The sequence below is a fragment of the Ruegeria sp. P8 genome (genome assembly GCF_056534665.1).
On record NZ_JBQERC010000002.1, the window covers coordinates 282,190 to 397,038 of the forward strand.

General features: G+C 57.2%; 102 protein-coding genes, 5 tRNA genes and 1 pseudogene (2 of these 108 cut by a window edge). 54 read left to right on the forward strand and 54 right to left on the reverse strand.

Translation table 11 applies throughout. The annotated features are described in order from the left end of the window. Positions 1-135 carry the 3' portion of an AI-2E family transporter gene (locus ACR0BZ_RS04795; protein WP_480919587.1) on the forward strand. Its footprint begins 954 nt before the window's first position, so only the last 135 of its 1,089 coding nucleotides appear in the window; its start codon lies off the left edge, out of view; the stop codon is at positions 133-135. Positions 136-236: 101 nt separating this feature from the next. On the opposite strand, the gene ACR0BZ_RS04800 is transcribed toward ACR0BZ_RS04795, so the two are convergent. Next, positions 237-905, reverse strand: coding sequence for a Crp/Fnr family transcriptional regulator (locus ACR0BZ_RS04800; protein WP_209503853.1), 669 nt, complete (start codon positions 903-905; stop codon positions 237-239). 205 nt (positions 906-1,110) lie between these two features. Here ACR0BZ_RS04800 and ACR0BZ_RS04805 point away from each other — a divergent pair, with 205 nt between their 5' ends. From ACR0BZ_RS04805 to cls, 3 genes are all read left to right on the forward strand, one after another. Then, a complete protein-coding gene (locus ACR0BZ_RS04805; RefSeq protein WP_480919588.1) occupies positions 1,111-2,730 on the forward strand; it encodes an arylsulfatase in 1,620 nt (539 codons plus the stop codon). A 94-nt stretch (positions 2,731-2,824) separates the two neighbouring features. After that, on the forward strand, positions 2,825-3,796 hold the full coding sequence (locus ACR0BZ_RS04810; RefSeq protein WP_480919589.1) for an HAD family hydrolase: 972 nt from the start codon (positions 2,825-2,827) through the stop codon (positions 3,794-3,796). A gap of 24 nt (positions 3,797-3,820) precedes the next feature. Then, a complete protein-coding gene (gene cls / locus ACR0BZ_RS04815; protein WP_267366420.1) occupies positions 3,821-5,233 on the forward strand; it encodes a cardiolipin synthase in 1,413 nt (470 codons plus the stop codon). Here cls and ACR0BZ_RS04820 read toward each other — a convergent pair. Beyond that, entirely contained in the window at positions 5,230-5,664 is a 435-nt protein-coding gene (locus ACR0BZ_RS04820) for an ion channel (protein ID WP_480919590.1), read from the reverse strand. The two genes, cls and ACR0BZ_RS04820, sit on opposite strands and share 4 nt — an antisense overlap. Positions 5,665-5,835: 171 nt before the next feature. Between ACR0BZ_RS04820 and ACR0BZ_RS04825 the strand changes: the two genes are divergently transcribed. From ACR0BZ_RS04825 to ACR0BZ_RS04835, 3 genes are read left to right on the forward strand one after another with little or no spacing between them, the layout of a single operon-like run. Next, positions 5,836-6,483 (forward strand): ABC transporter ATP-binding protein, encoded by a 648-nt coding sequence (locus ACR0BZ_RS04825; protein WP_480919591.1) that lies wholly within the window; start codon positions 5,836-5,838, stop codon positions 6,481-6,483. Then, positions 6,480-8,894, forward strand: coding sequence for an FtsX-like permease family protein (locus ACR0BZ_RS04830; protein ID WP_480919592.1), 2,415 nt, complete (start codon positions 6,480-6,482; stop codon positions 8,892-8,894). The genes ACR0BZ_RS04825 and ACR0BZ_RS04830 overlap by 4 nt, the downstream gene beginning before the upstream one ends. Further along, positions 8,884-9,924: a lipocalin-like domain-containing protein gene (locus ACR0BZ_RS04835; protein WP_480919593.1), complete on the forward strand. Its 1,041-nt coding sequence runs from the start codon at positions 8,884-8,886 to the stop codon at positions 9,922-9,924. Before ACR0BZ_RS04830 ends, ACR0BZ_RS04835 begins: the two co-directional genes overlap by 11 nt. 58 nt (positions 9,925-9,982) lie before the next feature. Here ACR0BZ_RS04835 and ACR0BZ_RS04840 read toward each other — a convergent pair whose 3' ends face one another. The 4 genes from ACR0BZ_RS04840 to ACR0BZ_RS04855 all read right to left on the reverse strand — a co-directional run bounded on the left by ACR0BZ_RS04840 (position 9,983) and on the right by ACR0BZ_RS04855 (position 14,639). Then, the gene (locus ACR0BZ_RS04840; protein WP_267364463.1) at positions 9,983-10,414 is read right to left on the reverse strand and encodes a universal stress protein; all 432 of its coding nucleotides are present in this window, start codon (positions 10,412-10,414) and stop codon (positions 9,983-9,985) included. Beyond that, positions 10,411-13,020, reverse strand: coding sequence for a TRAP transporter permease (locus ACR0BZ_RS04845; protein WP_480919594.1), 2,610 nt, complete (start codon positions 13,018-13,020; stop codon positions 10,411-10,413). The genes ACR0BZ_RS04840 and ACR0BZ_RS04845 overlap by 4 nt, the downstream gene beginning before the upstream one ends. 101 nt (positions 13,021-13,121) lie before the next feature. After that, complete coding sequence (locus ACR0BZ_RS04850; RefSeq protein WP_267364467.1) at positions 13,122-14,090, reverse strand: TAXI family TRAP transporter solute-binding subunit; 969 nt, start codon at positions 14,088-14,090, stop codon at positions 13,122-13,124. A 463-nt stretch (positions 14,091-14,553) separates the two neighbouring features. Beyond that, positions 14,554-14,639, reverse strand: a tRNA-Leu gene (locus tag ACR0BZ_RS04855). 145 nt (positions 14,640-14,784) lie between these two features. Between ACR0BZ_RS04855 and ACR0BZ_RS04860 the strand changes: the two genes are divergently transcribed. Further along, positions 14,785-15,363, forward strand: a complete 579-nt coding sequence (locus ACR0BZ_RS04860) for a YqaA family protein (RefSeq protein ID WP_480485552.1) — start codon at positions 14,785-14,787, stop codon at positions 15,361-15,363. Then, positions 15,360-15,830, forward strand: coding sequence for a disulfide bond formation protein B (locus ACR0BZ_RS04865; RefSeq protein WP_480919595.1), 471 nt, complete (start codon positions 15,360-15,362; stop codon positions 15,828-15,830). Before ACR0BZ_RS04860 ends, ACR0BZ_RS04865 begins: the two co-directional genes overlap by 4 nt. Here the strand turns inward: ACR0BZ_RS04865 and ACR0BZ_RS04870 are convergent. Beyond that, the gene (locus ACR0BZ_RS04870; RefSeq protein ID WP_209503840.1) at positions 15,827-16,414 is read right to left on the reverse strand and encodes an HNH endonuclease; all 588 of its coding nucleotides are present in this window, start codon (positions 16,412-16,414) and stop codon (positions 15,827-15,829) included. The two genes, ACR0BZ_RS04865 and ACR0BZ_RS04870, sit on opposite strands and share 4 nt — an antisense overlap. A 212-nt stretch (positions 16,415-16,626) precedes the next feature. Between ACR0BZ_RS04870 and ACR0BZ_RS04875 the strand changes: the two genes are divergently transcribed. Together ACR0BZ_RS04875 and ACR0BZ_RS04880 are read left to right on the forward strand one after the other, a co-directional pair. Continuing rightward, positions 16,627-17,232 (forward strand): rRNA large subunit pseudouridine synthase E, encoded by a 606-nt coding sequence (locus ACR0BZ_RS04875; RefSeq protein ID WP_480919596.1) that lies wholly within the window; start codon positions 16,627-16,629, stop codon positions 17,230-17,232. 32 nt (positions 17,233-17,264) lie between these two features. Further along, positions 17,265-17,690 carry a VOC family protein gene (locus ACR0BZ_RS04880; RefSeq protein WP_480621825.1) on the forward strand — a complete coding sequence of 142 codons (426 nt, stop codon included), beginning with the start codon at positions 17,265-17,267 and terminating at the stop codon, positions 17,688-17,690. Positions 17,691-17,733: 43 nt separating this feature from the next. On the opposite strand, the gene ACR0BZ_RS04885 is transcribed toward ACR0BZ_RS04880, so the two are convergent. Both ACR0BZ_RS04885 and ACR0BZ_RS04890 read right to left on the reverse strand, forming a co-directional pair. Further along, positions 17,734-18,399: an alpha/beta hydrolase gene (locus ACR0BZ_RS04885; protein WP_267364470.1), complete on the reverse strand. Its 666-nt coding sequence runs from the start codon at positions 18,397-18,399 to the stop codon at positions 17,734-17,736. Continuing rightward, on the reverse strand, positions 18,396-19,028 hold the full coding sequence (locus tag ACR0BZ_RS04890) for a DNA-3-methyladenine glycosylase family protein (RefSeq protein WP_480919748.1): 633 nt from the start codon (positions 19,026-19,028) through the stop codon (positions 18,396-18,398). The genes ACR0BZ_RS04885 and ACR0BZ_RS04890 overlap by 4 nt, the downstream gene beginning before the upstream one ends. A gap of 97 nt (positions 19,029-19,125) precedes the next feature. On the opposite strand from ACR0BZ_RS04890, the gene ACR0BZ_RS04895 reads away from it, so the two are divergent. Next, entirely contained in the window at positions 19,126-20,352 is a 1,227-nt protein-coding gene (locus ACR0BZ_RS04895) for an MFS transporter (protein ID WP_480480803.1), read from the forward strand. On the opposite strand, the gene ACR0BZ_RS04900 is transcribed toward ACR0BZ_RS04895, so the two are convergent. Genes ACR0BZ_RS04900 through cysS form a run of 3 tightly spaced genes read right to left on the reverse strand, consistent with a single transcriptional unit; the run spans position 20,353 to position 24,163 of the window. Then, positions 20,353-21,129, reverse strand: a complete 777-nt coding sequence (locus tag ACR0BZ_RS04900; protein WP_480919749.1) for a squalene/phytoene synthase family protein — start codon at positions 21,127-21,129, stop codon at positions 20,353-20,355. Positions 21,130-21,131: 2 nt separating this feature from the next. Then, positions 21,132-22,766: a citramalate synthase gene (gene cimA / locus ACR0BZ_RS04905; RefSeq protein WP_480919597.1), complete on the reverse strand. Its 1,635-nt coding sequence runs from the start codon at positions 22,764-22,766 to the stop codon at positions 21,132-21,134. After that, entirely contained in the window at positions 22,766-24,163 is a 1,398-nt protein-coding gene (gene cysS, locus ACR0BZ_RS04910; RefSeq protein ID WP_480830803.1) for a cysteine--tRNA ligase, read from the reverse strand. Before cysS ends, cimA begins: the two co-directional genes overlap by 1 nt. 222 nt (positions 24,164-24,385) lie before the next feature. Between cysS and ACR0BZ_RS04915 the strand changes: the two are divergent. Then, positions 24,386-24,729, forward strand: a pseudogene (locus ACR0BZ_RS04915) (MmcQ/YjbR family DNA-binding protein). Positions 24,730-24,785: 56 nt separating this feature from the next. After that, positions 24,786-25,970, forward strand: a complete 1,185-nt coding sequence (locus tag ACR0BZ_RS04920; protein WP_480919598.1) for a pyridoxal phosphate-dependent aminotransferase — start codon at positions 24,786-24,788, stop codon at positions 25,968-25,970. Positions 25,971-25,976: 6 nt separating this feature from the next. Here ACR0BZ_RS04920 and ACR0BZ_RS04925 read toward each other — a convergent pair whose 3' ends face one another. Then, positions 25,977-26,495 carry an outer membrane protein gene (locus ACR0BZ_RS04925; RefSeq protein ID WP_480485535.1) on the reverse strand — a complete coding sequence of 173 codons (519 nt, stop codon included), beginning with the start codon at positions 26,493-26,495 and terminating at the stop codon, positions 25,977-25,979. 414 nt (positions 26,496-26,909) lie between these two features. Here ACR0BZ_RS04925 and ACR0BZ_RS04930 point away from each other — a divergent pair, with 414 nt between their 5' ends. Beyond that, positions 26,910-28,454 carry a trimethylamine methyltransferase family protein gene (locus ACR0BZ_RS04930; protein ID WP_480919599.1) on the forward strand — a complete coding sequence of 515 codons (1,545 nt, stop codon included), beginning with the start codon at positions 26,910-26,912 and terminating at the stop codon, positions 28,452-28,454. A gap of 52 nt (positions 28,455-28,506) precedes the next feature. On the opposite strand, the gene ACR0BZ_RS04935 is transcribed toward ACR0BZ_RS04930, so the two are convergent. After that, entirely contained in the window at positions 28,507-28,752 is a 246-nt protein-coding gene (locus tag ACR0BZ_RS04935) for an EF-hand domain-containing protein (protein WP_209596397.1), read from the reverse strand. A 541-nt stretch (positions 28,753-29,293) separates the two neighbouring features. After that, a complete protein-coding gene (locus ACR0BZ_RS04940) occupies positions 29,294-32,914 on the reverse strand; it encodes a vitamin B12-dependent ribonucleotide reductase (RefSeq protein WP_480919600.1) in 3,621 nt (1,206 codons plus the stop codon). Positions 32,915-33,455: 541 nt separating this feature from the next. On the opposite strand from ACR0BZ_RS04940, the gene ACR0BZ_RS04945 reads away from it, so the two are divergent. Next, positions 33,456-33,890 (forward strand): hypothetical protein, encoded by a 435-nt coding sequence (locus tag ACR0BZ_RS04945; protein ID WP_480919601.1) that lies wholly within the window; start codon positions 33,456-33,458, stop codon positions 33,888-33,890. Between the two features lie 14 nt (positions 33,891-33,904). Here ACR0BZ_RS04945 and ACR0BZ_RS04950 read toward each other — a convergent pair. From ACR0BZ_RS04950 to pdxH, 4 genes are all read right to left on the reverse strand, one after another. Further along, positions 33,905-33,981, reverse strand: a tRNA-Pro gene (locus tag ACR0BZ_RS04950). Positions 33,982-34,024: 43 nt separating this feature from the next. Continuing rightward, entirely contained in the window at positions 34,025-34,492 is a 468-nt protein-coding gene (locus ACR0BZ_RS04955; RefSeq protein ID WP_480493098.1) for a DUF192 domain-containing protein, read from the reverse strand. Positions 34,493-34,499: 7 nt separating this feature from the next. Further along, positions 34,500-35,006, reverse strand: coding sequence for a cold-shock protein (locus ACR0BZ_RS04960; RefSeq protein WP_245220458.1), 507 nt, complete (start codon positions 35,004-35,006; stop codon positions 34,500-34,502). A gap of 142 nt (positions 35,007-35,148) precedes the next feature. Continuing rightward, entirely contained in the window at positions 35,149-35,754 is a 606-nt protein-coding gene (gene pdxH / locus ACR0BZ_RS04965; protein WP_480480787.1) for a pyridoxamine 5'-phosphate oxidase, read from the reverse strand. Positions 35,755-35,889: 135 nt separating this feature from the next. On the opposite strand from pdxH, the gene fabI reads away from it, so the two are divergent. The 5 genes from fabI to trpE all read left to right on the forward strand — a co-directional run bounded on the left by fabI (position 35,890) and on the right by trpE (position 41,852). After that, on the forward strand, positions 35,890-36,696 hold the full coding sequence (gene fabI / locus ACR0BZ_RS04970; RefSeq protein WP_267365343.1) for an enoyl-ACP reductase FabI: 807 nt from the start codon (positions 35,890-35,892) through the stop codon (positions 36,694-36,696). Positions 36,697-36,700: 4 nt separating this feature from the next. Further along, positions 36,701-37,210 (forward strand): xanthine phosphoribosyltransferase, encoded by a 510-nt coding sequence (gpt, locus tag ACR0BZ_RS04975; RefSeq protein WP_267365342.1) that lies wholly within the window; start codon positions 36,701-36,703, stop codon positions 37,208-37,210. Positions 37,211-37,231: 21 nt separating this feature from the next. Next, on the forward strand, positions 37,232-38,407 hold the full coding sequence (locus ACR0BZ_RS04980; protein WP_480919602.1) for an aminotransferase: 1,176 nt from the start codon (positions 37,232-37,234) through the stop codon (positions 38,405-38,407). An 80-nt stretch (positions 38,408-38,487) separates the two neighbouring features. Continuing rightward, on the forward strand, positions 38,488-40,329 hold the full coding sequence (locus ACR0BZ_RS04985) for a SurA N-terminal domain-containing protein (RefSeq protein WP_480919603.1): 1,842 nt from the start codon (positions 38,488-38,490) through the stop codon (positions 40,327-40,329). Positions 40,330-40,340: 11 nt separating this feature from the next. Continuing rightward, positions 40,341-41,852 (forward strand): anthranilate synthase component I, encoded by a 1,512-nt coding sequence (trpE, locus tag ACR0BZ_RS04990; protein ID WP_480472957.1) that lies wholly within the window; start codon positions 40,341-40,343, stop codon positions 41,850-41,852. Between the two features lie 47 nt (positions 41,853-41,899). Here the strand turns inward: trpE and ACR0BZ_RS04995 are convergent, their stop codons facing one another. Beyond that, the gene (locus ACR0BZ_RS04995; protein WP_480584487.1) at positions 41,900-43,327 is read right to left on the reverse strand and encodes a divergent polysaccharide deacetylase family protein; all 1,428 of its coding nucleotides are present in this window, start codon (positions 43,325-43,327) and stop codon (positions 41,900-41,902) included. Between the two features lie 199 nt (positions 43,328-43,526). Here ACR0BZ_RS04995 and ACR0BZ_RS05000 point away from each other — a divergent pair, with 199 nt between their 5' ends. From ACR0BZ_RS05000 to lexA, 6 genes are all read left to right on the forward strand, one after another. Beyond that, entirely contained in the window at positions 43,527-44,108 is a 582-nt protein-coding gene (locus ACR0BZ_RS05000; protein WP_480472961.1) for an anthranilate synthase component II, read from the forward strand. Next, positions 44,105-45,124: an anthranilate phosphoribosyltransferase gene (gene trpD, locus ACR0BZ_RS05005; RefSeq protein ID WP_480919604.1), complete on the forward strand. Its 1,020-nt coding sequence runs from the start codon at positions 44,105-44,107 to the stop codon at positions 45,122-45,124. The genes ACR0BZ_RS05000 and trpD overlap by 4 nt, the downstream gene beginning before the upstream one ends. After that, entirely contained in the window at positions 45,121-45,933 is an 813-nt protein-coding gene (gene trpC, locus ACR0BZ_RS05010) for an indole-3-glycerol phosphate synthase TrpC (protein WP_480919605.1), read from the forward strand. The genes trpD and trpC overlap by 4 nt, the downstream gene beginning before the upstream one ends. Next, entirely contained in the window at positions 45,933-46,406 is a 474-nt protein-coding gene (gene moaC, locus ACR0BZ_RS05015; RefSeq protein ID WP_480919606.1) for a cyclic pyranopterin monophosphate synthase MoaC, read from the forward strand. The genes trpC and moaC overlap by 1 nt, the downstream gene beginning before the upstream one ends. Beyond that, positions 46,403-47,575: a molybdopterin molybdotransferase MoeA gene (locus tag ACR0BZ_RS05020; RefSeq protein ID WP_480919607.1), complete on the forward strand. Its 1,173-nt coding sequence runs from the start codon at positions 46,403-46,405 to the stop codon at positions 47,573-47,575. Before moaC ends, ACR0BZ_RS05020 begins: the two co-directional genes overlap by 4 nt. Positions 47,576-47,653: 78 nt before the next feature. Then, positions 47,654-48,352 carry a transcriptional repressor LexA gene (gene lexA / locus ACR0BZ_RS05025; protein ID WP_480919608.1) on the forward strand — a complete coding sequence of 233 codons (699 nt, stop codon included), beginning with the start codon at positions 47,654-47,656 and terminating at the stop codon, positions 48,350-48,352. Here the strand turns inward: lexA and ACR0BZ_RS05030 are convergent. Then, the gene (locus ACR0BZ_RS05030) at positions 48,349-50,394 is read right to left on the reverse strand and encodes a ComEC/Rec2 family competence protein (RefSeq protein ID WP_480919609.1); all 2,046 of its coding nucleotides are present in this window, start codon (positions 50,392-50,394) and stop codon (positions 48,349-48,351) included. The genes lexA and ACR0BZ_RS05030 overlap by 4 nt on opposite strands. 78 nt (positions 50,395-50,472) lie before the next feature. On the opposite strand from ACR0BZ_RS05030, the gene gltX reads away from it, so the two are divergent. Both gltX and gltA read left to right on the forward strand, forming a co-directional pair. Beyond that, on the forward strand, positions 50,473-51,873 hold the full coding sequence (gltX, locus tag ACR0BZ_RS05035; RefSeq protein WP_480919750.1) for a glutamate--tRNA ligase: 1,401 nt from the start codon (positions 50,473-50,475) through the stop codon (positions 51,871-51,873). Between the two features lie 121 nt (positions 51,874-51,994). After that, on the forward strand, positions 51,995-53,290 hold the full coding sequence (gene gltA / locus ACR0BZ_RS05040) for a citrate synthase (protein ID WP_480485519.1): 1,296 nt from the start codon (positions 51,995-51,997) through the stop codon (positions 53,288-53,290). 93 nt (positions 53,291-53,383) lie between these two features. On the opposite strand, the gene ACR0BZ_RS05045 is transcribed toward gltA, so the two are convergent. Then, on the reverse strand, positions 53,384-54,451 hold the full coding sequence (locus tag ACR0BZ_RS05045) for a PA0069 family radical SAM protein (protein ID WP_480919610.1): 1,068 nt from the start codon (positions 54,449-54,451) through the stop codon (positions 53,384-53,386). Continuing rightward, positions 54,448-54,723 (reverse strand): hypothetical protein, encoded by a 276-nt coding sequence (locus tag ACR0BZ_RS05050; RefSeq protein WP_480919611.1) that lies wholly within the window; start codon positions 54,721-54,723, stop codon positions 54,448-54,450. Before ACR0BZ_RS05050 ends, ACR0BZ_RS05045 begins: the two co-directional genes overlap by 4 nt. Here ACR0BZ_RS05050 and ACR0BZ_RS05055 point away from each other — a divergent pair. The 3 genes from ACR0BZ_RS05055 to ACR0BZ_RS05065 all read left to right on the forward strand — a co-directional run bounded on the left by ACR0BZ_RS05055 (position 54,722) and on the right by ACR0BZ_RS05065 (position 57,341). Beyond that, positions 54,722-55,420, forward strand: a complete 699-nt coding sequence (locus tag ACR0BZ_RS05055) for a corrinoid protein (protein ID WP_209503809.1) — start codon at positions 54,722-54,724, stop codon at positions 55,418-55,420. The genes ACR0BZ_RS05050 and ACR0BZ_RS05055 overlap by 2 nt on opposite strands. 146 nt (positions 55,421-55,566) lie before the next feature. Then, the gene (locus tag ACR0BZ_RS05060; RefSeq protein ID WP_480919612.1) at positions 55,567-56,604 is read left to right on the forward strand and encodes a Hint domain-containing protein; all 1,038 of its coding nucleotides are present in this window, start codon (positions 55,567-55,569) and stop codon (positions 56,602-56,604) included. Between the two features lie 77 nt (positions 56,605-56,681). Further along, a complete protein-coding gene (locus ACR0BZ_RS05065) occupies positions 56,682-57,341 on the forward strand; it encodes a DUF1638 domain-containing protein (RefSeq protein WP_480919613.1) in 660 nt (219 codons plus the stop codon). A 2-nt stretch (positions 57,342-57,343) separates the two neighbouring features. On the opposite strand, the gene ACR0BZ_RS05070 is transcribed toward ACR0BZ_RS05065, so the two are convergent. Then, positions 57,344-57,754 (reverse strand): SufE family protein, encoded by a 411-nt coding sequence (locus ACR0BZ_RS05070; protein ID WP_267367543.1) that lies wholly within the window; start codon positions 57,752-57,754, stop codon positions 57,344-57,346. A 138-nt stretch (positions 57,755-57,892) separates the two neighbouring features. Between ACR0BZ_RS05070 and ACR0BZ_RS05075 the strand changes: the two genes are divergently transcribed. After that, positions 57,893-58,423: a hypothetical protein gene (locus ACR0BZ_RS05075; RefSeq protein WP_480919614.1), complete on the forward strand. Its 531-nt coding sequence runs from the start codon at positions 57,893-57,895 to the stop codon at positions 58,421-58,423. 6 nt (positions 58,424-58,429) lie between these two features. On the opposite strand, the gene rnd is transcribed toward ACR0BZ_RS05075, so the two are convergent. The 3 genes from rnd to purM all read right to left on the reverse strand — a co-directional run bounded on the left by rnd (position 58,430) and on the right by purM (position 61,341). After that, positions 58,430-59,587, reverse strand: a complete 1,158-nt coding sequence (rnd, locus tag ACR0BZ_RS05080; protein WP_209503804.1) for a ribonuclease D — start codon at positions 59,585-59,587, stop codon at positions 58,430-58,432. 114 nt (positions 59,588-59,701) lie between these two features. Then, positions 59,702-60,298: a phosphoribosylglycinamide formyltransferase gene (gene purN, locus ACR0BZ_RS05085; RefSeq protein WP_480919615.1), complete on the reverse strand. Its 597-nt coding sequence runs from the start codon at positions 60,296-60,298 to the stop codon at positions 59,702-59,704. Next, a complete protein-coding gene (purM, locus tag ACR0BZ_RS05090) occupies positions 60,295-61,341 on the reverse strand; it encodes a phosphoribosylformylglycinamidine cyclo-ligase (RefSeq protein ID WP_480919616.1) in 1,047 nt (348 codons plus the stop codon). Before purM ends, purN begins: the two co-directional genes overlap by 4 nt. Before the next feature lie 107 nt (positions 61,342-61,448). On the opposite strand from purM, the gene ACR0BZ_RS05095 reads away from it, so the two are divergent. Further along, positions 61,449-61,525, forward strand: a tRNA-Ile gene (locus ACR0BZ_RS05095). 763 nt (positions 61,526-62,288) lie between these two features. Here the strand turns inward: ACR0BZ_RS05095 and ACR0BZ_RS05100 are convergent. Next, positions 62,289-63,608 (reverse strand): ATP-binding protein, encoded by a 1,320-nt coding sequence (locus tag ACR0BZ_RS05100; protein WP_480919617.1) that lies wholly within the window; start codon positions 63,606-63,608, stop codon positions 62,289-62,291. 44 nt (positions 63,609-63,652) lie between these two features. On the opposite strand from ACR0BZ_RS05100, the gene ACR0BZ_RS05105 reads away from it, so the two are divergent. After that, positions 63,653-64,567, forward strand: coding sequence for an MBL fold metallo-hydrolase (locus tag ACR0BZ_RS05105; protein ID WP_480919618.1), 915 nt, complete (start codon positions 63,653-63,655; stop codon positions 64,565-64,567). A gap of 76 nt (positions 64,568-64,643) precedes the next feature. After that, a tRNA-Asn gene (locus ACR0BZ_RS05110) sits at positions 64,644-64,718 on the forward strand. Positions 64,719-65,103: 385 nt separating this feature from the next. Here ACR0BZ_RS05110 and ACR0BZ_RS05115 read toward each other — a convergent pair. After that, positions 65,104-66,669, reverse strand: coding sequence for a glycosyltransferase family protein (locus ACR0BZ_RS05115; RefSeq protein ID WP_480919619.1), 1,566 nt, complete (start codon positions 66,667-66,669; stop codon positions 65,104-65,106). A 333-nt stretch (positions 66,670-67,002) separates the two neighbouring features. Between ACR0BZ_RS05115 and ACR0BZ_RS05120 the strand changes: the two genes are divergently transcribed. Beyond that, positions 67,003-67,077 (forward strand) — tRNA-Asn (locus ACR0BZ_RS05120). 22 nt (positions 67,078-67,099) lie between these two features. Here the strand turns inward: ACR0BZ_RS05120 and ACR0BZ_RS05125 are convergent. The 4 genes from ACR0BZ_RS05125 to zwf form a co-directional block, all read right to left on the reverse strand. Beyond that, on the reverse strand, positions 67,100-68,719 hold the full coding sequence (locus tag ACR0BZ_RS05125; RefSeq protein ID WP_480919620.1) for a long-chain-fatty-acid--CoA ligase: 1,620 nt from the start codon (positions 68,717-68,719) through the stop codon (positions 67,100-67,102). Positions 68,720-68,902: 183 nt separating this feature from the next. After that, complete coding sequence (gene pgi, locus ACR0BZ_RS05130; protein WP_480919621.1) at positions 68,903-70,513, reverse strand: glucose-6-phosphate isomerase; 1,611 nt, start codon at positions 70,511-70,513, stop codon at positions 68,903-68,905. A gap of 4 nt (positions 70,514-70,517) precedes the next feature. Further along, positions 70,518-71,189: a 6-phosphogluconolactonase gene (pgl, locus tag ACR0BZ_RS05135; protein WP_267365520.1), complete on the reverse strand. Its 672-nt coding sequence runs from the start codon at positions 71,187-71,189 to the stop codon at positions 70,518-70,520. Then, the gene (gene zwf / locus ACR0BZ_RS05140; protein WP_480919622.1) at positions 71,186-72,640 is read right to left on the reverse strand and encodes a glucose-6-phosphate dehydrogenase; all 1,455 of its coding nucleotides are present in this window, start codon (positions 72,638-72,640) and stop codon (positions 71,186-71,188) included. Before zwf ends, pgl begins: the two co-directional genes overlap by 4 nt. A gap of 163 nt (positions 72,641-72,803) precedes the next feature. Between zwf and ACR0BZ_RS05145 the strand changes: the two genes are divergently transcribed. Beyond that, positions 72,804-73,757 (forward strand): radical SAM protein, encoded by a 954-nt coding sequence (locus ACR0BZ_RS05145; protein ID WP_480919623.1) that lies wholly within the window; start codon positions 72,804-72,806, stop codon positions 73,755-73,757. A 112-nt stretch (positions 73,758-73,869) separates the two neighbouring features. On the opposite strand, the gene ACR0BZ_RS05150 is transcribed toward ACR0BZ_RS05145, so the two are convergent. Beyond that, positions 73,870-74,139, reverse strand: coding sequence for an usg protein (locus ACR0BZ_RS05150; RefSeq protein WP_267366492.1), 270 nt, complete (start codon positions 74,137-74,139; stop codon positions 73,870-73,872). 192 nt (positions 74,140-74,331) lie between these two features. On the opposite strand from ACR0BZ_RS05150, the gene gyrA reads away from it, so the two are divergent. Further along, positions 74,332-77,052 (forward strand): DNA gyrase subunit A, encoded by a 2,721-nt coding sequence (gene gyrA, locus ACR0BZ_RS05155; RefSeq protein ID WP_480919624.1) that lies wholly within the window; start codon positions 74,332-74,334, stop codon positions 77,050-77,052. A 42-nt stretch (positions 77,053-77,094) separates the two neighbouring features. Here the strand turns inward: gyrA and yghX are convergent, their stop codons facing one another. The 4 genes from yghX to ACR0BZ_RS05175 form a co-directional block, all read right to left on the reverse strand. Then, entirely contained in the window at positions 77,095-77,991 is an 897-nt protein-coding gene (gene yghX / locus ACR0BZ_RS05160; RefSeq protein WP_480919625.1) for a YghX family hydrolase, read from the reverse strand. A 63-nt stretch (positions 77,992-78,054) separates the two neighbouring features. Continuing rightward, on the reverse strand, positions 78,055-79,524 hold the full coding sequence (locus ACR0BZ_RS05165) for a carboxypeptidase M32 (protein ID WP_480919626.1): 1,470 nt from the start codon (positions 79,522-79,524) through the stop codon (positions 78,055-78,057). A gap of 4 nt (positions 79,525-79,528) precedes the next feature. Beyond that, positions 79,529-80,674, reverse strand: a complete 1,146-nt coding sequence (gene ctaA / locus ACR0BZ_RS05170) for a heme A synthase (protein WP_480919627.1) — start codon at positions 80,672-80,674, stop codon at positions 79,529-79,531. A gap of 59 nt (positions 80,675-80,733) precedes the next feature. Further along, on the reverse strand, positions 80,734-81,477 hold the full coding sequence (locus ACR0BZ_RS05175) for an RNA methyltransferase (RefSeq protein ID WP_480480728.1): 744 nt from the start codon (positions 81,475-81,477) through the stop codon (positions 80,734-80,736). A gap of 154 nt (positions 81,478-81,631) precedes the next feature. On the opposite strand from ACR0BZ_RS05175, the gene ACR0BZ_RS05180 reads away from it, so the two are divergent. Next, a complete protein-coding gene (locus ACR0BZ_RS05180; RefSeq protein WP_480564552.1) occupies positions 81,632-82,252 on the forward strand; it encodes a thiamine phosphate synthase in 621 nt (206 codons plus the stop codon). Here the strand turns inward: ACR0BZ_RS05180 and ACR0BZ_RS05185 are convergent. Continuing rightward, positions 82,249-83,391 (reverse strand): HupE/UreJ family protein, encoded by a 1,143-nt coding sequence (locus ACR0BZ_RS05185; protein ID WP_480919628.1) that lies wholly within the window; start codon positions 83,389-83,391, stop codon positions 82,249-82,251. The two genes, ACR0BZ_RS05180 and ACR0BZ_RS05185, sit on opposite strands and share 4 nt — an antisense overlap. A gap of 170 nt (positions 83,392-83,561) precedes the next feature. Between ACR0BZ_RS05185 and ACR0BZ_RS05190 the strand changes: the two genes are divergently transcribed. From ACR0BZ_RS05190 to ACR0BZ_RS05200, 3 genes are all read left to right on the forward strand, one after another. Continuing rightward, positions 83,562-84,455 carry a PfkB family carbohydrate kinase gene (locus ACR0BZ_RS05190; RefSeq protein ID WP_267365241.1) on the forward strand — a complete coding sequence of 298 codons (894 nt, stop codon included), beginning with the start codon at positions 83,562-83,564 and terminating at the stop codon, positions 84,453-84,455. Beyond that, positions 84,452-85,363, forward strand: coding sequence for a pseudouridine-5'-phosphate glycosidase (locus ACR0BZ_RS05195; protein WP_480919629.1), 912 nt, complete (start codon positions 84,452-84,454; stop codon positions 85,361-85,363). The genes ACR0BZ_RS05190 and ACR0BZ_RS05195 overlap by 4 nt, the downstream gene beginning before the upstream one ends. Before the next feature lie 65 nt (positions 85,364-85,428). Continuing rightward, entirely contained in the window at positions 85,429-86,109 is a 681-nt protein-coding gene (locus ACR0BZ_RS05200) for a DUF502 domain-containing protein (protein ID WP_480919630.1), read from the forward strand. Here ACR0BZ_RS05200 and ACR0BZ_RS05205 read toward each other — a convergent pair whose 3' ends face one another. The 3 genes from ACR0BZ_RS05205 to ACR0BZ_RS05215 all read right to left on the reverse strand — a co-directional run bounded on the left by ACR0BZ_RS05205 (position 86,110) and on the right by ACR0BZ_RS05215 (position 88,335). Next, positions 86,110-87,135 (reverse strand): patatin-like phospholipase family protein, encoded by a 1,026-nt coding sequence (locus ACR0BZ_RS05205; protein WP_480919751.1) that lies wholly within the window; start codon positions 87,133-87,135, stop codon positions 86,110-86,112. Positions 87,136-87,199: 64 nt separating this feature from the next. After that, positions 87,200-87,973, reverse strand: coding sequence for a 3-hydroxybutyrate dehydrogenase (locus ACR0BZ_RS05210; protein ID WP_480919631.1), 774 nt, complete (start codon positions 87,971-87,973; stop codon positions 87,200-87,202). Between the two features lie 137 nt (positions 87,974-88,110). Next, positions 88,111-88,335, reverse strand: coding sequence for a hypothetical protein (locus ACR0BZ_RS05215; protein WP_209599589.1), 225 nt, complete (start codon positions 88,333-88,335; stop codon positions 88,111-88,113). Here ACR0BZ_RS05215 and ACR0BZ_RS05220 point away from each other — a divergent pair. Together ACR0BZ_RS05220 and ACR0BZ_RS05225 are read left to right on the forward strand one after the other, a co-directional pair. Then, entirely contained in the window at positions 88,274-90,091 is a 1,818-nt protein-coding gene (locus ACR0BZ_RS05220; protein WP_480919632.1) for an extracellular solute-binding protein, read from the forward strand. The genes ACR0BZ_RS05215 and ACR0BZ_RS05220 overlap by 62 nt on opposite strands. Positions 90,092-90,645: 554 nt before the next feature. Continuing rightward, positions 90,646-90,885 carry a hypothetical protein gene (locus tag ACR0BZ_RS05225; RefSeq protein ID WP_209503780.1) on the forward strand — a complete coding sequence of 80 codons (240 nt, stop codon included), beginning with the start codon at positions 90,646-90,648 and terminating at the stop codon, positions 90,883-90,885. Here ACR0BZ_RS05225 and ACR0BZ_RS05230 read toward each other — a convergent pair. Further along, a complete protein-coding gene (locus tag ACR0BZ_RS05230; protein ID WP_209503779.1) occupies positions 90,874-91,497 on the reverse strand; it encodes a helix-turn-helix domain-containing protein in 624 nt (207 codons plus the stop codon). The genes ACR0BZ_RS05225 and ACR0BZ_RS05230 overlap by 12 nt on opposite strands. Positions 91,498-91,562: 65 nt before the next feature. Here ACR0BZ_RS05230 and ACR0BZ_RS05235 point away from each other — a divergent pair, with 65 nt between their 5' ends. From ACR0BZ_RS05235 to ACR0BZ_RS05250, 4 genes are all read left to right on the forward strand, one after another. Continuing rightward, positions 91,563-93,080 carry a class I adenylate-forming enzyme family protein gene (locus ACR0BZ_RS05235; RefSeq protein WP_480919633.1) on the forward strand — a complete coding sequence of 506 codons (1,518 nt, stop codon included), beginning with the start codon at positions 91,563-91,565 and terminating at the stop codon, positions 93,078-93,080. Then, positions 93,077-93,736, forward strand: a complete 660-nt coding sequence (locus ACR0BZ_RS05240; protein WP_480919634.1) for a DsbA family oxidoreductase — start codon at positions 93,077-93,079, stop codon at positions 93,734-93,736. The genes ACR0BZ_RS05235 and ACR0BZ_RS05240 overlap by 4 nt, the downstream gene beginning before the upstream one ends. Before the next feature lie 76 nt (positions 93,737-93,812). Beyond that, a complete protein-coding gene (locus ACR0BZ_RS05245; RefSeq protein ID WP_480919635.1) occupies positions 93,813-95,021 on the forward strand; it encodes a multidrug effflux MFS transporter in 1,209 nt (402 codons plus the stop codon). Between the two features lie 58 nt (positions 95,022-95,079). Beyond that, positions 95,080-96,738, forward strand: coding sequence for a tetratricopeptide repeat protein (locus ACR0BZ_RS05250; protein WP_480919636.1), 1,659 nt, complete (start codon positions 95,080-95,082; stop codon positions 96,736-96,738). A gap of 145 nt (positions 96,739-96,883) precedes the next feature. Here the strand turns inward: ACR0BZ_RS05250 and mfd are convergent, their stop codons facing one another. Together mfd and ACR0BZ_RS05260 are read right to left on the reverse strand one after the other, a co-directional pair. Then, the gene (mfd, locus tag ACR0BZ_RS05255) at positions 96,884-100,342 is read right to left on the reverse strand and encodes a transcription-repair coupling factor (protein ID WP_480919637.1); all 3,459 of its coding nucleotides are present in this window, start codon (positions 100,340-100,342) and stop codon (positions 96,884-96,886) included. A 21-nt stretch (positions 100,343-100,363) separates the two neighbouring features. After that, a complete protein-coding gene (locus ACR0BZ_RS05260) occupies positions 100,364-100,888 on the reverse strand; it encodes a component of SufBCD complex (RefSeq protein WP_480919752.1) in 525 nt (174 codons plus the stop codon). Positions 100,889-101,007: 119 nt separating this feature from the next. Between ACR0BZ_RS05260 and hemB the strand changes: the two genes are divergently transcribed. The 4 genes from hemB (at position 101,008) to ACR0BZ_RS05280 (ending at position 105,854) form a co-directional block, all read left to right on the forward strand. After that, a complete protein-coding gene (gene hemB, locus ACR0BZ_RS05265; RefSeq protein WP_480919638.1) occupies positions 101,008-102,006 on the forward strand; it encodes a porphobilinogen synthase in 999 nt (332 codons plus the stop codon). Between the two features lie 143 nt (positions 102,007-102,149). Continuing rightward, positions 102,150-102,722: a lipid-binding SYLF domain-containing protein gene (locus tag ACR0BZ_RS05270; protein WP_209503773.1), complete on the forward strand. Its 573-nt coding sequence runs from the start codon at positions 102,150-102,152 to the stop codon at positions 102,720-102,722. 165 nt (positions 102,723-102,887) lie between these two features. Then, entirely contained in the window at positions 102,888-105,350 is a 2,463-nt protein-coding gene (locus tag ACR0BZ_RS05275; protein ID WP_480919639.1) for a penicillin acylase family protein, read from the forward strand. Positions 105,351-105,458: 108 nt separating this feature from the next. Next, entirely contained in the window at positions 105,459-105,854 is a 396-nt protein-coding gene (locus ACR0BZ_RS05280; protein WP_480517229.1) for a nuclear transport factor 2 family protein, read from the forward strand. Position 105,855: 1 nt separating this feature from the next. Here the strand turns inward: ACR0BZ_RS05280 and ACR0BZ_RS05285 are convergent, their stop codons facing one another. The 5 genes from ACR0BZ_RS05285 to trkA all read right to left on the reverse strand — a co-directional run bounded on the left by ACR0BZ_RS05285 (position 105,856) and on the right by trkA (position 110,742). Beyond that, positions 105,856-106,164 (reverse strand): putative quinol monooxygenase, encoded by a 309-nt coding sequence (locus ACR0BZ_RS05285; protein ID WP_480919640.1) that lies wholly within the window; start codon positions 106,162-106,164, stop codon positions 105,856-105,858. Between the two features lie 20 nt (positions 106,165-106,184). Beyond that, positions 106,185-107,456, reverse strand: coding sequence for a GTPase HflX (gene hflX / locus ACR0BZ_RS05290; RefSeq protein ID WP_480919641.1), 1,272 nt, complete (start codon positions 107,454-107,456; stop codon positions 106,185-106,187). Beyond that, positions 107,456-107,695, reverse strand: a complete 240-nt coding sequence (hfq, locus tag ACR0BZ_RS05295; RefSeq protein ID WP_005982826.1) for an RNA chaperone Hfq — start codon at positions 107,693-107,695, stop codon at positions 107,456-107,458. Before hfq ends, hflX begins: the two co-directional genes overlap by 1 nt. 132 nt (positions 107,696-107,827) lie before the next feature. After that, positions 107,828-109,366 carry a TrkH family potassium uptake protein gene (locus tag ACR0BZ_RS05300; RefSeq protein ID WP_480919642.1) on the reverse strand — a complete coding sequence of 513 codons (1,539 nt, stop codon included), beginning with the start codon at positions 109,364-109,366 and terminating at the stop codon, positions 107,828-107,830. Beyond that, positions 109,366-110,742 carry a Trk system potassium transporter TrkA gene (gene trkA, locus ACR0BZ_RS05305; protein WP_480919643.1) on the reverse strand — a complete coding sequence of 459 codons (1,377 nt, stop codon included), beginning with the start codon at positions 110,740-110,742 and terminating at the stop codon, positions 109,366-109,368. The genes ACR0BZ_RS05300 and trkA overlap by 1 nt, the downstream gene beginning before the upstream one ends. 96 nt (positions 110,743-110,838) lie before the next feature. Between trkA and ACR0BZ_RS05310 the strand changes: the two genes are divergently transcribed. Next, positions 110,839-111,318, forward strand: coding sequence for a hypothetical protein (locus ACR0BZ_RS05310; RefSeq protein WP_209503766.1), 480 nt, complete (start codon positions 110,839-110,841; stop codon positions 111,316-111,318). A 41-nt stretch (positions 111,319-111,359) separates the two neighbouring features. Here the strand turns inward: ACR0BZ_RS05310 and ACR0BZ_RS05315 are convergent, their stop codons facing one another. The 4 genes in view from ACR0BZ_RS05315 to ACR0BZ_RS05330 are tightly spaced (at most 43 nt apart) and all read right to left on the reverse strand, a layout consistent with a single transcriptional unit that may run on beyond the window. Then, positions 111,360-112,526 carry an MFS transporter gene (locus ACR0BZ_RS05315; protein ID WP_480919644.1) on the reverse strand — a complete coding sequence of 389 codons (1,167 nt, stop codon included), beginning with the start codon at positions 112,524-112,526 and terminating at the stop codon, positions 111,360-111,362. Positions 112,527-112,569: 43 nt separating this feature from the next. Then, positions 112,570-113,163 (reverse strand): helix-turn-helix domain-containing protein, encoded by a 594-nt coding sequence (locus ACR0BZ_RS05320; RefSeq protein WP_480919645.1) that lies wholly within the window; start codon positions 113,161-113,163, stop codon positions 112,570-112,572. A 42-nt stretch (positions 113,164-113,205) separates the two neighbouring features. Continuing rightward, complete coding sequence (gene ntrX, locus ACR0BZ_RS05325; RefSeq protein ID WP_480480685.1) at positions 113,206-114,615, reverse strand: nitrogen assimilation response regulator NtrX; 1,410 nt, start codon at positions 114,613-114,615, stop codon at positions 113,206-113,208. Next, positions 114,612-114,849, reverse strand: partial view of a sensor histidine kinase NtrY-like gene (locus tag ACR0BZ_RS05330; protein ID WP_480919753.1) — the final stretch only. It continues 2,027 nt past the right edge of the window; the window shows 238 of its 2,265 coding nt (coding positions 2,028-2,265); the start codon falls outside the window, past its right edge; its stop codon occupies positions 114,612-114,614. Before ACR0BZ_RS05330 ends, ntrX begins: the two co-directional genes overlap by 4 nt.

The window sequence follows — 114,849 nt, forward strand, 5'->3', positions numbered from 1 at the left end:
TTCCTCAGCGTACCGCTGACGGTCTGCATCCTGATCGTGTTCAGCCACATCCCCGCTTTGCGCCCGGTTGCAATCCTGATGTCTCTGGACGGCCAATTGGGCGAGGAGGACAGTCAGGCGCGTGCGAAAAACTGAACCGCGGCGTGTGGCGTAGGCTTAAGTTCGTCGGGTGCCGTACACAACGGCCAGCCTGTCCGCGAGTATTGGACCGCATAGCGGTGTCGCGACCCGAAACCTCAGGTCTGACAACTGGCTATCAATGCGCCCCGATCCAGCAGTCGAACCCGGCCATACCCCAGTTCGATTAACCCCAAATCCACAAGCCGGTGAAGGTTCCTGTGCAAAGTCGGTTGCGATACAGCAATCATCACCGCCAGATCGTCTTGGGAAACTTCAATCCAGCCCTCGGTTTTCGAGGTTCCTTCGTCCAAGTGAAGCAACCTCAGGACCAGCCGCTTTTCCGTTCCCGTCACGGCCAGATTTGCCATGATGCGCAAAGCGGTTCGCATATTCTCATGCGTTAACGCATAGAAATCCCGGATGTAGTCTGGATTGTTCTGAATCAACCGCGAGATGCTCAGGTTAGGGAAAAACAAGGCTTGAGTGGCTTGCGTCGTGACAACACTGACCAGTCGCAGTGCACCTGCAAACAATGCAAGATCGCCAATCCAGAACCCAGCGCCATCGCGGTGCAAAACAAACTCCTGACCGTCATCCGCGGGGGCCGTTATCTGCACACCACCGCTGAGAATCGCGTAGATTCCATTTGCCGGATCACCGTAGTGGTACAGCGTCTCTCCTGCTTCTACCGATTTCGCTATGCCAAGGGCTGCCAAATCGGCCTGAAACTCTGACGAGCGTTCACTGAACCATCCGGTGTTTCGTAATAGCGGCAGATTATTCATTTTGTCTCACATTTGTACTTTGAGATATAATCATATGATGAGTTTCCGACGCAAGAACTGACCTATGATGAAAACGTTCGATTCCCAGAATCTGATATTTTCGACATGGGAATCAACACATTGCTGCCGTGTTGTTCATGCGTTTGAACGCCGGAGATTTAATTTTCCAAGGGTCACTAAGATCCTATCAGATCAGGAGCAAACCATGTTACCTCCATGTTCGCCATCTGGCACCTGGCGTAGTAACTTGCGCCGACTTGCCGTGGTAACCGCCACGTTGACACTGGCCATTCCCGCTTGGGCGCAGGACCAGAAACCGAATATCCTTGTGATCTGGGGCGACGATGTTGGTCAGTCCAACATCTCGGCCTACACGCGGGGTCTGATGGGGTATCAGACACCCAATATCGACCGCATCGCCGAAGAAGGCATGATGTTCACGGATTACTACGGTGAACAGTCGTGCACGGCCGGGCGATCATCTTTCATCATGGGGCAATCCGTTTTCCGTACGGGCCTGTCCAAAGTTGGCCTGCCAGGTGCTAAGGAAGGCATGCAGATCGAAGACCCGACCATTGCGGGCCTTCTGAAAGCAGAAGGTTATGCCACAGGTCAGTTCGGAAAAAACCACCTGGGTGACCGGGATGAACATCTTCCAACAAACCACGGTTTTGACGAGTTTTTTGGCAATCTCTACCATCTCAATGCCGAGGAAGAGCCGGAAAACATCGACTATCCCAATGATGCTAATCTGCCCGATGGCAGAACCTTCCGACAAGCTTTTGGACCGCGCGGTGTAATCAAGTCGACAGCAGGTGGTGAGATCGAGGATACCGGCCCGCTGACCAAGAAGCGTATGGAAACGGTCGACGATGAAACCGCAGCGGCAGCGATCGAATTCATCCGCAAACAAGAGGAAAGCGGCACACCGTGGTTCGTCTGGTGGTCAGGCACCCGGATGCATTTCCGCACGCATGTTTCCGAAGAGAAATGGGCAAAAGCCAATGAAATCGTCGGCAAGCAGGTGGATGAGTATACAGCTGGCATGATCGAACACGATATGCATATCGGTGACTTCCTGACTGCGCTGGACGAGCTGGGCATTGCCGACAAAACCATCGTGTTTTACTCGACTGACAATGGTCCGCACATGAATACGTGGCCAGATGCCGCGATGACCCCGTTCTGGGGTGAGAAAAACACCCAATGGGAAGGTGCATGGCGCGTACCTGCCATGGTTCGGTGGCCCGGCAAAATTGCCGAAGGCGCTGTGTCGAACGAGATCGTGCACCATATGGATTGGTTGCCGACATTCCTGGCGGCGGCTGGCAACGAAACCGTGAAAGAAGATCTTCTGGAAGGTGTCACCGTGACCGAAGTTGGCGGCGGGCGTGACTACCGCGTGCACCTGGATGGTTACAACATCCTGCCGTTGCTGACCGGCGAAACAGACGAGAGCCCGCGCAGGGAAATCTTCTATTTCACGGACGATGGTGACCTTGCGGCACTGCGCTTCGGTGATTGGAAAATCACCTTCCTGGAACAGAAGGCATGGGCGACCTTGCGCGCCTGGATGGAGCCTCTGACCCCTCTGCGTGTGCCATTGATCGCCAACTTGCGACGCGACCCGTACGAGCGTGGCTATCGCACATCGAACACCTACTATGACTGGATGCTCGACCGTGCCTACATGCTGGTACCTGCGCAAGCCTATGTCGCGCAGTTCCTTGAAACCTTCAAGGAGTACCCTCCCCGGCAAGAAGCCGCGAGCTTCAGCCTCGACAAGGTGATGGAGAAGTTGACGTCGCCTCCGGGCGCACCGTGATGCTGGCCGTTTGATCCAAGACACGACAAAGCCGGAGTCCCGATACCGGGGCCCCGGCACTTCTCATTGGCGGTTGAAAATTGAGGAAAAATTCGTGCGTCTATTTTTGATATTGTGCAGTGTGATAGGAGCGACGGTCGCCATTGCTGACCCCTTGCCCTCTTGGAACAATCTAGAATCCAAAGAGAAAATCGTTTCGTTTGTTGACGAAGTAACCGACCCTGCCTCTGCTCATTACGTGACGCCGGATGACAGGATCGCCGTATTCGACAATGACGGAACGCTTTGGGCCGAACAGCCCGTGTATTTCCAGTTTGTTTTTGCCATGGACCGACTGGCCGATCTGGCCGAGCGGGACCCGTCGATCCTGGCAACTCCTGCTTTGGAAGCTGCAGCAAAGGGTGATCTAGCGGCCGTTCTTGAAGGCGGGCATGAGGCGCTGATCGAAGTTGTCAACGCATCGCATTCTGGCACCAGCGTCGATGACTTTCAGGCAGGTGTTGCGCAGTGGCTGGAAACCGAACGCCACCCTGGCACCGGCCTGCCCTATGACCAGATGACCTATCAGCCGATGGTCGAGTTGCTGCGTTACTTGCGTGATGAGGGTTTCAAGACCTACATCGTATCCGGCGGCGGCATTCATTTCATGCGCGCCTTCGCCGAGGATGCCTATGGTATCCCGCCGGAACAGATATTGGGGAGCTTTGCTGACAGCACCTATAAGGTGATCGACGGCAACCCGACGATCATCAAGGCACCGGGGTTAGCCTTCATCGACGACAAGGAAGGCAAGCCGATCAACATCGAACGTACGATTGGCAGACGCCCGATTCTGGCCGCAGGCAATTCGGATGGAGATTTCGCTATGCTGGATTGGACAACGTCGGGTGATGGCCCGCGTTTGGGAATTCTGATCCACCACACGGACGCCGAACGCGAATGGGCCTATGACCGCGAAAGCCCGATCGGAAAGCTGGCAGACGGGCTGGATCAGGGTCCTGACAAAGGATGGATCATTGTCGATATGGCGCAAGACTGGTCGCGCATCTACACTGGGGCAAACTGAACGGCCCGAAAGACGTAAGACCCCATGTGGACAGCGCTGGTATCTATCTTTGTATTCACGTTGTACGTGGCTGCATTTGTGTTTTCGATCCGAGCGGCGCAAACCGCGCGGACACCGCAGGGTGCAGTTGGTTGGGTGGTCTTTCTGGTATCAGCACCTTTCCTGGCGGTGCCGTTGTATCTTTTTCTGGGACACCATCGCTTTCACGGATATCGCATCGCGCGCCAGAAAAGTGAGCGGGTTGTTGAAGGGATCAAAACCTTTGCCGATTACTCAAGGCCCGATCCCTCGTCTATGTCGATCAATCCGCGCCCGTTCGAGTTTCTGGCGCATCTTCCTGTGTCCAGCGGAAACGGTGCCCGGCTGCTGGTTGACGGGCACGCCACATTCGACGCCATTTTCGACGCCATCGACAAGGCGAAGAACTATATCCTCATTCAGTTCTACATCATCAGAGACGACGCACTGGGCCGCAAACTGCAATCCAAGCTGATCGAGGCGACGAAACGTGGGGTTCACGTCCGTTTCATGACCGATGCAGTCGGCAGTTACGGATTGCCGCGCGCGTATCTGGATACCATGCGTGAAGCCGGAATTGATGTAGCCGACCCGCGTCAGCAACGCGGCCCGAATTTCCGGTTTCAGCTGAATTACCGAAACCATCGTAAAACTGTCATTATCGATGGCGAGACAGGCTTTATCGGTGGCCACAATGTTGGCGAGGAATATCTGGGAAAACATCCGCATTTCGGTCATTGGCGCGACACTCACATAATGATGTCCGGTCATGTCGTCCGGCAATTGCAGCTTATCTTCACTGAAGATTGGCATTGGGCGCATAACGAAGACCTGATTGATGAACTTGACTGGGCGGGCAGTGAATCCGAACAGAACATGAATGCCCTGCTGGTCGCGACCGGACCCGGAGACGAAACCGAAACTGGCGCCATGATGTTTTTTGCAGCAATCGCCGAGGCAAAAGAACGGTTGTGGATTGCGTCGCCTTACTTCGTACCCGACATCGATGTCATGACAGCGCTGCAACATGCCGCGATGCGCGGTGTGGATGTGCGAATCCTTGTTCCTGACATGATCGACCATCGCCTGCCATGGCTGGCCGCGTTTGCCTATTTCGATGAAATCCGCGACTGTGGCGTGCGCGTATTCCGCTATACCGGCGGGTTCATGCATCAAAAGGCGTTCGTTGTCGACGAGACGCTGGCCGCTGTTGGAACAACAAACCTCGACAACCGATCCTTCCGCCTGAACTTCGAAGCCATGGCGCTGTTCTTTGATGCCCGGGCTGCACAGGCCGTCGACCAGATGCTACAAGAAGATTTCGAATCTAGCTACGAACTGACCCGTAGGTTGCGTCAACAACCGGCCCACATCCGCTTTGGTGCGCCGCTGGCACGGTTGTTTGCACCGATCCTTTAGGAAAAGAACTTCTCCTGAAAAACGCGGGTCATCAAAGCGACCAGATACGCGGTCGACAATCCAAACGCCAACAGCCCGGTGACCGAAGCAAACGAGCCGAAAATGCGCAGCCCTTCACCCAAAACGATGTCGCCGTATCCGAGCGTCGTAAACGTCACCAACGAGAAATAGATGGCCGAGTTCCAGTCCGGCAGAACATCTAGCAACACCCAGACGATAGCCCAGATCCAGACCTGAATGGTGTGCGTTGCGATAATGAAGCCCAAGGCAACGGCAATCGGCCCCGCGGTTGCCACAAACACCCCGCGTGTGACCCATTTTTTGTCCATCTTGATAATGGACATCGTGCACCAGGTCAGAAAGAGAATCTCGATCAGGATGCAAATACCCAGAAAGGTACTGCCCCAAACGATCTGATGCAGCAACGTCATGTATTTACACCCTGATTTTCGGCCACGAACTGTCAGGGCACAATGACCTTTCAAAACGCAAGGCACAACCCCGCCACCGGATAAGGTAGCCTGCGGCGAAAGGAACCGGAGTAAGGTCTGCACTGGACAGTTGGGAAGTCCGACGCACATCCTGTGCAAAAAGGGCGCTTCATGCTGTTGATCATCGACCGAGTTCAAAAGACTTATCCCGGCGGGCGGCCCGTTTTGCGCGACGTGTCTCTGACACTGGATCAGGGACAAACGCTTGCTCTGACCGGTGAAAGCGGCAGCGGTAAGAGCACCTTGCTGAATCTGGCCGCCGCCCTGGACAGTTTCGACAGAGGCGAGATTACGCTGGATGGCACGCCCCTGTCCCCTTTGGATGATGCGGGTCGGGCCGAGCTGCGGCGCAGAAAGGTTTCGCTTGTGTTCCAGCAGTTCAACCTGATCCCATCGCTGACCGTGGGGCAAAACCTGTCCTTTCATGCCCGCCTTGCAGGTACAGAGGATGTCAATTGGTCTGGGCAACTGGCCGAACGGCTTGGGCTTTTGGATTTGCTGGACCGCTACCCCGAAAGCTTGTCGGGCGGACAGCAACAGCGGGTGGCCATCGGACGCGCCATGGCAGCGCGCCCGAAACTGTTGCTGGCGGACGAGCCGACGGGCAATCTTGACGAAACCGCCAGCGCCAAGGTGCTGGACCTGATGCTGTCACTTGTGTCTGATACTGGCGCAGCTTTACTGCTGGTGACGCATTCCCCGCAGATCGCGGCCCGACTGGACACGCACCTACGCCTGAGCGGCGGGTGCATCCAATGACATCTGCCGTCGTCCAGGCCCTGCTGTCCCATTGGCGGGTGCATTGGTTGCAACTGGCAACGCTGCTGATCGGTATCGCCCTGGCAACTGGTCTGTGGTCCGCTGTACAGGCCATCAATGCCGAGGCCCGCGCCAGCTATTCCCGTGCCAACGCCCAGCTGGCACTTGGGCAGTTTGACGAATTGCGCGATCCAGCCGGTTTCATCCCCATGTCCCGTTATGTCGACCTGCGTCGCGCAGGATGGCAGGTGGCCGCCGTACTGGAAGGCCCTTATCGGGTCGCTGGACGTACGTTGCGTTTGATGGGCGTGGATATGGTGGCCTATCCCGCCCTGCCCGCAGTTACCGAGGCCCAGCAAAGCGATGCGCCGCCCGACCCGGCGGACATATTGACTGCTCCAGGCCGCCTGCTGGTTTCGACAGAGTTGGAGCACTTGTTGCGCGGTCACGATACTCTGCCCCCAGTTCTCAGTACCTCTGCACTACCGCCAGATGTGATCCTGACGGATATCGGCGTTGCCGAACGTCTTCTGAATCAGCCCGGTGCAATCTCGCGGCTCATTATCCTGCCTGATCAACCCCGCGGGCTTCAGCCCCTGACCGCGATCGCGCCAGAGCTGGAACGCATCAGCCCCTCACAAAAGATCGACACTGCTCAGCTGACCGACAGTTTCCACCTGAACCTGTCAGCCTTTGGATTGCTGTCCTTTGCGGTCGGCCTTTTTATCGTGAACGGCACGGTCGGGCTGGCCTTTGCTCAACGCAGAGGCATCATCCGCACCCTGCGGGCATTGGGTGTTTCGATGCGATTGTTGGTCTGGCTGATCCTTGCCGAGTTGACTTTTCTGGCCCTGATCGGTGGGCTTGTCGGGTTGCTTTTGGGCTTCTTTCTGGCCGGAGCACTTCTGCCTGATGTCGCAGCCACGTTGCGTGGCCTTTACGGCGCACCAGTAACAGGGCAACTGACGCTGCAACTGCAATGGGTTTTGGCAGGGATCGCCATGGCAGTCTTTGGCACTTTGCTGGCCAGCGGTCACGCATTGTGGCGCCTGTCGCGTATGCCCCTGCTGGCAAGTCCGGGCGTTCAAGCGTGGCGGGGCGACCCCCGCGCGCGCCATCTTGCTGCGGCGATGGGTCTGATCATGATTCTGGGTGGCGGTTTGGCCTATGTCACTTTCGGGGGGCTGATCGCCGGGTTTGCCCTGTTGGCTGGCTTGCTAACCGGTTCAGCTTTGATGTTGCCTGCGCTTTTGTCTCTAACGCTTTCACTCTGCGGCCGCGCGGCGCGGGGGCCTGTTGCCCAATGGGTTTGGGCAGATATGCGGGCACAATTGCCCGGATTGTCACTTGCCCTGATGGCCCTATTGCTGGCCTTGGCAGCGAATGTCGGCGTAGGCACAATGGTATCCAGTTTCCGGCTGACATTCGTCGGGTGGCTGGACCAGCGCCTGACGTCAGAACTCTACCTGACTGCCAGCGACGACGATCAGGGGCGGGAAATCGCCGATTGGCTGCGCCCTCAGGTCGAAGCCATTCTGCCAATCCGAAATGTGGAATTGTCGCACAAGACGGGGCCTCTGTTTCTTTACGGTGTCGTGGATGATCCGGTCTATCGGCAGAACTGGCCAGTGATCACCTCTACGCCGAATGCATGGGATGACGTCATGACCGGGCGTGCGGTTCTGATCAACGAGCAACTGGCGCGACGTGCCGATCTCTGGCCCGGCGGTGCTTTGGCCTTATCGCCGGACCACATCCTGACCATCGCCGGGGTCTATTCGGATTATGGGAATCCTACCGGGCAAGCCATCGTCTCGATGGACCAACTGAACCGGATCGCTCCGGGTGCGGAAACCCGCCGCTTTGGCATTCGTCTGCATTCCGAGAAAGCAACGGAAATGGCGCAAACCTTAAGGGAACGGTTCAACCTTCCGCGTCAGGCTGTCGTACAGCAAGCTGCAATGAAGGCGCAATCGCTGTCGATATTTGAGAAGACTTTTGTCGTGACCTCGGCCTTGAATGTGCTGACCCTCGGCGTGGCGGGATTTGCCATTCTCACCAGTCTGCTGACCCTGTGGACCCAGCGCCTGCCACAGATCGCACCGGTCTGGGCGCTGGGGCTGAACAGGGCGCAACTTGCAGGGCTGGAACTGTTGCGCAGCCTATTGCTGGCGGCATTGACCGCCTGTCTGGCGTTGCCACTTGGGCTTGTTCTGGCATGGGTTCTGCTGACGGTGATCAACGTTCAGGCTTTTGGTTGGCGCCTGCCGATGTTCGTTTTCCCCTGGGATTGGCTGTGGCTGTTTCTACTGACCCTTCTTGCTGCCCTGCTTGCCGCCGCCCTGCCCGCGCTACGGATGCTGCGCCTGCCACCCGCCGATCTGCTGAGAGTGTTCGCCAATGAACGTTAGGACCCTCCTGTTCCTTCTTATGTGGCTCTACCCGATACCGCTTTGGGCGCAGGGCTACGCAGGTCTCGGCGGGTCGGCCGAAGGCTTTGACGTGCCAGTAGCCGGGTATGAGTTTGATTTCCCAAGGGACCATGGCCCCCACCCGGCGTACCGCATCGAATGGTGGTATCTGACGGCCAATCTCCAAGGGGACGACGGCCTGGACTATGGCATTCAATGGACCCTGTTCCGATCTGCCCTGAAGCCCTATGACAGCGACGGGTGGCAAAGCCCGCAACTTTGGATGGGTCATGCTGCTGTTACGACCCCCAAAGCACATTTTTTCACCGAGCGATTGTCACGCGGGGGGATTGGGCAGGCGGGTGTGACAGCACAACCGTTTGAGGCCTGGATTGATGAATGGCGCATGGCCGGATCGGATTTGGACAGCCTGTCGCTGACGGCAAATGGTAAAGACTTCGGCTATGACCTTTCGCTGACTGCGCAAGGGCCTTTGGTTCTTCACGGAGACGCGGGCTATTCGGTCAAATCTTCTGATGGGCAGGCAAGTTACTATTACTCGCAGCCCTTCTATTCAGTCGAAGGCGTGCTGCATTTGCCGGATAGTGAAGTCCGTGTAACCGGTCAGGGCTGGCTGGATCGGGAATGGTCCTCACAACCCTTGGCGGCAGATCAGAGGGGTTGGGATTGGTTCTCGCTCAGCTTTGAGGGCGGCGATAAGTTGATGGCTTTTCGCCTGCGCGGGGACCGAGGCGACTTCACCTCGGCCACCTGGATCAATTCAGACGGCAGTATTGAGGCCATCCCCAACGGCTCAATCAGCCTTTTGCCGCTGAGTACCAACGAGGTTGCCGGGCGTGACATCCCGACACACTGGCAAGTCGATCTTGTGGATCGGGGCATAGATATTCAGGTCTCAGCCCTGACACCTGATGCGTGGATGGGTACCAGTTTCGAATACTGGGAAGGCCCTGTCACCGTAACCGGCAGCCATGAAGGCGTTGGCTATCTTGAGATGACAGGCTACTGAACCCACCCGATATTTGTTCACGACCGGCGACGCGATCTTTTGCACGCTGACAAATCAGTCAGCGAACGACATACACCGAGACGTTGGAATGCCGCACCACTCGCGCTGCATTCGGACCAAGCAGATAGTCCTTAAAATCCGGCTTATGCGCGCCGATCACAATCAGATCGGAACCGGCGCTTTCGGCGGTTTTCAGAATCTCCTGATAGGCTGTGCCTGTCGCAACGACATGGCGGATGCTTTCATTGCGCTCGGCCCCCAATGCCGAAATACACAGCGCCGTCAGTTTGGCCTGCGCCTCGGCCAACGCCTTGTCGTGAAAATCGGATTCAAAGAACCCGGACACCCAGCTTTCCCCGAAATCGGGCAACACAGTCACAACATCCAACTGTGCCCCTTCCAGATCCGCCAAAGCTGCGGCTTTTTGCAGGACCGGAGCATCAATCTCGCCATTGCTGATATCAATGGCACACAGAACAGAACGTGTCATGCGGGCACCCCTTGTCTGGCGGCACGGCCGCGTTGCAGGAACGCGATAAGACCCAAGAAGATCATCGCTGGGATATACACCAGCTGCTTGGGCAGCTGTTCGGACGGTAAGCTGACCGAGGCCAGGCGTACGGGTTCATCGCCATAGTAGTCAAAGATGCCCAGATCGTCGGCCACTGGCGTGCCAAACAGCGGCTCGTCAAGCTTGACCAACCCGTCCTCGGGAACCAGCAGCAGGCCCATCGCCTCGACCCGTGCGGCCCCTCCTTCTTCGTCGCCCACAGTGACAACAACAGTTGTGTCCACCATCTCGAGCGTATCGAAATCGGGGCCCGCGACGACCAGGCGTACATCGGTTCCCGGTGGTGTCTGACCAATGGTTTCTTCGAATGCAGCGGGTTCAACCGATTTGAACGGAGGCGAGATACGATCCATGAAAAAGTCTGGTCGAAACAAAGCAAATGCCACCAGAACGAGCGCGACACTTTCATAGATACGGCTACGGGTCAGGAAATACCCCATCGTGCCGGCCGTGAAGACCAGAATCGCTATGGTCGCAAAAACGGCCACCGTGATCCCTTCAAGCCATGTAACGTCGATCAAAAGAAGATCAGTGTTGAAGATGAACACGAAAGGCAGTGCCACAGTGCGCAGGCTGTAGAAGAACGCCGTGAAACCGGTTTTGATCGCATCACCGCCCGACACAGCAGCCGCCGCGAAGCTTGCAAGCCCAACAGGCGGTGTAACATCGGCCATAATCCCGAAGTAAAACACAAACAGGTGCACAGCGATCAACGGTACAATCAGCCCGCTTTGCGCGCCCAGTTCAACGACGACCCCGGCCATCAACGAACTGACAACGATATAATTCGCCGTGGTCGGCAGACCCATGCCCAGAATCAGGCTGAGCAGCCCAACCATGACCAGCATAAGGATAAGATTGCCGCCTGAAAGGAACTCGACCAGGTCAGCCATTACCTGACCAACACCCGTCAAAGTCACTGTGCCGACGATCACGCCCGCAGTGGCAGTTGCCAGCGCGATACCGATCATGTTCCGTGCACCATCAATCAACCCCTGCCACAGGTCAGCGACGCCATCGACAAAGGTGTTCTTGAGATTGCTCTGCCCCCGGAAAAGAGCCTTGAGCGGTTTCTGCGTCAGCAGGATTACGAACAGCAAAGCGGTCGCCCAGAACGCCGACAGTCCCGGCGATTTCTGTTCGATCATCAGGAAGTAAACCAGAACGATGATCGGCAGCAGGTAATGCAAACCTGCCTTATAAATATCAGCGATAACAGGAAGCGTGACCTCTTTTGCATTCGGGTCGTCCGGCTCAAGGTCCGGCACCTGAGCGGCCAGATAGAGCAATCCGACATAAACCGCGCAGACGATCAAGCTCAGCACCAGGCCTGCCGCAGACGGTACCCAGCTTGTTACAGCATCGACCGGGAATTGCGAGCCGTAACAAAGCCCTGCAAACACCAGGAAGAAAGCCAACATACCCACAACGGTTCGCGCCAGATGCACGTCACGGTCGCCCAAAGTCGGCATGTTTCGCTTCACAGCTTCCAAATGCACGATATAGACCAGCGCGATGTAAGAAATCGCCGCAGGGAGGAAGGCGTGGGTGATCACCTCGACATATGAGATGCCCACATATTCCACCATCAGGAAGGCAGCCGCGCCCATCACAGGTGGCATAATCTGACCGTTGACCGATGAGGCCACTTCGACCGATCCGGCCTGTTCACTGCTAAAGCCCACACGCTTCATCAGCGGAATGGTAAATGTTCCGGTTGTCACAACGTTGGCAATCGACGAGCCCGAGATCAGGCCGGTTGCGGCAGAACCAACAACGGCCGCCTTTGCCGGACCACCGCGCAGATGCCCGAGCGCACCAAAGGCCATCTTGATGAAATAGTTCCCTGCCCCGGCCTTATCCAGCAGCGCGCCAAACAGCACGAACAGGAACACAAACTTCGTGGAAACGCCCAATGCGATGCCAAACACGCCTTCTGACGTGATCCACATGTGGCTCATCGCCTTTTTCAGGCTCGCACCTTTCCAGCGGATAACTTCCGGCACCCATTCAGATGCACCAAAGAAGACATAAGCCAAAAAGATCGTCGCGATAATTGCCATGGCCGGGCCGAGCGCTCGACGCGCCGCCTCGAACAAAAGTAGCAACCCAAGCAACGCGACCCATTTGTCTGTATCGTCGGCCAAACCGCCCGCATTTACGATCTTGTCATAGAAAAAATAGCCATAAAGCGCGACGAACGCACCGACCAAGCCCATGATCCAATCCTGAACCGGAATATAGCCGCGCGGGCTGGACTTTAGTGCCGGATAAGCCGCAAAGGCCAGAAACAGAGCGAAGGCAAGGTGGAATTGCCGCGCATTGTTTACCACGCTGCCCGGCAACACGTAGTTTGCGAGCGGCGACGCAAGGATAACCTGAAAAATCGACCAGATCGCGGCTACAATCGCCAGGAAGACACCTACATTCCCGACAGGATTACGCCCGCCCGCGTCGGATGATGCGACCAGATCCTGAAGCTCTTCTTCGGAAAGCGGACGATTGGATTGAGTGTCGGAATTCATCAAATGTCTCCCCGTCGCGGCCATTTTTGACCTTCTAACTCACCTGCTTGGTACAGGCGTTGTGCAGGGCGCCCTAAAAAGCGCCCTGCTTCAGGTCTGGTTTACTGAATCCAGCCTTTTTCTTTGTAATACTTCTCGGCCCCCGGATGCAGCGGCGCCGACAGGCCGTCCGCGATCATTTCTTCGGGCTTGAGGTTGGCAAACGCCGGGTGCAGTTTTTTGAAGTCTTCGAAGTTTTCAAAGACCGAGCTGACCACCGCATATACCGCGTCGTCCGACACATCTGCCGAAGTCACAAAAGTCGCACCTACGCCAAATGTCTGGGTGTCGCCGTCAGAACCACGGTACATGCCACCGGGGATGGTTGCAGTACGGTAGAACGAATTGTCGTTGACCAGCTTGTCCACGGCTTCACCGCTGACATTCACCAGAACCGAGTCACAGGCTGTGGTGGCTTCCTGGATCGAACCAGACGGGTGACCAACGGTATAAACCATAGCATCGATCTGGTTGTCGCACAGGGCAGCCGATTGTTCAGCCGCTTTCAGCTCTGTCGCCAGTTCGAAATCATCGGTCGTCCAGCCCATTTCGCCCAGAAGAACTTCCATGGTGCCGCGCTGACCGGAACCGGGGTTCCCGATGTTCACGCGCTTGCCTTTCAGGTCTTCAAAGTTTGTGATGCCTGCATCGGCGCGGGCCACAACGGTAAAGGGCTCGGGGTGGACCGAGAAGACGGCGCGCAGATTTTCGAAAGGACCGGCCTCTTCAAATTTCGAGGTGCCGTTATACGCGTGATACTGCCAGTCGGACTGGGCAACACCGAATTCCAGCTCGCCTTCGCGAATTGTGTTGATGTTGTAGACCGAGCCACCGGTCGATTCGACCGAGCAGCGGACACCGTGTTCTTTCCGGCCTTTGTTCACCAGACGGCAGATCGCGCCACCTGTCGGATAGTAAACACCGGTCACGCCGCCGGTACCGATTGTAATGAACTCTTCGGCATAAGCCGCCGGAGCCAACATGGCTGCGGTTACAAACGCGCCGAGGCTCAATTTGCTGCTGTTTCTCATTTCAATACTCCCACATTTTTTGTCTGGCAGTTGGAATTCAAATCGATCATCTGCCCATAAAACTGTGCCGATAACGATGATCGGCCCGCCTTACAGCAGGTGCAACCTGTTGAATTTTCCAGTTTCTCCCAACCCCTTTGAGGGTTCATTCAGATACTTTCAATGTCAAGGCCAGCGCCAGCCTGACTCGCATCAATCCGCATATATGAGCGCAAATTTCGAATTTTCCCCTCTGGCACACAGGAATACCCGCCAGATCGGTCTTCCTGATCTTTGCTCCCAAATTTGTTCAGGTCGGTTCAACAGCGGGTCGTATATGGTGCCATTTCGCAGGGAGAAGTTGATACCAGAGGACTGAAAGGAACCAGACCAGATCGAAAAGTAAGAACTAAGTGTGCAAACACGCAAGTGGCCCGAAAAGAAAAAACAGGAAGCAGGTTCCCCTAACTCCCTGTTTTTACTTTGGTACCCAAGGCCGGACTCGAACCGGCACGGTATCACTACCGGGGGATTTTGAATCCCCTGCGTCTACCATTCCGCCACTTGGGCCACGGACACTGGATTAGCGCCCATCCGAGGGAAGGTCCAGAGGCAAAAATCATCCAATAATCCATTTGCTTCCACTGCGATGGTTGACGGGCCGTCAGGTGCGTGGTTTGGCTTTCCCGGGTCGAGAACGGGATTTGAGTGCTTAATGTTGCGATCGCTTTATGACTGGACAATTCGTCTGGCGGAACACCCTCATGCGCTGTGGGCGCTGGCCGTAGTGGCTTTTGTCGAAAGCTCGTTCTTTCCAATCCCCCCCGACGTTCTGATGATTCCGATGATCCTGGCGCGCCCGTCGCGCGCCTGGCTGATTGCATCTGTTGCCCTGGTGGCTTCGGTTCTGGGCGGGATGCTGGGCTACGCGATTGGTGCGTTTTTCTATGAAAGTCTGGGACAGCCCATTCTTGAATCAATGGGCAAGGCTCATGCGATGGAAGAATTCAACACTCGCTTCAACGATTTCGGGTTCTGGGCGGTTCTGGCCGCCGGTGTGACGCCTTTCCCGTACAAGGTCATCACCATTATGTCCGGCTGGACAGGAATGCCGCTTGGAACATTCATCGCAACGTCGATACTGGCACGCGCGCTCAGATTCTTCCTTGTTGCGGCCCTGCTTTGGGGCTTTGGCGAGCCGATCCGTGAGTTTATCGAAAAACGCCTGGGGCTGATGTTCACCTTGTTCATCATCCTGTTGTTTGGCGGCTTCCTGGTGGTGAAATACCTATGACGAGACGTTCACAACTTATCGCACTGGCAAGTCTTGGGTCCCTGGCCCTTCTGCTGGCAGCTTTTGGCTTTCAGCATCTGGGCGGCCTTGCCCCATGTAAAATGTGTATCTGGCAGCGCTACCCGCATGGGTTCGCAATCGCAATTGGCGTTTTGGCGCTGGCCTTACCAAGGCTAAGTTTCCTGCCCCTCTGTGGCGCGATGGCAGCGGCTGTCACTTCGGGCATCGGGTTCTATCACGCCGGTGTTGAGCAAGGATGGTGGGAAGGTCCGACCAGTTGCACATCCGGTAGCATTAGTGGGATGTCGAATAACGACCTGTTCGATCAGATTATGTCCGCGCCTTTGGTTCGCTGCGACGATATCCCTTGGGAACTGTTCAACATCTCAATGGCTGGATGGAATGCCATTGCCTCGGCTGTTCTGGTGCTGATCTGGCTCGCGGCGTGGCGGTCAGGCAGAGCCTAGAATTCGTCCAGTTCCGCATCCCAATACAGAAAATCGATCCAGCTTTCGTGCAAGTGATTGGGGGGAAATTTCCGACCAACATTGCGCAGTGCTTCGGCGTCAGGCTGGCGGGGCGGCTTACGCAGACTCATTCCTGCCTGACGCAGAGATTTTGACCCTTTGCGCAGATTGCACGGGCTGCACGCCGCCACAACGTTCTGCCAACTGGTCACCCCACCAGCGGCGCGTGGCACCACATGATCAAAGGTCAGATCACCACGACTGCCACAATACTGGCACCGGAACTCGTCTCTCAGAAATAAATTAAAGCGCGTGAAGGCCACGCGCTTTCTGGGTTTTACATAGTCTTTCAAAACAACGACCGAAGGTATTCGGATCTGCGTACTCGGGCTGCGAACCACTTCATCGTATTCGGCCACGATGTCGACCCGATCCAGCCAGGCCGCCTTGATCGCCTCTTGCCAGGGCCAGAGGGACAACGGGTAATAAGACAGGGGGCGATAATCGGCGTTCAAAACCAATGCCGGATGATGCTTCAATGCACCTGGCTCCCTGACAAATTCGGTCCTGAAGTCTCCGTCCATATCAGAATCGCTCCTCGCTCTGCTCTGCCCGTTTTGACATCAGAGCGGGGAACACCCGCCCCGGCCTTAGTATGACTATATATCGTGTTAATACTCTGACAAGCCCTGATTTTCCACAATATGTCGCAAACTGGGTAATGCGAATCCGTAACAGGCACATGACAGTTATCCACAGCTTGCGCGGGGTGCACTCTTCGGGGTATGCGCACGTCATGTCCTGGTTCATTCGCTTCAACAAACCTTACGATGTACTGCCGCAGTTCACCGACCGCGACAATGCGGATGCTCCGCGCAGTACACTGTCCGATTTCATCGATCTTCCCGGGGTTTATCCCGCCGGTCGACTGGACCGTGACAGCGAAGGTTTGATGCTACTGACTGACCACGGCAAGTTACAGGCGCAGATCTCGGACCCCAAGCACAAGATGGCAAAAACCTATTGGGTTCAGGTCGAAGGTATTCCGGACGAAACTGCCCTGAAAGCGCTGCGAAACGGCGTCGAGTTGAAAGACGGCCTGACCCGTCCGGCGAAGGTGCGCCAGATCGACGAGCCGGACAACCTGTGGCCCCGCACCCCACCAATCCGCGAGCGCGAGACGGTACCAGACAGTTGGATAGAACTGTCCATACGCGAGGGCAAAAACCGTCAGGTGCGTCGAATGACGGCCGCCGTGGGCTTGCCGACCCTGCGCCTGATCCGCTGCCGCATCGGTGACTGGACATTGGACGACCTGGAACCGGGCCAGTGGGACAGCCTGCCCATGCCGTCCCTGAACTCCACACCGCAACGAAAACGCGACCGTCGACCGCGCCGGTGACATACCCTGCCCTGATCTGCTAAACTCGGGTCATGAAACTAACCCCCGGGATACCGGCCCCTTCGGCGATTCTGGAAGCGTCGCTTTATGTCGATGATCTGGACGCAGCGGAACAGTTTTACGGCGAAGTACTGGGCCTGGAACGCATTCAGCGCGTCGCCGACCGCCACGTGTTTTACCGAATTGGCGGATCGGTCCTGCTGATCTTTAACCCGGAACAGACGGAACAACCGCCCCTCAACCCGGACATGCCTGTTCCGCCCCACGGCGCCCGTGGTGCAGGACACGTGTGTCTTGTACTGACCCGAGATGAAATCGCGGTAATGCGCAAGCACCTTCTGGACTGGAATGTCCCCGTAGATGCAGAATTCGACTGGCCCGGAGGCGCACGTTCCTTGTACGTGCGCGACCCGGCCGGAAACTCAGTCGAATTTGCGGAAGCCCATCTTTGGTCTTGAGCCAATACAGAACGACCGTGTTCCGCTGAACTGACCTTACTGGCTAAAGGCTCAGCTTGTCGCGCATGAAGGCCAGGGCCACACTCAGCCCGTCCGGGGCGATTCCGTGCCCGGTGCCCTTCATGACATGGGCATAGACCTCTTTGAAACCGGCGGATTGCAGGGCCTCTGCCGCTTCGGGCAAGGATTGCGGCGGGACGACGTCGTCGGCATCGCCATGCACCAGCAGTACAGGCATCCGGCTGACGGTTTCGTCTGCCAGAAGGTCCGCCTCTAGCAAACGGCCTGAGAACGCGACAATTCCGGCCACGGGGTCTTCGCGGCGGGGCGCGACATACAGGCTCATCATCGTACCCTGGCTGAAACCAAAAAGGACAACCTGTTCGGGCAACAGGTCTTCATCCACCATCAGAGCATCCAGAAAGGCGTTGAAATCCTCGACCGCCATTTCCATGCCCCTGCGCGCCTCTTCCTCAGACGACCCGTCAATCCAGGGAATCGGAAACCACTGAAAACCATTGGGCATTCCGGGGATCTGCTCGGGCGCGTCCGGGGCCACGAACAATGTGTCGGGCAGATGTTCACCCAGCGGGTCGGCCAAACCCAGCAGATCGGCACCGTTTGCGCCATAGCCATGTACGAACACCACAACCGAGCGCGTGTCGCCCGAAACAGGCTCTTTCCGGAGCGCATTCAAAACCCGTGTCATCTGATCCCTTCTCTTTGCTTTGCAACCCGGTAATAGGCCCACAGCACCCGCGCCGCAACCGAGCGCCAGGGCGACCAGGCCTCGGCCATCTTGCGCAGTTCTTTATCTGTTGGGCGGTTGGGCAGGTCATAGAGGATGCGCGCGGCCTCTTGCAGCGCCAGATCACCGGGGGCGATCACATCAGCGCGACCAAGTGAGAACATGGCGTATATCTCGGCGGTCCAGACGCCAATGCCTGACACTTGCGTCAGCGTGGTCACAACTTCCGCATCAGAGGCATCACGTAACGCTTTGTAATCTATACGCGCTTCCGCCAAAGCCCTTGCATAGCGGATCTTCTGACGGCTTAACCCTACAGCCCGAAGATCGTCATCCGTTGCCCACATGATCTTACGCGGTTCCGTCAGTTGGGCATCTTGCAGGCGTTTCCATATTGCATTGGCCGAAGCCACACTGACCTGTTGGCTGACAATGGCACTCAGCAGTTGCGCGAACCCGTCGGGACGGCGACGTAACGGCAATGGGCCAGTCTGTTCCATTGCATAGGCCATGCGCGGACAGCTCTGGGCCAGCCATTCAGCCCCTTCCGCCACACAATCCGGCGTTTCGATGATGCGGCCAACGGGCATCTGGTCTCCCTGCTCGGTTGCTACTGGCACGTTAGGCGCATGTGCCGCAGATGCAACCGGGTTGTGCCGCAAACACTTAGCCGATAACCATTCCGCCATGACCATGATCTCGACCCTTCCCGATGACCGTCAGGCCAAACGCAACGTCGCCGTCTTGGTGGCGGCGCAGGCCATTCTGGGCGCGCAGATGCCAATGATGTTCATCGTCGGAGGGCTGGCAGGTCAGTCGCTGGCGACCAATCCCTGCCTGGCGACATTGCCTATTTCGCTGATTGTTCTGGGATCGATGCTGGCAGCCACGCCAATCTCGGCCATCATGCAAAAATGGGGGCGTCGGGTCGGGTTCCTTGTTGGCGCAACATCCGGTGCGTTGGGCGGGCTGATCGGAGCCTATGGCCTGTTCCTTGGCTCTTTCCCCGTCTTCCTTGTCGGCAGCCTGTTAACAGGCATCTACATGAGCGCCCACGGATTCTACCGGTTCGCCGCAGCGGACACCGCATCGGACGAGTTCCGCCCCAAAGCGATTTCCTATGTCATGGCTGGTGGATTGGCAGCTGCCATCATTGGCCCGCAGATCGTAAAGCTCACGTCCGAAGCCTACGTCATCCCGTTTCTGGGCACCTATCTGGCTGTCATTGGGATCAATGTTCTGGGGTCCGCCCTGTTCTTCTTCCTTGATATCCCAACGCCTGCAAAACCCACCGGCACCGAGCCCAAGGGGCGGTCGCGACTGGAATTGCTGAAAACACCCCGCATCGCCGTGGCCATCATATGTGCCATGGTATCTTACGCGCTGATGAATCTTGTGATGACTTCGACGCCGTTGGCCGTGGTAGGTTGTGGTTACTCGGCTAATGACGCGGCTGACATCGTCACCAGCCACGTGCTGGCCATGTATGTGCCCAGTTTCTTTACGGGTCACCTGATCGCCCGGTTTGGCATCGAAAGGATTGTGGCGCTGGGTCTGGCAATTCTTGCAGCCGCTGGACTGGTCGCCTTGCAGGGCGTTGATTTAGGGAACTTTTTCGTCGCTCTCATTCTTCTTGGTGTTGGGTGGAACTTTGGCTTTATCGGCGCGACCACGATGCTGGCCGCATCGCATGAGCCGCAGGAGCGCGGCCGGATGCAGGGCCTCAACGACCTGCTGGTGTTTGGCGGAGTGACTATGGCCTCGCTGGCTTCGGGTGGATTGATGAACTGCTCGGGCGGTTCCCCGGTCGAAGGGTGGACAGCAGTCAACCTTGCAATGATCCCATTGCTGACACTGGCAGGCGGGGCCCTGTTGTGGCTGGTTCTGCGACCGGCCGACCCGGAACGGGCCTGATCACCAGCGCCCGCTGCCCGCAGTCCACATCAAGGACAGTCGTTGCCGTATTTCTCCCGGTGCAAGCGCACCTGTGGCAACACGTTCTGGGCTAGCTATGGCTTGCTTCAAAATCCGTTCGGCCAACCAACCGGAATATAATGCCGGCCGTGCCTTGGCCGAAATCTCAGCCCGATGCGATCTGGCTTTTTGCAGGCGATTCAAGGCGGTTCCGGCCAAGGCACGCACCCCTTCAAGGGTACCGTCTAAAAGCGGTATCCGCCCGCGTTGTTCCAGTTCAGGAATAGCCCTGAGCCAATTCGCCACCCCAACCGCATATCCAAAGTCACGCAACACAGTTTCATCGGCCACCCCCAGCGCCTGGGCTGATGCAACAACCAATGAGCCCGTGCTTTGATCGATGTAGGCGTCAAAGTGCTCCTGATCTTCGAACGGATCACGATATATATCCCAACGCCTTACGGCCACATATTCATCCAAAACACCAGCCAGATGGGGCGAAAGAACCCGTGACAAGGGTGTCACCACCTCGTGCCGCCGTACGGTTGCCCCGTCTGCAATTTCCTGTAGCGCGTCTCGCCACCATTGCAGCCGCATCTCGGCGATCATCGGCTCTTGCGTCACCCAGGGCGCGCGGGCAACTTCGACGTTCAGCGCGTAAATCGGGAACAGAACTGCACGATCTGCAACCGGTGCAGCCATCGCTGCGCGGAAACGATCTGGATCAGCCCGCTGCACAAGTGCCGCGCAGGCTTTGACGTCTTGGTCAAAGACCACGCTCACTCGGCTGCTGCCTTTTTCGGATCACAGTCGCGCACCAGTTTCCACTGAATCGCATCCAGAAGCGCCTCGAAAGACGCATCGACTATGTTCGCGCTGACGCCCACGGTCGACCAGCGCCGCCCCTGACCGTCTTCGCTGTCGATGATGACACGCGTGACCGCTTCGGTGCCGCCCTGCGTAATCCGCACCTTGAAGTCGACCAGACGCATATCTGACAGTACCTGCGAATACTGACCCAGATCCTTGGCCAGCGCCTTCGCAAGGGCGTTCACCGGCCCCCTGTCGCTGCCTGACTCGTCCATGGATTCACTGACAGACAGCTTCTTTTCACCATCCACTTTTACGACAACAACGGCCTCGGATAGGCTGACCATCTTGTTGTATTTGTTCTTACGCCGTTCAACGGTGACTTTGTAACGCTTGACCTCGAAGAACTCAGGCAATTGACCCAGCTCTTCCCGCGCCAGCAGTTCAAAACTGGCCTGAGCGGTGTCATAGGAATATCCATCCGCCTCGCGGGCCTTTATCTGGTCAAGGATGCGGCCAAGTGCGGGGTCACCTGCCTCAACACGCAAACCGGCCTCGGTCAAACGCTTGCGCAGGTTTGACTGACCAGCTTGGTTCGACATCGGAATGATGCGGGCGTTCCCGACGCTTGCGGGGTCCACATGCTCATATGTCGATGGATCCTTGAGGATCGCGCTGGCGTGCAGTCCGGCCTTATGCGCAAAAGCCGACGCCCCAACATAAGCCGCCTGCTTGCTGGGCACCCGATTCAAAACATCATCCAGCATCCGGCTGATGCGGGTCAAACCAGCCAAAGCCTCACGGCTGACACCAATATCAAACTGCGACGCATAGGGTTCCTTCAGCAACAGCGTCGGGATCAAAGCGGTCAGATTTGCATTGCCGCAACGCTCGCCCAAACCATTCAATGTGCCCTGAATTTGCCGTGCACCTGCCTCAACAGCAGCCAGAGAACAGGCAACGGCATTTTCGGTATCGTTATGGGTGTGAATGCCCAGCCGATCACCGGGCAGCCCGGCTGCGATCACCTCGGATACAATCCGCCCGACCTCGGACGGCAAAGCGCCACCATTTGTGTCGCACAGGACAACCCACCGCGCGCCAGCCTCAAGCGCTGCGCGACAAACATCCACGGCATATTCCGGATTGTCCTTGTAGCCGTCAAAGAAATGTTCCGCATCAAACAGCGCTTCTCGCCCCTGCGCGACGATATGCGCGACCGAGGCGCGCACGTTTTCTGTGTTCTCTTCCAGTGAAATACCAAGCGCGTGGGTGACGTGATAATCATGCGACTTGCCGACCAGACAAACAGCCTGCGTTCCCGCATTCATCACGGCTGCCAGCACATCGTCATTCTCGGCTGATCGTCCTGCGCGTTTGGTCATGCCGAACGCCGTCAACCGGGCCGCGGTCTTTGGGGCCACCTCGAAAAACGCGCTATCGGTCGGGTTGGCGCCGGGCCAACCGCCTTCGATGTAATCCACGCCCAAAGTGTCCAGCGCCTGCGCGATCTGCACTTTTTCTGCGGTCGAAAACTGCACGCCCTGCGTTTGCTGCCCATCGCGCAGGGTTGTGTCGTAGAGGTAGAGGCGTTCCTTAGCCATCAGACCTCCTCCAGCTTGGCAGCATCAAAACCGGCGCCGGGCACCAGTTCGACACTGTCCTTGCTCATTCGAACCTCAAGCCCCGCCGCTACATATGCTGCCTTCAAGCGATCAACTTCTGAGAAGTCCTTGCTTTGCATCGCGATTTCGCGTGCCTTCGCTAAACGGTCCGCATGAGAGGTCAAATCGACAGATGCGGTATCTGCCCAGTCGCTCATCTCAGGTAAAAGCAAACCCAGCAGTTGCGCACTGGCCAGCAGACCTGCGGCGTCACCGTCTGAAGCCAGACGATAAAGCTCGCTCATGGCACCTGCCGTATTCAGATCGTCACTTAGTGCTGCGATGACTTCAGGTGCCGCGCTGGCTGCGGGCTCGATGCCCGCTGTCAGCGCCCGCCACTTGCGCAGCGTCGCCTCGGCCTCACGCGCCTTCTTCTCGGTCCAATCCATTGGCTTGCGATAATGCGTCTGCAGAAAGACGAAGCGGATTACCTCGCCCGGCACGCCCTGCTCCAGCAAATCGTGCACGGTAAAGAAATTGCCCAGCGATTTGGACATTTTCTTACCTTCGACCTGCAACATCTCGTTATGCAGCCAGACCCGCGCGAATTCACCGTGCGGGTGAGCGCATTTGCTCTGGGCGATCTCGTTTTCGTGGTGCGGGAACATCAGGTCATTGCCACCCCCGTGGATATCAAAGCTCTCGCCCAGCAATTCATAGCTCATGGCCGAGCATTCGATGTGCCAGCCCGGACGTCCCCGGCCCCATGGGCTGTCCCAGCCCGGCAGATCATCAGTCGAAGGCTTCCACAAGACAAAATCCATCGGGTTCTTCTTGTATGGCGCGACCTCGACTCGCGCACCTGCGATCATGTCATCGACCGACCGGCCAGACAGTTTGCCATAGCTTTCTTTCCAGCTGTCGACCGCGAACAGAACATGACCTTCGGCGGCATAGGCGTGACCCTTTGCAATCAGGCCCTCGATCATCGCGATCATCTGGGCGATATACTGGGTCGCGCGTGGCATCTGGTTGGGTTCCAACGCTCCCAACGCGCCCATGTCGTGCAAGTACCAGTCGATGGTCTCGTCCGACCGCTCCTGCACCAGTTGCTCAAGCGTGCCTTCTGCGCCCGCCTGTTTGCGCGCCAATGCCGTTGCGTTGATCTTGTCGTCCACGTCGGTGAAGTTGCGCACATAGGTCACGTGATCTGCGCCGTAGACGTGACGCAACAGGCGGTAGAGCACATCGAACACAACCACCGGGCGGGCATTACCCAAATGGGCACGATCATAGACCGTTGGGCCACAGACATACATCCGCACGTTTTCAGGATCGATCGGTACGAAGTCTTCCTTCGTCCGCGTCCGTGTGTTGTGCAGCTTGATCGTCGTCATCGGTCGGGCTCCTAAGAAACAGCAAAGGCTTGCGCGTTGGCGCGGGCTTAGCAACTTGTCTCAGGGATGAAAACGAAAGAAACCGGCCCGCTTGATAAATCAGCAGGTAATGCAGCAGATAATAATGATGCAGGTCACCGGGTTCATGGGACATCGGTTAGCATGGGATCATTCGCAAGCCAAGTGTTGAGTTTGCCATACCCGTTCGGCACAGTGCCGAACATGGACCGAGATTTCGTAAATTCCATCTGCAAAACGCTGCCCGGCGCTGAACTGTCCGATCCCTGGGGCGGTGGCCATGACGCCTGGAAAATTGGTGGCAAATGTTCGCCTGTATCGGGATCGCAAATGACGGTGTTTCCGTAAAAACGCCCGATATCGAAACGGCGCAGATGCTGATAGACACTGGGATCGGCGTAAAAGCCCCCTATTTCCACCGCAGCTGGGTGCGTCTTCCGTTTGACACCGGTGCAGACGAAATGCGCCATCGTTTGACTGTGTCCTATGACCTTGTCCGCGCATCATTGACCAAAAAACTTCAGGCCTCGATAGCGCCGCGAAGCTGATTGACAAACGTCCGCCGCTCTGCCCCATTCAGCGCAGAGTAACCGGGGCCCTTGTCATGGAATTGTCCAAGCGCATCACGCAGATCACCGGCGGCAGCGACGGGTGGGAGGTGTTCAATCGGGCCCGACGGATGCTGAATGAAGGGCATGCTGTGACAGAATTGACAATCGGCGAGCATGACGTTCGTACCGACTCGTCGATCCTGCACGCTATGGACCAGTCGGCCCGCAACGGTCACACCGGTTATGCCACGGTGCCCGGAACAGATTTGCTGCGCGATACGGTTGCTGCCCGGGTTCAGTCCCGCACAGGTATCCCAACGACGCGTAACAATGTACTGATCACGCCCGGTGGGCAGTCCGCCCTTTTCGCCGCGCATATGGCGGTGTGCGATCCCGGCGACACCGGGCTGTATCTGGACCCGTATTATGCCACCTACCCCGGAACGATTCGCGGTGCCGGGGCCATTGCCCGCGCTGTTCGAACCACCGCAGAAGATGCATTTCAACCGCGCGCAGATTTGATTGATGCAGCGGCGGAAGGCGCGGTTTCGCTGTTGATCAACACGCCGAACAACCCGACCGGAGTGGTGTATTCCCGTCAGTCACTTGAAGCCACTGCCGATGTTTGCCAACGCCGTGACCTGTGGCTGATATCAGACGAAGTCTATGACACCCAGATCTGGGAGGGCGAGCACCTGTCCGCCCGCGCGCTGCCCGGAATGGCCGACCGTACCTTAGTGGTTGGATCAATGTCCAAATCACATGCCATGACCGGGTCCCGATGCGGGTGGATCGTTGGTCCGGAATACGTGATCCGCCACCTGATAGATCTGGCTACTCATACAACTTATGGCGTTCCGGGGTTCATTCAGGACGCAGCCAGCTTTGCACTGACCGCAGGACAGGAGCTTGAAAACAAGATCGCCGCGCCATTCCGTCGCCGCCGTTCATTGGCGATAGACGTATTGGCGGCACAGAACACAGTGGGGCTCATCCCGGCGCAGGGTTCTATGTATCTGATGCTGGATATACGGGCGACCGGGCTGACGGGCGAAGGGTTTGCGAACGCCCTGCTGGACACTCATGCGATTGCCGTCATGCCGGGCGAAAGCTTTGGCAAAGCCGCAGCGGGGCACATTCGGGTTGCCATGACCGTGGATGATGAGAAATTTGTCAGTGCCTTGAGGACCCTGTGCATGTATTCAGCGCAGCTCGCCAAGCGACACGCGGCTGAATAGCCGCATCTAAAACCGAAATGTCGTACGCAGGTTGAAAACATTGGTGTCCAGACTGCCGCTGGATCGGGTGACATCGTCGAAATTCTGCCGCAGCGCTTCACCGCTGATAACGAAATTCTCGCCAATCGGATAGGCCAATCCGATTCCGTAAACCGCGGCCGTGTCACTGTCGACCGACGTATCAGCCCGCGCCGCGCCTACGACCACGTATCCCAGAGCGTTACCGAATTCATATCCGCCACGCAGTTTCAAGCTGGTCATGCTGTCGAGACTGCCCTGAGACTGGCCAAGGTTCAGGGACAGCCGGTTATATTCCAACTCACCGCCCAGAACGAAATTCCCAAAGTCCTGATCATAGCCCAGATGCGCACCAAAGGCCGTATCATCGCCATTCGCACCGCCCGGACCGTCGGCATCTGCAAATCCAAAACTGAACCCTGCATACCCGCCAGTCCAATCCTCAGCCGCAACAGGGCTAGCTCCGGCGATCAATATCGCAACAACAAGGACGGAAAAAGGGTTCATAGTCGGGCTCAATGCAACACCGCTCTGGTTTCGATCAGAGGCATGACTTCAATTCAATCTGTGACCTGCTGGTCAAAATTCAACTCCGCTCAGCAGACCTTGGAAGTAAGTGAATGCAGTATAACAGATTTCTTCCAAAACGGGTGAAAATCTCGGCGTTTGGTTCTTTGACCCCAAAAGCCCTAAGAATTGTCCATGTGAAAAATTATCAAAGGTCGCAAATAGAACAGATTGTGTCGCCGCGTTTTGGAATGGTCGCGCAAGACGTTGAGGGACAAAATGGCAGACGACGACTGGAAAATCAGCCTGATCAGCCGCACCATTGGGGCGGATCGCGGACGTGCCGCGCGGGGACGGCCGTAAAGGTGTGCTTGCTGACAACTTAAGACATCACTCAACGACCGGATTCTTGAAATGAATGACCAACCCCGCAATTCTTCGCGCAGTGGCGGCCGCGCCGCGCGCCGTGCTGCCCGTGCAACCGCACTGCCCGAGCACCTGCGACCAGTCCGCCCCGGAATGGAAGGCGGCGTCCTGAATGTGCTGACACAGGCGCAGATCGAACGCATCCACGAAGCAGCACTGACCGCGCTTGAAACCATTGGCCTGGCGGACGCCCCGCAAAGTGGCATTGACTATCTGGTCGGTGCAGGCTGCATCTTGGGCGACGATGGCCGTATCCGTTTCCCGCGTGCCCTTGTCGAGGACACGATTGCAAAGGCGAACCGCTCGGTCACTTTGTACAGCCGGGATGGAAACACCGATCTGGAATTGTCCGGCACCAAAGTGCACTACGGTACGGCCGGGGCCGCCGTGTCCATGGTTGACGTCCACGGTCGGGAATATCGTCATTCCACCGTGCAAGATCTGCACGATGCCGCACGTATCTGCCAGCAGCTTGATAACATTCACTTTGTGCAACGGCCAATGGTTTGTCGTGACATCGCCGACAACCTCGAAATGGACCTCAACACGATTTACGCCTGCTGTTCGGGGTCCTTCAAACATGTCGGGACATCCTTCACCGAGCCAAGCCACGTCGCTCCGGCGATGGAAATGATCTATATGATTGCGGGCGGTGAAGACAAATTTCGCGAGCGACCCTTCGTGTCGAACTCGAACTGCTTTGTTGTTCCTCCAATGAAATTCGCAACCGAAAGCTGCGAAGTGATGGAAGCATGCATCAAGGCCGGAATGCCAGTCTTGCTGCTATCTGCTGGTATGGCCGGAGCCACAGCGCCGTCGACCATCGCCGGTGCGATCACGCAAGCAACTGCGGAATGCCTGGCGGGATTGGTTTATGTTAATGCCGTAAGTCCCGGTGCTCCGGCGATTTTTGGCACCTGGCCGTTTGGTCTGGACCTGCGAACCGGTGCCATGTCGATCGGTTCAGGGGAACAGGCCCTTCTGACTGCCGGATGTGCCCAGATGCACCGGTTCTACGACCTTCCAGGCGGCGCTGCGGCTGGCGCATCAGATTCGAAACTGCCCGATATGCAGGCTGGCTGGGAACAGATGTGTTCGAATGTCATGGCAGGTCTGTCCGGTCTGAACATGGTATACGAGGCGGCCGGGATGCATGCCTCGTTGCTGGGGTTCTGCCTGGAAAGCCTGATCCTCAGCGATGATTTGATCGGACAGGCGCAACGCTGTGTACGCGGGATCGAAGTGACGGATGACACGCTGGCACTGGATCAAATGGCGGCGGTCTGCATGGGCGGCCCAGGCCACTATCTGGGAACTGACGCAACGCTGAGCCGGATGCAGTCAGATTACGTCTATCCAACATTCGGAGATCGCTCCTCGCCGAAAGAGTGGGTGGAGCTTGGCAAGCCCGATCTGGTGGAAAAAGCCGTAGCCCGGAAAGAGGAAATCCTTTCCACCCCTTCCCCTGCAAGGTTCGACCCGGTTCTGGACGCCGAGATTCGGAAAAAATTCAAAATCCATCTTCCCGCTTAAGGTGATGGAAAAGGCGGCCCGAAAGGGATCGGGCCGCCTGTTCATACAATGCCTACCCGTCGCTGGGCGGCAACAATCCTGCCTCCTGCGCGATCGCGACCTCGTCTGCATCCAACGCTCCGTCACCATTGGCATCCATGGCTGAGAAAGTGTCGGCGTTGACTTCCGGTACGACTGCCTGAATTTCCTCGATGGTCAGCAGACCATCACCGTTGGTATCGGCTGAGGATTGGGCCGAAGCAACGCCGGGCAAGCCCAGAACGGCCATGGAAAGCCCGATCAAATAATGCGATTTCATTTCAGTGCCTCCTGAAAGGTGTGTTTGTGTTTACGTCCGGACGACGCCCAGAAGCACATGGACCCCCCTGCGCGTCACGCGCTTTGGTAGAGTTTCGTGATTTCACGCCAATCTTTGCGTGTTTGCCCGAGTCGGGTTTGCGGCCCTCCGCCTGAAGAAGGCGGCAAAACCTGTATCGGCGGCTCTTGCCCGACAGGACCACCTCAATCCGGCAATGTGGCGCTTATCCGGGACGACTCGGCGGGTAAAAAGAAAGGGGGCCGAAGCCCCCTGTCAGTTTCGCCTTCCAGGCTCATTTCGTTGACCGCCCGGTGTTTTTTTGCCTGCGGCCTGGACTGCGCATGGGGCGAGCGCACCCGCCCCTTGAAAGAGTGGGAGGGAGCAAATATTCCGCCCCACCCTGTTCCCGGCCAACACGGGCATGTCGGCCGAGTGGAGAAAGGTCAGTCGGTAAGTCTCAGACCTGTTCTCCGTATTCGTCGGGGTCGGTTACTTAGGGCAGCGTCCGACCCCTACGCCCCGGGGTGCCGGGGCGTTAAAGTCAGCTACACCCGCTTGTCGCGCCGCAGGTGTTGCACTTCATGCAAGTGCCGTTACGCACCAGCGTGTAGTTTCCGCATTCGCCACAGGGGTCGCCCTCATAGCCCTGCATCTTGGCTTTGGTGCGGGCGTCCATTCCGGTTGCCACTGCCGTTTCGGTGGCAGGCGCTTCGAACACAGTTGCTGTTTCCGACATTCCGGCCACGTCGCCATAACTGCCGTTTAACACCATCAAATCCTGCGGCAGACGCTTGCGCAGATACCCGGTCGAGCTGATTTGTTTCAACACTTCCAAAGACTTGGACGCCGCAGTTTCACTGATTTCCGAGACATTGGAAACGCCTTCCTCTTCTCCGCGGCCAAGATCATCAAAGGTAGCACCCTCGGGTTTCACATGGGCGAGATCGGTACGGTCCAGATAAGACACGGCCAGTTCGCGGAAGATGTAATCCAGGATCGAAGTCGCGTTCTTGATCGAGTCGTTGCCTTGCACCATCCCTGCCGGTTCGAACTTGGTAAAGGTGAAGGCGTCGACAAACTCCTCCAGCGGCACGCCATATTGCAGGCCGACCGACACGGCGATGGCAAAGTTGTTCATCATCGCCCGGAAGCCAGCGCCTTCCTTGTGCATGTCGATGAAAATCTCGCCCAATTGACCGTCTTCAAACTCACCCGTGCGCAAGTACACCTTGTGGCCGCCAACGATTGCCTTCTGAGTATACCCCTTGCGGCGATGCGGCAGTTTCTCGCGATGGCTGCGGATGATTTCCTTGACCACAACTTTCTCGATCACCTTCTCGGCGAGAACGACGGCTTTTTCCTGTGCAGAGCCGCTTTCCAGCACCTCGGCCGCCTCGTCATCATCCTCGACCAGCGCAGCCGCAAGGGGCTGAGACAGTTTCGAGCCGTCGCGGTACAGCGCGTTGGCCTTTACACCCAGCGACCAGCTAAGCTCATAGGCCTTCTGGCAATCCTCGATTGTCGCATCATTCGGCATGTTGATCGTTTTGCTGATCGCGCCCGAAATAAAACTTTGTGCCGCCGCCATCATGGTGATGTGGCTGTCAACCCCAAGGAAACGCTTGCCTTTCTTGCCGCACGGGTTGGCGCAGTCGAAGATCGCGTAGTGTTCTTCCTTCAGATGCGGTGCACCTTCCAATGTCATGGTTCCGCAGACATGGTCGTTGGCTGCATCGATATCCGCGCGGGTGAACCCCAGATGGCGCAGCAAATCGAAGGTCGGGTCATTCAGCTTTGTCGCCGGAATACCCAGAACGCCGGTGCAGAAATCTTCACCCAAGGTCCACTGGTTGAACACGAACCGGATGTCAAAAGCGCTTTCGAGCGCGGCGTCCACCTTGGCCAACTCGTTCGGGCCAAAGCCATGACCCGTCAGTGAAGTGTGGTTGATCCCCGGCGCGTTGCCGATGGTGCCGTGGCCGACCGCATAGGATACAATCTCTTCGATCTGCGACGAGGAATAGCCAAGCTTTTCCAGCGCAGAAGGTACCGAGCGGTTGATGATCTTGAAGTAACCGCCGCCTGCCAGCTTCTTGAACTTCACCAGCGCAAAATCGGGCTCGATTCCCGTGGTGTCGCAGTCCATCACCAGACCGATGGTGCCGGTGGGGGCAATCACAGTGGCCTGTGCGTTGCGGTAACCGTTCTGCTCGCCAAGGCTCAGCGCCTCATCCCACGCCGACATGGCCAGATCGACCAAACGCTTGTCGGGGCAGTTACCATGGTCCAGAGGCACCGGCTTGACGGCCAGCTTCTCATACCCCTCGGTCACACCCTGCGCCGCGCGGCGATGGTTGCGGATAACGCGCAGCATATGGTCGGCATTGCGCTTGTATCCCTTGAACGGGCCAAGCTCACCGGCAATTTCAGCTGAAGTGGCATATGCCACACCGGTCATGATCGCGGTCAGGGCACCGCAGATCGCCCGCCCCTCGTCCGAGTCATAGCTGTAGCCCATGTTCATCAGCAGGCCGCCAATGTTTGCGTAACCCAGGCCCAGAGTGCGGAAGTCGTACGACAGCTGCGCGATTTCCTTTGACGGGAATTGCGCCATGGTTACCGAGATTTCCAGCGTCAGGGTCCAAAGGCGCGAGGCATGCATGTAGTCGGCTGCCTGGAACTCACCATCCTTGAGGAAGGTCAGCAGGTTCATCGAGGCCAGGTTACAGGCCGTGTCATCCAGGAACATGTATTCCGAACACGGATTCGATCCGCGAATTTCACCATCTTCGGGGCATGTGTGCCATTCGTTGACCGTGTCGTGGAACTGGATACCTGGATCGGCACAGGCCCATGCAGCGTGGCCGACTTTCTCCCACAGGTCCCTCGCCTTGACCGTCTTGGCAACCTTGCCATCGGTGCGGTTGATCAGCTCCCAATCGGCGTCTTTCTCAACAGCGGTCAGAAACGCATTGGTCACGCGGATGGAGTTGTTCGAGTTCTGGCCCGAAACCGAGCTATAGGCTTCCGAGTCCCAGTCCGTGTCATATGTCGGGAATTCGATGCTGTCGTGACCCTGCTTGGCATAATCCAACACACGTTTGATGTAAGTCTCGGGGATTGCTACCTTTTTCGCCTCGCGGATCGCCTTTTTCAGCGCTTCGTTCTTGTTGGGATCATAGGCATCCTCGGCAGCACCGTCCCATGAGCGAATGGCCTCGAAAATACCGTTCAGCATCTTCTCGTGCATCTTCGATCCGGCAACGATCGAGGCCACTTTCTGCTCTTCGATTACCTTCCATTCGATGAATTGTTCGATATCGGGGTGATCCGCATCGACAATAACCATCTTTGCTGCCCGACGGGTTGTCCCGCCTGATTTGATCGCGCCAGCGGCGCGGTCGCCGATCTTGAGAAAGCCCATCAGGCCCGAGGATTTGCCGCCACCCGACAGTGCCTCACCTTCCGCACGCAGATGGCTGAAGTTGGTCCCGGTGCCCGAGCCGTATTTGAACAACCGTGCTTCGCGCACCCACAGATCCATGATGCCGCCTTCGTTCACCAGATCATCATCGACGGACTGGATGAAGCAGGCATGTGGCTGCGGATGTTCGTAGGCGGATTTGGATTTGGTCAGTTTGCCGGTCTTGTAGTCGACATAGTGGTGCCCTTGCGCCGGACCGTCGATTCCATAGGCCCAGTGCAGGCCAGTATTGAACCATTGCGGGCTGTTTGGGGCGGCGCGCTGAGTCGCCAGCATGTACCGCATTTCGTCGAAATAGGCGCGCGCATCCTCTTCGGTCGAAAAGTAGCCACCTTTCCACCCCCAGTATGCCCACGCACCGGCCAGCCGGTCAAAGACCTGCTTGGAGGAAATTTCGCCGTCGAATTCAGCATCTTCAGCGGGAACCGACCGCCACAGGAATTCAGGAACGTCTTTTTCCTTAACTTTGGTCAGTTTGGACGGAACACCAGCTTTGCGAAAGTACTTCTGGGCAATCACGTCGCTTGCCACCTGCGACCAGGTTGACGGAACTTCGATCCCTTCCAGGCGGAACACAATGGTTCCATCGGGGTTTCGGATTTCAGATGTCGCAGACACAAAATCCAGTTCCGAATAGGCATCCTGATCTGGTTTGGTGAATTTTCTTTCAATCTTCATGTCCGCAGCCCTAGTTAAATTCCGCCTAATTTTCGGTTCACGGCACTACATTTTGAGTTGCGGAGCACCACCCGCAACGCCGACAGAAGCGCGCAAAGGTACTGGTCGCTGTTTTGGACAGCGAAAAAGCCGTTACAACGGCTGCACGTTAATAGACTGTGCTTATCCGACCCTCGCCTGTTGCCGTCCCGGCTTGAACACCAGATATTGTGGCAATCTCTTCAGCTCATACAATTTGACGTATATTACCATAGAAGGTCAACGCCCTTTTTCAGCCAAATTTAAAATCTTTTTTGTTGACCAGACCCAGACACGAGGAGTGTGAAACTCAAGGTCCGATTCCTCCACAGGCTCGCCTTCGGTAAATTTTCGGTCACAACTCGAAGTCTCAAATCGAATTACCGTTTTTACCAGCATAGTTATCTGTATTTGATCAACCAACGCCGCGCTGGTTAGGCTGAAAAGGAATCATCTTCGCCGGGTCTGTCGAACCCACGCTGAACGACCAAAGGTTCACTCCGGATTGAGAAAGGCCAAACGAATGAAGTTGCTTCGCTTTATCCCCGCATTGGCCTGCATCGTGGCTTGCACGCCACAAGAAACGCCGACCCCGTCACGTAGCGCGCTGTTCGAAACCCATCCCAAAAGGTTATTTGAGGCATTCGAAACCAGTTGTTCTGGTCCCGGCAAGGTCTTTAAAAAAATCGGCGCACAGGCTTTTGAATGTAGCGAGTATCTGCCCCCAAAAGCGGCGGCCTATTTGATTCTGAACTATGACGGATTACCGCAGGACCTGCCCCAAAGTGTCATGCGCCTGACAGCGTCAAAAACAGGTTCCGGCTATCGCGTCGACGCGCGATCGTACTTCAAAGTACGGCAGAAAAGCGGTTCGACCGTTGAAGTACCATTGGAAAGTGACACGCTGGATCAGGCCATCAGCTCGTTGTATCGGGCGATGGGCGGAACGCCCACATGAGAATGTGAAGGAAGTGGTCGGGGCGGCAGGATTCGAACCTACGACCCCCTGTACCCAAAACAGGTGCGCTACCAGACTGCGCCACGCCCCGGACCGTGCGCCTTCCTAACGATGCCAATCTGATTTGAAAAGCCCTAACAGGGCCAAATCGCAGGGCCTTGCGAAAAAATTTCGTGCTGCATCTGAGTGCCGACGCCGATAGAGTAGCGCGCGGACAATCCCGCATTGATTTCCAGCACCGCAAAAACGGCATCACCACCTTCAATCGGTGTCAGATCGCCGGGAATCGCTCTCTCATGTACATGTGTCACCGTGCCCGTACGGTCCAGAAATATCATGTCGAGCGGAATCAGTGTGTTCTTCATCCAGAACGCGACGGGTTGCGGTGGATCAAACACGAACAACATACCCGAACGATTCGGCAACGACTCGCGAAACATCAAACCCCTTGACCGCTCCTGTGGCGTAACCGCCACTTCCACGTCAAATCGGATTGTCGCGCTGTCGTTTCGGAGTGTGACATGGTCGGCGCTGCACGCAGCAAACGCCCCCCCTGTCCACAGCGTGATCAGAAGGGTCCAAAATGCCAGAAAACGAGTCATGGAACCGTCAGCCGTCCAGCGCGGCTTCCCAGGCGAGAACCTGCGCCGCCATTCGGCCGCGCTTGCCATCAATTACGCGCATCGCAAGCGCCTCTCCGGGCTGAAGGTCAGCAAGCCCCGAGCGCCGCAGCACTTCTATATGCAAAAACACGTCTTCACCGCGCCCAAAAACATTTGCGAACCCGAAGCCCTTGCCTTTGTCGAACCACTTCACCCTCGCGGCCTCCAGAGGGGCTTCTGCGATAGCGTCCGGATCCAACTCGGCGAAATCGGCCAGCATCATCGACTCGGCGCGCGCTGGCGGGTCAATTGCAACAACCTCAACCGCCTGAACACCTCTGTCCGTGCGGTGTGTCATGATCTCGATACCCGCTCCGTCCGCGACGGAACTTTGGCCGAAATTGCGCAATACGTTCACATGCAACAGAATATCCGGGCCGCCTTCGTCAGACACAACAAAGCCGTATCCCTTGGCGGGATCGAACCATTTCACGTGTCCACGGACGCGATACATGTTGTTCAGGTCTTCTGGCACGGTTTTCCCATCGCGAATTTTAGCAGTTCGTTAAGGGTCTGTTGTTTATGGGATTGGCGGGCAAATTCAAGCTGAAAAAATCGTTTACTTTCTGCCTGTTGCATTTCACGACACGTGAACGTCATGGATTCAACCTTTCAACATGCCATGCCGATCCCGGCTCAATTCGTTTCCATCTGAACCGGTCATGCAAGCGAAATGCTCCATCAGCCCAGAACTCAATCTCTGTCGGCGTTAATCGGTACCCGCCCCAGAATGGAGGACGAGGTGGATTCGGCCCAAGTTTAGCGGTCACTTTCGCGACCTCTGCCATCAAAGCTGTCCGACTTGAAAGCGGTTGTGACTGCTTTGAAGCCCAGGCACCCAAACGGCTTTTCAATGACCTTGATGCATAATACGCATCAGCCTGGGGCCCGTTTTCACGACATACTGTACCACGAACACGAAGTTGACGCCGCAAAGATTTCCAATGCATTACAAATGCAGCTTTTTCCGACGTATCCAACTCGTTCGCTTTGACGCTTTCGTAGTTTGTATAGAATACAAATGAATCCGCTTCGATTTCTTTCAGCAGAACCATGCGTGCATTTGGCAAACCATCCGGGTCAACGGTTGCAAGCGCAATCGCATTCGGATCATTCAATTCAGTTTCTTCAGCCTCAGCTAACCACCGGGCCGCAATTTTAAACGGATCGGAGCCAGCAAAGATGCCATCACGCTCGGTCATTTCCATCCCCTGGAAAGTATTAATGACGAGCCTAAGGCGAGAACCCGCTGCGAGCAAGAGCGCACGGCCTTGATGCAGCGCTACCAATGGCATAAACCATGCCAATCTAACGCGAAGACAGGCGGAGAACCAAACATGTCAAATCAGTTGATGGCCGGCAAACGTGGCCTCATCATGGGACTGGCCAATGACAAATCAATCGCATGGGGAATCGCCCGCGCCTTGTCCGAAGCCGGAGCTGAACTTGCCTTTTCTTATCAGGGTGACGCTTTAAAAAAACGTGTGGACCCGCTGGCTGCGCAATTGGGCAGCGAAATCGTTCTGCCCTGCGACGTGAGCGATGAGGCTTCAATTGATGGGCTTTTCTCGGCGCTGGAAGAGAAATGGGGCAAGCTGGACTTTATCGTTCACGCCATCGGTTTTTCTGACAAGAACGAATTGCGTGGACGTTATGTGGATACCAGCCGGGCCAATTTCACGCTGACGATGGATGTCTCCGTCTATTCGTTCACCGCGGTTATGCAGCGCGCGGAAAAGATGATGTCCGAAGGCGGCAGTGCCATAACACTGACCTATTACGGAGCCGAGCAGGTGATGCCCCACTATAACGTGATGGGTGTTGCCAAGGCCGCGCTGGAGGCGTCAGTAAAGTATCTGGCCGAGGACCTGGGCAAGGACGGTATTCGCGTGAACGCGATCTCGGCCGGCCCGATCAAAACCCTGGCTGCCAGCGGCATTGGCGATTTTCGCTACATCATGAAATGGAACGAGTACAACTCTCCGCTGCGCCGCAACGTGACCATTGACGATGTCGGCAAGTCGGCCCTGTACCTGTTGTCGGACCTCAGCAGCGGCGTCACCGGAGAGAATCTGCACGTGGATTCGGGTTACCATATTGTCGGAATGAAGGCCGTTGACGCCCCTGACGTGGAAAAAGGTTAAGAACATGAGCGCTAAGGACCGCCTGCCGCACGAAAAAGGATTTCACATCAGCTGGGACCAGATCCACCGCGACTCGCGCGCATTGGCGTGGCGTCTGGACGGGCAAGGCCCCGATGATGGCAGCTGGCGTGCTGTTGTGGCGATCACCCGTGGCGGCATGGCCCCTGCGATGATCGTCAGCCGGGAACTGGATATTCGTACTGTCGATACGGTCAGCGTCAAATCCTACCACCATCAAGCTCAGGGTGAGGCGGAAGTTCTGAAAGCACCCGATGCCAAGTTAATGGGCGACGGAACCGGAATTCTGATCATCGACGATCTTGTGGACAGCGGGAAAACCCTGGAACTGGTTCGAGAGATGTATCCGAACGCGCATTTTGCGACGGTTTATGCCAAGCCCAAGGGACGCCCTATGGTGGATACGTTCATCACCGAAGTCAGTCAGGACACATGGATCTTTTTCCCGTGGGACATGGCCCTTCAATATGTCGAGCCCTATCGCGGCACCGATTGAAATCAGATCAGTAGGCAGCACATGACGCTCAGCCGTACCGCCGCAACATTCGCGCCGCCAGTGATGGAAGCGCGCCGATGGCTCGAGGGCGTTACGTTCCCACCCGAACGCCCGCTGATCAACGTAAGCCAGGCGGCGCCGGTTGACCCGCCGCCGCTGGCCTTGCGCGAGGCTATGGCCGAATTTACCGTGCGCGAAGACCATGCGCATCTTTATGGCCCTGTGCTGGGAAATGACGATCTTCGCGCGGAACTGGCTGCGCAGATCAGCACGCACTACGCAGCAAGGGTTGGGGCACCTCAGGTTGCTATCACCTCAGGCTGCAATCAGGCGTTTTCAGCAGTGATATCGGCCATCACCGGTGAAGGGGATGAGGTCATTCTACCAACCCCTTGGTATTTCAATCATAAAATGTGGCTGGATATGTCAGGTGTCCACGCTGTGGACCTGAAGACCGGCGACGATTTGCTGCCCGACCCTGAGCGCGCACGCGCGCTGATCACGGACAAAACACGTGCCATCGCTCTGGTCACGCCCAACAATCCCGGCGGCGTTGAATACCCGGCAGACCTTGTCCGCGCGTTCTTTGAGCTGGCGCGCGAAACCGGGATTCACCTGATCGTCGACGAAACCTACCGTGACTTCGACAGTCGCAGCGGGCCACCACATGACCTGTTCCAGCAACCAGACTGGGATCAGACGCTGATCCACCTTTATTCCTTCTCCAAGGCCTACAGGCTGACGGGCCACAGGGTCGGCGCAATTGCAACGGGCACCGCACTTCTGGCTGAGGTCGAGAAGTTTCTCGACACTGTTGCCATTTGCCCCGGTCAGATCGGACAGTTCGCCGCGCTTTGGGGTATGCAAAACTTGTCGCAATGGCTGGCAGGCGAACGCGACGAAATACTCGACCGTCGCGCTGCCATCCTTGAGAGGATACCCGCACTGGAAGCTAAAGGCTGGCGTCTTTTGGGCCTTGGGGCGTATTTCGCCTATCTGGAGCACCCGTTTGACATTCCGTCCGACGAACTTGCCCGGCGTTTGGTGCGTGAAGCCGGTGTTCTGCTATTGCCCGGCACCATGTTCATGCCCGATCACCACCCGGACGGGAAACGGCAAGTGCGCATTGCCTTCGCCAACCTCGACCGCACAGGTTTGGGCCAATTGTTCGAACGGTTGCAGGGCCTGTCCTTCTAAGCTTGCCCCCCGGCGGTGTGCGTCGTATTCAAGGCAGCAACCGACAGGGCAGAACGCTGCCGTAATAACAAGAGGGCACCATGGCCGCAGGCGCTAAAAGTCTTTCGAAAACCTTTGTCTGGATTCTGATGGGCATGCTCATGCTGGGGCTCGCGGGGTTCGGTGCTGTCAACCTGAGCGGCACAGTCCGTACCGTGGCGCAGGTTGGTGATGAAAGCATCTCGATCGATGATTTTGTCCGCGAGTTGCAGCGCGAGATCCGCGCGGTTGAGGCGCAATCGGGTCAGCCCCTGCAAATGTCGCAGGCACGGGATCTGGGGCTGGACCGAAACGCGCTTGCCCGCCTGACGGCCTTGGCGGCGCTGGACAACGAGGTGAGCCAGCTTGGGATTTCCATAGGCGATGAGAACCTGCAAAAAGAGATCGTGTCAGTTCCGGCCTTTCAGGGCGTAGACGGCAGTTTCGACCGCGAGGCATACCGCTTTCAGCTTGAACAGGTCGGCATGACGGATTCCGAGTTCGAGACGGACCTGCGCAAAGAATCCGCCCGTACGATCGTTCAAGGTGCGATCATGGGGGGTGTGGAAATGCCTGCCACCGTGACAGAAACGATGGCCAACTACATTGGCGCCCGTCGCAGCTTTACCGTTGCGACGGCAGGGGCCGAGTCATTGGAAACCCCCGTGGCCGAACCGACTGACGCGCAGATTCAGACCTTCTATGACGAAAACGCTGAACAGTTCACCCTGCCCCGTACCAAACAGCTGACTTATGCGATTCTGTCTCCGGCCATGTTGGTGGACACGGTTAAGGTTGACGAAGATTCCCTTCGCAAGCTTTTTGAAGAGCGGTCGGACGAATATAATCAACCGGAACGCCGTCTGGTCGAGCGCCTGAATTTCCCGGATGAGCAAGCAGCCAACGACGCCAAGGCGCAACTTGAGGTCGGCGGAACGACTTTTGAACAACTGGTTCGCGATCGTGATCTGGAACTTTCTGATATCGATCTCGGCGACCTGACACGTGAGGATCTGGGCGAGGCCGCCGACGCCGTGTTCGCGGCAGAGCTTGACGCTGTTGTCGGCCCTCTGCCTTCGGTATTTGGCCCCGCCCTGTTCCGTGTCAACGGATCCCTGGCTTCAAACAGCGTTCCCTTTGAGGAGGCCGAACCGGCCCTGCGCGAAGAACTGGCGACAGAACGCGCCCGCCGCCTGATCGAGTCTCAGTCCGAAGACATAAACGACATGCTGGCTGGCGGTGCGACCCTGGAAGAACTGGCAAGTGAAACCGAAATGGAACTGGGTCAGATCGACTGGACCCGAGACAGCGCCGAGGACATAGCGGCCTATGACGGGTTCCGCGCGGCGGCCGAAGCCGTGCAAGAAGGAGATTTCCCAGAAATCGCATTTCTCGAAGATGGATCGATCTTTGCCTTGCGCCTGAACGACATTCTGCCGCGTCGCCCTGAACCGCTGGAAAGCGCACGCGACCGTGTCGCCGCTGCCTGGGTACAGGCAGAGACCAACAAAGCCTTGCTGGACAAAGCAAACGCCGCACTGAGCCAACTGGCCACTGATGGTGACTTCGCTGCGACTGGCCTGCCCTTCCGCGTTGAAAACGCACTGACGCGTACCGCGTTTCTTGATGACGTCCCCGCCAGTTTCATGAATGAAGTGTTTCAGATGGAACTCGGTGAGTTGCGCGTCATTGGTGGAAATGGTGCAGCCTTGCTGGTGCGTCTGGACGAGGTTCTTCCCCCTGAGGATTCCGACGAGCTGCGCCGGTTGCGCGACGCACTGGCAACGCAGATGGATCAGGCGCTGTCGCAGAATATTTTTGACGCATACGTACGGGACGCTCAGACCCGCGCCCGCCCGGTCGTGGATCAGCAGGCGCTAAACGCCGTGCAGGCGAGCTTTTAAGCGAGACCAAGATGGCCCTGACACCCGATTTCGATACCTTCGCACGCGCCTATGAAGCGGGCGAAAACCAGGTGGTTTACACACGTCTCGCCGCCGATCTGGACACACCCGTGTCGTTGATGCTCAAACTGACGGGCGCGCAGAAAGATGCGTTCATGCTGGAGTCGGTTACGGGCGGTGAGGTGCGTGGCCGCTATTCGATCATCGGCATGAAACCGGACCTGATCTGGCGCTGCCACGGTGAAACGTCCGAGTTGAACCGTTCGGCGCGGTTCGATGCCGACGCCTTTGCCGCGCAGGACGGCAATCCGATGGACAATCTGCGTGCCTTGCTAGCCGAAAGCCGTATTGAACTGCCAGACGACCTGCCTCAGGCTGCCGCCGGGCTGTTTGGATATCTGGGCTATGACATGGTCCGGCTGGTCGAATGCTTGCCGGGCGTGAACCCCGATCCGCTGGGACTGCCAGATGCGATCATGTTGCGCCCGTCTGTTGTCGCAGTATTGGATGGCGTCAAAGGCGAGGTGACGGTGGTTTCACCCGCCTGGGCCAGCGACGGTCAATCTGCCAAAGCTGCCTATGCGCAGGCGGCCGAGCGTGTGATGGATGCGGTCCGCGATCTGGAACGTGCGATGCCCGCCGAAACCCGTGATCTGGGCGACGCGCGCGAAATTGCGGCGCCGGTGTCGAACTTCACCAAATCCGGCTATATGGAAGCGGTTGAAAAGGCCAAGGAATACATCCGTGCTGGCGATATCTTCCAGGTAGTTCCAGCGCAGCGTTGGACGCAGGATTTTCCGCTGCCGCCTTTCGCGCTTTATCGTTCGCTGCGGCGCACCAACCCCTCGCCGTTTATGTTCTACTTCAACTTCGGCGGTTTTCAGGTCGTTGGGGCCAGCCCCGAGATTTTGGTGCGGGTGTTCGGCAGCGAAGTCACCATTCGCCCGATTGCAGGCACACGTCCCCGTGGCGCGACCCCCGAGGAAGACAAAGCGAACGAGCTTGACCTGCTGGCCGATAAGAAAGAGCTGGCCGAACACCTTATGCTTCTGGACCTCGGGCGCAATGATACCGGCCGCGTGTCCAAAATCGGCACAGTTCGCCCGACCGAAGAGTTCATCATCGAACGCTACAGCCATGTGATGCACATCGTGTCGAACGTGGTCGGTGAATTGGCGGAGGATAAAGATGCGCTGGACGCCTTCTTTGCCGGGATGCCTGCGGGCACCGTCTCGGGTGCGCCGAAAGTGCGGGCGATGGAGATCATTGACGAGCTTGAGCCGGAAAAACGCGGCGTCTACGGCGGTGGTGTTGGTTATTTCAGCGCAGGCGGTGACATGGACATGTGCATTGCCCTGCGCACGGCCATCGTGAAGGATCAGAAACTCTATATTCAGGCTGGTGGCGGTGTTGTCTATGACAGCGACCCCGAGGCCGAGTTCATGGAGACTGTTCATAAGTCAAACGCCATACGGCGTGCGGCGGAAGATGCCGCTCGGTTCACCGGAAACGGCAACAGTTAAAAAAACAAGGGCGGCTGATCAATTGATCACCGCCCTGTTTCAAGCTGTCACTGTACCTGCTTCATCAAGACGGCCGAGATCGGCGCCATCGCTACCCGGCTGCCGCGATCCTCAAGACCCCACAGCAACAGGGCCGAGATTGTCTCGGGCCGCACCCGCCCCAGCATGACAACGGTTCCTTCCTGACCTGCCCGGAACGCGGCCTGATCCAGGAACCGGCGCATGATTCTGGGATCCTGTCGCGCCCCATCGATATCGCGGAACACAACGCTGGACGGAATGCCATTGCGAACCGCCAACTTCTGGACAGTGTTCAGCCCATTGTCCTGTGTGATCAACCCGCGTCCGGTTCCGGCGGCAATCGCCGCGACCTGATCGGCCAGCTTGCGATTTCCTTGAATGCCGCTGTTCACGCCTTCCAGAATACCCACTGTTTCAGGCAAGGTGTCCAGCCACACAGACAAGGAAACTTCGGCATCCTGCGCGCTTGCTGCCTCGGGCAAGTCCGCAAGGGCCAGAACTTCGAACCCAGCCGCGCGGTGCCGTGCCATCTTTTCCGCCGCATCCGGATCAGACGGGTTCACGGCAAAGCTGATCGGGTAAGGGAAATCCTGCAACGCTTCGGCCCCGAATGCGCCTTCGTCATCAATCAGAATGATCGACATCAGCGGCTTAGATTCCGGGTTCTCGAACTTGGCGGCAAAACGTTCAATCGGTTTTTCCGCAGATGGCTGTTCGGAAATCGCCTGTTCTGCAACAGGTTCATCATCGCGTTCCGTCAACGGCAGAATACGTTTTCCGACAATCGAACTGGCACTTTCTTCCTGTTCTCCCCCGATCTGAGGCAGCGCAGCAATACGCGGAAGCTCACGGGGCAAGGTATCTTCATCCCCTTCCACCGCAATCGGACTGCTTTCAAATGAATTATCAGTCGTAGTGTCTTTTGTTTGTGGTTCAGCCTCGACCTGTGGCAACGGATTTGGTTCGGGCTCAAGAACTGCGACATCGGTTGTGTCAGACTCGGTCGGCGGCGTGGGGGTTTCATCAATTACAACCGGCACGGACTGTTCCTGCTGAACTGCGGGTACCTGGCTAGGCTCGGGCGGCGCAGCGGGGGCTTCGGTCATGACGGACACTTCGGTCGCCACCGTTGCAGCGGGCTCGTTCGGAGCCTCAGCCACTTTGCCAACCTCGGGCTGCGGCTCGGATGACGCTTCCAACCCGGACAAATCGGCCAGATCTTCGCTGGCATTATCGGCGGCTTCTGGCGCACGCGGGGCCAGTTCCACAAGATCGGCATCAGAAACATCCTCGGCAAGTTCAGTAGGCGCCTCTGGTGTTTCTGAAATCGTCGGCGCTGGTGCTTCGGTCGCAACAACCGGCGTATTGACCATCGGCGTGTTGAGCGACACGACCGCACCCAAGATCAAAACAACGATCGCCCCTGCGACCATTCCTCCGAAAAATCCGCCCATATTTCCTGCCTTTCGCCTCTTTTCCCTGCCTCGCCCTGCTCTGCGCCATCTGGTGTGGCGCTCGGTCAATTGGAGGCGTCAGAAACCGTATGTCCTCTTGACGCTGCCGCCCAAGCCTGAGCATGTATGTGCGGACATTATACCGTGGCCCGGGGTTGCATCGCCAGCCCGAAATGCCCAAGCGAAGATAAGTGCCCATATGCTGCTGCTGATCGACAACTACGACTCGTTTACCTACAATTTGGTACATTATTTGGGCGAACTTGGTGCCGAAATGGTCATTCGCCGCAATGATGCGCTGGATGTACAGGAAGCAATGGCCATGAACCCGGCTGGCATCTTGCTAAGCCCCGGCCCCTGCGACCCGGATCAGGCGGGCATCTGTCTGGCTCTGACCGAAGCCGCGGCCGAGACCAAAACGCCCCTTTTGGGGGTTTGTCTCGGGCATCAGACCATCGGACAGGCTTTCGGTGGCAAGGTTGTTAGATGCCACGAAATTGTGCATGGCAAGATGGGCATCATGCATCACACCGGGAAAGGCGTCTTTGCTGGCCTTCCGTCGCCCTTTGAAGCCACACGCTACCATTCGCTGGTGGTCGAGCGCGAGACGCTGCCCGACTGTCTTGAGATCACAGCCGAGCTGGAAGACGGCACGATCATGGGGCTGCAACACAAGGAACTGCCTATTCACGGTGTTCAGTTCCACCCTGAATCGATTGCGTCCGAGCATGGTCACGCCCTTCTCAAGAATTTCCTGCAAGAACTGAAAGTCCCCGCATGAGCGACGCGCTGAAACCGCTGATCGGAGCAGCCGCCGATCGTCCGCTGACCCGTAAAGAGGCCGAGACTGCCTTTGGCATCCTGTTCAACGGCGAAGCCACGCCAAGCCAGATCGGCGGGCTGTTGATGGCCATGCGCACAAGGGGGGAAACGGTTGATGAATATGCCGCGGCCGCGGCTGTCATGCGCGCCAAATGCAATGCCGTCCGGGCGCCTGAAGGGGCGATCGACATCGTTGGCACGGGCGGGGACGGAAAAGGCACCCTAAACATCTCGACCGCGACTGCATTTGTCGTCGCAGGCGCTGGTGTGACAGTCGCCAAACACGGCAACCGCAACCTAAGCTCCAAATCCGGTGCAGCGGACGCATTGGGGCAAATGGGTATCAACGTTATGGTTGGCCCGCAAGTTGTTGAAAGTGCTCTGAAAGATGTCGGAATCGGTTTCATGATGGCACCGATGCATCACCCGGCCATTGCGCATGTTATGCCTTCGCGGCAGGAACTGGGAACGCGCACGATTTTCAATATCCTGGGCCCGCTGACCAACCCTGCTGGCGTCAAACGGCAATTGACCGGCGCCTTTAGCCGCGAGTTGATCCGCCCCATGGCTGAAACACTAGGCTTGCTGGGGTCAGACCGCGCGTGGTTGGTACACGGATCGGACGGGACTGACGAGTTGACGATCACCGGTATCAGCTGGGTCGCCGCTTTGGAGGATGACGTGATCAAAGAGGTCGAGTTGCACCCCGAGGATGCTGGCCTGCCTGTGCACCCTTTCGAAGACATCCTCGGCGGAACCCCTGAAGAGAACGCCATCGCATTTCGTGCGCTGCTGGACGGTGCTCGGTCAGCGTATCGTGATGCCGTGTTGCTGAACTCTGCCGCCGCGTTGGTTGTCGCTGATGTGGCAAGTGATCTGCGCGAAGGTGTGGCCATGGCCGCCGCGAGCATCGACAGCGGTGAAGCCAAAAACAAAATCACGGCCTTGGCCGCCAAGACTCAGGAGGCCGCATGACCGAAACTGTTCTGGACAAGATCAAAGCCTACAAACTGGAAGAAATCGCAGCAGACAAGGCTCAGAAGTCCTTGGAAACTCTGGAAAGTGAAGCACGCGCCGCTTCGGAAACCCGCGGGTTTGCCGCAGCTCTTCAAGCTGCGTCCCGGCAAGGTTACGGCCTGATTGCCGAGGTCAAGAAAGCCAGCCCCTCCAAGGGTTTGATCCGGCCAGATTTTGATCCGCCTGCCTTGGCCAAGGCCTATGAAGAAGGCGGTGCTACGTGTTTGTCCGTGCTCACCGACACGCCGAGCTTTCAGGGTGCCAAGGAATATCTAACACAAGCGCGTAACGCGACATCTCTGCCCGCTTTGCGCAAGGATTTCATGTATGACCCTTATCAGGTGGTCGAGGCACGTGCTTTGGAAGCCGACTGTATTCTGATCATCATGGCATCCGTCAGCGATGATCAGGCAGCCGAGTTGGAACAGACCGCTTTTGATTGGGAGATGGATGTTCTGATTGAGGTGCACGACCAAGCCGAGCTTGAACGCGCAGCCCAACTGAAAAGCCCATTGATTGGCATTAATAACCGCAATCTCAAGACTTTCGAGACCACTCTTGATACAACACGACGCCTGTCCAAACTGGTACCGGCAGACCGTACTATCGTGTGTGAAAGCGGGTTGGGCAGCCCGGAAGATTTGCGGGATATTGCGCGCTATGGCGCCCGGTGCTTTTTGATCGGCGAAAGCCTGATGCGCCAGGACGATGTCGAAGCGGCCACCCGCCACATCCTGTCCAATCCGCTTATCCCCGGAGTGATGTGATGCCGCTGACCCATTTCGATGCTCAAGGTCAGGCGCACATGGTCGACGTCTCGGGCAAAGAGGTCACAGATCGCATAGCCGTAGCTGTAGGTCACGTGAAGATGGCGCCGGAAACCTTTGAAATCATTTCAGAACAACGCGCAGCAAAGGGCGATGTTTTGGGCGTTGCCCGCCTGGCCGGTATCATGGGTGCAAAGAAGACACCGGATCTGATCCCGCTCTGCCATCCTTTGCCGGTGACCAAGGTTGCCGTTGAACTGACCCTCGACCCGGATCTGCCGGGTGTTCAGATCGAAGCGACAGTCAAGACGTCAGGTCAAACCGGAGTTGAAATGGAGGCCCTGACCGCCGTTTCCACCGCAGCCTTGACTGTGTACGATATGACCAAGGCCGTCGACAAAGCGATGGAAATTGGCGGCATTCATGTAAGCCTCAAAGACGGCGGAAAATCAGGACGTTACGAGGCGAAATGATTACTGTCGAAGAAGCGCGCGCCCTGCTGTTCGATCTTGTCAGCCCTCTACCTTCGGAACAGGTTCCTCTGGCCCAGTCTGCGGGACGTGTTCTGTCACACGAGGTTGTGGCAACGCGCGACCAGCCTCCTTTCGCCGCATCATCGATGGATGGCTATGCCGTCAAAGCCGACGAAGTCGAGCTTCATGCCATGTTCAAAGTGGTGGGAGAATCCGCCGCGGGCCGTCGTTTCGACGGCTCAGTAGGCCCCGGTCAGGCCGTACGTATCTTTACCGGCGCTCCGGTTCCCGAGGGTGCAGACTTCGTTGTGATTCAGGAAGATACCGACCGGCGTGGCGATCTGATCACGATCACAGACGACCCCGGCCCCAAAACGAACATCCGCCCTGCCGGTGTGGATTTTATGGCAGGCACGCCCATCACGGCACCGCGTATGATCCGCGCCGAAGACGTTGCCCTGATGGCTGCGATGAATATCGCGCAGGTCCCGGTTTCTGGAAAACCCGTGATTGCCCTGATCTCGACCGGCGACGAACTTGTTATGCCCGGCGAAGAACCGGGACCGGACCAGATTATCGCGTCGAACACGTTTGGATTGCGGGCATTGCTTGAGGGGCTCGGTGCTGTGGTTCGTGTCCTTCCGATTGCACGGGACACGGTTTCATCGCTTGAGACTGCGTTTGATCTGGCGCGAGGGGCCGATCTCGTCGTGACGATTGGCGGTGCGTCGGTTGGTGACTACGACCTTGTGTCTGATGTATCGCAGGGTTTGGGGATGGATCGGTCTTTCTACAAGATCCGAATGCGCCCCGGAAAACCCCTGATGGCTGGTCGCATGGGTGGCACCGCGATGGTCGGACTTCCTGGGAACCCGGTCAGCGCGATGGTCTGTGGCTATCTGTTCCTTGCCCCGATGGTGCGCCGGATGCTGGGGTTGGAATTGGTTCTGCCGCCCTTTCGGTCTGCCCACTTGACCGAACCACTGACAGAAAACGGCCCGCGCGAGCATTACATGCGCGCGGTTCTGGGCGAAACGGGTATCCGGGCCTGTGCAGATCAGGACAGCTCTCTCCTTAGCGTTCTGGCGCAGGCAAACGCCCTTTTGGTCCGTCCCCCGAACGATCCCGCCCGCAAGACCGGGGAAACGGTTCAGTACCTGCCGATCTGAACTTCTCCCAAATTCATTGACACAAAACGTGAACATGCGTAGAACAAAAGAAAACGCATGAGCGACGAGGTGTGAGCAATGCTGACCAAGAAGCAATTGGATTTGTTGAAATTCATCCAAAAACGCGTGCAGGCGGACGGTGTTCCGCCCAGTTTCGATGAAATGAAGGCCGCGCTTGACCTGCGGTCGAAATCCGGCATCCACAGGCTTATCACTGCACTGGAGGAACGTGGCTTTATTCGTCGCCTCGCGCATCGTGCCCGCGCGATTGAAATTGTGAAACTTCCCGAAAGCCTTGGCGGCGAACCAACTGCCGGTTTTTCACCCCGCGTGATCGAGGGTGACAGGCCCAAGGGCCCCCGCCCGACCAATATTGAGCCGGTTGCGGTGGATGCGCTGGAATTGCCGGTGATGGGTCGGATCGCGGCGGGTGTCCCCATTGAGGCGATCAGCCATGTGTCCCATCACGTAGCGGTCCCCGGCCCCATGGTTTCCGGAAAAGGCCAGCACTATGCGCTAGAGGTTCGCGGCGACTCGATGATCGACGCGGGCATCAATGACGGGGATGTGGTCGTCATCCGCGAAACCGCGACTGCTGATAACGGTGATATCGTGGTTGCACTGGTAGAAGATCAGGAAGCGACGCTGAAACGCTTTTTCCGCCGCGGCAACGCTATTGCACTCGAAGCGGCCAACCCGGCTTATGAGACGCGCATTCTTCCCGAAGAAATGGTCAAGGTTCAGGGTCGCCTAGTCGGTCTGATCCGCACCTATTAATCCTGCTTCAAACGACGGTCCCCGGCGGGCTTCGGGGACCAGAGCCGTTGGCCTGTCAGTTCTGCGCTAGAAGTCAGTTTTCCGTCCGACAATGACAGGCTGCCGGTTTCGCTCAGATCATCCGGATCGAAGACGGCGCACGCACCCGCAAGGGACAGCGCGACCGTCGAAACAATGATCTGGTTGCCTTCGCATTCGTCAAACTTGCGCGCAGCCCTTTTGCCCGAGATATGGATAATTTCCTTGTCCTGATAAGTGTACCGCTGAACGGTGCTGCTATCCGGCCATCTGCCTGCTGCCGCGATCTGATCCGCGCCGTCACCGTCATTCTCCAGCCAGACTCTGGCAACAAACCCACTGCCTTTGCTTTTACTCAGGGCCCGGCCCTGAGGGGTCATTACACCGACCAACCCTCCGTTTTCTGCAATCAGAACATCTGGCCTGTGGCCCGAGTTCCAAAGCACAAATGACAGAATGACGGGCCCGACCCCGTACCAATGCGCGCGCCCTTGCCACAAGGCCAGCCACAAAGCCCCAACAGCAACAAGTGGCAATACATACCAGGGCGGACTGACTACAAAACCCTGAGCACCGCCCAGATGAGACACCCAGTTTGAAACCCCAAGGATCCAATGCAACGCCCAGCCCATAACGGTCAGCGGAAAAGCCTCCAACCCAAATGGGGCCGCCAGTGCGGCGACAACTGCCGCAGGTACAACAACAAGGCCCATCACGGGCACGGACAGCAGATTCGCCAGCAATCCATAGTGAGACATCGTATTGAAATGCGCAGCGCCAATTGGGGCCGTGGCAAGCCCGGCCATCGCCGAGGACATAACCACGCCAGCAATCGGCTTTAACCAATTCGGGCCCGGTAACGGACCCACCTTTTGCAATGCGCCGAAGACGGCGACCAAGGCTGTCGTTGCTGCAAAGGACATCTGAAACCCCGGGCTCAGCAGCGACTCGGGCCAAAGAACCAGAACGATCAGCGCAGCAACAGAAACCGCACGCAACGAGATCGCACGCCTGTCGATCAACACGGCCCCCAGCATGACACTGACCATGACATAGGCGCGTTCGGTTGCGATATTCCCGCCGGACAACAGTAAATAAAGCGTTGCCGCGATCAGCGCGAACACAGCCGCAACTTTTCGAACAGGTAGCCTCAATGCCACGTAGGGGATCAGTGACAAACCAATGCGACAGGCCACAAAAACAAAACCCGTCAGTAACCCCATGTGAAGCCCGGAAATGGCAAGCAAATGCGCCAGGTTCGACGCGCGCAGGGACAAGAGCGTCTCTTGCCCCATACCACTGCGATCACCTGTGGTGACGGCAGCAGCAAACCCACCGATTTCTCCGGGCAGGATTTGTTTCACTCGCCGCGATATCGCCATTCGGATTGCGGTAATCCGAACACCGCCAATACCGTCTTTGGCTGGCGCAATCGTCAAAACAGGAACGCGGGTATACCCGACTGCACCCAGCCCCTGAAACCAGGCATGGCGACGAAAATCGAACCCTCCAGGTTCAACCGGGCCCTGCGGCGGCGAAAGATGCGCTGTGGTCATGATCCGTTGCCCAGGCGCAAATGGGTCTGTCGCGCCATGAACAGAAAGACGGATGCGTCGCGGCCTGCGCTCATTCGGTACGCCCCCTACGCGCACCTGATCGAGCGTCAACCGCAACGCATCCGAGGCAGACCGATCCATGGCGACGACCCTCCCCTCGACAGGGCCATAGTACCGCCAGGACAGAACCGGTTCTGCCACCATATGGGCGCGAGTACCTGCCAGTATGACACCGACCGCAATCAGCGCCCCCCCGGTCGCTAACGTTCCCACCCCCGGTGGCAGCCGGCGGCTTAAGGCAAAAAGAGCCAGGAACAAGCAAAACAGACCTGCGTATACCGGCCAGCCGGGCTCGCTCCGGGCACCGAAATAGAGACCGATCCCCGTTGCCAGCATGACTGGCGTCCACGGAAACAGGTACCCTGTCTGGTGCAGCAGCGCGGCCTCGACCCGTGCAAGAACACGCATGGTTGCCCCCGTCCTTCGGGCTCGTTAGACAGGCGTCAAACTATGCCAGATACGGTTACCAAAAGGTTAATCCTCAACATGTCCGAACAGGTCGTCACACGTTTTGCCCCCTCGCCCACAGGTTTTCTGCACATCGGTGGCGCGCGCACCGCATTGTTCAACTGGCTTTACGCCCGCGGACGTGGTGGAAAGTTCCTGCTGCGGATCGAAGACACCGACCGGGAACGCTCGACCCCCGAGGCGACCGCCGCGATCCTTCAGGGCATGGAATGGCTGGGACTGGATCATGATGGCGATGTAATCAGCCAGTTCGAAGGAGCTGCCCGGCATGCTGAAGTCGCGCACCAGCTTCTGGCCGAGGGAAAGGCATATAAATGCTTCTCGACGCAGGACGAAATTGCCGCCTTTCGGGAACAGGCACGGGCCGAAGGCAAGTCGACCCTGTTCCGCAGCCCCTGGCGTGACGCTGATCCTTCAGCACATCCCGACCTGCCATTTGTCGTTCGCATCAAGGCTCCGCAAGACGGCACAACAGTGATCCGCGATCAGGTTCAGGGCAACGTGACCATTCGCAACGACCAACTGGATGACATGGTTTTGCTGCGTTCCGACGGGACACCGGTCTACATGCTGGCGGTGGTGGTCGACGATCATGATATGGGTGTTACCCATGTCATTCGCGGCGACGATCACCTCAATAACGCGGCGCGCCAGATGATGATTTACGAGGCGATGGGCTGGGATGTTCCGGTCTGGGCCCATATTCCGCTGATCCACGGGCCAGACGGTAAGAAACTGTCCAAACGCCATGGCGCGCTTGGCGCGCAGGAATATCAGGCCATGGGCTATCCCGCCGCTGGAATGCGCAACTATCTGGCCCGCTTGGGCTGGAGTCATGGTGACGATGAATTCTTTACGGATGCACAGGCAAAGGACTGGTTTGATCTGAACGGCATCGGCAAAAGCCCTGCCCGGTTTGACCTGAAAAAATTGGAAAACCTGTGTGGTCAACACATCGCCATCTCTGATGATGCTGCGCTGCGGCGTGAAATCGAAGCGTACTTGGCCGCAGCCGCTTTACCGCCCCTGACAGATTCACAATCCAGTGATTTGGAACGTGCGATGTATTGCCTCAAGGATCGGGCACGGACTTTTCCTGAACTCCTTGAAAAGGCTCATTTTGTTCTGGCAGGTCGCCCGATTGTTCCCGACGGGAAAGCGGCAAAGGCGCTGGCATCTGTATCCGACGGTATACTGGGAGAATTGACGCCGCAGCTGCAAAATGCTAGCTGGTCTCGGAACGAACTGGAGGAGACCCTGAATTCCTTTGCCGAGTCAAAGGAGCTCACGTTCGGCAAGCTGGCTGGCCCGCTCAGGGCCGCGTTGGCTGGTCAGGCCGTCACGCCTTCGGTTTTTGACATGATGCTTGTGCTGGGACGGGATGAAACCCTGGCGCGGCTTTCAGAAGCAGCGAAGTAACCCGAATTTCATAAACGGGTAACGCTGCTCCGCTAACACCCGGACTGCGCGAAAGCGCGCAGTCGTTGCCCGCACTGCCCGAGGTTCCTTTGGCGTGCGCATGAATGAAGAAGGGATACCCATGACTGACAGCAACAAGACAGCCACTCTGACCGTTCACGGCAAAGAGTATGAGTTGCCGGTTCATTCCCCGACCGCCGGTCCGGATGTCATTGATATTCGAAAGCTTTACGGTCAGGCAGGTGTATTCACCTATGACCCCGGTTTCACTTCGACAGCAAGCTGCGACAGCACCATAACCTTTATCGATGGTGAAAAAGGCGAGTTGCTGCACCGCGGCTATCCAATCGACCAACTGGCCGAAAAATCGCACTTTCTTGAGGTCTGCTACCTGCTGCTCTACGGAGAGTTGCCGGTCGCAAAAGATCTGGAGAAATTCGAAACCACAATCACCCGCCACACCATGCTGCATGAGCAGATGCAGTATTTCTACCGTGGTTTCCGCCGCGACGCGCACCCGATGGCCATCATGGTCGGTGTTGTCGGCGCAATGTCGGCCTTCTATCACGATTCGACCGATATCGCGGACCCGCACCAGCGCGAGGTCGCCTCGCATCGCCTGATCGCCAAAATGCCGACAATCGCAGCATGGGCTTTCAAATACCACACAGGGCAGCCCTTCGTGTATCCGCGCAATGACTTGGACTATGCGTCGAACTTCCTGCGCATGTGTTTCAGCGTTCCCGCCGAAGAATATGAGGTCAACCCGATCCTCAGCCGCGCGATGGACCGTATCTTCACGCTTCACGCGGACCACGAGCAGAATGCGTCAACGTCTACCGTGCGTTTGGCATCGTCATCGGGCGCAAATCCGTTTGCATGCATCGCCGCTGGCATTGCCTGCTTGTGGGGACCGTCCCATGGTGGCGCCAACCAGGCATGTCTGGAGATGTTGGAAGAGATCGGTACCGTTGATCGCATTCCCGAATTCATCGCCCGCGCCAAAGACAAGAACGACCCGTTCCGCCTGATGGGCTTTGGCCACCGCGTGTACAAAAACTTTGACCCACGGGCCAAGGTGATGAAGCAGTCGGCCGACGAGGTTCTGGATCTACTGGGCATTGAAGACAACCCGAAACTGCAGGTCGCTAAAGAGCTGGAACGCGAAGCGCTGGAAGACCCGTATTTCGCCGACAAAAAGCTGTTCCCGAACGTTGACTTCTATTCGGGCATCATCCTCGAGGCGATGGGTTTCCCGACCTCAATGTTCACACCAATCTTCGCACTTTCACGGACCGTTGGCTGGGTAAGCCAGTGGAAAGAGATGATTGAAGATCCACAGAACAAGATCGGCCGTCCGCGTCAGCTGTATCTGGGTGAGACGCTGCGCGACTACGTGGACATCGAAAACCGCTGAGCCGTTTGAGTTCGCAATCAATCCAGAAGGCCCCGGTTTAACCGGGGTCTTTTGCTTTCGATACTGAAGCAGCGGACGGTTCGGCGTTTGGTTTCAGAACAAGCTCATTTGATCCCCGGGTTGCGGCGGAACTGCAAACCGGTCGCATCGTAACGGAGCGGATTTGATCGAAAGCCCCAGTCTTTTGCAGGTTTTAGCAAACCTCAGGGCGATGAGCTCGGCGTACTCCCCCTCACCCCGCATCCTGTGCCCCCAGCGTGGATCATAGTCGCGCCCGCCATGCATTTCACGCAGCTTGGACATGACCTTTTCTGCACGGGCGGGTTCATGCTCTGCCAGCCAGTCCTGCCAAAGCTGAGAGACTTCGCGGGGTAATCGCAACATGATCCAGCTTGCCGCATCTGCGCCCGCCTCTTTTCCAGCGTTCAACAGGTTCTCCAACTCATGATCTGTCAGCCCAGGCACAATAGGCGAGGTCATTACGCGAACCGGAACGCCCGCATCGGTCAACGCTCTGATCGTCTGCAACCGACGCGCCGGAGACGGTGCGCGGGGCTCCATCCGCCGGGACAGACCTGCATCCAGCGTGGTGAGCGATATACCAACCCGCGCCAATCCCCGGCTAGCCATGTCAGCCAGAATATCCAGATCACGCTCGATCAATGTTCCTTTGGACACGATTGCGACCGGGTGGTTGAATTCTTGCAAGACCTCAAGGCACGACCTTGTAATCAGGCGGTTTTTTTCGATGGGCTGGTAAGGGTCAGTGTTTGTCCCGATCGCGAGCGTGGCGACCTTGTAGGACTTCGCCGACAGTTCCTGGCGCAGAACAACGCTCATGTTGGGGCGCGCAACAAGGCGGGTTTCGAAATCCAGTCCTGCGGACAAGCCCAGATAGGCGTGGCTTGGTCTGGCGAAACAATAGACACAGCCATGCTCACACCCCCGATATGGGTTGATCGAACGATCAAAAGGCAAATCAGGTGAACGGTTAAAGGTGATGGCACTGCGCGCCACCTCATCCCGCGTCTCGGTTCGCAAGGGCGGCAAGTCTTCATCGATGTCCCACCCGTCATCAACAGCCTGCGTTGCAAACCGTTCAAACCGCCCGGTCGAATTGGACGTCACCCCCCTTGATTTGATGATATGCCCGATGCTCACGGCACATTTGTTCCCATTTTGTTCTTATCGCACGATAAGCCTGAAACGAATCCTGTGCAAGCCAGCACCGCGAAGAAACCGGGAAGCATTGATGAAAAATAAACAGGATAATATTGCAGACTTTTCAATCGAGCCGGTGCCATTTTTGGCATATAGGTCGGTCCCGAAACGACCAACGTCGCAATCGTCACAGTCAGAATGCGACGTTTTGGCCAAAACGGAAAAAATGCCACCACGGGCCGATGGCCCGCCCAGCACAGGGAATACCCCATGTCCGACGAAGAAGATATCGTCCTGTCCGAACTGAATGATGACGAACTGGTCGATCAGATGTTCGACGATCTCTATGACGGATTGAAAGAAGAGATCGAAGAAGGCACCAATATCCTGCTGGAACGCGGATGGACGCCGTATGACATCCTGACCAAAGCTCTGGTTGGCGGCATGACCATTGTGGGCCATGACTTCCGCGACGGCATTCTGTTCGTTCCCGAGGTTCTGCTGGCAGCCAACGCGATGAAAGGCGGCATGTCGATACTCAAGCCGCTGCTGGCCGAAACCGGTGCTCCGCGTGTTGGCAAGATGGTCATCGGCACCGTGAAGGGTGACATCCACGATATCGGCAAGAACCTTGTGTCGATGATGATGGAAGGTGCAGGATTCGAGGTTGTCGATCTGGGAATCAACAACCCGGTCGAGAATTACCTGGAAGCACTGGAAACAGAACAACCCGACATTCTGGGCATGTCCGCCCTGCTGACCACCACGATGCCTTACATGAAAGTCGTTATCGACACCCTGGTCGAACAGGGCGTGCGCGATGACTACATTGTTCTGGTCGGTGGCGCGCCGCTGAATGAAGAGTTCGGCAAAGCCATCGGTGCAGACGCCTACTGCCGTGACGCTGCTGTTGCAGTGGAAACCGCCAAGGATTTCGTGGGCCGCAAACATAACCAACTGGCTGGCTAAGACCACTCAGGTTTTTCTTGAAAGGCCGTCCATTTTGGGCGGTCTTTTTCGTTTTGTTGCACCGCCTCCGTCCTTAGGCGTCTTGATTATCCGTTTATAAACGAAAGTGCGGTTAAAAACCGAAACGTCCAAGTTTCGGGGGTTCCGTGCCGCAGTCTTTCACAGCCATTTCGTTGGGTAAACTTGCCGATATCGATCATGTTGAGGGCAATTACGTCGCTGAAAACGCCTCCGCGCTTATTGGGCAAACCTTCGGTCACACGGACGCGCCATTATCGCACAACAGCGTGACATGGAGCGCCGTAGGAAACCCCGGCTCTGCCTATGACATGAACAACATGTCTGCCAATGATCGGTTTTCGATCGACGGCGGCGCGCCGCAAACCTTTGATGGCACATCAGTTTACCACGCCACCGTCACTTATTTCGACGGCACAAGTGCAAACATTACTGCCGTTGTCGCGCAGGATGTGGATGGCAACACATATCTGGTGCCAGAGTTCTCGGACAACGCAGATCAGGCCGCTCTGGAAGCGGGGCCTATACACTCGATCACCTTCAACAGTCTTGCCGGTAATCGGTATTCGGGACTGGTGTCAAGCCGCGAGGACTGGGATCTGGTCCCGTGCTTTACCTCCGGCACGCTGATCAGAACACGGAAGGGAGAACGCCCGGTAGAAACGCTGCGTCCCGGCGACCGGGTTGAAACCCTTGACCACGGGTTTCAAACGGTGCGTTGGGCCGGGCAACGGCGGGTTCAGGCCGCAGGCACGTTCGCGCCGGTTCTGTTCAAGGCAGGCGCATTTGGAAACGCACGCGACCTTCTGGTGTCGCAGCAACACAGGATGCTGCTCCGGAACTGGCGCCTGGAACTGCATACCGGCCAAAACGAAGCACTGGCCCCCGCCAAACACCTGATCAACGGACATGACATCATCCTCAAACCCGGCGGGGTCGTAACCTATATTCATCTGCTGTTTGATCAGCATGAGTTGCTCTGGTCGGAAGGCTGCCTGAGCGAGAGCTTTCATCCCGGCGCCCAAAGCTGGAACGCACTTGATCGGTCGGCCCGACAGGAGATCCTATCCTTGTTTCCCGAGTTATCGAAGCAAGGGATCGCCGCCTACGGCCCGCCCGCGCGGCCTCTGTTATCGGCATTCGAAACACGAACGTCGGCAGCCTGACACGAGATGTCGGAAGAAGGCTTGCCTGCAAGCTGTTTTCATTCTCTTGTGCCATGAGCCCATAAGGATGCCGATCCATGCCAAGCGATACGTTACCAGATTATGCAAGCCTGACGACCAAAGGCTATGACGGCGTGCAAAACGCAAGCATCCTGCTGATCGCCTGTGGGGCTCTTGCGCGCGAAATTCTGGATATCAAAACGCGCAACGGCTGGGATCACATGGCGCTGACCTGCCTGCCTGCAATCCTGCATGTTCACCCGGAACGGATCACACAAGCAGTTGAAGACACCGTGGCCAAACACCGCGACAGGTTCGGAAAAATCTATGTGGTTTACGCCGATTGCGGAACCGGAGGTCTGCTGCAATCCGCTTGTGAAAAACTGGGCGTCGAGATGATAAAAGGCCCTCATTGCTATTCGTTCTTCGAAGGCAATCAGGCCTTTCAGGAACGCGGCGAGGACGAAACAACTGCCTTCTACCTGACTGATTTTCTGGCCCGCCAGTTCGACGCATTTGTCTGGAAACCACTGGGTCTGGATCGCCACCCGGAACTGCGGGACATGTATTTCGGCAATTACACCAAACTGATTTATCAGGCCCAGATCGACGATCCGAAACTGACCGAACGCGCACGGGAATGCGCGGACCGCATGGGATTGGCGTTCGAACGGCGTTTCACCGGCTACGGCGATCTGGAAACCACTTTGTCAGACTGGGCAAACCGCCCCGAGTGACCTCAGGCGTTTTCCTGCGCGACCTGGCGGATGCGTTCAATCATGGCCCGCAGACCATTGGACCGCTGCGCTGACAGATGATCGTTCAAGCCCAATCGGGCCAGTTCCGCTGCCGCATCGACCTGCGGCACCTCGGACACCGGCAGCCCGTTGTATAGGGACCGAAGCACGGCGATCAGCCCGCGAACGATCAGTGCATCACTGTCGCCATCAAACTTGAACACGCCTGCTTCGATCATCGGGTGCAGCCAGACCTGACTGGCGCAGCCGTGAACCTTTGTCGCCGGAACTTTCAACGCGTCATCCAAAGGCTCCATCGCCTTGCCCTGTTCGATGACATGGCGATACCGGTCTTCCCAGTCTTCGAGAAACTCGAAATCCTCGACAATGTCTTCAAAGGCAGGCGTGGCCATGGCGCAGTGATCCTTTCGTTGAAATCACAATGTGACCTATGCCGACGACCACCTGCTGTCCAGCCCCAGCTGTGGCTTTTCAACGCGAAGAATATACGCTAACCCATTGTCTGAATTCGTGTGAAAAGCAGTGGGTCCATGCAAAAGTCTCTGTCCGTTCTTATCATCGCCATGCTGACCCTGACTGCCTGCGGCAGCTGGCGCGACTCGCGGGTGAATCCGTCAAACTGGTTTGGCTCCAGCAAGTCTGTGAAGTCTGAAACACCGCCGGACCCAAATGCCGCCGATGCGTTGGTTCCCAAGACAAGAGAGGGAAGCGGCCTGTTTTCGCGCCCAGATGCCGAAGACACCAGTGTTCCAATCGCCAAAATCGATGAGCTGCGGATCGAGCCAATACCGTCAGGCGCGATCATTTATTCCTCTGGCACCGCGCTTCGGCAGGGCGCCTATAACGCACGCTTGGTTTCCGTTAATTCAGAAGAAAACAAAGAAAAGGGGATTCTGGAATTTGTATTCCGCGTGAATTACCCCAACTCAGAGACCCCACAAGGATCTGAACGCACAAGAATGGTGTCGGATGCAATAAATGTCTCGACTCAGGATCTTGAAGGCATTCGCCTGATCCGAGTCGTCGGGCAACAGAACACCTTGGAATCGCGGCGGCGGTAATCGCCGCTAAAGCGAGACGACCTTGACCGCCTGCCCTTTGGCCGCCAGCGCGATTTTTCCCTCGCACAGTTTCAGCGCGTCTTCACCAAAGACCTCGTAACGCCAACCTGACATCGCGGGCAATTCTCGCTCGCCTGCGGCAATCTGGTCCAGTTCGGAACTTGTTGCGATCAGTTTGGCCGCAACGCCCGAACTTTCGGTTTTGGATTTCAGCAGAACCCTAAGCAAGTCAGCCAAAGCCGGGTTGACCTTGAGATTGTCGCGGGAATTGTCGATCTTCGGCAGATTTTCCTGAGGACAATTCACGCCCTTCGTCACCGCAGCAAGAATACCTTCGGCAATCGGGCCTTTGCGCGCCTCGCGCAGCAAAAGCCTAGACGCACCGAGATCGGCGATTGTTTTAGGCTTGGTCGACGCCAGTTCGACCAAGGCGTCATCCTTAAAGACCCGGTTGCGCGGCACGTTATGCTCCTGCGCATACCCTTCGCGAAACTGCGCCAACTCACGTACGACGGCCAGGAACTTAGCCGAGTTCGTTCGCGTTTTGACCCGCTTCCACGCCTCTTCGGGACGGATATCATACGTGGCAGGCTGCGTCAGTGTACGCAACTCTTCAGCCACCCAGTGGTTACGCATCGTTTTATTGAGTTCCGCAGCGAGGTGTTCATAGATTCTGCGCAGATGCGTCACATCTGCCAATGCATACGTTTTCTGGGCTTCCGTCAAAGGACGACGGGACCAATCGGTGAACCGCGACGTCTTGTCCACGCCCTGCTTGCAGATTTTCCGCACCAGCGTCTCATAGCCGACCTGCTCACCAAACCCGCAGACCATTGCGGCGACCTGTGTGTCGAACAACGGGTTGGGGAACACACCCGCCTCGACCCAGAATATCTCAAGATCCTGACGCGCGGCGTGGAACACCTTGACCACGTTCTCGTTTCGGAAAAGCTCATACAGAGGTTCGAGGGACAGGCCATCCACTAACGGATCGACCAGAACCGCGCTGTCTTCATCATCAGAGGGAACCGCCAGTTGCACGAGGCACAGTTTCGAATAATAGGTCCGCTCGCGCAGAAACTCGGTATCGACTGTGATATATGGATAGCTTGCGGCCGCCTTGCAGAAATCGGCCAGTTCTTGCGTCGTCGTCAGAGTTTTCATGCGCCGTACTAGTTTTGCTCTTGCTCTTGTGAGTGCCCGTAATATCCCTCGCCCCCAAGCGATACCGACGACCATAGGACGATTTTCAGGCGAGTGTAAATCACCCTCGAAACCTCACTGCATGAGAACGGGTGACCTGTTGCCTTCAGCAAAGCGGCGCAGCACCGCTGGATAAAGTTCATGTTCCCGGATCAGAACTTTTGAAGCCAGAGTTTCCGGGGTATCCGCTGGTTCGATATCCACCCGTGCCTGACCCAGAATTGGGCCATCATCCAGAGCCGCCGTCACCTCATGAACCGAACATCCATGTTCCGCATCACCCGCTTCAATTGCGCGCGCGTGGGTATGTAACCCCTTGTATTTGGGCAGCAATGACGGATGGATATTCAACAGTCGCCCCTGAAAGCGCGTTACGAAATCCGCGGTCAGGACCCGCATGAACCCGGCCAGACAGACAATATCCGGCCGCGCCTCTTCCAAGGGTTTCAGCAACTCAGCCTCAAAGGCTGCGCGATTGCCCTTGAATGGCCGGTGATCAACCACTGCGGTCGGAATGCCACGGTCCGCAGCTTTTTTCAGCCCGCCCGCCTGCGCATTGTTGGACAGAACCAAACAGGGCCGCGCCGGATGATCACCGGTCATGCTGTCGACAAGCGACACCATGTTGGACCCGCCCCCCGAAATCAGGATCGCGACGCGCTTGGGGCTCACAACAGTTTGCCCGAATAGGCAACTCCGGGGGTTTCGGTGACAGTGCCGATCCGCGACACCGTCTCGCCTGCCTCGGCCAGCAAGGTCGAAAGCTGATCGGCCTTATCCGGATCGCACACGATGATCAGACCGATGCCACAGTTGAAGGTCTTGAGCATCTCAGCTTCCGCTATACCGCCAATCTGCGCCATCCAGCTGAAAACAGACGGCAATTGCCAGCTGTCCAGATCAATCTGGGCGCCCAACCCTTCCGGCAATACGCGCGGCAGGTTCTCGGTCAGACCGCCACCGGTGATATGGGCCAGTGCGTGAACTCCACCTTCGCGGATCGCGGACAGGGCCGGTTTGACATAAAGGCGCGTTGGCGTAAGCAGCGCCTCGCCCAGCGAACCTTCACCAAAGGGGCACGGTGCACCCCAACCCAGACCAGACAGTTCGACGAGTTTACGGACCAGTGAATACCCGTTGGAATGCACTCCGTTCGAGGCCAGACCAAGCAACACGTCCCCCGCCTGCACTCCGGAAGGCAGGTCAGCGCCGCGTTCCATTGCCCCGACCGAAAAGCCGGCCAGATCGAAATCGCCATCGGGGTACATGCCGGGCATCTCGGCAGTTTCGCCACCAATCAGAGCACAGCCGGATTGCGCACACCCTTCGGCAATTCCTTCAATGATCCGCGCGGCTGTATCTGTGTTCAGCTTGCCTGTCGCGAAATAGTCGAGAAAAAACAGGGGCTCGGCCCCCTGACAGATCAGGTCATTGACACACATGGCCACCAGATCGATGCCAACCCCGTCCACGACGCCGGTATCGATCGCAATTCGCAGTTTTGTACCAACCCCGTCCGTGGCACCAACCAGAATGGGATCCTGATACCCGGCAGCCTTCAGATCGAACAGTGCGCCGAAACCGCCCAGACCGCTCATCACGCCGGGGCGGTTGGTTCGCTTTGCTGCGGGCTTGATCCGGTCAACCAGAGCATTGCCCGCGTCAATATCCACGCCTGCATCGGCATAGGTGATTCCGTTCTTGCCCGCTGTCATGGCCAGTTCCTTTTGAATGCTTTGCGGGCGGGTTATTCGATTGTGGCGTTTGTTGCAACGGTCAGGCTTGACGCGGCTGTTCACCGTGATACGCAATGCGCCTAGGCGGGCCTGTAGCTCAATTGGTTAGAGCAGAGCGCTCATAACGCTTTGGTTGGGGGTTCGAGTCCCTCCGGGCCTACCACCGCCGCGCAACACGTTGAAATATATAATTTTTAATCTAATTTCACTCTGGCTAACTCGAATTTGTTAGCCAAAACACTTATAACTTACTGAAATCACTTAATTGTTGCAGTCCATTCGGGACTTCCATCGGCACTTCACTTCGGCTTCCTACCACAATTTCTACCTTGCGTGGATTTTTTCGATGAATAGAAATCTTTGGGTTGCGCTCTGTATTCGAAGATGTTCTTGTGCCACTGTCAGCCGTGCATCTGGTCCAAAAGACCTGTAATCGCGGATGGGAACCCCCGCTGGTGCTTCTCAGGCCTACCAGCGGGGGTTTTCTCGTTTTTTCTCTGCAGTTTGACGGTGTACCTAATTGTGAAACTATAGCCGAGCGTGGTTAGCCAACCCTCTGAATTTCTAGTTGTTGCAGTAACAGACTTTTACGCGAGGTTAGCCATCGTAAGTATTTGATTTATCCGCAACACCTCTTCCCCTCCGGGCCTACCAAATCACCGCCACGTGCCTTGAACACCCCGCACATCCCACTGGTTTTGTTTGCGTTTTTGAAAACAAGCATTCATCCTGACCTGTGCAACCAGTCCATATGCAGTTCGAATTCAAAGGCATTGGTCCAGTTCGCAGATTTCCAGTTTCGATTTAATCGCCATGGGATGACAGGTCTTGCGGTAAAACCTCCGAAATCATTTCGCGAGAAATCCAGCGCCTCGGCTCAGAATATCGTCATGTTGGCGCGGCTTTGAACCGGTGAAGGTGTCAGTTTACCGGCCAATTATGATATCGGCGCACAAACCACCCAAGCGTTCACTTTTGGCCAATCGCAGAGTGCCACCATGGGCGCGCGCAACGTCCGCCACGATCGCCAACCCCAAACCCACGCCACTACCCTGATTCTGATTGCGCGCAGGGTCGAGCCGCGTAAATGGTTTGACCGCCTCTGTGCGCTGCTCTGCGGGAATTCCAGGGCCATCATCTTCAACACGGATGCGCAATGACTTGGTGTTCAGTGACAGGCTGACCTCGGCCCGGCTGCCGTAGCGCACGGCATTGCCGATGAGGTTTTCGACGGCCCGACGAACAGCCATGGGGCGCAGCATTGCCGTTCCCTGCCCCTCGACAGCGACCAATTCGGCTGGATGCCCGGCTCGCGTCGCGTCATCTACAATCTGTCGAACAAACTCAGCCGGGTTGATTTCCTCGGGCGATCCTTCGGACGCTCCGCGTGAGAATTCGAGGAATGCATCAACCAAGGACTGCATTTCCGCCACGTCCTGTAGCAAAGGTCGTGCCTCATCCTCGGGCAACATTGCCAGTCCAAGTTTCAGGCGCGTCAGAGGCGTACGCAGGTCATGACTGACGCCGGACAACATCAGCGTCCGTTGTTCGATCTGACGTTCGATCCGTGATCGCATATCCAGAAACGCATTCCCCGCCGCGCGTACTTCGATGGCACCGCCCGGGGAGTACGGTACGCTCCGCCCTCGTCCAAACGCCTGCGCCGCATCGGCCAGCCGTGTGATGGGGCGCAACTGGTTTCGCATGTACAAAAATGAAATCGAAGTCATGATGATCGCGAAAAACAGCATCGTCACGATCAACTGATGCGGCGCCGCTGGCGACAATCTGCGCCGGTCGAATGTCAGTTCCAGCACCCCTAGATGCGTATCCAGGTACAAACGCGCTTCGCGGCTGCTTGGCAACGCAACAGCACTCAGCTCCGGCAGCCTTGCGCGAAGCTCGGCCTCGACCTGCGGTGCTATGAAGTCGTACCACCGTGGGCGATCTAATTTGGGAGTTTCGTTGGGGGGCAGAAATTTGGCCTGCATTTCCAGCGCCAGAAGATCCGGGCGCACTTCGGCCAATGCCTGGTGCTGCGTCTCGGCCCCATCCATCATGGTGGTGATCAGCATCACTTCCCTTGAGGCTGCGCGAGTCATCTGGTCAGTGACATCTTCCAGATGCTTTTGAAGAAAAGCAACTCCAACGACCAGAAGCAGCACGATCACAGGAAGAACCAGAATCAATGCTGCCCGGGCGTAAAGGCTGCGTGGCATATAGGGTTTGAGCCAGTGCGTGGACATGCGCTAAACCTAGCGGGCTGCCCGTACAAGAGGAAGAGCACAGAATGCAGGCACCTGACGAATTCAATCCGCCTTCGGGTGTTGCGACAGAATTGCAACCGGGTCTTCGGCGCATTCTGGCCCCCAACCCGTCTCCGATGACCTATCGCGGCACCAACACCTATCTGTTGGGCGATCGTGACATTGCCGTCATTGATCCCGGCCCCGCAAGCGAAGAGCATTTGAACGCGATCCTGAGTGAACTGCGACCTGGCCAGAGAATCAGCCACATAGTCGTCACGCACACACATCTGGATCACTCACCCTTGGCAGCACCCCTTGCCGCGCGAACGGGAGCTGCGATCTATGCGTTTGGTGGTCCCGAATCCGGTCGCAGCGCTGTTATGGCGACCCTTGCAGCGCGTGGATTGGCCGGAGGTGGCGAAGGCATCGACACAGCGTTTCGTCCGGATATCGAGGTTGCGGATGGTGAGGTCATCTTTGGCGATGACTGGCAGCTTGAGGTTATTCACACTCCGGGGCATCTGGGAAACCACATTGCCCTGGCATGGCAGGATACCTGTTTCACCGCCGACCATGTGATGGGATGGGCCAGTTCGCTGGTGTCGCCACCGGACGGAGACCTGACTGATTTCATGACGGCCTGCCACCGCCTGCGCGCGCGCGATTGGTCCGTTTTTCACGCGGGCCACGGTGCACCGATTACAGACCCCGCCGCGCGATTGGATTGGCTGATCCGACACAGGCAAAACCGCGAAGCCCAGATTCTGTCCGCGCTCGAGGAAGCAGACGGATCGGCGCGGCACCTGGCCGAACGTATCTACACCGACACACCCGCGACACTGCTGTCAGCTGCGGAGCGGAATGTTTTTGCCCACCTCGTTGATCTGACGGGAAAAAAACAGGTGTCACCGCTCGGCGAACTATCCGCCACAGCGGTTTTTCGCAAAGATCTATGAAGCCGCGAAAAATTTTCAAAGTTCGCGTGCTTAACCTCTGGACGCCGGGATTCCGGGTTGCTATACGCCCCTCAGTTCCGGCGTAGCTCAGCGGTAGAGCAGTTGACTGTTAATCAATTGGTCGTAGGTTCGATCCCTACCGCCGGAGCCAATCATCCCCTAAGAACGCAGAATACGCTTAAGATGCGCACAACCGGTCAATAAAGTGTACCGGTCCCGCCCTCAAACCTCTTATGACAGCGCACAAAGCAACTGACAACTTTCTGTTATTGTTTAATTTTCACACGGTAAAACTGAAAGACAAAGTTACTTGGGATCACTTGGCCGCGCACGCCTTAGTGCTGAAGTTTCACTCGATCCTGTCGCAAACCTGAAAACTCGGTCGTTTGTTGCTGCCCCACTCGGAACAGTATCACTCTGCGAAACAGAACATCCGTCAGACTTTAGTTTGCGCCATACATGGCGTTACTGCAGTGAGAACGATCGCGTACATGGTTTCAATCGAACTTAAAAAAGTCAAAGTTAAACTCCTGACCTCAAAGCGCAGTGACCCGTTCGACAATTGCAGCAGCTCTGACGTCAAACGAGTGGTTCTGACGCATCTGATGCGCGAAAGCGATCCGCTCCATACGACGGTCCAGGCTCTCATTTTGTGCAGCCGCGATTGCTTCAGAAAACTCTTCTTTGTTGCGAACGACGTAGAGGTAAGGTGCAATATCTTCCGGAAACCAGCCTACATCATCAGTGATTACAGGAGCGGCGCAAGCCAGAGCATCGAAAATCCGGTTTGAGGGGAAACCAGCGGATTGCATTGCACGCGTATGGTCGTTGAGGACTGCAGACGCGGTACGATACACTTCGGACAGTTCCTCGTTCGGCACTCTTTCACCCATAAAATATTCTTCCGCGTCGGTATTTTCCCAGCCGTTTCCCCAGAGTCGGATTTCGTTATTTGTATCCAATGCGAACCGTACCATCGGTCGGGTTCCGTCTCGTGCAATACCTACAAAAACTGCGGACCCACGATCAGCCAAAGCCTTTGGTGGTGCCATTTTCTCAGGATCGAAAGCTTGCGGGAGAAGGGAAGTTTTCTCCACCCCAACAAGGGATGCAACATCGTCCAGTGCTGGTTTGCCAGCGACAAAGAAATGGTCTCCTCCGGCTATCTCATCTTTGGTTAAGCCCGGTTTCGACATAAGCCAAAAAACTGTTCTCCGACCAGGTACAGGCACATAGCTAGCGCCACCCTTTAAGACAATATCAATCTCGTCGGGGGTTTCGACTATGTTCCAATGTTTTCTAGTCTGGACACGGGCACGATGCCCGGCACGCTGAAAAGCCGACATGAGTGCAACGCCGAAATGGAAATCACCCCACCGCTCCTGAACACGCGGCCTTGGCACTGGCAGTTTAATTGCAAAATTCAGCTTTTCCGACCTCCGAACCCAAGGAGACTTGGATGTTGATGTAATCTCAAAGCTGTTTACCGTCGTTTCACAGTCGGATATCCCGTCGAAAACACGACGGATATCATCGTAATTCTCCTGCAAAACTCTGTTCTTAGGATCAAGGTTCTCCACCACGACCAAACCTGTCGGGGCCGCATCGTATAGTGTAACTTTAAGGTCAGGTCGGTATTTCCTTAAGATGGGGACAATTTTCCAGACATCGCCAGTCCACGCACGTGATTTAACTGTTCGTCTGTCTCGGTTCGCCATGTTTGAATTCCACGGCATACAATCATGCATTACGATTCTACCACCCGGTGCCATGTAACGCTCGGTATTGAAGAAGTCGCGCAACAGAAACTCGTAGAGATGCATGCCATCCAGAAACGCGAGATTGAGATTTATTTCTGCGTTTTCAAGAAAACCGGACGCAAAGAAATCGTCGCTGGTTTGCTGCATGAGCAATAGTTGACTTTTTCCTTTCAGCACATCTTGGTTAAGACGAAACTCGGGATCGATTGCGATAGAATTTGAATGTGACAGCGCAAGACTACGACCAGTTTGTGTCCCTATCTCCAAGTACCAATCCGGCAACATCATTCGATGCATACCGTCTAGAATCTCCAGGTACGGGTGTCCCTCTGCTCTGCGCATACTCATTCCTTTTTTCGGTCAGTTCGCATAGCCTGAAATGCCTGTCGCGGAGGTCCTGACGTGTGTTTTCGGTCAAACTAGCATCGAAGCCAAATGCTGGTAAACCCTTCCAAACAAGCCGTATGTCAAAAAGGAAAAACACCTGAAAACCGAGTTTTGCAGGAAGCGGTTACCCGCGTTACCAATCAGGAACCAACAAGGTCGATGAACGCATTGTATTGGATGGATTGCGTGGAGGCTCTGCAATATCAGATGAAAGAACGTGTGCAATCCGTCAAAAAAGACGCTTTTTGTCTGGACCTCCACTTAGCCTGTTGATACACGCCGCGTAGTTCCGGCGTAGCTCAGCGGTAGAGCAGTTGACTGTTAATCAATTGGTCGTAGGTTCGATCCCTACCGCCGGAGCCAATTCACCCCGCCAGATCGCGTCTCACCCCCCAAGGGCATCCTTGAAGTCCGCACGCAGGTTGCGTTTCAGCACCTTTCCGGTTGCGTTCAGCGGCAGCGCGTCAACAAAAACAACCTTTTCCGGAATCTGCCATTTGGCAATTTTCCCTTCGAAAAAGGCCAGAAGTTCCTTTTCGCTTGGATTCTCGCCATCAGCCCTTACTGCAACTAGCAAGGGGCGTTCGTCCCATTTCGGATGCGGAACACCGACCACGGCGGCAGTTGCCAGTTTCGGATGCGCAACAGCGATGTTTTCAAGTTCGACCGAGCTGATCCACTCCCCTCCGGACTTGATGATGTCCTTGGATCGGTCACGAATGGTCATGTAACCATCGGTGTCCAGCGTTGCGACATCGCCTGTGGCGAACCAACCGTCTTGCAACAGATCCTGATCCTGCATCAGGAAATAGCTGTCCAGTACCCAATGCCCCCGCACCATCAGATCGCCCTGCGTTTCACCGTCATGTGGCAGATCTTTGCCGTCATCATCCACGATTTTCAGTTCAACCCCAAACGGTGGCCGACCCTGACTCAGACGGATAAGGTGTTGTTCTTCAAGCGGCAGCACCAGATGTTTGGCCAATGGGTAGTTGGCCGTACCAAGCGGGCTCATCTCGCTCATTCCCCACGCATGTACCGTATCGACGTCATATTTATTCCGGAAAGTCTCCATCATCGAAGGTGGGCAAGCGGCACCTCCAATCACGGTCCGTTCGAGGCTTTTCAAACTCGTCCCGCATTTGGCTGCATGCGCCAACAGTCCCTGCCAGATTGTAGGCACCCCCATGGCCAGCGTCACGCCATAGGTGTCGATCAGATTGACCAGCGCCTCGCCATGCAAATCCGGGCCGGGTAAAACCAGTCGCGATCCGGACATGGCGCAGGCATAAGGCGAGCCCCATGCATTAACGTGGAACATAGGAACGACGGGCATCACGACATCCATCGCCGAAAAGCCGATCACGTCGCGCGTATTCGACGCGAAACTGTGCAGGACCGTCGATCTGTGGGAATAAAGAACCCCCTTGGGATGGCCGGTTGTACCCGACGTGTAACACAGCCCTGACGCGGTGTTTTCATCCAGTTCAGGCCAATCAAAGGCCGCGTCACCGGTTTCGATCAGCTCATCATAAAATTTCAGGTCGGGTATCTTTGCTGCAGCGTCATCGTTGCGGGGGCCCATCAGAACAAAATGGCGAACATCCGTCAGCGCACCGTGCAAGGCAGCAACCAGCGGGACGAAGGTTGCATCAAAGAACAACACCCGATCCTGAGCATGGTTGATAATGTAAGTCAGTTGTTCAGGAAAAAGCCTCGGATTGACCGTGTGACAGACATATCCCGCACCCGAGGTGGCATAATAGATCTCCAGATGCCGACGATTGTTCCAGGCCAGCGTCCCGACCCTGTCCTGCGGCTCCAGACCCAGCTGCGTCAGGGCCGACGCCAAACGCCGGGCGTTCACGGCTATCTCGGACCAATTGGTTTCTGTCACTGATCCATCCGTTTCGACCGAGAAAATCTCGGTCTGACCGTGGTAACGCTGTGCGTGATCAATCAGCGACGAAATCAGCAAAGGCTGTGTCATCATCTGTCCCAGCATGGACATCCTCCCGTCATGGGCGGGACCTTGCCTGGCCCCTGCCTGTTCCGTCTGGCACAGACAGGCAGGGGTGTTCCCCGTCACGTCAGTCCAGCCGTTTCCTATAAGGAACCCTGCCAATCATTTAATTGTCTGACAATAAAAGAATGCAACCCACACCGGTAGCGGAATACATCCCGTCGCCTAATCCCGGTGTTTCAGCGCGTAGGCGACCAATGCTGCGGTCGACCCATCCTTGCCCTCGGCGCTTTCTTCGCCATCCACGATGGGGCCAAGCGAATTGGCCAGTTCCTTGCCCAGCTCAACCCCCCACTGGTCGAAAGAGTTGATGCCCAGCAACACGCCTTCGACAAACACCCGGTGTTCATAAAGCGCAATAATCTGACCCAACACAAACGGTGTGAGTTTGGGGTAAATCAATGTTGTCGAGGGACGATTGCCGGGGAAAACCCGGTGCCGGGCCTGCCGGTCCAGTTCATCACCCAGATACCCCTGCTGCGTCATGCGTTGGCGCGCTTCTTCGAACGAACGGCCACGCATCAGGGCCTCGGACTGCGCCAGACAATTGGCCAAAAGCAGACGGTGGTGATGGGTCAGTTCTGGTTCATGCCCCTCGGCCGCAACCATGAATTCGCAGGGAATGACATCTGTGCCCTGATGGATCAGCTGGTAAAACGCGTGTTGTCCATTGGTGCCCGGCTCACCCCAGACGACAGGTCCTGAAGGCATGGTCAAGGACGACCCATCCATCGCCACGGATTTGCCATTCGATTCCATTTCCAACTGCTGGAAATATGCGGGCAGACGCAAAAGCCGCTGGTCATAAGGCAGCACCGCACGACTGGTATGCCCCAGAACCTGACGATGCCAGATGCCAACCAATGCCAGCATCACAGGCATGTTTTCATCCCAGTCAGCCGAGCGGAAATGCAGGTCCATCGCCTGCCCGCCGCGTAAAAACGCGTCAAATGCGTTTGAACCAACAGCAATCATGACCGGCAAGCCGACCGGCCCCCAAACCGAATAACGCCCACCGACCCAATCGGCGAAACCAAATACATGCGCCTCGGGAATACCGAAGGCCTTCGTCTTGTCCAGAGCGCTGGAAACGGCGGCGAACTGGCGCAACGGATCGCCGCCGCCTTCTGACATCCACGCGCGGGCGGTGCGCGCATTGGTCATCGTTTCGATTGTGGTAAAGGTTTTTGAGGCGACAATGACCAGCGTGCGCGTCGGGTCAAGCTGCCGCAACGTGTCCGCAATATGCGCCCCATCCACATTCGAGACGTAATGCACCCGCGGCCCATCGTGATAAGGTGCCAGCGCCAACGTGGCCATGACCGGGCCCAGGTCTGAACCGCCGATGCCGATATTGACCACATCGGTAAAGCTGCCCCCCGCCCCAGCGATGGCGCCGCCACGCACCTCTTCAGCGAACACGCGCATCCTTTGCAGCGTGTCCAGAACCTCGGGCATGACATCCTGACCGTCCACTTCAACCGGCCCGCCATCAAGGTTGCGCAAGGCCGTGTGCAACACCGCGCGGCCTTCGGTCTCGTTGATCTTCTCACCCGCAAACATCGCATCACGCCGAGACGCCAGACCAGCCTCTTCACACAATTGAATGAGCGCGGATCGCACCGCATCATCAATCTGTGTCTTTGAATAGTCGAAAACCATATCCCCGGTTGAGGCTGAAAATCCTTCGGCCCGGTTTGCATCTGTCGCAAACAGGTCAGGGATACGACGGTCACTTGTCGTCTGAGCCAGTGTTTTCAAAGCATCCAGATGCATTGCCTTACTCCGCCCAATGTACGGTCATGCCACCAAGAACCGCGGCGATCGGTGCCTCTTCCGGCGGTAGCGACATAGCTTTTTCAAGAACGGCGCGTTTTGCCTGACCATAGATGATCAGATGTTTCGACAGCGCCCCGTCCAGGACCGGAGCGGTCAGGGAAATTCGTGCCTCTGGCTGCACTTCAGTCCGGGCAACGATCAACGTAGGGGCATCACTGCGCAAAGCTTCGTCCAGCCCTTCCATTCCCGGAAACAATGAGGCCGTGTGCATGTCTTCGCCCATTCCCAGCACCAGCACCGACAATGGCAATACCGGCGCAATCAGTGACTCGATTTCGGGCAACGCTGCTTCAGGTTCTGAACCAGGGACATAAAGCGGAATATATTGCGCCACAGAGGCCCGGTTGGTCAGCAACCTTTCGCGGATCAAACGCTCGTTCGAGCGCTCATGGTCCGCTGGCACACAGCGTTCATCCGTGGGCAACACACGCACGCGATCCCACTCAAGATCGGCAGCACACAGGCTGTCAAAAACGGGGCCCGGAGTTGTTCCCCCCGGAACAGCCATTGCAACGGTATCATGGTGCAGCAATGCGGCCTCAAGGTCGCCCGCCAGCACGTTGGCCACGTCGATGGCAAGCATTTCGCGATCAGCATATTCCTGAATTTTCATGGCTTTATCCCTTGCCAGTGGCGTCCGTCACGTTTCATCAGCAGTTCAGCGTCGCCCGGCCCCGTGCTGCCGCTGTCATAAGGCTTTGGCACATCCCCGCGCGCCAACCATCCGGCGATTATCGGATCGGTCCAGGCCCACGCGGCCTCAACCTCATCCCCACGCATGAACAGGGTCTGGTTTCCACGGATCACGTCCATCACCAGTCGTTCATACGCATCTGGCGGGTCCTGATTTTCGGGGCCCAGGGCTTCGGCAAAGCTCATGTCCAAGGGAACATCGATCAGACGCATCCCGCCCTGCCCCGGTTCCTTGATCGTCACCTTCAGCGTGATCCCCTCGTTCGGCTGCAACCGGATCGACAACGTGTTGGCGTGACGCCCCGCTTCTTCCCCGAAAATCGAATGCGGCGCGTCCTTGAACATCACGTTGATCACCGACGAGCGCGCCACCAGACGCTTGCCGGTGCGCAGGTAGAACGGTGTACCTGCCCAACGCCAATTGCTGATATGGGCCTTTAACGCCACATAGCTTTCGGTGGTTGATCGCAGGTTGCCAACGCAGTCCCGGTATCCCGGCCCGTCCGATCCGGCCGCAAACTGCCCCCGCACGATGTGATGCGGTTCAACAGGATTAAGCGCCCGGATCACCTTGAGCTTTTCATCCCGAACTGCGTCAGGATCGAACTTGGCCGGAGGTTCCATCGCAATCAGGCAGAGCAGCTGCATCAGGTGGTTCTGCACCATATCCCGCATCGCACCCGCCCGCTCATAATAGTCTTCGCGCCCTGCGACACCAACAGTTTCCGCAACCGTTATCTGGATATGGTCGACATACTGGCTGTTCCACAGCGGTTCGAACAGCATATTGCCAAAGCGGACCGCCATCAGATTCTGGACGGTTTCCTTGCCCAGATAATGGTCGATACGGTAAATCTGATTTTCATCAAAATGCGCGGCCAGCGTAGCATTCAAGTCCCGTGCGCTTGCCAAATCATGTCCAAACGGCTTTTCGACCACGATACGGGTTTCTTCTGTCACCAGATCATACGCCCTAACCCGCTGGGCCAATGGCCCGAACAGGCTGGGACCGACCGAGAAATAGAAAGCGCGAACCCGGTCGGGCGAGAGTTTTTCGCCCAGTACATCCCAACCATCCTTCGTCAGGGCATCCAGCGATACATAGTCGACCCTTTGCAGGAAACGGTTCAGGGCTTGCGAATCCTGCGCCCGTTCCGAAGCGTGCCGATGCAGCGACGCAGCAACCATGTTACGAAAATCATCCGCCGAATGACCGGCACGCGCGGCTGCTATTATCCGGGCATCCTCGTGCCACTGACCCGCACAATACCGACGGTAAAGCGCAGGCAGGATTTTGCGCTGCGCCAGATCACCGGTGCCGCCGAAAATGATCAGATCAAATGGATCAACAGGGATGACACGTGAAACCATGAGTTGTCCTTACCCTGACCCTTCCGACATGTCCAATGTTAGCGCAACCAAAGCTTAATAAATCTCACTGTTCAAAACTCTGTCAGAACCCCTGCGCCAGACTTATCAAATCCGCGACAAAGGGCTAGATCAGTTCGACAACTTCAACGAACCGGATGTGGGAATGAAAGACAACGCCCCTCAGCTTGCCAATGTCGGCAAGTTTCAGCGTAAACTGGTAACGGCCGACGGCCAGACCCGCGCAAAGGTTTCCCTTACCAACCCTCAGACGCTGTGGTTCAATACCGGCACGCTGTGCAATATTGAATGCGTCAACTGCTATATCGCCAGCAGCCCGACCAATGACGCGCTGGTTTATATCACTGCGGACGAGGTTCGTGACTATCTTGATCAGATCAAAGCCCGCAATTGGCCGGTGCGTGAAATTGGTTTTACGGGCGGCGAGCCCTTCATGAACCCCGAGATGATCGACATGACACGCGACGCGCTGGAGCGTGGGTACGAAGTGCTGATTCTGACCAACGCGATGGCCCCGATGATGCGCCGCAAGATGCGCGACGGGCTGCTGGCATTGCAAAAGACATTCAATGACAAGATGACCCTGCGTGTTTCCGTAGATCATTACCGGGCAGAACTGCACGACCTTGAACGCGGCAAAGGAAGCTTTGAAAAAACCCTGACGGGTATGAAGTGGCTGCGCGATCACGGCTTTAACATGGCTGTCGCCGGACGCACCGTTTGGGATGAGTCTGACACGGAAAGTCGCGCGGGTTACGCCGCATTCTTTACAGAGCACGGCTTTGACATTGACCCGCATAACCCGGCACAGACCGTCCTGTTTCCCGAGATGGACGAAACTGTCGAAGTACCCGAGATTACAACGGCTTGCTGGGGAATACTGAGTAAGTCACCCGATGCATTGATGTGTGCCAGCGCCCGCATGGTGGTGAAACGGAAAGGCGCTGACCGGCCTGCCGTGTTGGCCTGCACCCTGCTGCCCTACGAGCCGGAATTCGAGATGGGTCATTCTCTGGCCGAATCCGAGGCTGACGTTCACCTGAACCACCCCCACTGTGCCAAATTCTGCGTGCTGGGCGGCGCCAGTTGTTCTGGCTGATTGGGTCAGGAAGTTCCTGATTTCATTTCAGACGCATCATCAGACACGCGCCGACCGCTTCGGTTCATTGTTTGAAGAGCATGCACTAACGGAAACTGCGCCTGCCCCTCGCTCAATTCACACGAAACTCGCCTACCATGTTGCGCCACTCACCCGGTGCGATCATTTTGCGGTGGGTGAATTTGACAGAATGCAGCGGGCCTTCGATTTCGCGCTGCCAGAAGTCGATGAATTTGAACAATTTCGGATGATCCGGCGCAAGGTCGTAATCCTGCCAGATGAACGTGTTCAAGACGTGGATATAGTCTGGCATATGATAGAAAAACTCCGCCGTCGTCAGCCCGTACCCCTTGAGCATCAATTCGGTTTCGCTTGGATTCATGCAGACCTCCTGTTTGATACAAGGCCTGTTCAAGATACCACGAAAACCTTCTAATACTTATATAACAATATGTTACTTGAGTATTACCGGGGAATTTCCCCGTAAAGGCGCTGCTTGCTTGCACCTTATGTGCCGGGTCTGATAAGATACACCCACAAGATATAGACCCAGAACAAGACACGGGCAGTTTACGTGAGCGATACGCCAGAAATTCCTGAAAACATGGATGAAACCCCGCCCGAGCGCCCAGTCTATGACGGCCCGACGGTTTCCATCGAATCCGAAATGCGCACGTCCTATCTGGACTATGCCATGTCGGTCATCGTCAGCCGCGCGATCCCTGATTTGCGCGACGGGCTAAAACCGGTGCACCGGCGTATCCTTTATGCAATGCACGAGACGGGGAACACGCACGATAAGGCGTACCGCAAATCGGCACGCCCGGTGGGCGACGTGATGGGTAAGTATCACCCGCATGGTGACAGTGCGATCTATGACGCACTGGTGAGGATGGCGCAGGATTTCTCGATGTCGCTGCCGCTGCTGGATGGTCAGGGCAACTTTGGCTCGATGGACGGCGATAACCCAGCGGCTATGCGGTATACCGAAGTGCGGATGGACAAGCCCGCCGCTTCCCTGTTGGCTGATATCGAAAAAGAAACGGTCGATTTTCAGGACAACTATGACGGCAAGGACCGGGAACCGACAGTTCTGCCGGCCCGTTTCCCGAACATGCTGGTCAATGGTGCCGGAGGTATCGCCGTGGGGATGGCGACAAACATTCCGCCGCACAACCTTGGCGAAGTGGTCGATGCGACTTTGGCGCTGATCGACGATCCCGACCTTACATCAGAACAGTTGATCGAATACGTCCCCGGCCCCGACTTTCCAACTGGTGGCGTGATGCTTGGGCGCTCAGGTGCGCGCAAGGCCTATCTGGAGGGCCGCGGCAGCGTCATCATCCGCGCCAAGACCCGAGTGGAAGAAATTCGCAAGGACCGCTATGCCATCGTTGTCGACGAGATTCCCTATCAGGTGAACAAGGCCGCGATGATCGAAAAGATCGCCGAGGCGGTTCGCGAGAAGCGGATCGAAGGCGTGGCCCATGTACAGGACGAATCCGACCGCAACGGCGTACGCGTTGTGGTCGAGCTCAAGCGCGATGCGACGCCCGAGGTGGTGCTGAACCAGCTCTACCGCTTTTCGCCGATGCAGACCTCCTTTGGCTGCAATATGCTGGCGCTGAATGGTGGCCGCCCCGAACAGCTGACCCTGCGCCGGTTCCTGACCTCGTTCATCGACTTCCGTGAAGATGTCGTTGCCCGCCGTACGGCCTATGACCTGCGCAAGGCGCGCGAACGCAGCCACATCTTGTGTGGTCTGGCTGTGGCGGTGTCCAATGTCGATGAAGTGGTCGCAACGATCCGGTCGTCTGCTGACGCCGCCGAGGCCCGCGAAAAACTGATGACCCGCCGTTGGCCTGCCTCCGACATCGAAGGCTATTTGCGCCTGATCGATGATCCTCTGTCCAAGATGAATGACGATGGCACCTATAATCTGACCGAGGTTCAGGCCCGTGCCATTCTGGAGTTGCGCTTGCAACGCCTGACCCAACTGGGCGTCAAAGAGGTCACGGACGAGCTGGAAGAACTGGCGGCCAAGATCAAGGAATACCTTGATATTCTGTCCTCACGCGAACGGATCATGGGCATCATCGCTGATGAGCTGCGCAGCGTGCGTGAACAGTTCGCGGTCGACCGCCGCACTGAGATCGTCGACTGGTCCGGTGACATGGAAGACGAAGACCTGATCGAGCGTGAAGACATGGTCGTGACCGTCACTTCGGGCGGGTACATCAAACGCACGCCGCTGGCAGATTTCCGCGCCCAGAAACGCGGTGGCAAGGGCCTGTCGGGGATGCAGACCAAGGAAGAGGACGTTGTGACCAACCTCTTCGTTGCAAACACCCATACACAGCTGCTGTTCTTCACGACGGACGGGATGGTCTACAAGCTCAAGACCTGGCGCTTGCCCCAATCCGGGCGCACCGGCAAAGGTAAGGCCATCGTCAACATCCTTCCGATCCCAACTGGCGTTTCCATCGCCGCGATCATGCCCGTGGATGTACCGGACGAGGAATGGGAAAACCTCCAGATCGTCTTTGCCACCAGCGCAGGTGACGTGCGTCGTAACCGGTTGTCGGACTTCACCAATGTCCGGCGCAACGGCAAGATTGCCATGAAGCTGCCCGACGGCATTGAACTGGTGAATGCGCGCATCTGTTCGGAAGACGAAGACGTGATGCTGGTCACCAATTCCGGCCGCGCGATCCGCTTCCGGACAACTGACGTGCGTGTCTTCAACTCGCGCGAATCCACAGGTGTCCGAGGGATCAGGCTGACCAACGGTGACCGCGTCGTGTCGATGTCCGTGATCCGTCATTTCGAGGCGACACCCGAAGATCGTGTGGCCTATCTCAAGATGCGGCGTGCGGTCGCGGGGCTTACCGAAGAAGACGCTGGTGAAGACGAGGAAGCCGCAGCAAGCAGCGATTTCAGCCAGGAAAAATACGCCGAGATGTCGGCTGCCGAAAACCTTATCCTCACTATCACCGCTGGTGGTGCAGGCAAGTTGAGTTCAAGCCACGACTATCCTGTGCGCGGACGTGGCGGCATGGGTGTGGCGGCGATGGACAAGGCCATGCGCGGCGGGGACTTGGTTGCATCCTTCCCGGTCGAGATCGACAATCAGATCATGCTGGCCACATCGAAAGGCCAATCTATCCGGGTGCCGGTCGATGGTATCTCTTTCCGCTCACGTTCCGCAGGTGGCGTGAAGGTATTCAATACCGGCAAGGGCGAAGAAGTCGTCAGCGTCGCCTGGATCGCCGACCAAGCCGACGAGGAAGAATGACAGTAACCCCGGGCACCGGTTCGACGGTTCCCGGGTTCCGGTTCATGTCAGGTAGGCATTGAAAAAAGCGATGGTCCGGCTCCAAGCCAGATTTGCCGCGGCTTCGTCATACCTGGGCGTCGTATCGTTGTGAAAACCGTGATTGACGTCCGGATAGAAGTGCACGCTGAACTTCTTTTGATTGGCTTTCAGCGCCTCTGAATATGCAGGCCATCCAGCGTTGATACGCTCATCCAGACCGGCATAGTGGATCATAAGAGGTGCTTCGATGGACGGAACATCTTCTGCTGGTGGTTGCCGACCGTAGAATGGCACCGAGGCCGCAAGGTCCGGATAGGCTACGGCCAACGCGTTGCAAACACCTCCGCCATAGCAGAAGCCGACAGCACCAACCTTTCCTGTCGAAAGTTCGTGATCACGTAAGAACTCAAAAGCCGCGAAAAAATCCGCCATCAGTTTTTCCCGGTCCATAGAGCGCTGCATTTCTCGCCCTTCTTCATCAGTACCGGGATAGCCGCCAAGGGGGGACAACCCATCAGGTCCAAAAGCAAGGAAACCGGCCTTGGCCGCGCGGCGCACAACGTCCTCGATATATGGGTTTAGACCCCGGTTCTCGTGCACGACCAGTACCGCTGGCAGTTTACCCGCGGCATTTGCCGGCATCGCCATCAGGCCGCTGGTTTCGCTATGCCCATCCGGGCTGCCATATGCGACCACCATGGTTTGGATCGCGGGATCGTCCGGGGCCACCTGTTGCGCCCAGGCGTAATTGGGTTGCAACTGGTCCAGAATCATTGCGCCTGTCATTCCGGCAGCCGTGTATTTACCGGCTTTTGAGATGAACTCACGCTTGGACATCGTGCCGTGCACATATCCGTCGAATATCTCGAGGATACGCGGATCAAAATCACTGGCTTTCTTGCGGGCTTTTCCGGTCATCGTTGCCTCCCAGGCGATGGTATCGGTGCACCGATTCTAACGCTTGGGAGGCAATTCGGAAACTCACAAATCGTAGAGCGCGCCGAACTTGGCCTCAAGATAGGTTAGCAATGGGTCCGGTCCGGGCTCGATGCCGCTTGCACGGGCTATCACCTCGCGCGGTGCATAAAGGCCGCCATGCTGCTGCACATGCTCACGCAGCCAGCCGGTTGCGCCGGTGGTGTCGCCGCGAGCCAGTTGCGCATCAAGATCGGGCTCTGAACCGCGCAAAGCCTGATAGAGGCACCCAGCATAGACATTGCCGAGCGAGTATGTCGGGAAGTAACCGAACAGCCCAACCGACCAGTGCACATCCTGCAAACAACCGTTCGAGGGCTTGTCGACCACATAACCGAAATCCGCCTTGAACCGATCATTCCAGGCGGCTTCCAGATCGCCGACCTGCAAGTCTCCGGCCATCAGCGCGCGTTCCAGATCAAACCGCAACATGATGTGCAGATTGTATTGAACCTCATCCGCCTCGGTGCGGATATAGCCGTTATGCACGCGGTTGACCGTCGCATAAAACGCATCCGGATCGGCGATGCCGAAATCGCCGAACGCCTCTTTCATTTGTTCGAAAAACCAACCGGTAAAGGCCCGCGACCGACCCAACTGGTTTTCGTAGATCCGGCTTTGACTTTCATGCACGCCCATCGACACACCAGAGCCGAGCGGTGTCAGCAGGTATTTCCTGTCGATCCCCTGTTCATAGGCGGCGTGGCCCACCTCGTGAATGGTGGAATAGAAACAATTGAACGGGTCTGTTTCGCTGGTTCGCGTGGTGATGCGGACGTCAAGACCACTGCCTGAACTGAACGGGTGAACCGCCTTGTCCACGCGGCCATTGTTCAGGTCATAGCCAAAGGCGATCGCCAGTTTTTGTGTCAGACGCATCTGGGTCTGCTCATCAAAACTGCGGTTCAGGGCAGCGGGCTCGGGCCGCTCCAGCACAGCGGCGCGCAGGGCCACCAGTCGTGGGCGCATCTGGTCGAAGATATCCGCAATCTGTGCGCTGGTCGTGTAGGGCTCGTAATCTTCGACCATGGCATCGTATACGTCGCCCCCTTGCGCCAGCGCCTCGCCTTCCTGTCGTTTCAGCGACACGACTTCTTCCAGAACCGGAAGAAAGGCCGAGACATCTTCGTCCGCGCGCGCCTGCGCCCACTTTCCCTGCGCAGCGGACGTCACACGGGCGATCGCCGTCGCCAGATCGGCAGGCACCTTCACCGCGCGATCATATGCGCGCCGGATTTCACGCATCTGCGCCTTGCCGACCTCATCCTGAGGCGCGGCCTGATCCAACCATTCGGCAACACGAGGATCAGAACGACGTGCGTGCAGGACAGATTCGATAGCTGCCATTTCTTCGGCGCGCTGTGGCGCTGCGCCGCGCGGCATGACGGTTTCCTGATCCCAGCCAAGCCGACCGGCGATCTGGCCCAAAGCCGAAGTTTCCCGCTGAAAGGTCATCAGTTCATTGAAAGCGGTCATAATTTTAAACTCCGCGCACAGATGTTGCGATTGGATAAGCCGTGAGGAACCGCGCGCGCAGGATCAGCGTCCAAACGATGACGGCCATAAACTGGTGGAAGATAGCGACCTGCCATGGCGCGCCGTAAACCACGGTCACGATGCCGACGACGACCTGTAACGAAAGCGCGGCGAAAGCAGCGTTGAAGGCAAAACGCGTCTGCGGATGCGCGCTGCCGCTGCCACGTCGCCAGACGACAACAGCGAAGATGAACAGCAGATACCCTACACACCGGTGGATGAACTGTACCAGACCGGGGCTTTCAAAGAAGTTTCGCCACATCGGTTCCAACATAGTCGCATCCGGTGGAAGCAATTGCCCCCCCATCAGCGGCCAGTCGGTGTAAGACCGCCCGGCGTCAATCCCAGCAACCAGCGCGCCGATGAGTATTTGTAAAAAGGCGAAATGCATCAGACCGGTGGACAGTGAGAACAGTTTGGCCTCTTTCGCGCGGCGCGCCTGCATCAGGTCGCGTTCTTCGCGGCCCAGTTCAAAGATGTACCAGGCCAAAAATCCCAGGATCACAAAAGCCAGCCCCAAGTGTGTTGCCAGACGGTAACTTGCGACGGCCGTCATGCCTTCACCCTGAGTGACACCCGAAGCCACCATCCACCAACCAACAGCGCCCTGCAGACCGCCAAGAAGACCCGGAACGATCAGCTTTCCCGTCCACCCTGTCGGGATCTTGCGGGTGAGAAGAAAGGTCAGAAATCCAACGGCCCAGACCAGACCGATCATGCGACCCAACTGACGATGGCCCCACTCCCACCAATAGATGGATTTGAAATCACCCAGCTCCATCCACTGGTTCTGGATGCGCCATTGGTCAATCTGCTTGTACTTGTCGAACTCTGCCTGCCAGGCTGTCTCGGTCATCGGTGGCAAAGCTCCGGTGATCGGTCGCCATTCGGTGATCGACAGGCCGCTGTCGGTCAGGCGCGTCAAGCCGCCAACCGCGATCATCACAACAACCAGAGCAAACAGGATCATCAGCCAGACGCGGATAGTATTGCGCGCGCCGCCGCGCCCCCGGTCGATCATACCGGGTTGAACCGCCTGTTGTTTTTCGGTGTCCGTGACCTCTTCGAAGATGCTGCGCTTACCGCTCATGCTGTCCTCATGTCCTGATTTCGTCGCAAGCTAGGGCTTGGGTGAAGATAGGTCCAGCCTCAGCCTTTATCCTTCCAGCGGACCATCTGCCGCATGATCCCGTGCAACATCTGCACATCGGCCCGCGTCATTCGCATCCGCGACCACAGGTTGCGCAGGTTAACCTTCATCCCTTCGGCCTTTTCGGGAGGGTAGAAGAACCCCGCCTCCTCCAGCCTGTCCTCGTAATGCTCGACAAGTTTTTCGACTTCGATCCCCGTGGCCCAGTCGCCTTTGCCCAGGTCGGTCGACTCATGCACTACATCCCCGGTCTGGCGCATCCACTCATAGGCGGTCAGCAATACGCATTGACCAAGGTTCAGCGAGGCATATTCCGGGTTCACCGGCACCGAGATGATCGCGTTGGCCTTGGCGATGTCTTCATTCTCTAGCCCCGCGCGTTCAGGGCCGAACAGAACGGTAACCTTCTCGCCTGCCGCGATCTTTCCGGCGGCAATCTTCATTGCGTGTTCTGGGCTGTAGACAGGTTTGGTCAAGCCCCGCTGACGGGCTGTCGTGGCGAAGACAAACGTGCTGTCGGCCAGCGACCCGGCCAAGTCGTCAAACAGCTGCGCCTCATCCAGCAAGCGCCCTGCGCCGCTGGACATTGCCACCGCTTTGGGGTTCGGCCAGCCGTCACGCGGGGCCACGATACGCATCCGGTCAAGCCCAAAGTTCCACATCGCCCGCGCAGCAGCACCGATGTTTTCACCCATTTGCGGGCGCACAAGCACGAAGGAAGGCTGGGGTTTGTCGCTGGGCATGGCTCACCTTAAGAAAACTTGGCCTGCTGTAATTGGCAGGCTCTTGCAGGGCAAGGCGCAGGGGCGTTATTTGCAGGCTCTGATCCATAAAAGTTTGCTTCCCAGCCGCAATCCGCTAAACCGCGCCAAAGACTGAAAGCCGAAGGACGCGCCCATGGACACCCCCGAGCAGCCGCAGATTTACCTGATCACGCCTCCGACCATCGAGTTGAGCACGTTCACGAACAAGCTGGCGACTGTGCTGGACGGGGTCGAGATTGCCTGTATCCGCCTCGCGTTGGCCGGAAGCGACGAAGATACCATCGCCCGTGCAGCGGACGCTTGTCGCGAAGTCGCCCATTCGCGCGACGTGGCCATCGTGATCTCGAACCATGTATTGCTGGCGCAGCGTCTGGGGCTGGACGGGGTGCACCTGGATGATGCTGCACGCTCGGTCCGCACCGCGCGCAAGGAACTGGGCGCCGATGCAATCGTCGGAAGCTTTTGCGGCGCGTCCAGCCATGATGGCATGACTGCTGGTGAAAACGGAGCGGATTATGTGGCCTTCGGTCCTGTCGGCTCGGCCAAACTGAGGGACGGGACCCGCGCCGAAAAGGACCTGTTCCAATGGTGGTCCGAGATGATCGAGGTTCCGGTTGTGGCCGAAGGTGGGTTGACGCCCGAATTGATCCGCGATCTGGCCCCCTGCACCGATTTCTTTGGCATCGGCGATGAGATCTGGGGCAGTGACGATCCGCTTGGCGCACTGAAAATGCTGCTGGCCGCGTTGCCTTAACCCTGCACCCAAGGCTCGACTATCCAGTAGACCCCGGCACCTGCAATCAGCATCGAGGCCAGAACCGATACCCGGCCTCGTATACGGTGTGAGCCGCCAGAAAACAAAAGCGCCAGAGCAAGCCCGGCAAGGGCCACGGCAAAAAGCGGCAGAATATTCCCGGCGCCAAAGCCCAAGATGGCCGGGGGCAGATGATCTGGCGGCACCCCGATGCCGATCAGGGCCGAGGCAAATACCAGACCTTGAAGACCGCCAATGGCGAGAACGGCCAGCAAACGCCAGACCTGCAATCGCCGGGCAACCAGGTTCCACAGCGCCAGAACGATGGTCGAAGCCACCAGAACCGGGGCCTCTCTCACTTTTCCTGCATCCAATACGCCATACAAACCCAGCCCAAGCCCGATCAGAGCGCCCGCTGACAGGAACACCAGTTGAGATACCACTGGGCGCAATTTCAAAGACAGAAACACTAGCGCCAAAACAAGAATGGATGGCTTAATTGGGTTTCGGAGAAACTGATCGACCCCTTTTGTGAAATATGTCTGCAATGTTTGTTGCGTTGTCAGAGACGCCCCGCCTTGCAAGGGGATCAGCGGGCTGGCTTCACCGGCAGCCAAATACCCGGTGTATGGCGCCGCGACATTTTGCTGTCGCAGAACGATGGCTCCGCTTTCTGACGGCCAGATCAGACGCAGGTTTGACGCCTGATCGGGCAAAGGAGCAGTCAGTAACAGTTTGGAAACCCGCACTTTCTCCGTTTCTCCCACAACAGGAATACGCACACCTTCATAAGATAAACTCAATCGCTCTGGTGCCTCCACGATAAGATTATGTTTCCAGAGCTGAACGAACTCTCTGATCTGGGGTTCCAGCTCAGAGGAAACCAGTCGCCGCAAGGATTTGTAGTTTGGATCGTCGGAAAACGCAGCGGGCTGCGCGGGATTGTTCCCGGTTAATATAGCCTCGGCATTCCATTTCAACTCTAGAAACAAAGTGTCGGACTTGACCCAGAAATCAACGACGGTCGGCGGGGCGGATTGCGCTCTGCCGGATCCGGGATGCAAAGCTACAAGAACAAAAAAACTTAGGGCACAGGTTTTGAGGGTTCGAAAGATGGCGCGGAAAACAGGGCCATTCATACGAAAAGCTCCAACAGGAAAATCAAATCACCAATCATTGGTTTCGATTGTTCCCGCGAAGGCCGCAGATCGCAAGCCCAAAGGGCATATCGGACCTGTGCACCGTAAATCTCTGATTGCGGTAACGTTCTGACTTGCATGGGCATCACCGCTGCGGCATGACGTCCTTTATGACTCAGAACAGTAATATCCTGTGTATCGGTTCGGTCCTGTGGGACGTGATCGGACGATCGGCCAGTGCCATGCGGCAAGGCTCGGACGTGCCTGGCCGGATTACCCGCCTGCCGGGTGGTGTTGCGATGAACATAGCCATGACGCTGGTGCGTTTTGGTATGACGCCAACCCTGCTGACCGCCATTGGCCGCGACCCCGAGGGCGACGAGCTGATTCATGCCTGTTCCCGCCTCGGTATGATCACGGATCACATCTATCGATCGCAGGACCTGCCGACCGACCGATATATGGCCGTCGAAGGTGCCAACGGGTTGATCGCGGCCATTGCCGACGCGCATTCGCTGGAAGCCGCTGGCGCTAAAATACTGCGTCCGCTGATGCACGGCCCGCTTGGCTATGAAAACACGCCCTTTGAGGGGCCCATTGCGCTTGACGGCAACCTGACCCTGAACCTGCTGGAAGAAATCGCCCAAAGCCCTGCATTTGCCCGTGCCGATCTGCGTGTTGCCCCGGCCTCGCCCGGTAAGGCCGAGCGCCTGTTGCCCTTCCTGAAACATGCCCGCGCCACGCTTTATGTGAACCTCGAAGAAGCAGGAATATTGTGCCAGCGTGAATTCACCGATTCTGAATCTGCCGCAAAGGGCCTTCTGGATCGTGGCGCACTGCGCGTGCTGGTCACCGATGGCGGCAGCTCGGCCACGATCGGCAGTTCGGACGAAATTCTGACCCAAACACCCCCCTCCGTTCTGGTCACCCGTGTGACCGGCGCCGGGGATACCTTCATGGCGGCTCATATCGCCTCAGAATCCGGCGGCGCATCGAGTGATGAGGCTCTGACCCGCGCTCTGCATGCCGCAGCAACCTACGTTTCCGGAGAAACCCCACTGTGATTGACATTCAATATTCAGCCGAGGTCCGCGCCGCCAAGGACGCGGGTCATCCCATCGTTGCGCTGGAAAGCACCATCATCACCCATGGCATGCCCTACCCGCAAAACGTCGAAGTTGCAGCGCAGGTCGAACAGGACATCCGCGATGCGGGGGCGGTTCCGGCGACCATGGCGGTGATTGAAGGCAAATTGCACGTGGGGCTCGAGCCTGACCAGTTGCAATGGCTGGGTCAGGCGCAAGGCGTTGCCAAAATCTCGCGCGCGGATATGGCCGCCTGCATCTCGACCGGTGGTACCGGAGCCACAACCGTCGCCGCCACCATGATCGCCGCGCATTATGCCGGGATCGAGGTATTTGCCACCGGCGGCATCGGCGGCGTGCATCAAGGCGCCGAAACCACGTTCGACATCTCGGCTGATCTGCACGAACTTGGCCATACACCAGTCACCGTCGTCGCAGCTGGGGCAAAGGCCATCCTCGATCTGGCCAAAACTCTTGAGGTTCTGGAAACACTGGGGGTGCCCGTCATCGCCCATGGTCAGGACGCGTTCCCTGCCTTCTGGTCTGCAAAATCACCCTATGCCGCCCCCCTGCGCATGGACACGCCAGAAGCTATCGCCAAGGCCCACGCAACCCGTCGCGCGTTGGGCCTGCCCGGCGGGCAGCTTGTGGCCAACCCGATCCCGATCGCGGATCAGATCCCTGCCGAAATACTGGCCCCCATCATCGCCGAGGCGCAGGCTGATGCAGTTGCGCATCGGATTACCGGAAAAGATGTGACGCCTTATCTGCTGCAACGTATCTTTGAAATGACCGAAGGCCGTTCGCTGACCGCCAACATTGCCCTTGTGCGCAACAATGCGCGCCTCGCTGCGGCGATTGCACGGGCACTGGTAGAACAGGGATAACGCAAGCCTATTGTGCCAAAGCCACCGATTGACTACCTAAATCCCGACAACCACTCGGAACCAAGATGAATACACCGTTCGACGAAGAACCGCATCATCGCCGCCCAGGCATGCTGGCACGGCTGCGCGCGTCGTTCCTGACGGGGCTGGTTGTCATTGCACCGGTCTGGCTGACGATCTGGCTGATCTGGTCTGTTGTCGGTTGGATCGACAGCGCGGTCCTGCCGCTGGTGCCTCATCAGTTCCAACCGGAACAATACGTTGGTATCAACCTGCGCGGTGTGGGTGTGGTGATCTTCCTGATCTTTACCGTGATCGTAGGGTGGATCGCCAAAGGAATTCTGGGGCGGTCCCTGATCCTGTTCGCCGAAAGCGTGGTAGATCGGATGCCGGTCGTCCGCTCGATCTATTCCGGGATCAAACAAATCTCGGAAACCGTATTTGCCCAAACCGAACGCTCTTTTGAAAAGGCTTGCCTGATCCAGTACCCCCGCCGTGGGATCTGGGCCATTGGGTTCGTCTCGACAACCGCCAAAGGCGAAATCAGCAAACGTGCAGAAACCGGAGGAGAGCTGCTCAGCGTCTTTGTTCCGACCACCCCCAACCCGACCTCGGGCTTTTTGCTGTTTTTTCCGGCGGAAGACGTCATTATGCTGGACATGACAATTGAGGATGCCGCGAAACTGGTGATTTCGGCCGGGCTCGTTTATCCCAACGAAAAAGACCCCACGCAACCGCCCGAGTGATTAACCGAACATGGCTGGCAGATCGACAGTACTGGTCTGACTCAGATCGCTCTTATGCTTGGCCAGAAAACGATCCGCCGCCGCCCGCCCCGCCTGTTTCAGCTTGTGCAATATAACCGGGTTGGGCACGGTTTTTGTGGCAACAGACAGGCTGCTCATCAACTCGTTATCCGCAATCATATGCACCAGGACGCGGCTCATGTCCCCGGCCTTCAGCTTGCCCTCTTTCAAAAGCCGCTGAACAAAGCTGATTGCCCGCAATTCGCGAAACAGGGATGAATTGAAGCTGATCTCGTTGATCCGGTTCTGGATCTGCTGCGGTGTGACCGGCACCGCGTCGCGCTCCAACGGGTTGATATTCACGATCACCACATCATCCGGCAGATCAGTGTTGAACAGCGGATAGAGCGCCGGATTACCAGTATATCCGCCATCCCAATAAGCCTCGATCCGGTTCGTCTTTGGATCAAATATCTCGACTGCCTTGAACAGTGTCGGCAGGCAGGCCGAAGCCAGAATAGCATCTGTCGAGACCTCCTCGCCGGTAAACACCCGGATCTTACCGCTTCTCACACAGGTGGCGCACACAAACAGGCGGGGTCCCGCATCGGCGCAAACTTCCGCAAAATTGAACCTGTCCACCACCGGCTCCAGCGGATTGCTGTAGAATGGACCATAGGCATAAGGCGACACCATCCGCGACCAGGCATCACCAATGGAAAACGGCACCGAATATTCCATCGCCTGCGCGATTGCGGCCGGTTCCAACCCGCGAAACCAATTGGCAATGCGCATGTCACCAATCGCGCCCATACGCCTCCAAAGCCCATCCAGTTGCGCGCGCGCGCCCTCGCGTCCTGAATGAACCATCCCCGATTTAAACGCCGCACCATTCAACGCACCGGCAGATGTTCCGGTGATAGCGGCAACCTCGATGTCTTCTTCATCCAGCAGACGGTCAAGCACACCCCAGGTGAACGCCCCATGCGCACCGCCGCCCTGCAAAGCCAGATTGATCCGTATCACAGCCCTCACCCTTCATCTTTTCAAAAATACTCCGGGGGTTTGGGGGCAGCGCCCCCAAGGCCAATCACAAGGCGGTCCAGCCGCCATCGACAGAAACCGTGGTTCCCGTGATCTGCGCCGCCGCGTCTGAGCACAGGAAAATGGTTGTTCCGCCCAGTTGCTCAACCGTGGCGAATTCCTTGGAAGGTTGCCGTTCCAGAAGCACGTTTTTCACAACCTCCTCGCGGCTCATATTATATTCTTTCATTGTGTTCGGGATCTGGGCCTCGACCAGAGGCGTCAGCACATAGCCCGGGCAAATAGCGTTGCAGGTGATCGGTTCTTGCGCGGTTTCCAGTGCAACGGTCTTGGTCATCCCCACCACCCCGTGCTTGGCGGCAACATAGGCTGCCTTGAACGGCGACGCCGTCAGGCCGTGAGCCGATGCAATATTCACTATCCTACCCCATCCCGCCTTGCGCATCATCGGCAGCGCGGCAGCGGTCGTGTGAAAGGCCGAGTTCATGTTGATCGCGATAATCGCATCCCATTTATCCACCGGGAACTGATCGATCGGGGATACATGTTGAATGCCCGCGTTGTTCACGAGAATGTCGCAAGATCCGGCCTGTTCAATCAGCGCGCGGCACTCGTCACCTTTTGACATGTCCGCCTTGATGTAACGTGCTTTGGTTCCGGTCTCTTTGGCAATCTCAGCGGCCAGCGCGTGATCTTCGTCACGGTCCGTAAAGGAATTCAGGACGACATCCGCTCCGGCCTTCGCCAGCTCGCGCGCGACCCCCAGACCGATGCCAGAATTAGATCCCGTGATGATTGCTGTTTTGCCGGAAAGGCTCATGACCGTTCTCCCTGATGCAATGATTTGGTGCACAATGCCATGCTGCACCTGCAAAGAAAACGGGGAAACACACCGGTCCGAAATCCCAGCCTGACACTTCTCAAGCAGCCAAAAAAAACGCCCGCACGAAGCGGGCGTTAAGTTATTGAGGCAGGTTTCATACAGGCAAGAAACCTATCGAGCAGTGCATCCTTTATAAGCAATTCCACGCCTTCGTCCAAGCTAAAAGTTTGATAATATGAAAAATCATCACTACGGTGAATCCCAACAAAATAAGGCCAGAGCAGGATTGTTTCCAAAATGAGCCCGGATTTTCTCCGACCGTTTCGACCACTTGTGGCGGGAATCGCCAGCATTTTCATGATCTCTGTCGCCCATGCAGAATCGTCTCATGGCATAGCTATGTATGGGGACCCGGCCCTACCACCGGATTTTGTGTCCCTACCCTATGCCAACCCCGATGCGCCCAAAGGCGGTAAAGTCGTTTTCGGAAATACCGGCGGCTATAACAGCCTGAACCCGTTTTTGCAAAAAGGCACCTCGCCCTGGCAATTGCCTTTTTGGACCCATGAAAGCCTGATGGGGCGATCCTGGGACGAACCTTTCACACTTTACGGGCTGTTAGCCGAATCAGTTGAGACGGCTCCGGACCGGTCGTGGGTTGAATTTACCCTACGGGAAGAGGCCCGTTTTTCTGACGGCACCCCGGTCACGATTGACGACGTGATCTGGTCATACGATACGCTCGGTACTCAGGGGCATCTGCGCTATCGCGGTTTTTGGGACAAGATCGACAGGATCGAACAGACTGGCCCGCGTTCGGTTCGGATTACTTTCAACGTGCCGGATCGCGAACTTGCCCTTCTCGCAGGGATGCGTCCGATCCTGCAAAAGGCGCAGTGGCAGGACAAGGAATTTGCCGACGCCGCTTTGCACGATGTCCCAATCGGCACCGGCCCTTATGTGATCGAAAGCTATGAGGCGGGGCGCTATGTGAACCTTCGTCGCAACCCCGAATATTGGGGGCAGGATATCCCGTTCCGTCGCGGCACCATGAATCTGGATGAAATGCGGATCGAGTTCTACGGCGACGGCAGCGTCCTGTTCGAAGCCTTCAAAGCCGGTGAGCTATCAGCGGTGCGTGAGTTCAACGGCGACAAATGGGACACGCAATACAGCTTCCCCGCCGTTCAGCGCGGCGATGTCATCAAGACCGAGATCCCGCATGGCAAACCGTCAGGCATGACCGGGTTCGTGATGAACACCCGCAAGGCCCCGTTCGACGACTGGCGCGTTCGCGAGGCCCTGACGCTGGCCTTCAATTTCGAGTTCATCAACGACACGATCACTGGTGGGGCGCAGCCACGGATTACGTCCTACTTTTCAGGCTCAGAGCTGGCCATGCAGCCCGGACCGGCCCAAGGGCAGGTAAAAGCCCTGCTGGAACCCTTTGCCTCGGATCTGATCCCCGGCACGCTGGAGGGGTACGAACTGCCGAAGGGCGACGGTTCAGCCCGCAACCGCGCAAATATTCGCAAAGCCACCAAACTGTTGACCGAAGCGGGTTGGACCGTTCAGGACGGGGTTCTGCACAACACGAATGGTGATCCGTTCAAAATGACGGTCTTGCTACAGCAGGGGGATAGCGAGATGGCGTCGGTGGTCGAGATTTATTCCCGCGCGCTTGAACGACTTGGCATTCAGATCACAACGGAACAGGTTGACAACGCGCAGTATGTCGGGCGCACCGGAGAGCTGGATTTTGATGTTACGCCTTTCCGGCGTGCTCTTTCACTGTCTCCCGGCAACGAACAGCGTTTGTATTGGGGAAGCGAGAACGCGGACACACCCGGTACACGCAACCTGATGGGCGTGGCCTCGCCCGCTGTTGATGCTATGATTGACGCCATGCTCGCCTCGGAAACACCTGAAGATTTTACCGCTGCAACCCGCGCGCTTGATCGAGTTCTGACAGCCGGTCGCTATGTCATCCCGATCTGGAGTTTTGATGTCGGGCGGATTGCCCACATCCGCGAGCTCAAGTTCCCTGAGACTGTGCCAATCTATGGCGACGGACCGCAATACATGCCGGAAGTGTGGTGGTACGACGCCGGGTAATCACGTGAACATCAGGGCAGCCGGGCTTTGCACGACACCGGCTGTTCTCCGCGGGGTGTTGGCGGACCCCTTGAAAAACGCGATTCCTTCTCGCTTCCAGCACGATTGGCCCCGGAAAACTACGCCTGTCGGCGGAATTCAGCACATGGCCATCACACTCAGGGAAACGTTTGGCGACAGCAGGTCACAGCCTCACATGCAAGCCATATCGGGCGCCGGATGATCCCATGAGACGCACCTTCAGCCTGCTTCGGTCAACGTTAAAAGCTGCATTGAATCGCGGTATTTAGACATAGCCCAAAGATGGAGGTCGCCTTTGCAACCTGCGCGCCGGGAATACCCGGTTCCGTACCAAACAGGTCTCCTGATCCGCAGGTACTTTCAACAGTTTCAAGCCTGCTGCCCTGTTGCGGCAGGTATTGCAGAGGCACAATCTTGTAAAAGGAATGCAGTGGCATGCTGCGACATTTTGTCATGTCTTCCCTAACGGCACCCATTACGTACCCTAAAGAGGGGGAGAGCAGTCCTAATCGCTACATAAGGAAAGCTCATACATGATGAACTGGACGGATCTGACACAAGACTGGAATGCGGCCTACGCACGTGCAAAGCGGCGTTTTCCGAATTTGCGTGACCAGGACATGATGCGCGTATCAAAAGATCGTAAAGGGTTCGAAGCCTATCTGGCAGAGCGTCACCAGTTAACCATGAACGAAGCTCATGAAGAGGTCGAAGATTTCCTGTTCACCGAAGGTCTGAACAGAGAATTCTGCCGCGCGTCGCTAAGCAAGTGATGTGACCCAAAGGATTGTCGCATCTTCGTCACTGACGGAGATTACGTTATGGCCCATGCTGCCATCGTAATAGGCGCTGTCACCCCTGCGCATTTCAACCGGCTCATAGAATTCGGTATAAAGCCGGACAACACCGGTCAGAACATACATGAACTCTTCGCCATCGTGGCGCACCCAGCCGTCGAATTCGTCCATGGATCGCGCCCGAACCCGCGCACGGTAGGGCAGCATGTGCTTCTTGGTCAGGGTTTCGGCCAGCAACTCATGCTCGTAGGTCGTTGTCGCGTGGGCCGCCCCTTCGCCCATCCGGGTAATCGCCATCCGTCCGATGACCTGGTCCCGCTGCGGCGGTGTGAAAAGCTGAGGCACCGAGATTTCCAACCCAACCGCAAGCTTTTTGAGCGCGTCATAGGTAGGTGACATCTGCCCGTTCTCGATCTTGCTGAGCGTCGAACGGGCCAAACCGGCCTGACTGGCGGCCTGCTCCAGCGTCCATTTCCGCGCTTTTCGCAATTCGCGCACGCGCGCGCCAAGGTCCAGCGGTTCAACTTCGGTGTGATCGCCGGAATCGCGGGCAATTCGGATCAGGGATTTGGGATCTTGGGTGCTCATGCCATTCTCTATAGGCTTGGCCAGCCGCGCTTGCAACGCGCCAGACACCGCGTTAGCCAATGGCCATGTTATCTGTCTTCGATCAGGGGGCGCCCGCGCCCTGCCCCGCACCGTTCAATCTGGCGGCGCATGTCCTTGGCCGTGCCGATCAGGTCCCTGACAAAGTGGCGTTGTCGGTACTAATGCCCCACGGCGCGCAGGACTGGACCTATCGCGACCTGCAATCTGCCGTGTTGGGCACAGGCGCGGGGTTGCTGCAATCAGGTCTGACACCCGGCGATACCGTTCTGATGCGGCTCGGCAATACGGTGGAATTCCCGATTGCCTATCTGGGCGCGATTTCAGTGGGTATCATTCCGGTGCCGACTTCGTCGCAACTGACGGAACCCGAAACCGCCAGAATGATCGACGATCTGTCCCCGGCTGCGGTTCTTCGTGATCCCGCTGTCTCATGCGCACCTCATCCCAGACAGATCGAATTGGATGCATTAAAGGCCATGCGCGACATTCCACCCGCCAGCTATGACCTGGGCGACCCCGAGCGCATGGCATATGTCGTCTACACCTCGGGAACCTCGGGCAGTCCGCGCGCCGTGGCCCATGCCCATCGGGCAATCTGGGCGCGGCAGTTGATGGTCGATGGTTGGTATGGTCTACGCACGTCCGATCGGCTGTGTCACGCCGGAGCGTTAAACTGGACCTATACACTTGGCACCGGTCTGATGGACCCGTGGACCATCGGCGCAACCGCCTTGATCCCGGAACCGGGCACGGACATCTCCGCCCTGCCCGCTCTGCTCCGCCAGCATTGCGCAACGATCTTTGCCGCGGCACCGGGGGTCTTTCGCAAATTGGTGCAAGAGTATGAGCAAATCAGCTTACCTGACCTGCGCCACGGTTTATGCGCGGGGGAAAAGCTGTCGCGCGCACTGCACGAGAAATGGCTAAGCGCCACCGGTACGGAATTGTTCGAAGCCTATGGTATGTCCGAATGCTCGACCTTCATATCCTCCAGCCCGGCCCACCCTGCGCGCGGCGACGCATTGGGGCACCCGCAACCGGGCCGTCGCGTGGCCATTCTGGGCCCGGACGGCCCGGTGCCGCAGGGGCAAGAAGGCACCATCGCCATTCATCAGTCTGACCCTGGATTGATGCTGACCTACCTCAATGCACCGGATGAAGTTGAAACCCGGATGCAAGGCGAATGGTTCCTGACCGGAGATCAAGGGGCAATGGCTGTGGACGGCCAGATCAGTTATCTGGGCCGGGACGACGACATGATGAATGCCGGAGGCTACCGCGTATCCCCGGTCGAGGTCGAAGCCGCCCTGTCCCGTTTTCCCGGTATCACGCAGGTCGGCGCGGCCGCGGTCGAGGTCAAACCGGACACATTTGTGATAGCAGCCTTCTATACCGGCCCGGAAAAGCTGGACGATGCGGCCCTGCGCGCCTATGTCGAGGCCAATCTGGCACGTTATAAACAACCGCGCGCCTTCATCCACCTGTCTGCGCTGCCCACCGGCGGCAACGGCAAACTCCTGCGCCGGGCGTTGCCGGCCTATTTCGAGGCACCAGCCACATGACCCAGACCGTCAAGCTCGACATCCTGTCTGATCCGATCTGCCCGTGGTGCTATATCGGCAAAACGCATCTGGACAAAGCATTGGCCAATGTGCCCCAGCACCCTTTTGTCATCGAATGGCATCCGTTTCAGTTGAACCCTGATATGCCGGACGCAGGTATGGATCGTCGCGAATATCTGGAACGCAAGTTCGGTGGCAAGGACGGTGCCCTACGTGCTTATGCGCCCGTGGTTGAACACGCTGAAAACGCCGGTCTGAAGATCGACTTCGAAGGCATGAAACGCACACCCAATACTCTGGATGCACATCGCCTGATCCATTGGGCCGGGATCGAAGGCAAACAGAATGCTGTCGTCGATGCGCTGTTCGATGCCTACTTCGTTCAGGCCCGCGATATCGGCGACCCCGAGGTCCTGTCCGACATCGCAGACAGTGCCGGAATGGATGCTGCGGTGGTCATGAAGCTGCTGAAATCCGACGCTGATCGCGAGGATATTCGCAACCGCGATACTCATTCTCGTGAAATGGGCGTCAGCTCGGTCCCGACCTACATAGTTGCCAATCAACATGCCGTTCCGGGTGCTCAACCGCTTGAAATGTGGGAGAAAGTGATCAGTGAGATTATATCTCAACTTGACACTTATCCTGCAGAATAGCACAGAGGTCTGTGCGAATTTCCAGTCTGGTCTAACCTGACCCGCCATGATAGCGCGAACAGGTTAGGAGTGCTTCATGGCCAACCGCATGTCGAAGGCGGAATTCATTGCGCTGATCGCAATGATGTTCGCCACTATCGCGTTTTCGATCGATTCAATGCTGCCCGCCCTGCCCGAAATCGGCGCGCAGCTCAGCCCTGATGACGTCAATCGCGCCCAACTGATCCTGACGTCCTTCGTTCTGGGAATGGGCATCGGTACATTCTTTACCGGCCCGCTATCGGATGCGCTGGGGCGTAAGCCGGTGATGTTTTGCGGAGCGCTTTTGTACATTGCGGCTTCGGCTGTTGCCTGGGCCAGTTCTTCGCTGGAACTGGTACTGATTGCGCGTGTTGTGCAGGGTCTGGGCGCTGCCGGGCCACGTGTCGTGGCGATGGCCATCACGCGTGACTTGTATTCGGGCCGGGAAATGGCACGCATCATCTCGATTGCCATGATGATCTTTACGTTGGTACCAGCAGCGGCTCCGATGCTGGGCGCGGGCGTTATAGCCCTCTTCGGTTGGCGCGGGATATTCATGTCCTTCATCCTGTTTGCCCTGATCGTCGTGATGTGGATGAGCACACGACTGCCCGAATCCCTGGCCGTCGAGAACCGCCGTCCCTTCCGTCTGCATCTGATGATTGCGGCCGTGAACGAAATGTTCGCCCATCCCACCGTGCGCTTGTCTATCTTCGTGCAGACCTTGTGCATGGGGATCTTGTTCACCATGCTGACTATGGTGCAGCCGGTCTATGACGTGATCCATGATCGGGCCGACAGCTTTCCCTTCTGGTTCGGATTTGTCGCCCTGATGTCAGGTTCGGCCAGCCTTTTGAACGCAGCTTTGGTGGTGCGCGTCGGGATGCGCCGGATGGTCACATTCGCCTTCGGCGCGCAGATTGCCATCACGTCTGTCGTCATCATCCTGAACATGGCGAACCTTTCACCCGATATGTCATTTGCCCTGTTTGTCTTCTGGCAGACGATGGTCTTTTTCATGGCTGGTGTAACCATCGGCAATCTGAATGCCATTGCCATGGAGCCCATGGGCCACATCGCAGGCATGGCCGCGTCGGTTGTCGGGTCGATCTCAACAGTAATGGCCGCGGCAATCGCCGCGCCGATCGGGCTTCTGTTCAACGGGTCCATCGCGCCTTTGACAATCGGCATTCTGAGTATGTGCGTTCTGGCATTTGGCCTGATGATCCACATGGGTCGCATCGAAGAACGGCTGCCAGCCTGACCTGTGAATCGCGGGTGAAACACGCTATCCTACCCAGAACTTAAGGGGAGGAACTGCGATGTGCGATTACTACGATCTGGGCAACTATTCCTGCCCGGTTTCCACTTCCAGCCCGGAAGCTCAGCTGTGGTTTGACCGTGGCCTGAACTGGACATACGGCTACAATCACGAAGAGGCGGTGGTCTGTTTTCAACGCGCGGCCGAGCATGATCCGAATTGCGCGATGGCCTATTGGGGTGTCGCGTATGCCGCCGGACCAAACTACAACCTCCCGTGGGACCTGCTGGATGAGAGAGGTCGGGAAGAAGCGTTGGCACGGTCTTACGACGCGATGCAGAAAGCCCTTGGTCTGCTGGCAAGGTGCACTGCCGTCGAACAGGCCCTGATTCAGGCCCTACCTGCGCGTTACCCGCAACGTAGTCCGGTGGAGGACATGCACCAATGGGACCACGGTTTTGCCGACGCGATGCGCACGGCATTTGCGGCACACCCGGACCACCTCGACTTGCGTACCATTTATGTCGAAGCGCTGCTGAACCTGACACCATGGCAGATGTGGGATCTGAAAACGGGCCAACCCGCCCAGGGCGCGGCAACGAAGGAAGCGCAGGATGCGCTTGAATGGGCAATGGCAAACGATCCGTCTGCGATGTCTCACCCAGGCCTGCTGCACCTCTATGTTCATCTGATGGAAATGTCTCCAACACCAGAGAAAGCCCTGAAAGCAGGGGATGTCCTGCGCACATTGGTTCCGGATGCAGGCCACTTGGTACATATGCCGACACATATCGATGTGCTCTGCGGACATTACCACAACGTTGTGCACTGGAACGAAAAAGCCTCGGAAGCCGACCTGAAATATTACGAGCGCGAAGGCGCGTTCAACATCTACACAGGCTATCGACAGCACAATTATCACTTTGCCATATACGGTGCGCTTTTTCTTGGACAGATGGAACCGGCCCTACGTGCCAATCAGGCATTGTGGGACACAACGCCGGAAGTATTGCTGCGCATCGAAAGCCCCCCGATGGCCGATTACTTCGAAAGCTACATGTCCATGGGCCCTCACATCCTGATCCGGTTTGGCCGCTGGGACGAGGCCAAGGCGCTGGAACTGCCCTCAGACCCAGACCTGTTCCGCACCCTGACGGCCACAACGCACTACGCGCGCGCCATCGCTCATGCAGCAACCGGTGATATCGCCAATGCCGAGGCCGAAGAAAATCTGTTTCTTGCCGCCAAAGAATGCGTTCCGGAAACACGTAGGCTGCACAACAACCGTGTGATTGACCTGCTGGAAATTGCGCGGGAAATGCTGCGTGGTGAGATCGAGTACCGCAAGGGCAAGTTTGAAATCGCGTTTGCCCATCTGCGCCGCTCGGTCGAGCTGGACGATACCTTGCCCTATGACGAACCCTGGGGATGGATGCAGCCCACCCGCCACGCGCTTGGCGCGTTGCTGTTCGAACAAGGTCATGCGGCGGAAGCGGAGGCCGTCTATCGCGAAGATCTTGGCCTTGGCGGCTCGCTCAGCCGCGCTTCGATCCATCCCGACAACGTGTGGAGCCTGAAGGGGCTGTACGATTGTCTCAAAGCCCGCGGGGAAGATGTTGAAATCCTACAGGTCAAACAACGGCTTGACCTGACGTTGGCCCGCGCCGACCGAATGGTAGCTGCGTCCTGCTTCTGTGCGCAGGCGGCAATGCGTAGCTAAAACGTCTTGATCGTGCTGACGCACGATGCCTCCGGCGGGGATATTTTTAGCCAGATGAAGCAGGGATCCGCTTCTTCATCTGGCCGTAAGTATCCCGGGGGAGATGCGCGGAACGCGCAGCGGGGGCAGAGCCCCCTCTCACATCTCAACCTGCTTTGACCTTTTTTTGCGCCGCGACCACTTTTTCAGCAAGATCCCGGGCAATTGCAAAAGCTCCTTTGATCTTGTCGCTGTCCTTTTTCCAGTCCCGGCGCACGACGATTTTGTTGTCTTTGACCTTGGCCATACCGCGTTGATTCTGAATGAACTCAACCAGTCCCTGCGGCGAGGCGAATTTGTCATTGTGAAACTGGATGGTCGCGCCTTTCGGCCCGCCGTCAAGCTTTGCGATCCCGGCGTGTTTACACATGGCCTTGATCCGCACAACCAGCATCAAGGTATTCACCTCTTTCGGCAATTTGCCAAAACGGTCGATCAATTCCGCAGCAAAGCCTTCCAGTTCGACTTTTGTCGACAGCGATGACAGGCGGCGATAGAGCCCCAGGCGCACATCCAGATCTGGCACATAGTTCTCGGGGATCAAAACCGGCACACCCAGATTGATCTGCGGGGCCCATTGATCGTCCGCATCCGACAGCCCCTCCATTTCACCGGCTTTGATCTTGGCAATCGCCTCTTCCAGCATAGATTGGTAAAGCTCATAGCCGACATCTCGCATCTGGCCGGATTGTTCTTCACCCAACAGGTTGCCCGCACCACGTATGTCTAGATCCTGCGAGGCCAGAGTGAACCCGGCCCCCAACGTATCCAGCGAGCCCAGAACACGCAGGCGTTTCTCGGCGGCAGCGGTCAATTTCTGACGCGGTTTGGTGGTCAGGTAAGCATAGGCACGGGTTTTCGAGCGCCCCACCCTGCCCCGGATTTGATAGAGCTGCGCAAGGCCAAACATGTCCGCGCGGTGCACGACCATCGTATTCGCCGTCGGAATATCCAGCCCGCTTTCGACGATTGTCGTGGCCAGCAGCACGTCGAATTTCCCGTCATAAAACGCGTTCATCCGATCATCGAGCTCACCCGCTGCCATCTGGCCATGGGCGACCACATAAGTGAGCTCAGGCAGTTGATCTTTCAGAAATTCTTCGATCTCAGGCAGGTCCGAGATGCGCGGTACTACATAGAAACTCTGCCCCCCACGATAGTGTTCACGCAGCAGCGCTTCTCGGATTGTAACGGCATCGAACTCGCTGACATAGGTGCGGATCGCCAGTCGGTCGATTGGAGGTGTTCCGATAATCGACAGGTCGCGCACGCCGGTCAACGACAGTTGCAGCGTGCGCGGGATCGGTGTCGCGGTCAGGGTCAGCACGTGAATGTCTGAGCGCAGTTGTTTCAGCCGTTCCTTATGTCCCACGCCAAAATGCTGTTCCTCGTCGATGATCAAAAGCCCCAGATTGTTGAACCGTATGTTCTTGGCCAAAAGAGCGTGCGTTCCGATCACAATGTCCACTGTCCCGCGGGCCAGCCCGTCACGGGTTTTCTGGGCTTCTTTTGACGAAACAAAGCGCGACAATTGCCGCACCTCCAGCGGGAACCCCCGAAAGCGCTCTCTGAAACTCGCGGCATGCTGGCGGGACAGCAGGGTCGTGGGCGCTACAACCGCAACCTGAACGCCCGACATGGCGGCGACAAATGCGGCGCGCATGGCAACCTCGGTCTTGCCAAAGCCGACGTCACCGCAGATCAGACGATCCATTGGTGCGCCGGAATGGATATCTTCCATCACATCCGAGATCGCTCGCAACTGGTCTTCGGTTTCCTGATACGGGAATCGCGCGCTGAATTCCTCCCACGCGTGGGGCGGCGGATCCATGACCGGGGCTTTGCGCAACGCGCGTTCAGCGGCGATGCGGATCAGCTTATCGGCCATCTCGCGGATGCGCTCTTTCAGCTTGGCCTTCTTTGCCTGCCATGCGCCACCGCCCAAACGGTCCAGCAGACCTTCGTCATGACCGTATTTCGACAGCAGTTCTATGTTTTCGACCGGCAGGTACAGCTTTGCCTGTTCAGCATATTCCAGCAACAGGCATTCATGGGCGGCACCGGCTGCGGTGACGACCTCCATTCCCATGTAACGACCTATGCCGTGATCCACGTGTACAACCAGATCACCGGGGCTGAGCGATTGGGTTTCGGTCAGAAAGTTTTCAGCCTTGCGGCGCTTTTTGGGCTGACGGATCAGCCTGTCGCCCAGCACATCCTGTTCCGCGATCACCGTTAGATCAGGAGTTTCGAACCCATGTTCCAACGCCCAGACGGCAAGGTGCAAGCCGCGTTTACCAATGCGGGTGCCATTGGCCACATGTATCGCCTCGGCCAACCCTTCGTCTTCGATCAGGCCGGTCAGGCGTTCCCGCGCGCCATCGGAATATGAGGCGATCAGCACCGGTCCTTTGTCGAGCTTTGCAGTGATGTGACTGGCCAAAGCACCGAACAGGCTGATGCTTTCCTGCTGGCGTTCCGGTGCAAAGTTGCGCCCGATGCGTCCTCCCGCGTCGATGACACCGGGGCCAGAGGCTTGCGGCAGCGGGCTGAACTGCAAAACCCGACGATCCGCGACCGCCGCCTCCCAGGCGTTATCGTCAAGATACAACAACCCCGGAGGTGTGGGTTTATAGACCGTGTCCATGCGGGATCGGTTTTCCAGCGCCAGTCGCCGGGTTTCGTACTGATCGGCAATCGTATCCCAACGCGCCAGACGCGCGGGCGTCACCTGATCATCGACAGTGATCACCGCATCCGGCAAATAGTCGAATAGCGTCTCAAGTTTTTCGTGGAAGAACGGCAGCCAGTGTTCGATCCCCTGATGTTTGCGGCCCGCGCTTACGGCCTTATACAATGGGTCATCTGTACCGGCGGCACCAAATTCAATGCGATAGTTCTGGCGGAACCGGGTTATCGCGGCCTCGTCCAAGATGACTTCAGATACTGGTGCAAGTTCAACGATGTCCAGCTTTTCGGTTGTTCGCTGAGACGCCGGATCAAAGCGGCGCGCGCCGTCCAGGACGTCACCGAACAGGTCCAGCCGAACCGGGCCCGTCTCTCCCGGAGGGAAGATGTCGATGATGCCGCCACGGATGGCGTAATCGCCGGGTTCCATCACCGTTGGACTCTGGGTGAACCCCATACGCACCAGAAAGTTTCGCAGCGCGGTTTCATCTATGCGATGGCCAACTCGGGCAGTAAACGCCGCCTCACGCAATACCTCTCGTGCCGGGACGCGTTGGGTCGCGGCGTTCAGCGTGGTCAGCAATACATACTGTTCGGGCATCTGGTGAACCAGCGCCGCCAGTGTGGCGACGCGCGCCGCCGAGATATCCGCATTGGGCGAGACCCGATCATAAGGAAGGCAATCCCAGCCCGGAAACACAAAGACAGGCATCTGAGGCGCAAAGAACGCCAGTGCGGAACGCATCGCTTCCATCCGCTTGTCATCGCGTGCGACATGGGCCACCGGCCCCTTGCTGCGGGCAATCTCGTTCAGCACCAGCTGTGCGTCAAACCCTTCGGGGGCACCGCCAACTGTCACGTGGTTCGGAGCCTTCATCGCCTCGCCTTTCAGAATCTTCTATCCCAGAACGCCAATCGAAAGGTTCTGATACATGCCCCAGAACGAAGTGACCAGTATCGAGATCATGCCAATGATCTGGGTATACAGTCGGCAGCGGGAAATTGTTTTTGAGACAGTTTCAAGCGTCATTTCCTGCCGCCGAAGACGCCTTGCATGCACGATATTGATCAAAAGCACCAAGGTCATTGGGAACAAAAGCAAAAACAGGGCCTGCGCGAATTCGACGTCATAATAGAACCCAAGCGTGGCCATCCCGGTAAACAGAAAACACCCAAACGCCAAAAGGATGGTGCCAGACATCTCGACAATCAGCAGAATCCGATTTGTATGGATGCGAACGATGTCGAGCAGATCGGTTTCGACCTGACCTCCGATCCGGCGGGCACGGACAACCAGATCATATGGGATGCCCATCACCCAGTGGCTGGCCGACGACCAGAGTACCGCCAGTACGATCCAGAACCACAGATTCGAAAAGCTGCGCATGTCGATGAGTTCAAAGATCGAAGAGTACCAGTCCAAACCCAACCCTTTATTCACACTACTCAGGGGGGTTCCATCTAGGCGCGCGTCCATTGATACCCTTGAGACCTTTGTGAATTCATGCCACCCAATGCACGAATGTTCAAGGAGAACGCGCCATGAAACCGACCATTGCCCCATTTCCCATGACCCGCTTTCGCCGCGCCCGTCAATCACAGGCAATTCGTGCGCTGGTGCGTGAGAACACTCTGACAACGGATGACCTGATCTGGCCGGTTTTCGTACGCGATGGCGAAGGCATTGAAGAGCCCGTGCCCTCGATGCCTGGTGTGGTTCGCAGATCGGTTGACCTGATTGCCAAAGCAGCGGTCGAGGCCCAGGCCCTTGGGATTCCTGCGATTTGCATCTTTCCCTACACCGATCCGGCACTGAAAACCGAAGACTGCGCCGAGGCATGGAACCCCGACAACCTGTCAAACCGGGCCATCCGGGCAATCAAGGCAGCGGCTCCGGACATTGCCGTAATGACGGATGTGGCGCTTGACCCGTATAACATCAACGGTCACGACGGATATGTCGTTGACGGCGAAATCGTCAACGACCAGACCGTCGAGGCTCTGGTAAAGATGACGCTGGCACAGGCCGACGCCGGTGCGGATATCATCGGCCCGTCGGACATGATGGACGGCCGGATCGGGGAAATGCGTCGCGCGCTGGAAGGTGCAGGCTTTCACAACGTGATGATCCTCAGCTATGCCGCAAAATACGCCAGTGCGTTCTACGGACCCTTCCGCGACGCGGTCGGCGCATCGGGGGCCCTGACGGGCGACAAGAAGACGTACCAGATGGACCCCGCAAACTCGAACGAGGCTTTGCGCCTGATCGAACGCGATCTGACTGAAGGCGCGGATATGGTGATGATCAAGCCGGGCATGCCTTATCTGGATATCTGCCGCCGCGTGAAAGACAGTTTCGGTGCGCCGACATATGCCTATCAGGTATCGGGCGAATACGCGATGATTCAGGCCGCAGCCCAGAACGGCTGGATCGATGGCGAGAAGGTGATGCTGGAAAGCCTTCTCGCCTTCAAACGCGCCGGTTGCGATGGAATTCTGACCTATTTCTCTCCTCAGGTTGCGCGCATCCTGCAGGGATAAAGCCCGCAAGTTTCGCGATATTTCGCCGATAAGATTGCCCGATCGGGCAGCTTTCCCGTGACACATCGCCCTGATCGGCGTATCCTTGCCGCCAAGACCGGGATCACCCGGCATATCAGGCACAGTTACAGAGATATAAAACCATGAGCAGTTCCAACTCCCCCCGACTGAATCGTCGCGGCTTTGCCTTGGGCATGGCAGGTCTGAGCTTGACCGCCGCCTGCGGCAACGGTGTCGGCAATTCCAACGCAGCAACAATCGATGCCCGGGTCGACGCCACGCTGACCGAGATGTACAGCCGCTATCCCAATACGGTTGAAATTGCGAACAAGGCCAACGGCATGCTGGTCATGCCGCTGATTACCGAAGCCGGTTTCGTGTTCGGTGGCGGTTACGGTCGCGGCGCACTGCGCATCAGCGGTGCAACAGTTGACTTCTATTCGGCGGTCAAGGGCACGGCCGGGCTACAGATCGGCGCGCAGCAATATGCGCATGTTCTGTTTTTCATGACCGAAGACGCCCTGAACGATTTCCGGCGCTCCAGTGGTTGGACAGCCGGAGCAGATATTGGCTATGTGGTCAGCGATCAGGGCGATTCCCTGTCGACAGACACAACGACACTGCGCTCGCCCGTTCTGGCCGCCATCTTCGGACAGGCTGGGCTTCAGATCGGTGCGACCGTGGAAGGCACGAAATATACCCGCATTATTCCATAACTCGGGCTTCCCACTTCTTCTGACAAACCCCATCACAGCGGAATGCTGCGGTGGGGTATTTGTTTTCATCCTTTCTGCACAGGTTCTTGCCGCGTTCCTCTTTCGGTTGGACCCGCCATCCACTAATCTCCGCGCAACCTTCATGTACTAGAATTTGGGGCAGTAATGGGTCTTGTTTTCCGCTGGCTGGTGCGCATCGTGTCGGGTCTGATCATGCTGATCCTCGCCGCAATGGGCCTTGTCTATTTTCTGGCCAGCCAATCCCTGCCGGATTATGACCAGAAACTCGAAGTCAACGGGTTGACCGCTCCGGTTGAGATCGTGCGCGACACCGCCAATGTGCCGCACATACTGGCCCAAAATGACCCGGATGTGTTTTTCGGTCTTGGATATGCCCACGCGCAGGATCGATTGTGGCAGATGACGGTCATGCGCCGCACCGCGCAGGGCCGCTTGTCCGAAATCTTTGGACCACGCACCCTGCGCGTTGACAAGCTGCTGCGCCGGCTGGATCTGTACGGCCTTGCCCATCGCTCGGTCGAAGTGCAGGACGACTATACCAAGGCTGCCCTTCGTGCTTATGCGGCCGGGGTCAACGCACGCCTGACCGAGATCAACGACGAGGCCTTGGGGCGCGGCGCGCCTGAGATGTTCCTGTTCAATGCACCCGTCTCGCCCTGGCAACCGGGTGACAGTATTGCCGTGATCAAGCTTATGGCGCTGCAGCTGTCCGGTCACCTGACCGACGAGGTTCTGCGGGCGCGTACGTCTTTGATGCTGAGCAATCCTGACAGGCTGGCAGATATTCTGCCCGATGTTCCCGGCCCCGGCATTGCTGCGTTGCCTGAATATGCTTCGCTGTTTCCCAACCTTCCACGCTATGCCGCTGGTACGAGTTTTCCTGAAACGCTGCTGTCACCCCTTCCCAAACGCGGGCTGGCGGGGGCATCAAACGCCTGGACTGCTGCGCCTTCGCGCTCGGCAAGCGGTGGAACATTACTGGCCAACGACCCGCATCTCGGCTTCACAGCACCCGGCGTGTGGTATCTGGCGCATCTTGGTCTGGAAAAGGGAAGCGTCATTGGGGCCTCGATCCCTGGTATTCCCGCAATCATGACCGGTCGCAGTGACCGGTTGGGTTGGGGGGTGACGTCATCCTATCTTGACGATCAGGACATTCATATTGAGCAGCTGAACCCGGAAAACCCCGAAGAATACCTGACCCCGGATGGCTATAAGGAATTCCAGACCCGTCCTTCGATCATTGAAATCAAGGGGGAAGCTCCGGTTACACTGACGCTGCGCTGGACTGAAAACGGGCCAGTGTTGCCCGGTACGGATTACAAGCTGGAAACCATCACACCGCCCGGCCATGTTGCGTCTTTGTCCTGGACTGCGCTCAGCCCGCAAGACACTTCGATGACGGCGTCCATGGCCCTGATGAACGCGGACAACGTGCAGGACGCCGTAACCGTGGCGCGGCAATTCATTGCGCCCTCGCAAAACCTGTCACTGGTCGACAAAACGACAATAGGGATGAAACTGATTGGCGCCATGCCCCGGCGTGATCTGCAAAACCAAAGCCGCGGACGCATTCCGACACCCGGCTGGATCGAAGCAAACCGCTGGCAAGGTCGCCTACCTTACGCCAACAACCCGGAATTCGTGGCCCCTGCCGGTGGCGTTCTGGGCAACACCAACAACAAGATCATCGACCGCCCGTTCCCGGATCATGTGTCCTACGAGTGGGGTGACACTCAGCGCGTACATCGCTGGGAACGCCTGATGCAATCGCGTGAGGTGCATACCCGCGACAGTTTCATTGAGGCGCAACTGGATACGGTCAGTTTCACCGCGCGCTCTCTGCTGCCGCTGATCGGTGCTGACCTTTGGTACACCGGTGCCTCGGCCCCTGAAGGGACGCCCGAACGGCAGCGCCAGATTGCGCTGTCGCTGCTGGCGGACTGGAACGGCGAGATGAACGAGCATCTGCCCGAACCGCTGATCTACGCAGCCTGGGTGCGGGCCCTTCAGATCCGCCTGATCTCGGACGAGCTGGGGCCGCTGGCCAGCGAATTCAAACATGTCGAGCCTTTGTTCATCGAGCGGGTCTATCGTGACATTGATGGCGCCGGTGTCTGGTGCGATGTACGACAAAGCGCGCCGATTGAAACCTGTACCGAAATGGCTCGACTTGCATTGGATGATGCGCTGATCTGGATCACCGAACGCTATGGTAGCACACTTGAATCCCTACGCTGGGGTGATGCGCATCAGGCAACCCACGATCACCCCGTTCTGGGAAACGTGCCTATACTTCGGTATTTTGTGAACATTCGACAATCGACCAGTGGCGGCGACAACACCTTGCTGCGCGGGCGCACGTCGGGCGAAGGGCTCGACCCGTTTCAGAACGTGCACGGAGCCGGGTATCGCGGTGTGTATGACTTTGCCGATCCCAACAGCTCGGTCTTTATCACGGCTACCGGCCAATCGGGCCATTTCCTGTCGCGTTATTACGACGATCAGGCGCAGCTGTGGCGGCGTGGCGAATATATTCCCATGTCGCTGGACCTTGACCTTGCCCGCGCCGCTGCTGTCGGAGTGACCAATCTGATCCCACGCTAAGCAACGGGGTTTCGGCGAGTCCCCGCCCCTTTTTGTCCGGACCGTGGACGCCACGCGGCAGTTTCGCCTACCATCACCGGGCGAACTGTTTCGGACCAGGGGGAAACTATGGCCAGCATTCGGGATACTCTGAACAACTTTGCCCGAGATTACGCGATCGCCTGGAGTTCAGGTGACGCCGATGCCGTTGCCAGTTTTTTCACGCAGGACGGTCGGATCACAACCAACCGGGGTGAGCCTGTCGAAGGGCGTGCCGCGATTGCCGAAATGGCCCGAGAAGTCTATGCCGATTTTCCGGATCTGGAAGTGCGGTGCGACATGATGCGATGGGCTGGCTCTCACGCCCTGTTTGTCTGGACACGTGAAGGGCATCATGCCCAGACCGGCAACTATGTTATCGCGCGCGGATGGGATGAATGGGAACTTGCACCTGACCATCTTGTACAATCGTCAGTCGGCTGGTTCGACACCGATGATATACAGCGGCAACTTTACGGCACATGACTTAGGTTGTCTTTTTGCCCGCGGTTTCTATCGCATAATTCCGCGGTATTCCCTGCGTAATCAGAAACCACTCGGATGCCTTCGTCCGCCGCTGATGCGCATCAAATGCCCGCTGATTCACAAAAACCTCTGATACAGTGAACCGTCCGGGTGTGATCTGATCCTCGACAACATCGAACGACAGGCAACCCTCTTCCGCCTTTGTGAGGGCGATATGAGTGGACAGAGCGGCGCGCACATCTTCAAGGCGATCCGCTGGGACATCAATAAATCCGGTCAGAAATACTCTTTGATCCAATGTGTCAGACAAGTTCCGCCACTTCGCCGTTTCTATAGTGTTTCGAATTGAGCAGCCTGTTTATCCGTCCAAAGGACAGTAATACGGAACCCTTTTTCGGTCTGCTCTTCGGATTGTACAACATCCTGTCGGAACAACCACGCCCGCTTGTTACCTTCAGCGAAGGTCAGGTTCAGAACATCCTCGTGCCGGGCCCCTTGCAGGATTGCTGCAATCTCGGAAAGCAAAGGGGTCACGCCTTCGCCGGTAACTGCCGAGATGGCAAATATGGCCGGATCGCGATCCGCCCTTGCCAATGCAGCGTCTTTTTCTTCGGCGCTCAGTAAGTCAGTCTTGTTCCAAACCTCAAGCCGGGGGCGTTCTTCGTCGACACCAAGCGAGGTCAGGATTGCTTCGACATCCTGCGCCTGCGCTTCGGTTTCCTCATGGCTGATATCACGCACGTGAACAATCAGATCAGCGCCCAATACTTCTTCAAGCGTGGCCCGAAAAGACGCCACAAGCTCGGTCGGCAGGTTCGAGATAAAACCCACCGTATCCGACAGGATCACTTCCGGGCCATCGGGCAGTTGCACGCGGCGCATAGTTGGATCCAGCGTGGCAAACAGCATGTCCTTGGCCAACACTTCGGCCCCGGTCAGCCGATTGAACAGAGTAGATTTCCCGGCATTGGTATATCCAACCAATGCAACGATCGGATATGGCACCTTGGCCCGCGCAGCACGGTGCAACGTGCGGGTCTTGACTACTTTCTGCAACTGGCGACGCAGACGCACAAGTTGTTCGTCAATGGCGCGACGGTCGGCTTCGATCTGGGTCTCGCCAGGTCCGCCGACAAATCCCAAGCCGCCACGCTGACGTTCAAGGTGGGTCCAGGCCCGCACCAGCCGCGTCCGCTGATAGCTGAGCGCAGCCATTTCGACCTGCAACACCCCTTCGCGGGTACGCGCACGGTCGCTGAAAATCTCAAGGATCAGCCCGGTCCGGTCGAGGATCTTGACCTTCCATGCCTTTTCCAGATTGCGCTGCTGAACCGGGGTCACCGGCCCATCGATCAGAACCAGTTCAACCTCGTTTTCACGAAGCCGCTCGCCCAGTTCCTCGATCTTGCCACTGCCAAACAAATAGCCGGGTTGGGCGCGTTGCAGGCGAACGATTTCAGACCCGATCACGTCCAGATCGGGCAAAGCGGCGGCCAGCGCAACCGCCTCGGCCAGCGCCGGTTCGGGAACGCGGCGCTGTTCATCTGATTTGATTTCGGGATGCAGCACCCAGGCCCGGGTGCGCGTCCGGTCATGTTCCATCAAGAGGCGTCTTCGCCCTCATACAGGTTGATCGGCTGTGATGGCATGATGGTTGAAATCGCGTGCTTGTACACCAGCTGCGACTGTCCGTCGCGGCGCAACAATACACAGAAATTGTCGAACCAGGTGATCACACCCTGCAATTTCACGCCATTGATCAGGAAAATTGTAACCGGAACCTTAGCTTTCCGTACATTGTTCAGGAAAGCATCCTGAAGATTCTGTCTGTCCGAAGCCATATTATGATAATCTCGCCATTGTTCTTGCTACGCGTTGCGGACCAACGCGCTCCCTCCCGGTGAGTATGGAGTGCCGCGGTAAGATATTCCAGACGAAAAATTAAGCACTAAAGACGACGGGATCCAACCGGTTCAATCCCGCCACAGCGAAGGGGTGATCAGGGCGATGATCGCAAGCGTCTCGAGCCGGCCAATGACCATCGCCGCGCACAGCGTCAGCTTGGCCCCTGCGGACAGGTCGATCAACCGGATTGGAACATCAGTGGCCAATTCAATCAGCGGACCCGTCGTGCTGAGCGTTGCGACGCTGAGCACCATGGCCTGTTCGAACCCAGCCCCCATTGCGGCCAGCAAAAGGTTGAACACCGCCAGTGTCAGCGCAAAGAGCATCAGAAAGATCCAGGCGATAAACGCGCCGTCCCTTTGAATGCGTCGGTTGCCACCTCCAACCCCGCTGACGGATGAGGGATAGATCAACCGGTCGATCTCGCGCGCACCGTTCAAGTACAGGGCAAAAACCCGCAGCAGTTTCACACCGCCAGCCGTGGTCGCAACCCCTCCACCGATCAGGGCCAGCCCCATCAGCAACAATCCGGGCGTTCCCAGACCAGATAATTGCTGCGCATCATCCCAGTTTGCGCTTTCAAACCCGGCGGTTGTCAGAAAGGCCAGAACGGTGAACAGCATACCCCAAATGACCTGCAATGCCTGTAAAGGCTCGATTTGCCCACCGATTTCCGTAACACCAGCAATAACGCGAAAGAACAATAACGCCGCAACGGCCAGAACAATCATCAGGCCAATGCGAAACTCCGGGTCCGTATCCAGTCGGGAATAACCGGATGTCGCCGTGTCGGTCGAAAATGTCAGGCGCGAAAGGGCAAAGAACAGGAACAAAAACAAGATCGCCTCACCCGTGAAGCCCGCCTGCGCGCCTTCCATGCCGCCCACCGGAGAAATTCCGGACGTCGCCATGACCGACATTGCGTGGCAAACGGCTGTCAGTCCGGTTTCGCCTGCGATCAGAAGAAGAATCCAGATCACAGCCGTCAACCCGGCATAGACCGGGGTCAGTCCCTTTGCCACACGGATCAGTCGACCGCGCGGATCAACGCGTTCGCTTTGCGCAACACCCGATACCGGGCGACCCGGCTGACCGCGGGCCGTGACCTCGAACCCACCCAGCGACAAAGGCGCAAGGATTGCCGCGGCGGCAATCCACATCAGCAAACCGCCCATCCATCCAACCAAGGCGCGCCACAGGTGCAGCGGGGCCGTCAGGCGGTCTGGATCCGGAAACAGATCCGCCCCCGTGGTTGTCAGGGCACTGACCATGTCAAAATAGGCGTTCAGGAATGTGGTCGTTCCCAGCGCATCGTGAAATGGAATCGCAAGAAAGACAGGCAGAATGGTGAAACATGCAAGCATCACCGCCAATTGTCCCAAAGTTCCGCGCCTTGGCACACGGTTGGACGAGGCCAGTGCGACACTGACGACCAGAAACAACCCTATGATACCGGAGTACAAAAACGACCGCGATGTATCGTGATCATCCAGCGCCAGCGCGTAAACTGCCGGAATCCACATGGCCAGTGACGCAATAGCCCAGATCAGAAGAAACAGCGGCAACCGCCGCATTAGCCCGATCTGTTGTATCCCCGCATGCGCCATCAGAAGAAATCGATTGAAACCTGCATCAGGCGTTCGACCTCAGGCACGTCGTTGGCCATGGCAAAGATCGCGACGACATCCTTTTCATCGATCCTGAGCCTGCCCGTCGGTCGCATAACCTCATCTCCTTTGCGCACGGCCCCCACCAGTACGCCCTCGGGAAAATCGATATCGCGCAGCTTTTGACCCGCCATGGGAGAGGTTGAAAGAACCTCAGCCTCGATCACTTCGGCCTCAGCATCTCCGATCGAGTAGACCTGTCGCACCCGGCCATGACGGATGTGGCGCAAGATCGAACTGACGGTGGTTGCCCGCGGATTGATATACGCATCAATCCCCAAAGGTCCCATCAGGGCCACCATACTGGGATCATTGATCAAAGCGATCGCCAGGGCACAACCCTCGGCCTTGGCGCGTACAGCGGCCAGCATGTTCGTGCGGTCGTCATCCGTAACCGCCAGCATTGCATCCGCTCTGTCGATACCGGCTTCGCTCAACAAACTGGCATCAAGGCCATCACCGTGCAGCACAATCGTTCGTTCCAGCGCCTCGGCGGCGATCTCGGCGCATCGGCGATCCCGCTCGACGATTTTGGCGCGCACGCGGCTTTTTTGTTCTTCCAGAGTTCGCGCCACTTCAAGCCCGACATTGCCCCCGCCCACGATCACCACACGATCCTGACGCTTTTGGGTCTTGCCAAACACCTCCATAGTGCGATCCACGTCTTTTACATTGGTAAAGACGTAGCATTCGTCGCCCACAAACAGCTGATCCTCGGATTCTGGTGCAAACAGCGTGCCATCGCGACGCACCCCCACTACGATCGAACTGAGCGTTGAGAACAAATCGGTCAGTTGCCGCAAAGGTGTGTTCACGATCGGGCAGTCTTCATCCACGCGAATACCCAAAAGCTGCGCCTTGCCGTCCATGAAAATCTCGGTGTCAAAGGCGGACGGGGCCGACAGGCGGCGCATCGCAGCAGCGGCAACTTCGCGTTCGGGGCTGATCACCACATCAATCGGCAGATGATCGCGCCGGTAAAGGTCCGAGTGGATCGCCTCAAGATAAGATTTTGACCGCAGTCGCGCGATCTTGCGCTGGATCGAAAAGACCGAATGCGCCATCTGGCAAGTGACCATGTTCACTTCATCCGAATGGGTCGCAGCGATGATCATGTCCGCATCGCGCGCGCCTGCCCTTTCAAGCACATCGGGATAACTTGCAAACCCGGCGATCCCCTGCACGTCCAGCGTTTCGGTCGCCCGCCGAACCAGGTCGGGATTGTTGTCGACAACGGTGACGTCGTTCAATTCACCCGAAAGGTGCCGCGCAATCTGCCAGCCGACCTGACCCGCGCCGCAAATAATGACCTTCATGTTTCTGGCCCTTCTGCCTGAAAGGATTGAATGACAGATGCCCCCAAAGCGGTCAATTGAATTGTCATCGCTGATCAGCTGCGGCAAGATAAGCATATGAAAACGCTGTTTCCTATGCTTGTGCCGCTGATGGTGCTGTCCTCGTGCGGGCCGCTCTCGCTTTACTATCGCGAGGGTGAAACCGTGTCACGTCTGCAAAAAGAGACCACCCAGTGCCAGCTTAGGGCGGTCAAAGAGGTGCCGGTTGCCAATCAGATCCGCCAAAGCCCGCCGACATATTGGCCCGGGCGCACGTATTGCGACGGCAGAGGTCGTTGCTATCAATCCCCGGGCTGGTGGCAGCCCGGCAGGGTCTATACCGTCGATGTGAATCAGGGTCTGCGAAACACGGTTGAGGCGCAATGCATGGCCGAAAAGGGATTTCGCCCTGTCAGTTTGCCGCCCTGCAAGCAAAATGTGAAATCGCGAGTACCATTGGCGCGAACAACAACATTGCCGCCCCTCAACAGTGCCTCATGCTTTGTGAAATTCGATGACGGGTCGTTTCAGATCATCACTCCGGGGCAAGCCGGGTAAGCAAAACCACGGTACCGCGCGATTGATCATTCCAGTCCGGTTCAAGAGCGTTTGCGCCGCGCGGCAAGCCACAAATGCAGCGCCATGGCAACAGCATAGAACCCGACCACGGCAATCAACATGCCCGCTTCACTAGTCCTCCACAGTATTGCAAGCAAAACAGGTGTGCCCAAAAGGTTACCCGCATTCCCCATCTGAGCCATGGCACCATAGCTCAGCGCCTGGTTTTCGGGTGTCGAGTTCAACTGCGGCACCGCCGCAAAGCTGCCGCCCTGAACAAGCCCCAGCACCGCAAAAAGCGCAACGCAGACAACGGGCAACGGGGCACCAAGAAACAGGGCGCCTATCGTAAGGACAGACAGCCCGAAACCGAGGTTAACAACAAAAACACCAGAACAAACGCTCAGCAACACCGGAACGGTAAGCCAGGAAATCACGATCCCGGCCAACGGCATCAGACCAGCAATCATCGCACTGACATCGTCCGGTAATCTTCCCGGAAGAATGGCCAGCAGCGAGACAAAGGTCAGCGTGTAAAAGAACCACCCGAGCGCCGGAGCGGACACAAACGCAGAGCGATAGGTCTGTACGTGTATGTCAATCAGTGTTCGCACGCTCCAAAAGGGATTGTTCACCAAAGCGGATGCACTGCTGGGAAGGAAAGATACGATCAGGACGGCGATCAGAAACATCAGCGCGCCATGGGTAGCAAAATAAACCGGCAGCCCGACCTGAGCGATCAATGGAAGCCCAAGCCATGCGTTCAGGGCAAAGGCGACACCAAAGAAACTGCTCCACAAAACCATTGACGCGTTGCGCCATTTTCCAATCGTGATTTGCGCAATCAGTGTTGGTGCTGCGACAACGATAGCCAGATGAGAGACCCCTTCGACAACGCGGCTGACCAGCATCAGGCCCAAACCGGGGATACTGGCCTGAAACAGGGACACCGCCCCGCCAAGGGTCAAGCCAAACATCAGCAGCCGGACAGGCCCAACCCGCCCGGCTATCGCGCCGGACAATGCACCAAGAATCGCGCCAATCAGGCTGATGACTGACAAAAGCCAGCCAATCTTATCCGCGTGCGCAGGATAGAGGGCTGCGACCTGAGCAAAAGGAACCGCGATCTTGGCGAATTGGGTCGCCGCACCTAGCCCGGCAAGCCAAAGCAACAAAACCTGTAACAAGATGCGTAATGGATGGGGCATAAGCCGGTTCTACTGCACCCGACCGCACAGGAATACGCATAAATTATGCGCGTCCCGACCGTGCCCCACTGACCAGCCGGACCGGCGTTCCATCCGACAGGTACAACCGTTCCCAGGTGATCTGTCCTGCACTGATCCGGATACGGTCGTACCGCGCTTCGGAGGTTACAAACGACTTGGGGTTGGGCGCTTGCAAATCCCACCATCCCTCGTCCTGTAGCTCGGCCTCAGCCTGACGGATTTCGTCCGTCGCAAATTGCCAGAGGGACACGCCAAGCAGTGCCCGTTGGGAGGTTTTCCAGTCCCGCGCCCGCCGGAGGGAATAGGCCAGGCACATGTGGCTGGCCTCCTCAACCAGATGGATGCAGTCGGCCGAGTTCACGACAAGCCGTCTTAGCGCGTTGTCATCCGCCCTGAAAGGAGCCAGCGCAGCAAACACCGAGTGTTGTTGATCAGGCGTTGGAAGCTGAACCCCGTTCTCCCATCTGGAAACTGTGGTCTGATCGACCTGCAGAACCTCGGCCAGCGCAGCTTGTTTCAATCCGATCGACCGTCGAAGTCGCTTTAACCGCCTGCCAAAAGCCGGGTAGCCTTCGACGAACCGGCCAGACAGATCAGAGTTCACTGTTCTCGCCATCAGTTCCTCACATCCGTCTGCCCGTGAACTATGCCCCCAGACTCATTCCGCCGGTTCAGGTTCGTCGATTTGCGCAACCCGCGCACCGGATTTGTTCGAGGTCACAACACCCAGCGACTTAAGTTTGCGATGCAGCGCACTGCGTTCCATGCCGACAAAGCTGGCGGTGCGGCTGATATTGCCGCCAAAGCGGTTGATCTGGGTCAGCAGATACTCTCGCTCGAACGCTTCGCGGGCCTCGCGCAGCGGCAAAGTGGCCAACGCACCCGACAAGACAACGCGGCCCGACTCTTCGGCCTTGTCTTCTTCATTGGGCAGCTCGCGCGCCTCAATCGGGCCGGTGCCGTCGCCCAGAATCAAAACACGTTCGATCAGGTTCTTCAACTGGCGCACGTTACCCGGCCAGGTCATTGTCTGCAGCAAAGCGACCGCCTCGTCCGACAGCTCCCGCATAGGCAACCCTTGGGTTTCGTTGCACATTTCGATGAAGTGCTGGGCCAGTACCGGTATATCCTCGCGCCGGTCCTCGAGTGAGGGAACGGAAATCGGAACCACATTCAGACGGTGATACAGCTCTTCCCGGAACCGCTCGGCGGCGATTTCATCATCAAGATCCTTGTTGGTCGATGAGATCACCCGAAGATCCACGCGCACTTTGTCCGAGCCACCCACGCGCTGGAATTGCTGATCCACCAGCACCCGCAGGATTTTGGACTGTGTGCCCAAAGGCATGTCGGAAACTTCATCAAAATAGACCACGCCGCCGTGGGCTTCTTCCAGCAATCCGGATTCCACACCGCGTTCGGCCGATTCGCGGCCAAACAGAACTTCTTCCACACGCTCAGGCTCAATCCCGGCACAGTTGACGGTCACGAACGGAGCGTTCGCACGGTTGGAGTGGGCATGGATATAACGCGCAGCGATTTCCTTGCCAGAACCCGCAGGTCCACGCAGCATGACGCGACCGTTTGATTTGGTCACTTTGTCCAACTGCCCCTGCATGGCCCGGAACGACGCGGATTTGCCGATCATGTCCGAGTTGTTGACCTCTTTCCGCTTCAGCGACGCGTTCTCGCGCCGCAGGCGAGACGTCTCCATCGCGCGGCGGATCACCACCATCAACTGGTCAATGTTAAACGGTTTCTCGATAAAGTCGTAAGCACCCTGTTTGATGGCCGCTACTGCAATTTCAATGTTGCCGTGGCCCGAAATAATCACCACCGGCACATCCGGGTTATCGCGCTTTACCGTCTTGAGGATATCAATCCCGTCCATGCGGCTGTCTTTCAGCCAGATATCCAGGATCAACAGACCCGGCGGTTCGGAATTGATCGACGCCATGCACTCGTCCGAGTTGGCTGCCAGCCGGGTTGAATAGCCTTCGTCCTCCAGAATGTCGGACACCAGCTCGCGAATATCGCGCTCGTCATCTACGATCAGAATGTCGCTCATCTTTGGCCTGCTTTCAGTTTGTTGGTTCTAATTGCCTGCTTCTGCGGCGCAACGGTTGGGGACATACTTGCCCCAGGCAAACGGATCACTGCCATTGCGCCAAAATGGTCCTGTCCGTCGAATACGGGCGCGTCCTCAAGGGTCAGCGCGCCGCCATGCTCTTCTATGATTTTCTTGACGATCGGAAGACCCAACCCGGTCCCTTCGTCGCGTGTCGTTACATAAGGTTCAAAC

What these genes read in the sequence shown, in the direction of transcription:
- ACR0BZ_RS04800 (WP_209503853.1), bottom strand. Translation starts at nt 905, where the DNA reads ATGAATAATCTGCCGCTATTACGAAACACCGGATGGTTCAGTGAACGC.
- ACR0BZ_RS04805 (WP_480919588.1), top strand. Translation starts at nt 1,111, where the DNA reads ATGTTACCTCCATGTTCGCCATCTGGCACCTGGCGTAGTAACTTGCGC.
- cls (WP_267366420.1), top strand. Translation starts at nt 3,821, where the DNA reads ATGTGGACAGCGCTGGTATCTATCTTTGTATTCACGTTGTACGTGGCT.
- ACR0BZ_RS04820 (WP_480919590.1), bottom strand. Translation starts at nt 5,664, where the DNA reads ATGACGTTGCTGCATCAGATCGTTTGGGGCAGTACCTTTCTGGGTATT.
- ACR0BZ_RS04825 (WP_480919591.1), top strand. Translation starts at nt 5,836, where the DNA reads ATGCTGTTGATCATCGACCGAGTTCAAAAGACTTATCCCGGCGGGCGG.
- ACR0BZ_RS04830 (WP_480919592.1), top strand. Translation starts at nt 6,480, where the DNA reads ATGACATCTGCCGTCGTCCAGGCCCTGCTGTCCCATTGGCGGGTGCAT.
- ACR0BZ_RS04835 (WP_480919593.1), top strand. Translation starts at nt 8,884, where the DNA reads ATGAACGTTAGGACCCTCCTGTTCCTTCTTATGTGGCTCTACCCGATA.
- ACR0BZ_RS04840 (WP_267364463.1), bottom strand. Translation starts at nt 10,414, where the DNA reads ATGACACGTTCTGTTCTGTGTGCCATTGATATCAGCAATGGCGAGATT.
- ACR0BZ_RS04845 (WP_480919594.1), bottom strand. Translation starts at nt 13,020, where the DNA reads ATGAATTCCGACACTCAATCCAATCGTCCGCTTTCCGAAGAAGAGCTT.
- ACR0BZ_RS04850 (WP_267364467.1), bottom strand. Translation starts at nt 14,090, where the DNA reads ATGAGAAACAGCAGCAAATTGAGCCTCGGCGCGTTTGTAACCGCAGCC.
- ACR0BZ_RS04860 (WP_480485552.1), top strand. Translation starts at nt 14,785, where the DNA reads ATGTTGCGATCGCTTTATGACTGGACAATTCGTCTGGCGGAACACCCT.
- ACR0BZ_RS04865 (WP_480919595.1), top strand. Translation starts at nt 15,360, where the DNA reads ATGACGAGACGTTCACAACTTATCGCACTGGCAAGTCTTGGGTCCCTG.
- ACR0BZ_RS04870 (WP_209503840.1), bottom strand. Translation starts at nt 16,414, where the DNA reads ATGGACGGAGACTTCAGGACCGAATTTGTCAGGGAGCCAGGTGCATTG.
- ACR0BZ_RS04875 (WP_480919596.1), top strand. Translation starts at nt 16,627, where the DNA reads ATGTCCTGGTTCATTCGCTTCAACAAACCTTACGATGTACTGCCGCAG.
- ACR0BZ_RS04880 (WP_480621825.1), top strand. Translation starts at nt 17,265, where the DNA reads ATGAAACTAACCCCCGGGATACCGGCCCCTTCGGCGATTCTGGAAGCG.
- ACR0BZ_RS04885 (WP_267364470.1), bottom strand. Translation starts at nt 18,399, where the DNA reads ATGACACGGGTTTTGAATGCGCTCCGGAAAGAGCCTGTTTCGGGCGAC.
- ACR0BZ_RS04890 (WP_480919748.1), bottom strand. Translation starts at nt 19,028, where the DNA reads ATGCCCGTTGGCCGCATCATCGAAACGCCGGATTGTGTGGCGGAAGGG.
- ACR0BZ_RS04895 (WP_480480803.1), top strand. Translation starts at nt 19,126, where the DNA reads ATGACCATGATCTCGACCCTTCCCGATGACCGTCAGGCCAAACGCAAC.
- cimA (WP_480919597.1), bottom strand. Translation starts at nt 22,766, where the DNA reads ATGGCTAAGGAACGCCTCTACCTCTACGACACAACCCTGCGCGATGGG.
- cysS (WP_480830803.1), bottom strand. Translation starts at nt 24,163, where the DNA reads ATGACGACGATCAAGCTGCACAACACACGGACGCGGACGAAGGAAGAC.
- ACR0BZ_RS04920 (WP_480919598.1), top strand. Translation starts at nt 24,786, where the DNA reads ATGGAATTGTCCAAGCGCATCACGCAGATCACCGGCGGCAGCGACGGG.
- ACR0BZ_RS04925 (WP_480485535.1), bottom strand. Translation starts at nt 26,495, where the DNA reads ATGAACCCTTTTTCCGTCCTTGTTGTTGCGATATTGATCGCCGGAGCT.
- ACR0BZ_RS04930 (WP_480919599.1), top strand. Translation starts at nt 26,910, where the DNA reads ATGAATGACCAACCCCGCAATTCTTCGCGCAGTGGCGGCCGCGCCGCG.
- ACR0BZ_RS04935 (WP_209596397.1), bottom strand. Translation starts at nt 28,752, where the DNA reads ATGAAATCGCATTATTTGATCGGGCTTTCCATGGCCGTTCTGGGCTTG.
- ACR0BZ_RS04940 (WP_480919600.1), bottom strand. Translation starts at nt 32,914, where the DNA reads ATGAAGATTGAAAGAAAATTCACCAAACCAGATCAGGATGCCTATTCG.
- ACR0BZ_RS04945 (WP_480919601.1), top strand. Translation starts at nt 33,456, where the DNA reads ATGAAGTTGCTTCGCTTTATCCCCGCATTGGCCTGCATCGTGGCTTGC.
- ACR0BZ_RS04955 (WP_480493098.1), bottom strand. Translation starts at nt 34,492, where the DNA reads ATGACTCGTTTTCTGGCATTTTGGACCCTTCTGATCACGCTGTGGACA.
- ACR0BZ_RS04960 (WP_245220458.1), bottom strand. Translation starts at nt 35,006, where the DNA reads ATGTATCGCGTCCGTGGACACGTGAAATGGTTCGATCCCGCCAAGGGA.
- pdxH (WP_480480787.1), bottom strand. Translation starts at nt 35,754, where the DNA reads ATGACCGAGCGTGATGGCATCTTTGCTGGCTCCGATCCGTTTAAAATT.
- fabI (WP_267365343.1), top strand. Translation starts at nt 35,890, where the DNA reads ATGTCAAATCAGTTGATGGCCGGCAAACGTGGCCTCATCATGGGACTG.
- gpt (WP_267365342.1), top strand. Translation starts at nt 36,701, where the DNA reads ATGAGCGCTAAGGACCGCCTGCCGCACGAAAAAGGATTTCACATCAGC.
- ACR0BZ_RS04980 (WP_480919602.1), top strand. Translation starts at nt 37,232, where the DNA reads ATGACGCTCAGCCGTACCGCCGCAACATTCGCGCCGCCAGTGATGGAA.
- ACR0BZ_RS04985 (WP_480919603.1), top strand. Translation starts at nt 38,488, where the DNA reads ATGGCCGCAGGCGCTAAAAGTCTTTCGAAAACCTTTGTCTGGATTCTG.
- trpE (WP_480472957.1), top strand. Translation starts at nt 40,341, where the DNA reads ATGGCCCTGACACCCGATTTCGATACCTTCGCACGCGCCTATGAAGCG.
- ACR0BZ_RS04995 (WP_480584487.1), bottom strand. Translation starts at nt 43,327, where the DNA reads ATGGGCGGATTTTTCGGAGGAATGGTCGCAGGGGCGATCGTTGTTTTG.
- ACR0BZ_RS05000 (WP_480472961.1), top strand. Translation starts at nt 43,527, where the DNA reads ATGCTGCTGCTGATCGACAACTACGACTCGTTTACCTACAATTTGGTA.
- trpD (WP_480919604.1), top strand. Translation starts at nt 44,105, where the DNA reads ATGAGCGACGCGCTGAAACCGCTGATCGGAGCAGCCGCCGATCGTCCG.
- trpC (WP_480919605.1), top strand. Translation starts at nt 45,121, where the DNA reads ATGACCGAAACTGTTCTGGACAAGATCAAAGCCTACAAACTGGAAGAA.
- moaC (WP_480919606.1), top strand. Translation starts at nt 45,933, where the DNA reads ATGCCGCTGACCCATTTCGATGCTCAAGGTCAGGCGCACATGGTCGAC.
- ACR0BZ_RS05020 (WP_480919607.1), top strand. Translation starts at nt 46,403, where the DNA reads ATGATTACTGTCGAAGAAGCGCGCGCCCTGCTGTTCGATCTTGTCAGC.
- lexA (WP_480919608.1), top strand. Translation starts at nt 47,654, where the DNA reads ATGCTGACCAAGAAGCAATTGGATTTGTTGAAATTCATCCAAAAACGC.
- ACR0BZ_RS05030 (WP_480919609.1), bottom strand. Translation starts at nt 50,394, where the DNA reads ATGCGTGTTCTTGCACGGGTCGAGGCCGCGCTGCTGCACCAGACAGGG.
- gltX (WP_480919750.1), top strand. Translation starts at nt 50,473, where the DNA reads ATGTCCGAACAGGTCGTCACACGTTTTGCCCCCTCGCCCACAGGTTTT.
- gltA (WP_480485519.1), top strand. Translation starts at nt 51,995, where the DNA reads ATGACTGACAGCAACAAGACAGCCACTCTGACCGTTCACGGCAAAGAG.
- ACR0BZ_RS05055 (WP_209503809.1), top strand. Translation starts at nt 54,722, where the DNA reads ATGTCCGACGAAGAAGATATCGTCCTGTCCGAACTGAATGATGACGAA.
- ACR0BZ_RS05050 (WP_480919611.1), bottom strand. Translation starts at nt 54,723, where the DNA reads ATGGGGTATTCCCTGTGCTGGGCGGGCCATCGGCCCGTGGTGGCATTT.
- ACR0BZ_RS05065 (WP_480919613.1), top strand. Translation starts at nt 56,682, where the DNA reads ATGCCAAGCGATACGTTACCAGATTATGCAAGCCTGACGACCAAAGGC.
- ACR0BZ_RS05070 (WP_267367543.1), bottom strand. Translation starts at nt 57,754, where the DNA reads ATGGCCACGCCTGCCTTTGAAGACATTGTCGAGGATTTCGAGTTTCTC.
- ACR0BZ_RS05075 (WP_480919614.1), top strand. Translation starts at nt 57,893, where the DNA reads ATGCAAAAGTCTCTGTCCGTTCTTATCATCGCCATGCTGACCCTGACT.
- rnd (WP_209503804.1), bottom strand. Translation starts at nt 59,587, where the DNA reads ATGAAAACTCTGACGACGACGCAAGAACTGGCCGATTTCTGCAAGGCG.
- purM (WP_480919616.1), bottom strand. Translation starts at nt 61,341, where the DNA reads ATGACAGCGGGCAAGAACGGAATCACCTATGCCGATGCAGGCGTGGAT.
- ACR0BZ_RS05100 (WP_480919617.1), bottom strand. Translation starts at nt 63,608, where the DNA reads ATGTCCACGCACTGGCTCAAACCCTATATGCCACGCAGCCTTTACGCC.
- ACR0BZ_RS05105 (WP_480919618.1), top strand. Translation starts at nt 63,653, where the DNA reads ATGCAGGCACCTGACGAATTCAATCCGCCTTCGGGTGTTGCGACAGAA.
- ACR0BZ_RS05115 (WP_480919619.1), bottom strand. Translation starts at nt 66,669, where the DNA reads ATGCGCAGAGCAGAGGGACACCCGTACCTGGAGATTCTAGACGGTATG.
- ACR0BZ_RS05125 (WP_480919620.1), bottom strand. Translation starts at nt 68,719, where the DNA reads ATGCTGGGACAGATGATGACACAGCCTTTGCTGATTTCGTCGCTGATT.
- pgi (WP_480919621.1), bottom strand. Translation starts at nt 70,513, where the DNA reads ATGCATCTGGATGCTTTGAAAACACTGGCTCAGACGACAAGTGACCGT.
- pgl (WP_267365520.1), bottom strand. Translation starts at nt 71,189, where the DNA reads ATGAAAATTCAGGAATATGCTGATCGCGAAATGCTTGCCATCGACGTG.
- zwf (WP_480919622.1), bottom strand. Translation starts at nt 72,640, where the DNA reads ATGGTTTCACGTGTCATCCCTGTTGATCCATTTGATCTGATCATTTTC.
- ACR0BZ_RS05145 (WP_480919623.1), top strand. Translation starts at nt 72,804, where the DNA reads ATGAAAGACAACGCCCCTCAGCTTGCCAATGTCGGCAAGTTTCAGCGT.
- ACR0BZ_RS05150 (WP_267366492.1), bottom strand. Translation starts at nt 74,139, where the DNA reads ATGAATCCAAGCGAAACCGAATTGATGCTCAAGGGGTACGGGCTGACG.
- yghX (WP_480919625.1), bottom strand. Translation starts at nt 77,991, where the DNA reads ATGACCGGAAAAGCCCGCAAGAAAGCCAGTGATTTTGATCCGCGTATC.
- ACR0BZ_RS05165 (WP_480919626.1), bottom strand. Translation starts at nt 79,524, where the DNA reads ATGACCGCTTTCAATGAACTGATGACCTTTCAGCGGGAAACTTCGGCT.
- ctaA (WP_480919627.1), bottom strand. Translation starts at nt 80,674, where the DNA reads ATGAGCGGTAAGCGCAGCATCTTCGAAGAGGTCACGGACACCGAAAAA.
- ACR0BZ_RS05175 (WP_480480728.1), bottom strand. Translation starts at nt 81,477, where the DNA reads ATGCCCAGCGACAAACCCCAGCCTTCCTTCGTGCTTGTGCGCCCGCAA.
- ACR0BZ_RS05180 (WP_480564552.1), top strand. Translation starts at nt 81,632, where the DNA reads ATGGACACCCCCGAGCAGCCGCAGATTTACCTGATCACGCCTCCGACC.
- ACR0BZ_RS05185 (WP_480919628.1), bottom strand. Translation starts at nt 83,391, where the DNA reads ATGAATGGCCCTGTTTTCCGCGCCATCTTTCGAACCCTCAAAACCTGT.
- ACR0BZ_RS05190 (WP_267365241.1), top strand. Translation starts at nt 83,562, where the DNA reads ATGACTCAGAACAGTAATATCCTGTGTATCGGTTCGGTCCTGTGGGAC.
- ACR0BZ_RS05200 (WP_480919630.1), top strand. Translation starts at nt 85,429, where the DNA reads ATGAATACACCGTTCGACGAAGAACCGCATCATCGCCGCCCAGGCATG.
- ACR0BZ_RS05210 (WP_480919631.1), bottom strand. Translation starts at nt 87,973, where the DNA reads ATGAGCCTTTCCGGCAAAACAGCAATCATCACGGGATCTAATTCTGGC.
- ACR0BZ_RS05220 (WP_480919632.1), top strand. Translation starts at nt 88,274, where the DNA reads ATGAGCCCGGATTTTCTCCGACCGTTTCGACCACTTGTGGCGGGAATC.
- ACR0BZ_RS05215 (WP_209599589.1), bottom strand. Translation starts at nt 88,335, where the DNA reads ATGAAAATGCTGGCGATTCCCGCCACAAGTGGTCGAAACGGTCGGAGA.
- ACR0BZ_RS05225 (WP_209503780.1), top strand. Translation starts at nt 90,646, where the DNA reads ATGATGAACTGGACGGATCTGACACAAGACTGGAATGCGGCCTACGCA.
- ACR0BZ_RS05230 (WP_209503779.1), bottom strand. Translation starts at nt 91,497, where the DNA reads ATGAGCACCCAAGATCCCAAATCCCTGATCCGAATTGCCCGCGATTCC.
- ACR0BZ_RS05235 (WP_480919633.1), top strand. Translation starts at nt 91,563, where the DNA reads ATGTTATCTGTCTTCGATCAGGGGGCGCCCGCGCCCTGCCCCGCACCG.
- ACR0BZ_RS05240 (WP_480919634.1), top strand. Translation starts at nt 93,077, where the DNA reads ATGACCCAGACCGTCAAGCTCGACATCCTGTCTGATCCGATCTGCCCG.
- ACR0BZ_RS05245 (WP_480919635.1), top strand. Translation starts at nt 93,813, where the DNA reads ATGGCCAACCGCATGTCGAAGGCGGAATTCATTGCGCTGATCGCAATG.
- ACR0BZ_RS05250 (WP_480919636.1), top strand. Translation starts at nt 95,080, where the DNA reads ATGTGCGATTACTACGATCTGGGCAACTATTCCTGCCCGGTTTCCACT.
- mfd (WP_480919637.1), bottom strand. Translation starts at nt 100,342, where the DNA reads ATGAAGGCTCCGAACCACGTGACAGTTGGCGGTGCCCCCGAAGGGTTT.
- hemB (WP_480919638.1), top strand. Translation starts at nt 101,008, where the DNA reads ATGAAACCGACCATTGCCCCATTTCCCATGACCCGCTTTCGCCGCGCC.
- ACR0BZ_RS05270 (WP_209503773.1), top strand. Translation starts at nt 102,150, where the DNA reads ATGAGCAGTTCCAACTCCCCCCGACTGAATCGTCGCGGCTTTGCCTTG.
- ACR0BZ_RS05275 (WP_480919639.1), top strand. Translation starts at nt 102,888, where the DNA reads ATGGGTCTTGTTTTCCGCTGGCTGGTGCGCATCGTGTCGGGTCTGATC.
- ACR0BZ_RS05280 (WP_480517229.1), top strand. Translation starts at nt 105,459, where the DNA reads ATGGCCAGCATTCGGGATACTCTGAACAACTTTGCCCGAGATTACGCG.
- hflX (WP_480919641.1), bottom strand. Translation starts at nt 107,456, where the DNA reads ATGGAACATGACCGGACGCGCACCCGGGCCTGGGTGCTGCATCCCGAA.
- hfq (WP_005982826.1), bottom strand. Translation starts at nt 107,695, where the DNA reads ATGGCTTCGGACAGACAGAATCTTCAGGATGCTTTCCTGAACAATGTA.
- ACR0BZ_RS05300 (WP_480919642.1), bottom strand. Translation starts at nt 109,366, where the DNA reads ATGGCGCATGCGGGGATACAACAGATCGGGCTAATGCGGCGGTTGCCG.
- trkA (WP_480919643.1), bottom strand. Translation starts at nt 110,742, where the DNA reads ATGAAGGTCATTATTTGCGGCGCGGGTCAGGTCGGCTGGCAGATTGCG.
- ACR0BZ_RS05310 (WP_209503766.1), top strand. Translation starts at nt 110,839, where the DNA reads ATGAAAACGCTGTTTCCTATGCTTGTGCCGCTGATGGTGCTGTCCTCG.
- ACR0BZ_RS05315 (WP_480919644.1), bottom strand. Translation starts at nt 112,526, where the DNA reads ATGCCCCATCCATTACGCATCTTGTTACAGGTTTTGTTGCTTTGGCTT.
- ACR0BZ_RS05320 (WP_480919645.1), bottom strand. Translation starts at nt 113,163, where the DNA reads ATGGCGAGAACAGTGAACTCTGATCTGTCTGGCCGGTTCGTCGAAGGC.
- ntrX (WP_480480685.1), bottom strand. Translation starts at nt 114,615, where the DNA reads ATGAGCGACATTCTGATCGTAGATGACGAGCGCGATATTCGCGAGCTG.